The organism is Pseudomonas sp. HTZ2 (assembly GCF_033173945.1).
Lineage (GTDB): Bacteria > Pseudomonadota > Gammaproteobacteria > Pseudomonadales > Pseudomonadaceae > Aquipseudomonas > Aquipseudomonas guariconensis.
Genome location: NZ_CP137332.1, coordinates 4724094 through 4834737 on the forward strand (window position 1 = coordinate 4724094; position 110644 = coordinate 4834737).

Below are 110644 nucleotides of genomic sequence, written 5' to 3' on the forward strand. Positions count from 1 at the left end.
TGCAGCGTTGACCGAGAAGGCGCTGGAATACGCCGAGGAGATGGGTTACACGGTGATCCCCTCCTGCTCCTACGTCGAACGCTACATGGAGCGTCAGCAACGTCAGTCGAGCAAGGCCTGAACGGTACAATCGAACACCGAACATGAAAACGCCGGGCATTGCCCGGCGTTTTCGTTTGCTCCCGATTGTCAGCCGCGCTGACGCTGAGGCAGGACATCCTTGAGCTTGGCGCGCATGCTGCGCAGGGCCTTCTCGGTGGCGCTCCAGTCGATGCAGGCATCGGTAATGGAAACACCGTATTGCAGCTCGTTCAGGTCCTTCGGAATTGCCTGGCAACCCCAGTTCAGGTGGCTTTCGACCATCAAGCCGATGATCGACTGGTTGCCTTCGAGGATCTGGTTGGCGACGTTCTCCATTACCAGCGGCTGCAGGGCCGGATCCTTGTTGGAATTGGCATGGCTGCAATCGACCATGATGTTGGCCTTGATCTTGGCCTTGGCCAGATCTTGTTCGCACAGGGCAACGCTGACCGAATCATAGTTGGGCTTGCCGTTGCCACCGCGCAGCACCACGTGGCCATAGGCGTTGCCCTTGGTGGTGACGATGGACACGCCACCTTCCTGGTTGATGCCCAGGAAGCGGTGAGGCTTGGAGACCGACTGCAGGGCATTGATAGCCACGGTCAGGCCGCCGTCGGTGCCATTCTTGAAGCCGACTGCCGAGGACAGGCCGGAGGCCATTTCCCGGTGGGTCTGGGATTCGGTGGTGCGGGCGCCGATGGCCGACCAGCTGATCAGGTCCTGCAGGTACTGCGGGGAGATCGGGTCGAGTGCCTCGGTGGCGGTGGGCAGGCCCATTTCGGCCAGGTCCAGCAGCAACTTGCGACCGATGTGCAGACCGTCCTGGATCTTGAAGGAGTCATCCAGGTAAGGGTCGTTGATCAGGCCTTTCCAGCCGACGGTGGTACGCGGCTTCTCGAAGTACACGCGCATCACCAGGTAAAGGGTGTCGGAAACTTCTTCGGCCAGCACCTTCAGGCGTTCGGCATACTCGTGGGCGGCTTTGATGTCGTGGATGGAGCAGGGGCCCACCACGACGAAGAGTCGATGGTCCTTGCCGTCGAGGATGTTGCGCACCACTTCTCGGCCGGCAGTCACGGTCTGCAGGGCCTTGGCGCTGAGGGGGAGTTCCTTCTTGAGCTGATCGGGGGTGATCAAAGTCTCGTTGGAGGCAACGTTAAGGTCGTCGATCGGTAAATCAGCCATCGTGTTACTCGTCAGGTCACGGGTGCCGGCCGCCAGCAATCCCCGTGCGGCCCAGCAGCAAGATTGTTCGCAACGGGGAGCCGAACCTTAGCGCGTTACAAGGTGGCTCGACAATGGGCTGCTCCCCGCCGGTACTGGGTTTTTACGACCAAGGCGTGATTTATTTGCAAGGTGGTACGGCCAGCTCAGGGGCGAGCGGATGCTTCTGCGTTCGAAAACCGAAGGGTTTAGGTGTAAAACCAAGTACCAGATTTCGGACAAGGAGCGCGTGTGGACACTTGCAACCCACGTATCGGCATTATCGGCAGCGGCGCCATCGGCGGTTTCTACGGGCTCATGCTTGCGCGGGCCGGTTTCGATGTGCATTTTCTGTTGCGCAGTGAATACCGCATCGTGCATGAGCATGGCATGGCCGTGGACAGCGCGGTTCACGGCCAATTGCACATGAAAGTGCAGGCCTACGCCTCGGCCGCCGACATGCCGCCCTGCGACTGGTTGCTGGTAGGCGCCAAGGCCACCAGCAACCGGGAGCTTGCACCGCTCATCCTCCAGGCCGCAGCCCCAGGTGCCAGGGTCGTGTTGTTGCAAAATGGCCTGGGCGTGGAGGAGCAGTTACGGCCGTCACTGCGCGCCGATATGCACCTGCTTGGCGGACTGTGCTTCATTTGCGTCAACCGCCAGGCACCTGGAGTGGTGTGCCATCAGGCGCTGGGCACGGTCAATCTGGGATACCACAGTGGTCCGGCCGAGGATCGAGGTGCCGCTATCGTTGCCCAAGGGGTGGCGCTGTTCCGGGCGGCGGGCATCGACTCCCAGGCCATGGATGACCTTGCTCAGGCCCGTTGGCAGAAGCTTGTATGGAATATGCCTTACAACGGTCTTTCGGTACTGCTTCAGGCCAGCACCACGGCACTGATGACGGACCCCGACAGTCGTGATCTGGTACGCGCGCTGATGGCTGAAGTGGTGCAGGGAGCCCAGGCTTGCGGCCATGTCTTGCCGAATGGTTACGCCGAGCAACTGTTTCGCCTGACCGAAAAGATGCCTGATTACTGGCCAAGCATGTACCACGATCATGCCCAGCGGCGACCGCTCGAGTTGCAGGCGATCTATGCCGAACCGCTGGCACGTGCGCAAGCGGCTGGGTGTCATTTGCCGCAACTGCAGATGCTGTATCAGACCCTGGCCTTCATCGACCGTCGCAATCGCAGCGGCTGACCCCTCCAGGCCGGGCGCTGGCAGCGCGCCGGACGGCCAAGCGGTCGTACGCGGCGCTGCTAAGCTGAACCTTGCTCTGTCGTAACGGCAGTCGAGGAGGTCGAATGATTCATTCCATGCTGTATGCCACCGACCTCGGTGTATACGCGCCTTTTGTCATGCAGCACGCCTTGGCCCTGGCCCGGACATTCAACGCAGAGCTGTACGTGATCCATGCGGTGGAACCCATGGGCCAGTTCGCCGAGTCCCTGCTGCAGAGTTACCTCGACGAGCAGACCCTGGACGAGCTGCACAGCGAGGGTGTGAATACGGTCATGGCCAACATCGAGCAGCGGGTGTTGGAAAACTTTCGTGACGAACTAGGTGAAGAAGCGGACCTGGCCTTGATCCGGGCGGTGAGGGTGCGTCAGGGGGATCCGGCCCAGGTGATCATCGAGCAGGCTAAGCGCTTGAGCGTCGATCTGCTGATTTTCGGCAGTCACAGCCAGGGAGCAGGGGTGGATGTGCCGATCGGCCGCACTGCGGCGCGGTTGCTGCAACTGTCCCCGGTTCCGATCTACATGGTGCCGTTGGCGCAGCATTTGGGGCGTAGGAAAGGCTGAAACAGGGGGTAGGTCAAAACGAGGGCGCGTAACAAAATAGTTCTAGTTTTATTTCGGGAACCACTAATATAGTTATATCTCATCGCTGCCTGCTGCCGGTGACCTACCGCTGATCCGAGGGAAACCTATGAAGCTTCAACAACTGCGCTATATCTGGGAAGTAGCGCACCATGACCTCAACGTCTCCGCGACAGCGCAGAGCCTCTATACCTCCCAGCCCGGGATCAGCAAACAGATCCGTCTGCTCGAAGACGAGCTCGGCGTCGAGGTCTTCGCCCGCAGCGGCAAGCATCTGACACGCGTCACTCCCGCCGGTGAGCGCATCATCAATACCGCCGGTGAAATCCTGCGAAAGGTCGAGAGCATCAAGCAGATCGCCCAGGAATTTTCCAACGAGAAAAAGGGCACCCTATCCATCGCCACCACCCATACCCAGGCACGCTACGCGCTCCCGCCGGTGATCAGCAGTTTCATCAAGCAGTACCCTGAAGTCGCCCTGCACATGCATCAGGGTTCGCCCATGCAGATCGCCGAGATGGCTGCCGACGGCACCGTCGATTTCGCCATCGCCACCGAGGCGTTGGAGCTGTTCGGCGATTTGATCATGATGCCTTGCTACAAGTGGAACCGCTGCGTGGTGGTGCCTCAGGGGCATCCGCTGACCAAGCTGCCGAAGCTGACCCTCGAAGCGGTCGCCGAGTACCCGATCGTGACCTACGTGTTCGGTTTCACCGGACGTTCCAAGCTGGACGAGGCGTTCAATCACCGTGGCTTGACGCCGAAAGTGGTATTTACCGCCGCCGACGCCGACGTCATCAAGACATACGTACGCCTGGGGCTGGGCGTGGGCATCGTGGCCAAGATGGCTGTGGACACCAAGCTCGACAGCGACCTTGTGGCCCTGGACGCCAGCGAACTGTTCGAGGCCAGCATTACCAAGATCGGCTTCCGCCGTGGCACCTTCCTGCGTGGTTTCATGTGCGACTTCATCGAGAAATTCGCGCCGCACCTGACCCGCGAAGTGATGGCCAAGGCCATCCAGTGCCATAACAAGCAGGAGCTCGAAGAGCTGTTCGAAGGGGTCGAGCTGCCGGTGCATTGAGCTACAAGCCCCGAGCTACAAGCCACAAGAAAAAAACGGTCCTCATGAGGGCCGCTTTTTTCTTGTGGCTTGTAGCTTGGAGCTTGTAGGGTCAGGCCTTGGTGATCAGGTTGCCGGCGTGCAGGCCGCATTCCTTCTGGGTCGACTCTTCCCACCACCAGCGACCTTCACGTTCGTGCTGGTTGGGCAGCACAGGGCGTGTGCACGGCTCGCAGCCGATGCTGATGAAGCCGCGCTCATGCAGGCTGTTGTAGGGCAGCTCGAGCATGCGGATATAGCCCCAGACTTCCTCGCTGGTCATCTGCGCCAGGGGGTTGAACTTGTAAAGGGTGCGCTCGGATGTGGAAAACGCTGTGTCGATTTCCAGTGCTGCCACCTGGCTGCGAGTGCCGGGACTTTGATCGCGGCGCTGGCCGGTTGCCCACGCGCTCACGGTGGCCAGCTTGCGGCGCAGCGGCTCGATCTTACGGATGCCGCAGCATTCGCCATGGCCGTCCTTGTAGAAGCTGAACAGGCCTTTTTCCTTCACGAAAGGGTCGAGCAGGGCGCGGTCGGGGCTGAGGATCTCGATCGGCAGGTTGTACTGCTCGCGGACCTGGTCGATGAAGCGGTAGGTCTCCGGGTGCAGGCGACCAGTGTCGAGACTGAACACCTTGACCTGCTTGTTCAGCTTCCAGGCCATGTCGACCAGCACCACATCCTCGGCGCCGCTGAAGGAAATCCACAGGTCATCGCCGAAGTGCTCGAAGGCAAGCTTGAGGATCTCCTGGGGGGACTTGCTGGCATAGGTCGCGGCCAGGGCGGCGACGTCGAAGGGTTGGCTCATCAGGCGGTTTCCATCGTGTGTGTGGCGCTGTGCGCTCGTAGTGAGCCGATGGTAACAAAAAATGGCAGGTAGACGTTTGCCTTGAGGCGCCTCTTCGCGGTTCGGCCCGTGAAGAGGCGCCAACGGTCACAAGCTTTGCAGGGTTTCCATCAATACCCGCACCTTGGCGATGGACTCTTCGTACTCGGCCTGCCATTCGGAGTCGGCCACCACTGCGCCACCGCCCCAGCAGCAGACCTGACCTTTCTTGACCAACAGGCTGCGAATGGCGATGGAACTGTCCATCTCGCCCCGTACGTCCACGTACAGCAGCGAGCCGCAGTACAGCGCGCGGCGCGTCGGCTCGAGCTCGTCGATGATCTGCATGGCGCGGATTTTCGGGGCGCCGGTGATCGAGCCACCGGGGAAGCTGTCGCCGATCAGGTCCAGGGCATCCTTGCCGGCGGCTAGGCGCCCGGTGATGCTACTGACCAGGTGGTGGACGTTGGGGTAGCTTTCCAGGCTGAACAGCTCAGGCACCTTGACCGAGCCGATCTGGCAGGTGCGCCCCAGGTCGTTGCGCAGCAGGTCGACGATCATCAGGTTTTCCGAGCGATCCTTGGGGCTGTTCTGCAGCTCGGCGGCGTTGCGTGCGTCCTGCTGCGGATCGGCGGAGCGAGGGCGGGTGCCTTTGATCGGCCGGGTTTCAACCTGGCCCTGGCTTACCTGGATGAAGCGCTCCGGCGAGAAGCTCAGCAAGGCACTGCCGTCGGCCAGCTGCTGATAGCCGGAGAACGGCGTCGGGCAGGCCTTGCGCAGCGCCTGATACGCCCGCCACGGGTCGCCTTGGCAGGGGGCGCGGAAACGCTGAGTCAGGTTGATCTGGTAGCAGTCGCCTGCCTGAATGTACGCCTGTACCTGATCGAACGCGTCTCGGTATTGCGTAGGATGCAGGTCACCGCGCATCGGCGCGAGCAAAGTGAAATCGCTTGCCTCATCGGCCTCAGGCGTTTCGAACAGCTCGATCAGGCGGGCGCGTTCGCCGGCCTCGAGGCTGGGGTGGAACACCAAGTGTGTCGTGCAGCGCAAATGATCACTGACCATGGCCCAGGCATACAGGCCCAGCTGCGCGTCCGGCAGGCCAAGGTCATCCTTAGCCTGGCTGGGTAAGTGCTCCAGGCGTCGACCGAAATCGTAGCTCAGGTAGCCGATCAGGCCGCCGGCGAACGGCAGTTCGATGTCGTCGGGCAACGTCGCGTGACCCAGATGAGCAAGAGCATCGCGAAGGCGTTGCAGATAGGCTCGGCCATCTTCTCCCGCCTCGGCTTGCAAGTGCTGCAACGGCCAGGCGCTGAGCAGGTCGAAGCGACCACGCTCGGCGCCGGGGCGGGCACTGTCGAGCAGGATCGCGCCCGGCGCCTGACGCAGGCGGGCGAAATGGACAGCGGGGTCGATCTGATAGGGCAGGGGGTGAAGCGTACAGGTTGGCATCAGAGTGGACGGCGATGACAAAGCGAGGAGGGGGATTGTATTCGCCTGTGGGAGAAGCGCAAAGCTGTCGGGCGGAGAAGATGGCAGATGGCGAGGCTAGGCTCGTTCGCGACTGAGCCGGCTCCCACAGTAAAAGCGCTTGCACTGTGGGGGCCGGCGAAGCCTACGATGGGCTGCAAGGCAGCCCTGGGTTTATTGCGGGTGAACGTGCCCGAAGAGGCCTTGGGACACGCGTACGCGTTGCTCGGCGGTTTCCTTCACGCCGTCTTTGGCCAGCGCTTCCAGGTGCGCCTCGATGGCGTGGGTGCGCTGGGTCAGGCCGCAGTCGTTGGCGATCTGGATATTCAGACCCGGGCGGGCGTTGAGCTCGAGAATTAGCGGGCCTTTGTCCTGGTCCAGGACCATGTCGACCCCGATGTAGCCCAGGCCGCACAGTTCGTAGCAGCTGGCTGCCAGCTTCATGAAGCCATCCCAGTTCGGCAACTGCACGCCATCCACCGCGTTGGTGGTGTCCGGGTGCTTGCTGATGATCTTGTTCAGCCAAGTGCCACGCAGGGTCAGGCCGGTGGCCAGGTCCACGCCCACGCCGATCGCACCCTGGTGCAGGTTGGCCTTGCCGCCGGACTGGCGGGTCGGCAGGCGCAGCATGGCCATCACCGGGTAGCCCATCAGCACGATGATGCGAATGTCCGGCACCCCTTCATAGCTGATGCTCTTGAAGATCTGGTCCGGGGTGACTCGATACTCGATCAGCGCGCGGTCGCGGTGCCCTCCGAGCGAATAGAGCCCGGTGAGGATGCTGGAGATCTGATGCTCGATCTCCTCGTGGCTGATGATCTTGCCCGACACCGTGCGGTAACGGTCCTCGAAGCGGTCGGCGATCACCATGATGCCGTCACCACCGGCCCCCTGGGCCGGTTTGATGACGAAATCGTTGCGGTTGCCGATGATCTGGTCGAGTTTCTCGATCTGCTTTTCGGTCTCGATGATGCCGTACATCTCCGGCACATGGATGCCGGCCTTGATCGCACGCTCCTTGGTGATGATCTTGTCGTCGACGATCGGGTACAGGTGGCGCTTGTTGTACTTCAGGACGTAGTCCGCGTTGCGCCGGTTGATACCCATGATGCCCCGGGCCTCCAGGGCTTTCCAGGTCTTGATCAGTCCGAACATCAGGCGTCAGCCTTCACGAAAGCCTTGAAGCGAACGAGCTCGGTCAGGCGGTAGCCGCGGTAGCGACCCATCGCCAGCATGAAGCCCACCAGGATCAGCAGTACGGCCGGGAAGGTGAAGACGAAGTACACCAGCTCCGGCACCATCATCAGCAGATGCGCCAGCGAAGCAGCGAACAGGGTGCCGATGGCCACCTTCATGGCATGGCCGCCGCCACGCTCTTCCCAGGTGATCGACAGGCGTTCGATGGTCATGGTCAGGATCACCATTGGGAACAGGGCCACCGAGAGGCCGCGTTCCAGACCCAGCTTGTGACTGAACAGGCTGATGGCGGCGATCAGGACCACGACGAAGGTCAGCACCACCGACAGGCGCGGGAGCATCTGCAGCTTCAGGTGTTCAAGGTACGAGCGCAGCGACAGACCCAGGGCGGTGATCACCGTGAACAGCATGATGCCAAAGCCCAGCTGGGTTTCGCGGAAGGCCAGGGCGATCAGGACCGGGGTGAAGGTGCCGAGGGTCTGGATGCCGATCAGGTTGCGCAGCACCAGGATCACCAGCACGCCGATCGGGATCATCACCATGATCATGAAGGTTTGCTGGGTCTGCAGGGGCAGGCCGTACAAGGAGTATTCCAGGAAGTCGGCGTCGGTGTTCTCGTCGGTCAGCTTGGCCAGGCGGATGGCGTTCATCTCGCTGTTGTTCATGCTGAAGGTGACGTTGGCTTTCTTGCCGCCATCGACGGTGATCAGGTTGTCATCACCGGTCCACCACAGCAGGCGATCGCTGGGCAGACCCTGTTCGCCGGTATCGGGATTGAAGTACAGCCAGTCGTTGCCGTTGAAGCTGCGCAGCCACAGTTCGGGTGTTTGCGGGGTGTCGGCAACCAGGCGGATGGTGTGGACTTTCTCCATCGGCACGTGGGCGATGGACAGCAGCAGGTCGATGACTTGGGCTTTCTTCATCGACGAGGTATCGCCGGCCAGCAGCAGCTTGACGTTGTCGTCGTTGAGGTTGTTGACCCGCTTGATGGTCTCGCTGACGAAGGTCTCGACATCGGCCGAATGCTGGCGGATCGGTGCCATCAGCGCTTCAGCGGCGATCTTCTCAGGGCCTTCGACCGCCAGGCTGTCGCGGAAGGTCGGGCCTTTGACCGTGGTCTTCTCGTTGCTGTAGCGCTTGGTCAGCACCAGGCGGTAGTAAAGGGTCTGGTTGCCGCTGGCTCGGCGGGCCGACCAGGTCACCTTGCGGTTGCCGTCGGCGCGGTTGACGCTCACCCCATAGTTGTTGGAGATGAAGCTCTCGTTGAGGCTGACATAGTCACGGTTCAGGGGGGGCACGAACATCTGCACCTTGACCGGGTCCTTCGAGTTGGCGACGAACTCGACCTTGGCGTCGATGTTCCACAAATCGTCGGTTTCATCCTCGGTCACCGGGATGCCAAGGATGAAGATCTGATAGGCCGTGACCAGCACGCCCAGGAGCACCAGGACGGTGATCAGGACTTTCAGGTGAAGGGTAAGAGAGCGCATCGGAATTACTCTGCGGTGGGAGCTTTGGTGGCGCAGGCAGGTTTGCCGGCCGCGTATTTAAGGCTTGGGTCGACCAGCGCGTCAAAGTGCTTGAGCGCCTCGGAACCAATGAGCAACGGGAACTGGAAGGCACTGCGGTCGGTGAGGTTGACCTCGATGGTGCGCCTGGCCTGACCCATGCAGATATCCAGTTCGATGACCGGGCGGGCGGTGTAGGCCTTGCCTTCGTCGGGGTTGTAGTCGCCGGCCCGGCGCTTGATCTTGCTGACGCGGGCCAAGGGACGCTCGATCGGATGCGAATGGGCAGCATCGATGGCCAGGTAGAAACGTACCCAGCTTTCGCCGTTGCGCTTGAAGCGCTTGATGTCTCGGGCACTCAGGGACGCGGTCTTGGCGCCAGTGTCGAGTTTGGCCGCCACCTCCAGATCAAGATCGGAAAGGCGCGCATATTCATTCAGGCCGTACACGGTCTTTTCTCCCGCCTGGCCAAGGGCCGGCAGCAGGGCGAGGCAGAACAGCAATGAAGCGGGTGTAAGTCTCATAAATCCTGGCGCGGTGCTGTGCGGGTTCGGGGCAAGGCGACTGGCAAGTACTGCGCAAGCATCCTCGTTCATCTGTCAACACGCTGAAAAGGTTGGCAGACACACTATCCATACTCCCTTGGGAGGCGCGGCATTCTATCACGCCGACAGTTGGACGCCAGCGCGCCGCGATCTGACAGCAGGTGTATCGGGTAAGTTCGTTCTTAGACGATTGTCGACAATATTGATTTTGTCTTTGACTCCATTGCTCCGTTTAGCTAGCTTTGGCGCTATTGAAACGCAAGGTGTCGACAATATGTTGGATGCAAGCCAAGCGCTCCTGTCTGCGTCGGATGAGTCGGAAACGCTCTCGGAGAACGTCTTCCGGCGTATCCAGGCGGCCATCGTCAAAGGCGAGATCGCCCCGGGCAGCAAGATCTCCGAACCGGAACTGGCTCGCACCTATGGGATCAGCCGTGGCCCGTTGCGCGAGGCCATTCACCGTCTGGAAGGCCAGCGCTTGCTGGTTCGGGTTCCGCATGTCGGTGCCCGGGTGGTGTCGCTCAATCACGCCGAACTCATCGAGCTGTACGAAATCCGTGAATCGCTTGAAGGCATGGCTTGTCGTTTGGCTGCCGAGCGTATGAGCCTAGCCGAGATCGATGAGTTGCGCCGGGTACTGGACACCCACGAGCGCGACGCGGCGTTCCAGGCCGGCGTCGGCTACTACCAGCAGGAAGGCGATTTCGACTTCCACTACCGGATCATCCAGGGCAGCGGCAACCAGACCCTGGTCAAGATGCTCTGCGGCGAGCTGTACCAGCTGGTGCGCATGTACCGCATCCAGTTTTCCGCCACGCCCAATCGTCCACGCCAGGCGTTCGCCGAACACCATCGCATTCTCGATGCCATTGCCGACCGTGACGGCGAGCTGGCCGAACTGCTGATGCGTCGCCACATCGGCGCATCCAAGCGCAACATCGAGCGTCACTACCAAGGCGCCGACAACAATAGCCCACGAGGTGAGTCATGACTTTGAAGAGCACGCCCGGCCAGCGTTTCCGTGACGCGGTTGCCGCCGAACATCCGTTGCAGGTGGTCGGGACCATCAATGCCAATCATGCCCTGCTGGCCAAGCGTGCCGGCTTCAAGGCCATCTACCTCTCCGGCGGCGGTGTCGCGGCGGGCTCCCTGGGCCTGCCTGACCTGGGCATCAGCGGCCTGGATGATGTGCTGACCGACGTGCGCCGGATCACCGATGTGTGCGACCTGCCGTTGCTGGTGGATGTCGACACCGGTTTCGGTGCATCGGCTTTCAACGTGGCCCGTACCGTGCGCTCGATGATCAAGTTCGGCGCGGCGGCCATTCATATCGAGGACCAGGTCGGTGCCAAGCGCTGCGGCCACCGCCCGAACAAGGAAATCGTCACCCAGCAGGAAATGGTCGACCGCATCAAGGCCGCGGTGGATGCCCGCACCGATGACAGCTTCGTGATCATGGCTCGTACCGACGCTCTGGCCGTCGAAGGCCTGAACGCCGCCCTGGACCGCGCCGCCGCCTGCATCGAGGCCGGTGCCGACATGATCTTCCCCGAGGCGATCACCGAGCTTTCGATGTACAAGACCTTCGCTGACCGCGTGAAGGCGCCGATCCTGGCCAACATCACCGAATTTGGCGCCACGCCGCTGTACACCACCGAAGAGCTGGCCTCGGTCGATGTCTCGCTGGTGCTGTACCCGCTGTCGGCCTTCCGGGCCATGAACAAGGCAGCCGAGAACGTCTATACCGCACTGCGCCGCGACGGTACCCAGAAGAACGTTGTCGACACCATGCAAACGCGCATGGAGCTCTACGATGCCATCGGCTATCACGCCTTCGAGCAAAGCCTCGATGCGCTGTTCGCCCAGAAGAAAGGCTGAAGGTTCGAGGCTGTGCAGGAGTGAGCGGCCGGTTCGCAGGTAAGACCGCTCCCACAGGGTTTTCGCTGATGCTCGATGATGCGCCGGACCTGCAGGAGTGGGTTTCACCCCACGAATGAGGCCGGCACAGGCAACCGAATTAGCCAGCAAGATTTCGATAACAAATTCAAGAAAGGAGAACACACCATGGCCGAAGCAAAAGTACTCAGTGGCGCAGGCCTGCGTGGCCAGGTGGCCGGCCAGACCGCGCTGTCGACCGTTGGCCAGGCCGGTGCCGGCCTGACCTACCGTGGCTACGATGTCCGCGATCTGGCGGCCGGTGCCGAATTCGAAGAAGTCGCCTACCTGCTGCTGTACGGCGAGCTGCCGACCAAGGCAGAGCTGGCTGATTACAAACGCAAGCTCAAAGGCCTGCGCGAGCTGCCTCAGGCCCTCAAGGAAGTGCTCGAACGCATCCCCCGCGACGCCCACCCGATGGACGTGATGCGCACCGGCTGCTCGGTACTGGGCACCTTGGAGCCTGAACTGACCTTCGAGGCCCAGCGCGAGAAGACCGACCGCCTGCTGGCCGTCTTCCCGGCGATCATGTGCTACTGGTACCGCTTCACCCACCATGGCGTACGCATCGATTGCACCAGCGACGAAGACACCCTGGGCGGCCACTTCCTGCACCTGCTTCATGGCAAGAAGCCGAGCGAGCTGCACGTCAAGGTGATGAATGTCTCGCTCATTCTCTACGCCGAGCACGAGTTCAACGCCTCGACCTTCACCGCCCGTGTCTGCGCCTCGACCCTGTCGGACCTGTATTCGTGCATCACTGCAGCCATCGGTTCGCTGCGCGGCCCGCTGCACGGCGGCGCGAACGAAGCGGCCATGGAGCTGATCGAGCGCTTCCAGAGCCCGCAGGAGGCCGTTGCCGAGCTGCTGCGCATGCTTGAGCGCAAGGACAAGATCATGGGCTTTGGCCATGCGATCTACAAAGAGTCCGATCCGCGCAACGAGGTCATCAAGGGCTGGTCGAAGCAGTTGGCCGATGAAGTGGGTGACACCGTGCTGTACCCGGTCTCCGAAGCGATCGACAAGACCATGTGGGAGCAGAAGCGCCTGTTCCCCAACGCCGACTTCTACCATGCCTCGGCGTACCACTTCATGGGCATCCCGACCAAGCTGTTCACTCCGATCTTCGTCTGCTCGCGCCTGACCGGCTGGGCTGCGCACGTCTTCGAACAGCGCGCCAACAACCGCATCATCCGTCCGAGTGCCGAGTACGTTGGCGTCGAGCAACGCAAGTTCGTGCCCATCGAGCAGCGTTGAAACAGAGCGCTCCGCGTTCCCTGCAGGAGAGGAGCAAGCCCGCTCCTGCAGGGGTGGTGCCCGCTTAGGTAAACCGTGACCGAGCCTGATAACGATATGAACACCGCATTTCGCAAGAACCTACCAGGCACCGACCTGGACTACTTCGACGCCCGCGCGGCCGTCGAGGCGATCAAGCCCGGCGCCTACGATGGCCTGCCGTACACTTCCCGCGTGCTCGCCGAGAACCTGGTGCGCCGTTGCGATCCGGCTACCCTCAACGCTTCCCTGGAGCAGTTGATCGAGCGCAAGCGCGATCTGGACTTCCCATGGTTCCCGGCGCGCGTGGTCTGCCACGACATTCTCGGACAGACCGCCCTGGTCGACCTGGCGGGCCTGCGTGATGCCATCGCCGAAAAAGGCGGTGACCCGGCCCAGGTCAACCCGGTGGTGCCGGTGCAATTGATCGTCGATCACTCCCTGGCGGTGGAATGCGGTGGTTTCGACCCGCAGGCGTTCGAAAAGAACCGCGCCATCGAAGATCGCCGCAACGAAGACCGTTTCCACTTCATCAACTGGACCAAGAAGGCGTTCAAGAACGTCGATGTGATCCAGCCGGGCAACGGCATCATGCACCAGATCAACCTGGAGAAGATGTCCCCGGTCATCCACAACGATCATGGCGTGGCCTACCCGGACACCTGTGTCGGCACCGACAGCCATACTCCGCACGTCGATGCGCTGGGCGTGATCGCCATCGGCGTCGGTGGCCTGGAAGCCGAGAACGTCATGCTCGGCCGCGCCTCCTGGATGCGCCTGCCGGAAATCGTCGGCGTCGAACTGACCGGCAAGCTGCAACCGAACATCACCGCCACCGACCTGGTCCTGGCGCTGACCGAATTCCTGCGCAAGCAGAAGGTGGTCGGTGCCTACCTGGAGTTCCATGGTGAAGGTGCCCGCGCCCTGACCCTGGGGGATCGCGCCACCATTTCCAACATGGCGCCGGAGTACGGCGCGACGGCGGCGATGTTCGCCATCGACCAACAGACCATCGATTACCTCAAGCTGACCGGCCGTGAAGAGCAACAGGTCAGGCTGGTGGAAACCTATGCCAAGACCGCCGGCCTGTGGGCCGACAGCCTGGCCAAGGCCGAATATGAGCGTGTCCTGAGCTTTGATCTCTCGAGCGTGGTGCGCAACATGGCTGGCCCGTCCAACCCCCACGCCCGCGTCGCGACCAGCGACCTGGCCGCCAAGGGGATCGCCGGTGCCTGGGAGCAAGTCCCCGGGCAGATGCCAGACGGTGCGGTGATCATCGCTGCCATCACCAGCTGCACCAACACCAGCAACCCGCGCAATGTGATCGCTGCAGGCCTGCTGGCGCGCAATGCCAACAAGCTGGGCCTGACCCGCAAGCCGTGGGTCAAGTCCTCCTTGGCGCCAGGCTCCAAGGCCGTGCAGCTGTACCTGGAAGAAGCCGGGCTGGAGAAGGAGCTGGAGCAACTGGGCTTTGGCATCGTCGCCTTCGCCTGCACTACCTGCAACGGCATGTCCGGTGCGCTGGACCCCAAGATCCAGCAGGAAATCATCGACCGCGACCTGTATGCCACCGCCGTGCTGTCCGGCAACCGCAACTTCGATGGGCGCATCCACCCGTATGCCAAGCAGGCGTTCCTGGCTTCGCCGCCCCTGGTCGTGGCCTACGCCATCGCCGGCACCATCCGCTTCGACATCGAGAAGGATGTGCTGGGTGTGGTCGATGGCAAGGAAATCCGTCTGAAGGATATCTGGCCGAGCGATGCGGAAATCGACGCCGTGGTCCAGGCAGCGGTCAAGCCGGAGCAGTTCCGCAAGGTGTACATCCCGATGTTCGCCATCGAGCAGGACACCGGGCCGAAGGTTGCGCCGCTGTACGACTGGCGTCCAATGAGCACCTACATCCGTCGCCCGCCGTACTGGGAAGGTGCCCTGGCTGGCGAGCGTACGCTGCGTGGCATGCGCCCGCTGGCGCTGCTGCCGGACAACATCACCACCGACCACCTGTCGCCGTCCAACGCCATCATGCTCGACAGCGCTGCGGGTGAGTACCTGGCGAAAATGGGCCTGCCGGAAGAGGACTTCAACTCCTACGCCACCCACCGCGGTGATCACCTGACCGCCCAGCGCGCCACCTTCGCCAACCCCAAGCTGTTCAACGAGATGGTGCGCAAGGAAGACGGCAGCGTGAAACAGGGTTCGCTGGCGCGCATCGAGCCGGAAGGCAAGGTGACCCGCATGTGGGAAGCCATCGAGACCTACATGGAGCGCAAGCAGCCGTTGATCATCGTTGCCGGCGCCGACTACGGCCAGGGCTCATCCCGTGACTGGGCGGCCAAGGGCGTGCGGCTGGCCGGGGTCGAGGCGATCGTCGCCGAAGGCTTCGAGCGCATCCACCGCACCAACCTGGTGGGTATGGGCGTGTTGCCGCTGGAGTTCCTGCCGGGCACCAACCGCAAGACCCTGGACCTGGATGGCAGCGAGACCTATGACGTGCTTGGCGCGCGTACCCCGCGTGCGACCCTGACCCTGGTGGTGACCCGTCGTAACGGCGAGCGCCTCGAGGTGCCGGTGACCTGCCGTCTGGATACCGCCGAGGAAGTGTCGATCTACGAGGCGGGTGGTGTGCTGCAGCGCTTTGCCCAGGACTTCCTGGAAGCGACCGCCTAAACAGGAGCAGCACGGTCCTTGTGGGAGCGGGTTTGCCCGCGAAGCGTTCGATCAGGCAACACTGTTGCCCGTGCTCACGCTTTGGCGAGTAAACGTGCTCTCACAGGGGCGTGCAAACAGGAATTCGAACATGGCACATGTACCGCAAGTCAAGATTCCCGCAACGTACATCCGTGGCGGCACCAGCAAAGGCGTGTTCTTCCGTCTGCAAGACCTGCCCGAGCGCGCCCAGCAACCGGGCCCGGCGCGCGACGCGCTGCTGCTGCGGGTGATCGGTAGCCCCGACCCCTACGGCAAGCAGATCGACGGCATGGGCGGCGCCACTTCCAGCACCAGCAAGACGGTCATCCTCGCGCGCAGCACTCGCCCTGAGCATGACGTCGACTACCTGTTCGGCCAGGTCTCCATCGACAAGGCGTTCGTCGACTGGAGCGGCAATTGCGGCAACCTGTCGGCCGCTGTCGGTTCCTTCGCAATCAGCGCAGGCCTGGTGGATACGGCGCGCATTCCGCGCAACGGCATCGCCACCGTGCGCATCTGGCAGGCCAACATCGGCAAGACCATCATCGCCCATGTGCCGATCACTGACGGCGAGGTGCAGGAGACTGGTGATTTCGAGCTCGACGGCGTGACCTTCCCGGCCGCCGAGGTGCAGCTGGAGTTCCTCGATCCGGCTGCCGACGAGGAGAGCGGCGGTGGTTCGATGTTCCCCACCGGCAATCTGGTCGATGATCTGGAGGTACCGGGTGTCGGGACCTTAAAGGCGACCTTGATCAATGCCGGGATCCCGACCATCTTCGTCAATGCTGCCGATATCGGTTACACCGGCACCGAGCTGCAGGATGCCATCAACGGCGATTCTGCCGCGCTGATGCGCTTCGAGACACTCCGCGCCTATGGCGCAGTGCGCATGGGGCTGATCGAGCATGTCGACCAGGCGGTGGGGCGCCAGCACACGCCGAAGGTCGCCTTCGTCGCGCCGCCGGTGTCGTACACCGCGTCCAGCGGCAAGCCTGTCGAGGCGGGCGATGTCGACCTGCTGGTGCGCGCGCTGTCGATGGGCAAGCTGCACCACGCCATGATGGGGACTGCAGCGGTGGCGATTGGCACTGCCGCGGCCATTCCGGGCACGCTGGTCAATCTCGCCGCTGGCGGCGGCGAGCGCAGCGCTGTGCGGTTCGGTCATCCCTCTGGCACCTTGCGGGTTGGGGCCGAGGCGCGCAAGGTGGACGGTGAATGGACCGTGACCAAAGCGATCATGAGCCGCAGTGCTCGCGTGTTGATGGAAGGCTGGGTGCGCGTGCCTGGCGATAGCTTCTAGCACGTCGTTGGCGCTCGGCTTGCGTTGAGAAGGGGCTGCGCTGCGGCCCCCTATTCAAGGGAGCAGACAATGAGCGCCAACGTAGACCTCAACGACCGCCCGGACTACGACCGGGTCCTGCAGACCATCGCCGACTACGTACTCGACTACCAGGTCGAGTCGGTCGAAGCCCTGGATACCGCCCGCAACTGTCTGATGGACACCCTGGGCTGTGGCTTGCTGGCGCTGCGCTTTCCTGAATGCACCAAGCACCTCGGCCCGCTGGTGGAGGGCACCGTGGTCCCTCATGGCGCAAGGGTGCCCGGTACGGCCTACCGGCTGGACCCGGTCAAGGCTGCCTGGGACATCGGCTGTACCGTGCGTTGGCTGGATTACAACGACACCTGGCTGGCCGCCGAATGGGCCCATCCCTCCGATAACCTGGGCGGCATCCTTGCGGTTGCCGACCACCTTTCGCAAAAACGCGTGGCCAACGGTGAATCGCCGCTGACCATGCGAACGGTGCTCGAAGCCATGGTCATGGCACACGAGATCCAGGGGGGGCTGGCCTTGGAAAACGCCTTCAATCGCGTCGGCCTCGATCACGTGGTACTGGTCAAGGTTGCCTCCACGGCAGTGTGCGCCAAACTGATGGGCGCCAATCGGGCGCAATTGCTCTCGGCCTTGTCCCATGCCTTCGTCGATGGCCAGGCGCTGCGGACGTACCGTCATGCGCCCAATGCCGGCTCGCGCAAGTCGTGGGCGGCGGGCGATGCGTCCAGTCGGGGAGTGCGCCTGGCCGATATCGCCATGCGTGGCGAGATGGGCGTACCGGGCGTACTCACGGCGTCGCAGTGGGGCTTTTACGATGTCTCGTTCAGCCATACCAACAAGGACTTGGCGCTCAAGCCCGTCGACCAGCGCACGTTGCGTCTCCCTCAAGCGTTCGGCACTTATGTCATGGAGAACGTGCTGTTCAAGATCAGCTTCCCGGCCGAATTCCACGCGCAGACGGCCTGTGAGGCTGCCGTGACGCTGCACCCGCAGGTGCGCAATCGCCTGCACGAAGTCGATCGCATCGTCATCACCACCAACGAGTCGGCGATCCGCATCATCTCCAAGGTCGGCCCCTTGGCCAATGCGGCCGATCGTGACCACTGCCTGCAATACATGACTGCAGTACCACTGATCTTCGGCAACCTGGTAGCTGAGCACTACGAGGACGCATTCCATGCTGCCCACCCCAGCATCGATCGCTTGCGCGAGAAGATGGAAGTGGTCGAGGAGCCGCGCTTCAGCCGGGAATACCTGGAGGCGGACAAGCGCTCCATTGCCAATGGGCTGCAGGTGTTTTTCAAGGACGGGACCCATACCGCCCAGGTGGTGGTGGAGTACCCGATCGGCCATCGGCGGCGGCGCGGGGAGGGCATACCGCTGTTGGAGGCCAAGTTCAGGGAGAACCTGGCGACGCGGTTCGTGCGTCAGCGCTGTGATGAGATCTTTGCCTTGTGCAAGGATCAGGCGAGGCTGGAAGGCACAGCGGTGCAGCGGTTTGTCGATCTCTTTGTGATGTGAGCGCGCCTTGCCAGCCTCTCGCGGGTAAACCCGCACGTTGTTCCATCTGCTTGTGCCTGCCAGGCGTCCAGGGCAGTCAATGCAAGGCCCACAAAAAAGCCCCGGCATCTCTGCCGGGGCTTCTTATTACAGCTTGTAGCTTACAGCTTGCCGCTCATTACGCCTGGACCACTGGGATCTTGGCGTTGGCCGCCGCTTCGCGGAACTCGGCGATTTGGTCGAAGCTCAGGTAGCGGTAGACGTCGGCAGCCATGCTGTCGATGTCCTTGGCGTACTGCAGGTACTCTTCGACGGTCGGCAGCTTGCCGAGGATCGAGGCAACTGCGGCCAGCTCGGCCGAAGCCAGGTAGACGTTGGTGGCGTCGCCCAGACGGTTCGGGAAGTTACGGGTCGAGGTGGAGACCACGGTCGAACCGGTCTGTACACGTGCCTGGTTACCCATGCACAGCGAGCAGCCTGGCATTTCCATGCGCGCACCGGCTTTGCCGTAGATGCCGTAGTAGCCTTCCTCGGTCAGCTGGTGGGCGTCCATCTTGGTTGGCGGGGCCAGCCACAGACGGGTTGGAATGCCACCCTTGACCTTGTCCAGCAGCTTGCCGGCAGCGCGGAAGTGACCGATGTTGGTCATGCACGAACCGATGAACACTTCGTCGATCTTGTCGCCGGCGACGGTCGACAGCAGACGGGCGTCGTCCGGGTCGTTCGGCGCGCAGAGCACAGGCTCCTTGACGTCGGCCAGGTCGATCTCGATGACCGCAGCGTACTCGGCGTCGGCATCGGCGGACAGCAGCTGAGGCTTGGCCAGCCAGGCTTCCATCGCCTGGGCGCGGCGCTCCAGGGTACGGGCATCACCGTAGCCTTCGCTGATCATCCAGCGCAGCAGGGTGATGTTGGACTTCAGGTACTCGGCGATCGACTCTTCCGGCAGCTTGATGGTGCAACCGGCGGCGGAACGCTCGGCCGAGGCGTCGGACAGCTCGAAGGCTTGTTCGACGGTCAGCTCATTGAGGCCTTCGATCTCCAGGATGCGACCGGAGAAGATGTTCTTCTTGCCCTTCTTCTCGACAGTCAGCAGGCCCTGCTGGATGGCGTAGTAAGGGATGGCGTGGACCAGGTCACGCAGGGTGATGCCAGGCTGCAGCTTGCCCTTGAAGCGAACCAGTACCGACTCTGGCATGTCCAGCGGCATGACGCCGGTGGCAGCGGCGAAGGCGACCAGGCCGGAACCGGCCGGGAAGGAAATGCCGATCGGGAAGCGGGTGTGCGAGTCGCCACCGGTGCCGACGGTGTCAGGCAGCAGCATGCGGTTCAGCCAGCTGTGGATGATGCCGTCGCCTGGACGCAGGGACACGCCGCCACGGGTACGGATGAAATCCGGCAGGGTGTGGTGGGTGTTGACGTCGATCGGCTTCGGATAGGCCGCGGTGTGGCAGAACGACTGCATGACCAGATCGGCGGAGAAGCCCAGGCAGGCGAGGTCTTTGAGCTCGTCGCGGGTCATCGGGCCGGTGGTGTCCTGGGAACCGACGGTGGTCATCTTCGGCTCGCAGTAGGCACCTGGACGCACGCCCTGGCCTTCTGGCAGACCGCAAGCGCGGCCGACCATCTTCTGCGCCAGGGTGAAGCCCTTGCCGGTGTCGGCAGGCTGCTCTGGCTTCTTGAACAGATCCGAAGCGCCCAGGCCCAGTTCGGCACGGGCTTTCTCGGTCAGGCCACGGCCGACGATCAGCGGGATACGGCCGCCAGCGCGGACTTCATCCAGCAGGACTTCGGTTTTCAGCTCGAAGGTGGTGACCAGCTCGTCGCTGCCATGGCGGCGTACTTCACCTTTGAACGGATAGACGTCGATGACGTCGCCCATGGCCAGGTTGGTGCAGTCGAATTCGATCGGCAGGGCGCCGGCGTCTTCCATGGTGTTGTAGAAGATCGGGGCGATCTTGGTGCCGAAGCAGAAGCCGCCGGCGCGCTTGTTCGGCACGTACGGGATGTCGTCGCCGAAGAACCACAGCACCGAGTTGGTGGCCGATTTACGCGAGGAACCGGTACCGACCACGTCACCGACATAGGCGACCGGGAAGCCCTTGGCCTTGACCGCTTCGATCTGGGCCAGTGGGCCGACCGAGCCAGGCTGCTGCGGCTCGATGCCGTCACGGGCCATCTTCAGCATGGCAAGGGCGTGCAGTGGGATGTCAGGGCGCGACCAGGCGTCCGGGGCAGGGGACAGGTCGTCGGTGTTGGTTTCGCCAGGCACCTTGAACACGGTCAGGGTGTACTTGTCGGCGATGGCCGGGCGGGCGGTGAACCATTCGCCGGCAGCCCAGGATTCCAGGACGGCTTTGGCGTGAGCGTTGCCGGCCTTGGCTTTTTCAGCCACATCGTGGAAGGCATCGAACATCAGCAGGGTGTGCTTGAGCTGTTCGGCCGCGACGGCGCCCAGTTCGGCGTCATCCAGCAGCGCGACCAGCGTCTCGATGTTGTAGCCGCCCTGCATGGTGCCCAGCAGCTCGGTGGCATGCTTGCGGTCGATCAGCGGGGATTTGGCTTCGCCCTTGGCGATGGCGGAGAGGAAAGCGGCCTTGACGTAGGCGGCTTCGTCGACTCCTGGGGGAACGCGGTGGGTGATCAGGTCTACGAGGAAGGCTTCTTCGCCGGCCGGCGGGTTTTTCAGCAGCTCGACCAGGCCTGCAGTTTGTTCGGCGTTAAGCGGCTGGGGCACGATGCCCAGGGCGGCACGCTCTTCGATGTGTTTGCGGTAGGCTTCAAGCACAGTTATTACCCTCATCAGTGGTCCCTAAAGGGGAGTCCGGGACGCTCATCCAGCATTCTTTGCACCCATGCGCAATGACGGCTTTGTGGGCCGCCCAGCCAGGGTCGCAGAGAATCCTTACAGAAGCTGCTTTCAAAGTTTTACGCCTGTAGAACGGTGAGCTGATGAGGGCTGGCGCGGGCCATGCACGGTGGCATGCCCCGGCCAACGCCGTTCTACCGGATGAACTGTGCTCGTGACGCTTTGAAAACAGCTTCCAACGGACATTGGTGCCTTGAAAAGGCGGTGTGATTCTACGGGAAAAAAAGGGCGAACGTAAGGCGGCGCATACGACTTTAACGAGTGACCCTGCTTAGACAAAGGGCTAACATTGCCGGGTGTTCCACCGCCAGGCTGTTGTCTGTACATGTCCAACCACTCCATCAAAACCCCTTGCGTAGGGCTCTGTTCCACGGTCTATGGCGACCTGGTATGCCGGGGTTGCAAGCGCTTTCATCATGAAGTGATCCACTGGAACAGCTACGACGAGGACGAAAAACGTGCCGTCTGGCAGCGCCTGGAGCAATTGCTGGTGCAGGTGATGATGGCCAAGCTGGAAGTGTTCGACAAACAATGCCTGCGCCAGCAACTGGAGCAACGTTCGATTCGTTTTCTGGCGCACCAGTCCGAGTATTGCTGGGCCTATCAGTTGATCGCCCGCGGCGCGCGCATGATCCGGGACCTGGAAGCCTACGGCATGGCCTTGCTGCCAGAGTTTCGCGACTGGGAGCTGCCGCAGTTGCGCGATGCCATTGACCGGGAGTTTTTCTTGCTTTCCGAAGCGCACTACCAACGCTACATCGCGCCGTCCTTTCTCAAGCAGGCGCTGGGTTAGCCCGCCGACCGCGAGCAGGGGCGCCGCGCAGGCGCCCGTCCAGCGAACTCAGTCGCCGCTGTATTCGCAGCCGCTGGTGCAGGTTTCATGGATGCGGACCTTCGACAGCTCCGGCAGCAGGGGCTTGACCTGGTCCCAGATCCACTTGGCGATCACTTCGCTGGTGGGGTTCTCCAGGCCTGGAATGTCGTTCAGGTAGTTGTGATCCAACTGTTCGTAGATCGGCTTGAAGATCGCCTTGATCTCGGCGAAGTCGCGGATCCAGCCGGTGTGAGGGTCGAGCGGCCCGGTCAGGTGCAGACCGACCTTGAACGAATGGCCGTGCAGGCGACCGCACTTATGCCCGGCGGGAACGTTGGGCAGGCGGTGGGCCGATTCGAAAGTAAATTCTTTGAAGATTTCCACGCTTTAGAGACTCTTGAAAACAATGCTGGCATGCAGTTTATCAGCATGCCCGTTACAAGGCTTGCAGCTGTTCATGCAGCCGCCCGGTGGTGATCAGCTCCAGCAGTTCGTCGCCCAGGCGCCGGCTCTCGGCAATGGCCTTGTACCAGTAACGCTTTCGCGCAGGTGCATCGTCCATGAAGCGTTTGAAGTCGTTGCGGTCTGGCAGCTTGCCGTAGGGCAGAGCGGCCAGGTACTGGGGCGATGGCGTCATCAGCAGCACGTTCTGCAGACGCGTGGCATCGCCGCGGCGCCAAGGCAAGGCTTTATCGAACCAGCCGGGCACCACTTTGTCGGTGAAGTGCGGGTAGAGCACAAGGTCGTCGCCCTGGTAGGGCAGGTCCAGGTGATAGTCGAGCAGGCCGCCGTCGCGGTAGGTGCCGGCGCCTGCGCCGGGAATGTCACGTACGCCTTCCATCACCATGGGGATCGAACCTGAGGCGAGCAGGGCTTGGCGCAAGTTGGCCAGGTCCAGTGGCAGGCAGCGCGACGGGAAATCGGTCAGGGCGTCCAGCGGCGGCGCGGCACGCCCGTCGTGCAGGATGACCCGCTCGAAGTGCCGCGCCAGGCGCGAGCGGCCCAGCAGGTTGTTGGCGATCACTGAGGACAACCCCATGCCCAGGCGAGCGCGATGGTCGTCGGCGAGCAGGCCGTGGCTTTTGACCACCATGATGTTCAGGCGGTAATGCGGGTTGGCGAGTATCTGCCCATCGCGGCCTTGCAGCAGTTCATCGAGCATGCGCGTGCAGCTTTGGCTGACTTCGGTCGGCGTCACGCCTTTGGCAAAATTTTGCTCGGTGTACAACTCACCCAGGCGGCGCAGGCCATCGACGGGGTCGCTCAGGCAAGCACTGGCGAAGCGCCAGGCACCGATCGAGGCACCGATCAGTGCGCGTTGGCGCGGGGCCGAGGGCAGCCACTCACCAAACAGCGCCAGGTCCAGCCCTTGGATGCCCAGTGGCTTGGGGCCACCAGCGGCGCCTGGCAATACGCCCACATCGGCTGCCCGCAGGCCGCGCTCGCGGATCTGGCGCAAGGCGCGTTGGCCTGCCTTGAAGGTCAGGGCGGGGTACTTGATGTGGATGGCGCTCATGACAGATCTCGCAGGCAACAAGCGGGTGATTATAAAGGGGATTGTCTGTATCGGCCTTTTCGCAGGCAAGCACGCGCCCACAGGTGTGGTCTGCGGGAGCGGGTTTACCCGCGAAATGGGAGACAAAGCTGCGCTATCATGCGGCCAGCTGTTTTCAGGTTGGATTAAGGACCGCGGGGTAATCTTAACCCCGTAGACAACTTGCTGATCTCGATGGAGAGAGAACCCATGAAAACTTTGACTGCCCTGTTCACTGCCGCCGCCCTCGCTTTCGGTGCCAATGCTGCCTTCGCCAAGGACGTTCAGCCCGATGAAGTGGTGAAGCTGGTCAATGCCAAGACCATCAAGTCCCTGGACGAGCTCAAGGCTGCCGCCGTAGCCAAGCACCCGGGTGCCACCGTGACCGACTCCGAGCTTGAGAACGAGTACGGCCGCTACATCTACAAAGTCGAGCTGCGCGACACCCAGAACGTCGAATGGGACGTGGACCTGGACGCCAAGACCGGTGAAGTCCTCAAGGACGAACGAGACAACTGATGAGTGATCTACCGCGAACGGCGCGCTACCTGGCCCTGGCCCTGATGGCCGCCTGTTCGCTGGCCGGTGCTAGAGATCTGGACCAGGATGAAGCCCTCGAACTGCGTCAGAAGGGCATCATCCTGCCATTGGAACACCTGCTCGAATCCGCCCTGGGACGTTATCCCGGGGCGCGTTTGCTGGAGGCGGAGCTCGAAGAGAAACATGACCGATACGCCTACGAGGTCGAGTTGCTGACCCCGGCCGGCGTGGTACGGGAGATCAAGCTCGATGCCCGCACCGGTGAGCTGCTCAAAGACGAGGAAGACGACTGAATGCGCCTGCTGCTTGTCGAGGACAATGTCCCCCTGGCCGACGAATTGATCGCCGGCTTGCAGCGCCAGGGGTATGCCGTGGACTGGCTGGCCGATGGCCGTGACGCGGTGTACCAGGGCCAGAGCGAACCTTACGATCTGATCATCCTTGACCTGGGGCTGCCCGGCCTGCCGGGGCTCGAGGTACTGAGCCAGTGGCGCACCGCCAACCTGGCCACGCCGGTGCTGATCCTCACCGCGCGCGGCTCCTGGGCTGAACGTATCGAAGGGCTCAAGGCCGGCGCCGATGACTATCTGACCAAACCTTTCCACCCCGAGGAGCTGCAACTGCGTATCCAGTCGTTGTTGCGTCGTGCCCGGGGGCTGGCCAATCAGCCGACGCTGGAGGCAGCTGGCCTGCACCTGGATGAAGGCCGTCAATGTGTGATCCGCGAAGGTGTCGACATTCAACTGACCGCTGCGGAGTTTCGCTTGTTGCGCTACTTCATGCTGCACCCGCAACAGGTGTTGTCCAAGAGTCACTTGGCCGAGCACCTGTATGACGGCGAGACCGAGCGCGACTCCAACGTGCTGGAAGTGCATGTCAACCACCTGCGTCGCAAGCTGGGTCGCAGCGTGATCGAGACCCGCCGCGGCCAGGGTTACGTGTATGCCGGGAGCGCGGCGTGAGGTCGATCCAGGCACGCTTGAGCCTGGGTCTGGTGGCCGTGCTGGTGGTGGTCGGCCTGGTCCTGGCCCAGCTGAGTCTGTGGCTGTTCGAGGTCGGCTTGCAGCGTTACCTGGAGGCCGGCCTGCGCAAGGAGAGCGAAAACCTGCTGGTGGCCCTGGTGCGCGGGCCGTCAGGGCTGCAGCTGGACGAGCGACGCATATCGGCGGCCTATCAGCGCCCTTTTTCGGGCTATTACTTTCGCATCGACTTCGACCAAGGCACGTGGCGCTCACGCTCGCTATGGGACTTGGACATGCCCAAGCCTGCGGCTGCGGGGCTCGAGGATGGCCTTGAGCTAGGGCCGGAGGGCCAGCAATTGTTGACCCTGCGTGCAGACTACCGACGCCTGGGCCAGGACATCTCGATCAGCGTGGCCCAGGATTACTCCCCGGTGCGCGAGGGCTTCAGGCGCATGCAACAGATCGGTCTTGGCATGGGGCTGGTGGCGTTGGTGTTGGTGCTGGTGCTACAGCGCCTGACCGTGACCCGCTCGCTACGCCCGCTGGAGCGGGCACGCCAGCAGATCGCTCAGTTGCAGCAAGGCCAGCGCTCCCAGCTCGATGCCCAAGTGCCCAGTGAGCTGCAACCTTTGGTGGACCAGATCAACCACCTGCTGGCGCACACCGAGGACAGCCTGCGCCGCTCGCGTAACGCCTTGGGTAATCTCGGCCATGCCCTGAAGACGCCGCTGGCGGTCCTGCTGAGCCTGGCGGCCAGTGAACGCCTGAAGGGATTGCCGGACGTACGTGAGCAACTGCGCGAGCAACTCGAGCAGATCCAGCAACGCCTGGCCCGTGAACTCAACCGTGCGCGTCTGGCCGGCGACGCGCTGCCCGGTGCGCAGTTCGACTGTGACACCGAGCTGCCGGGCTTGCTCGGCACCCTGGGCATGATCCATGGCGAAGGGCTGCTGCTCGAGCGCGACGTGCCACCGGGACTGTTGTTGCCATGGGACCGCGAGGATCTACTGGAACTGCTCGGCAACCTGCTGGACAACGCCTGCAAATGGGCCGACAGCGAGGTGCGCCTGGGTATCGCGCCGACGGTCGAGGGTTATCAGCTGTGGGTCGACGATGACGGCCCTGGCATTCCCGAAGCCGCGCGTCTGCAGGTTCTGGAGCGGGGCTCGCGCTTGGATGAGCAGGTCGATGGGCATGGCCTGGGCCTGGGTATCGTGCGCGATATCGTCGAGGCTTGGGGCGGGACGTTGGCGCTGCTGGAAAGCCCGTTGGGCGGTTTGCGGGTGAGTATCGCGCTGCCGCGCAAGGGGCGTTGAAGGCGCCACGGGCAGCACCTCGATTGGTTCACTGTGGGGTCTGCCACGGCCCATCGCAGGCTTCGCCAGCGCCCATGAGGACCACCGTCAGCCCTGTATTGGCCGGTAAATCCACTTCCACGAGGCCACCGTAACGCCTGGCACTGCAAAAAAATTGCAGTACAGCGGCACTTTTTTGAATTGGCCCGCTTGCTATCACACCCGGCACAATCGCCGCGATGAAACTTCGTGTTTCCATCTCCAGGGACGGAGCCATTAAGCTATTGCATTGGCAATACAAGCCCAGGCCCGTTCGGCTGGGCTTTCTTTTCAAATCAAGAAGAACACGATCGACTGCCCTGATGTCTGCCTCGCGTCCCGAAAACCGTCTGCAGCGCTTATTGCCTGCGCCCCTGAACATCCCTCCCAAAGAATGGTTGCGTGCTGGCCTTGGCGCGCTGCTTGGCCTGCTGCTTGCCGGAACCCTCGTCAGTCTGGCCTATGGTCCCTCGGTCGCCCTGCACCTGCTCGGCCCCCTGGCCGCCTCGGCAGTGCTGGTGTTCGCGGTGCATTCCGGGCCGTTGGCCCAGCCGTGGCCGGTGCTGGGCAGCTATGCCGTGGCCTGTATCGTGGGTTTGGTGATGCGTCATTACCTGGGCACTGAACTGTGGGTCGCAGCCAGCGCCCTGGGCCTGTCGATCGTGATGATGTGCCTGTTACGCTGCCTGCACCCTCCAGGTGGCGGGGTGGCGGTAGGTGCCGTGTTGGCGGACCCGGGGCTGACGGCGCTGGGCAACCATCTGCTCGAGCCGATCGTGCTCGATGCTTTGATCCTGATTGTCGTGGCGGTGCTCTACAACCGTCTCACCGGCGTGCGCTACCCCAAGGGCCCGTTGCCGCGCAAAGACCTGCACCACACCCACGATCCGCTGCCCAGCGAGCGGGTCGGGGTGAACAGCGAAGACCTGGATGTCGCCTTGGAAGAATTGGGCGAGTTCGTCGATGTTACGCGCGATGAGCTCGAGCGCATCATCCTGGCCACCGAGCAGCATGCCCTGCAACGCAGCCTGGGCGGTATCACCGCGGCCTCGGTGATGTCCCGTGACGTGCAGTTCGCGTCGCCGGCCACCACCTTGGAGCAGGCCTGGAAGATGCTTGCCAACCACCAGCTCAAGACCCTGCCTGTACTGGAAGGAGGGCGTTTGGTGGGCATTGTCAGCCTCAGCGACCTGGTCGGCCCGGCCATGGCCCGAGCACGTTTCAGTTGGCGTGGGCTGTTCCGTCGCCCGGTGGTGCATATGGAGCAGGTGATGAGCCGCCGGGTCATCAGTGTCAGCAGCCAGCATCCGCTCGATCGCCTGTTGCCATTGCTCAGCGAGCAGGGCCTGCATTGCCTGCCGGTGCTCGAGGATGACAAGTTGGTCGGCGTGATCACCCAGACCGATCTTATCGCCGGGCTCAAGCGGCACCTGCTCAACGCCGCCGCGCAACGTTCAGATAATCGGGTCCCAGCGCTGTGACCAATCGCTATCGCCGGTGGCCACCAGCCGGCGCAGCACATTGAAGGCTTGCTGCAAGGCCTCGCTGTCGCGCTTGCGGGCGTAGACAAGAAAGGTCGGGTAGGTGAATTCCGGCGCCTGTGGAACCCGCTCGACCACGCCTTTTTCCAGGTAGGCCTGCACCACCCGCGTCCGGAAATAGCCGCTACCCCCTTGCTCGAGGATGAACTGTAACGCCAAGGGGCCCAGGTTGAAGCTCAGCGCCGGGCGTGCGCAGTCGGGCAGGGCGGCATCATGCTGGCGACGGAAGGCCTCGCCCCAGTCGATGTAGATATAGGGCTCGGGTTGACCGACCCGGCGCACGCGGATCAGCTTTTCCTCCATCAATTGCTCCACCTGCAGCCCCGGGCCGTAGGTCGGCTGGTACACCAGCGCGGCATCGAGCAGGCCCATTTCCACCTTGCGCAGCAACGACTCGCCATCGCTCACCTCGCTGCGGATGGCGTGGCTGGGCAATTCCCGGTGCAGGGCGCTGACCCAGGCGAGCATCATCGGGTTGGCCAGGCTCACCTCGCCCCCCACATGCAGCACTTGCTGGCACCCTTGGGGCAGCGGCAGGTCGCGGCGGGCGGCCTCCCAGGTCTGCACCATCTGGTTTGCGTAGATGATGAACGCCTCGCCGTCGCTGGTGAGGGTTGCGCCGTTGCGGCTGCGGATGAACAACTGGCAGCCCAGTTGCTGCTCGAGGCGTTGTACCCGCGCGGTGATGGCCGTCTGCGATACGAACAGGCGTTCTGCGGCGGCGACGAGGCTGCCGCAGCGCACGATTTCCAGGAAGGTACGGGCCTGGTCGATATCCATTGAAACGGCTCTTTGACTCACGAGAAGCCCTATTCTAGGCCTCGTGCTGTAGCGGGGCGACAACCCCGTGCAATCTTGCATATCGGTTGCGACTTAAGTCCGATGGCGGGCGCGGGGTACCGGTCCATACTCGGGGTTCGCCCTTCAATAACAACAAGTACCGGGTTGCAAATCGCCATGACCTACCAGCACAGCTACGCCCACTCCATCGCCGACCCCGCTGCCTTCTGGGCCGAACAGGCCGAACACCTGGCCTGGCATCGCAAGCCTTCGCTGACCCTGCAGGAGAACCCCGACGGCACCCACCGTTGGTTCGCTGATGGCCGCCTGAACAGCTGCCACTTGGCCCTGGACCATCAGATCGAGCAGGGCCGCGGCGACCAGCTGGCGTTGATCTACGACTCGCCGGTGACCGGCGTGCAACAGACCTTCACCTACCACCAGTTGCGAGATGAAGTGGCCCGCCTGGCCGGCCTCCTGCGGCAGCTGGGCGTGGGCAAGGGCGATGGGGTGATCATCTACATGCCCATGGTGCCCCAGGCCGCCATGGCCATGCTGGCCTGCGCGCGAATCGGTGCCGTGCACTCGGTGGTGTTCGGCGGCTTTGCCGCCAACGAACTGGCCCTGCGCATCGATGACGCCCGACCCACGCTGCTGCTCACCGCCTCCTGCGGCCTGGAGTTCGACCGGGTGATCGAATACAAGCCGCTGGTCGATCGCGCTTTGCAACTGGCCAGGCACCAGCCGCGTCATGTCCTGGTGCTGCAACGCCCGCAGGCCCACGCCACCCTGCAGCCGGGGCGCGATCTGGACTGGCAGCAGGCGCAGGCCGGTGTCGACCCGGTGCCCTCGGTGGAGCTGGAGGCGGGTGATCCGCTCTACATCATGTACACCTCCGGCACCACCGGAAAACCCAAGGGCATCGTGCGCGAGAACGGCGGTAACGCAGTCGCCCTGTGCTATGCCATGCGGCATATCTACGGCATGCAGGCCGGCGATGTGTGGTGGGGCATCTCCGATGTGGGTTGGGTGGTCGGGCATTCGCTGATCGTCTATGGGCCGTTGATGAATGGCTGCACCACAGTGTTCTACGAAGGCAAGCCCATTCGCACCCCGGACGCCTCGGCCTATTGGCGCGTGGTTGAGCAGTACCAGGTCAATGGCCTGTTCTGCGCCCCCACCGCCATGCGGGCGATCCGCAAGGAAGACCCGGACGGAGCGCTGATCCGTCGTCATGATTTGAGCTCGCTGCGCCAGTTGTTCCTGGCCGGGGAGAAACTGGATTCGAGCACCCATCAATGGCTGGAGCGGGTCAGCGGCAAACCGGTGCATGACCATTGGTGGCAGACCGAGACGGGCTGGCCGGTCACCGCGCCCTGCGTCGGCCTGGAGGGCAGCGCGGCGCGGCCAGGCTCGAGCAATCGTGCGGTGCCGGGGTACAACGTGCAGGTGCTCGATGACGAGGGCCGACTGTTGGGGCCGAACGAGCAGGGCGCGATCGTCATTGCCTTGCCCTTGCCGCCCGGTTGCAGCCAGACCCTTTGGGGTGATCACGAGCGTTACCTGCAGGCTTACCTGCACCCCCACCCGGGTTACTACCACACCGGTGACGGCGGTTACCTGGACGATGACGGCTTTGTCTACATCATGGGGCGCACTGACGATGTCATAAACGTCTCGGGCCATCGCCTGTCCACGGGTGAAATGGAAGACCTGGTCGCCCGCCATCCGGCGGTGGCCGAATGCGCAGTGATCGGCGTTCATGACGAGATCAAGGGCCAGGTACCGCTGGCGCTGGTAGTGCTCAAGGACGGCGATGGGATCGGCGAGCAGCAGTTGCAGGCAGAGCTGGTGGCCAGCGTGCGCGAGCACATTGGCGCCTTGGCGTGTTTCAACCGCGTGCGTCTGGTCAAGCGCCTGCCCAAGACCCGTTCGGGCAAGATCCTGCGCGCGGTGCTGCGCAAGATCGCCGATGGCCAGGACTACGTGCCGCCTTCGACGCTGGACGATCCGGCGGTGCTCGTTGAAATCGAAGGGGTATTGGCGGATCTGCCCAGGGCGAGTTGACTGGGCAGTGCGAAGCGTGCGCTCAGTCAGGCCCGACCTGATGCAGTTGCCCCAGGCGGCTGCGGGTACGCATCAGGTCGGCGAGTGAGCCGCCCAGGCTCTCTGCCAGCGGCCGCTTGCCGATCACTGTCACGGTCTTGTCCTGGTCGTACAGCACGTCCACCAGATTGACGAAGCGTTGCTGCGCGGCCAGCGAGCATTCGGACAGGTCGTCCAGCCCGTCGATGATCCACGCGTCGAATCGCTCGGCCAACGCCAGATAGTCGATTACCGCTGTGGCCTGTTCGCACAGGTCGGCAAAGGCGAACATCACCGCTCGTCCCTGGCTGGCCAGGGCGCGCAGGTTGCGTTTGTTCACCTCCAGCAGGACTGGCTGCGCGACCGGAAGCGCCAGGCTCTGGCGCTGGTTGGCATCGCCAGGCCACAGGTAATGCCCTTGGGTGAAGCGCTGATGCGCGCGGTTCGCCGGCAGGCTGCGAAAGTCCGTGTCACCGCCGACTTCCAGCACCTGCATGCGGCTGTGGATCAGGCGGATCACCGGCAGGAAGCGCTCGTGATACAGCGGGTTGGGCAGCAGCCCCTCGGGGGCGTAATTGGAGGTCACCAGCAGGCACACGCCGCGGTCGAACAGAGCGTTGAACAGGCGGGTGAGCAGCATGGCATCGCCGATGTCATGGACATGGAATTCATCGAAACACAGCACTTGGCAGTGATCGAGCAGTTCGTCCAGCGTTGCGCCCAAGGCATCATTCAGCGCTCGGTTGCGGTGCATGCCCTGGTGCAGGCGGGCGAAGAAATCGTGAAAGTGCAGGCGGCGCTTTGCCTCGACCGGCACGGCCTGGAAGAACCCGTCGAGCAGCCAACTCTTTCCACGCCCCACTGAGCCATGCAGGTAGAGACTGCGCGCCTGGCCTTGTTCCAGCAGGGCCAGTTGTTCGGCCATGGCCTGGATGACGCGACGTTGCCCGTCGCTCAGCTGGTAGCCGCGGCTGTCGGCCTTGTCCTGAAAGAACGCCAAGAGTCTGTTGTCAGTGGGCGACTCGTTGCGCAAGCGCTGCTTGAAATGACGTAGCGGCATCGGAAGCCAGGCGGACACGTGCGGGTTCCTCGTTGCGAAGGCGGGCAGGGCAGCTTGCAGGAGGCTGGCGCTGTGAGCAATCGAGAATATGCCTAGGGATGATCGTGAAATGCGATGGGTCTAGGCGCTGGAGGCGTTGGAAACTGCGATAAATAAACAAAGCTTATTTGTGAAATACGATAAATCGATTTTTCTTATTCAGTGCAAATTGCTTCCATGCGCTCATGCATCACTCCTTCACAAAAACAAAACCGCCGGAGAAGATCATGACCAAAGCCGAAGCCCTCCCGCTCGCCCCGCCAGCCCTGGGTGAGCCCTACCTGCTGACGCCAGGCCCGCTTACCACCTCCAAGGCCACCAAAGAGGCCATGCTGCGCGACTGGGGCTCATGGGACGGTGATTTCAATCGGGTCACGGCCGAGGTTCGTCAGCAACTGTTGAGCATGGCCGGCGTGGAGGATGACAGCTTCGCCTGCGTCCCGCTGCAAGGCAGCGGCAGTTATTCGGTCGAGGCGGCCCTGGCCACGGCCATCCCCAAGGACGGCAAGGCCCTGGTCCTGATGAATGGTGCCTACGGCCAGCGCGCCAGCAAGACCCTCGAATACCTCGAGCGCGCCTACATCACCCTGGACAAGGGCGACTACCTGCCGCCCCAGCCGGATGAAGTCGATGCGCTGCTCAAGGCCAACCCGGACGTCACCAACGTCTTCATCGTCCACTGCGAGACCAGCTCCGGCATCCTCAACCCGCTGCGCGCCATCGCCGACGTGGTCAAGTCCCATGGCAAGAGCCTGATCGTCGATGCCATGAGTTCCTTCGGCGCCGTGCCCCTGACCGTTCAGGACATCACCTTCGATGTGCTGGTCTCGTCTGCCAACAAATGCATCGAAGGCATCCCGGGTTTTGGCTTCGTGATTATCCGTCGCAGTGTGCTGGAGGCCGCCAAGGGCCGCGCCAACTCCCTGAGTCTGGACTTGTTCGAGCAGTGGGCCTACATGGAGCGCACCGGACAATGGCGCTTCACGCCGCCGACCCACAGCGTGGTGGCCTTCCACAAGGCCTTGGAGCAGCACCGTGCCGAAGGTGGCGTGGCGGGCCGGCAAGCGCGCTACACGCGCAATCGCGATGTGCTGGTGGCCGGCATGCGCGAGCTAGGCTTCAAGACCTTGCTTGAAGACTGCTGGCTGTCGCCGATCATCACCACGTTCTTCAGTCCTGAGCATCCGAACTTCGACTTCAAGCGCTTCTACGACGAACTCAAGGCCCGCCAGTTCATCATCTACCCCGGCAAGCTGACCGTGGCCGAAAGCTTCCGCATCGGCTGCATCGGCCAGATCGACGAACACATCGTTCACCAACTGCTGCGTGCCATCGCCGACGCTCTTCTGGCGATGGGCGTGGACATGCAACGTCCAGCTGCCTGAGTCGGCCCTGTCGAGGCGGCACGCTTAGCTGCCTCGACGCTTTCCCATACCGTTGACCTGGATTCCTTGCGCGGATCTTGGGTGCCTGTTAGCGATTTCCGGAGCCACCACGATGCACTACGAACAGCCTTCCTCGTTGCAAGCCGCGATTCTCGACTGGGCCGGTACCGTCGTCGATTTCGGCTCGTTCGCGCCCACCCAGATCTTCGTCGAAGCCTTCGCCGAATTCGGTGTGAGCGTTTCCCTGGACGAAGCCCGTGGCCCGATGGGCATGGGCAAGTGGGATCACATCCGTACCCTGTGCGATGTGCCCGAGATTGCCGAGCGCTACCGCAAGGTGTTCGGTCGTACACCGACCGACGACGACGTCACAGCCATCTACGAGCGCTTCATGCCCCTGCAGATCGAGAAGATCGCCATGCATTCGGCGCTGATCCCAGGTGCCCTTGAGGCCATCGCAGCGGTGCGTGACAAGGGGCTCAAGATCGGCTCCTGTTCCGGCTACCCGAAAGTGGTGATGGACAAGGTTGTGGAACTGGCCAAGCACAACGGTTATGTCGCCGATCATGTGGTGGCCACTGACGAAACACCCAATGGCCGACCATGGCCCGCCCAGGCTCTGGCCAACGTGATTGCCTTGGGCATCGATGACGTCGCCGCCTGCGTCAAGGTCGACGACACCTGGCCGGGCATCCTCGAAGGCCGTCGCGCCGGCATGTGGACCGTAGCCCTTACCTGCTCGGGCAATGCCCTGGGCCTGTCCTACCAGGCCTACAAGTCGTTGTCGGCGGCCAAACTGGCCGAGGAGCGCGCGCGCATCGTCAAGATGTTCGAGCCGTCCCGTCCACACTACCTGATCGACACCATCGCCGATTTGCCAGGGGTGATCGACGACATCAACCAGCGTCTGGCCCGGGGTGAAACACCGCAAGCCTATTGAGGGCGCACAACGACACCACACTCACAACCCCTACGAGCTAGAGCCAGGAGACACACCATGCGTTACGCACATCCGGGTACCGAAGGCGCGAAAATTTCCTTCAAGAGCCGCTACGGCAACTACATCGGCGGTGAGTTCGTTCCTCCGGTCAAGGGTGAATACTTCACCAACACCTCTCCGGTGAACGGCCAGCCGATCGCCGAATTCCCACGCTCCACTGCCGAAGACATCGACAAAGCCCTGGATGCCGCCCACGCCGCCGCCGACGCCTGGGGCCGCACCTCGGTGCAAGAGCGCTCCAATGTGCTGCTCAAGATCGCCGACCGCATCGAGCAGAACCTGGAGATCCTGGCCATCACCGAAACCTGGGACAACGGCAAGCCGATCCGCGAAACCCTCAACGCCGACATCCCGCTGGCGGTCGATCACTTCCGCTACTTCGCCGGCTGCATCCGCGCCCAGGAAGGCGGCGCCGCCGAAATCAACGAAAACACCGTGGCCTATCACATCCACGAGCCGCTGGGCGTGGTCGGGCAGATCATCCCGTGGAACTTCCCGCTGCTGATGGCCGCCTGGAAGCTCGCGCCGGCGCTGGCCGCCGGTAACTGCGTGGTGCTCAAGCCCGCCGAGCAGACCCCGCTGGGCATTGCCGTGCTGATGGAACTGATCGGCGACCTGCTGCCCAAGGGCGTGCTCAACGTGGTGCAAGGCTTCGGCCGCGAGGCCGGTTCTCGGTCACTTGCTTGACCGCTTCGATCTTGAATTCTTCGGGGTAACGCTGACGACTCATGGCACCTCCTATTTGGGCCTCATTATGAGGCTTGGAGGTGTCTACGAAACCAGGGGCGATTCAAAGAGCCGCTCATCGGAAATAAGTTCAGGGGGGCACCGATGGGGGTACTTAGTAAGAAACCATTGAATAAAGCTAGCTAAAACAATAGGTTAGTAACGCATTTAAAATCCCCCCGGCTCCACCAGACACACAAAAGGCACCTGATCACCCAGGTGCCTTTTTTTATGCCTGCACGACGGCTACCGGTCAGCCTTCGGCCTGATCCTTCAGATCATCCACGATCGCTTCGTCGTTGTCGGCCATCGCATCCTGCATGTCTTGCGGCTGCCAAAGCGGGAGCAGCGGCGGCGATGCCATCGAAGCTCCCGCTCGGACTTTGGATCAACCCATCGAGCGCACGCCCACTTCCTTGCGGGCCTGTCCACGGGTTGTGACGATCCCCAGGAAGGAAATCACCAACGCCAGGCTAAGGGTTGCCGTCACCTCGGCACGGTGTTCTTCGGTGAACATCATCACGCCCAAGGCACAGGCGATGAAGATGATCACTGCCCAGGTCAGGTACGGGAACAGCCACATGCGGAACTTGAGCTCGGTGCTCTCGCGTTCCAGACGGCGGCGCATGCGCAGCTGGGAAATGGCGATGACCATGTACACCAGCAATGCGATGGCACCGGAGCTGGCGAGCAGGAACTCGAACACGCCCTTAGGCGCGAAATAGTTGAGGATGGCAATGGCCGCACCGATCAAGGTACTGCCGAACACCGCGGCACGAGGTACGCCGACGCTGTTGGTCTTGTTCAGGATTGCCGGGGCATCACCGCGCTTGGCCAGGGAGTACATCATCCGCGAGGCGATGTAGATCGAGGAGTTCATGCAGCTGGTCACAGCCACCAACACCACCAGGTCGACCATGAAGGCTGCATTGGGGATGTTCATGATTTCCAGGGCACGCTGATAGGAGCCCACCACGGCCAGTTGCGGATCGTTCCACGGCACGACGGAGATGATCACGAAGATCGACAGGATGTAGAAGGTACTGATCCGCCAGATCACCGAGCGGGTGGCCTTGGCGATGTTGCGCGATGGGTCGCTGGATTCGGCAGCGGCAATGGTCACCGCCTCGGTGCCGATGAAGCTGAACATCACAGTGATGAAGGCGCCGACTACGGCGGACCAGCCCTTGGGCGTGAAACCACCGTGCTCGGCCATCAGCGTGCTCAAGCCGCTGACTTCGCGATTGGGCAACCAACCCAGTAGAGCGGCGAATCCAAGACCGATGAAACCGAGAATGGCCGTGACTTTGAGAATCGCGAACCAGAACTCGAACTCACCGTACTTGGCCACGCTGAACAGGTTGGTGCCGGCCAACAGCACGACCGAAAGCAAGGCGAAGATCCAGCTGTCCACTTGGGGGAACCAGGCATTGAGCACGTGCCCGGCGGCCAGGGCTTCGATCGGGATCACCAAGACCCAGAACCACCAGTACAGCCAACCGATGGTGTAGCCGGCCCAGCGGCCGATGGCCTGTTCGGCGTAAGTGGAAAAGGAACCGGTGTCAGGATGGGCGACCGCCATTTCACCGAGCATGCGCATGACCAGAACCACCAAGGTCCCGGCCACGAAATAAGAAAGAATGGTTGCCGGCCCGGCTGCCGCGATGGCATGCCCTGAGCCTACGAAAAGTCCGGCACCGATGATGCCTGCGATGGACAGCATCGTTACATGACGTGGCTTGAAACCTTGTGCAAGGTTGCCATCAGATCCCACGGTGTTCATTGATCTTGTTCTCTTTTTGCTGACACAAGGAAAGGACGGGCAGAGGTAGGCGAACAACTTCTCCTTTGAAAGAACAGTGACACGGCGCATCGCTTACGTGTGTTGTTGAGGTTTTCACGTATCCAGGGCGATGCACCCACAAAATGCAGGGACCACTTTAAGCGGGGGTGGTCGACCAAAAAATGCTCGAAAACGCCCCGCAACTGCTCGATCACGACATGGTGTTTCCATCTATGCCATGGCCAGTAGATTGCCACCTATGTTTGCACAGAATCGCTCTGGAACGGTCGTTCCAGCGCAACAGGGTAGCGCCATCGTAGGTCTTGAAAACGGCGCGGAAGCTGTGGGAGCGGATCTACCCGCGAAGGGCCGCACCAGCGGCCCCCTGACCCGCTCAATAGGTCAGGCAGATCTTGCCGAAATGGCGGTTGCTTTCCTGGTAGCGGAAGGCCTCGACGATCTGCTCGAGCTCGAAGTGCTTGTCCACCACAGGACGCAGGCCGTTGGCGTCGATCGCCCGGATCATCGCCTGTTGTTGGGCACGACTGCCCACCAGCACACCTTGCAAGCGGATCTGGCGCACCAGCGCCTGGACCAGCGGCAACTGACCGGCAACGCCGGTGAGGATACCGATCAACGAAACGTGTCCGCCGATACGCGCAGCGATCATCGACTGTTCGAGGGTGGCCGGCCCGCCGACTTCGATCACATGATCGACACCGCGGTTATCCGTGAGCTCACGTACCTTCTCGCCCCATGCAGGGGTACTGCGGTAGTTGATCAGATGATCGGCGCCCAAGGCTTTTAGGCGCTCGAGCTTGGCATCGCTGGAGGAGGTGGCGATCACCGTGGCTCCGGCCAGCTTGGCGAACTGCAAAGCGAAGATCGACACACCACCGGTGCCCTGTACCAGTACGGTGTCGCCCGGCTTGAGGTGGTCATCGCTCATCAGCGCGCGCCAGGCGGTAAGACCGGCGGTGGTCAGGGTGGCCGCCTCGGCGTGGCTGTAGCCTTTGGGCGCCAAGGTGAAGGCGGTGGCGCGGGCCGTCACCTGCTCACGGGCGTAGCCATCGATACCATCGCCGGGCACCGTGGCGAAGCCTTCCACGTTCGCCTGACCATCGAGCCAGTCGGGGAAGAACGTGCTCACCACCGAGTCCCCCACCTGGAACTCGCTGACACCCGGCCCGACCGCGACCACTTCGCCTGCGCCGTCGGCCATTGGGATGCGTCGTTCGCTCGGCCCCCACATGCCGCTGACCACGGCGAAATCATGGTAATTGAGCGAGCTGGCGTGCAGGCGCACGGTGATTTCGCCAGCCTGCGGCGCGCGCGCCTCGCTGGTCCCTACCTGGACGTTGTCGTAACCGCCACCGGGTTGCACATAGATGGCCTTGTTGCTCATCACAAAGTCTCCTTGAGGGATCGAAAAACCAACACTGCAGATTAGACCGGTCTGGACAGGCAGGGTCAGCCGAGCAACGACCTCAGGGCGCGGCAATCGGCGGCATGCCAGTCCGCCAGTTCCGGCCAGGGGTTGTCCGGCAGATTGACCAGGACCGTGCGCGCCCCTGCGGCGCGGCCGCAATCCAGGTCGAAACGATAGTCGCCAACCATCACCAGCGAAGCCGGAGAAACGTCCCAGGCTTGGGCGATCTTCAGCAAGCCGTCGGGGCTAGGCTTGGGCGCGGCTTCGTCACGCCCGAGGATGTGTTCGACAGCAAAGCAGTCGGCCAGGCCGATGGCCTCCAGAGTGACGTGCGCCAGCTCCCGTGCATTGCGGGTCAGGATGGCCAGTTGGCAACCCCGTCCGGCCAGTTCGCGCACCAACTCCACCGCCCCTTCAGCCGGCTTGGAGGCAATCGCCAGGTCGCGCTCGTGCTCAAGCAGCCAGGCGTGCTTGGCCGCGGCCTCCTCGGCCGGCAAGGCCGCCAGGTGGGTAAGGATGTCGTGCTCAGGCGGTATGCCCAGCGCCTCGCGAATCGCCGCGAAATCGTGCACCGCCACCGTGAGCGTGCCGTCCATGTCGAACACCCAGTGGCGAATGCTGCCCAGGCTCATGCCCAGTCCTCACGATGGCGGATCAAGCCCTCTTGGGCCGACGACGCCACCAACTGGCCGGCGCGGTTGAAGATGCTGCCGCGGTTGAAGCCACGGGCGTTGCCCGCCCAGGGGCTATCAGTGGCGTACAGCAGCCACTCATCGGCGCGCAGGTTGCCGTGGAACCACAGCGAGTGATCGAGGCTGGCAATCTGCATGTCCTTCTGCCACACCGATTTGCCATGGGGCAGCAGCGAGGTGGTCAGCAGGCCAAAGTCCGAGGCGTAGGCCAACAGGTATTTGTGCAGGGCCGGCATATCCGGCAGCTTGCCGTCGGCACGGAACCAGGCGTATTTGATCGGATCGCCCGGCTTGGGGTTGAACGGATCGCGTTCGGTGACCGGGCGAATCTCGATGGGCTTGGCGCACAGCACCTTGTCGCGAATGCGCTCGGGCAGATGTTCGGCCATGGCGCTCGCCAGCTCGACTTCGCTGGGCAGGTTTTCCGGCCCGACCACATCGGGCATTGGCGCCTGGTGCTCGAAACCACCCTCGTCGTACTGGAACGAAGCGCTGCACGTGAAGATCGGGTGCCCTTTCTGGATCGCCGTCACCCGCCGGGTGCTGAAGCTACCGCCGTCGCGCACGCGATCGACCGAATACACGACCGGCATGCTGGCATCGCCCGGACGCAGGAAGTAGCCGTGCAATGAATGCACATGGCGCGCCTCTTCGACGGTCTGGCTGGCCGCCGACAGTGACTGGCCAAGCACCTGTCCACCGTACAACTGACGGAAGCCAAGGTCCTGGCTGCGACCTCGGAACAGGTTTTCTTCGATGGACTCGAGGCTCAGCAGGTCGACCAAGTCGTCCAATACATGGCTCATGGGGGATTCTCCTAGCAAGGCATCACGGCTCTACGGCGCTCTCATGCGGGCAAATGATACAGGGTTTGTCATTCGCACCCTGCATGGCGTGCCATTCAGCCACGCAAGGTCTGTTGCCACCGCGCGCGATCGATGCGGTACAGCACATGAGGGCGCAGGGGGTGGCCGGCGGCCAGGCGGGGGTGCTCGAAACTGCCGGCAAGGTCCTGGACCATGCCGATGGCCTGCATGACCTTCTGCGACGGCAGGTTGCCCTCGGTTGTGAACGACACCACTTCATCCAGGTGCAATTGGGCGAAAGCACAACGCAGGCAGGTCCACGCCGCCTCGCTGGCAAAGCCCAGGCCCCAATGACGCCGCGCCAGGCGCCAGCCGATCTCCACGGCAGGGCCGAAAGGGGCGTCGAAATTGACATTGAGCAGCCCCGTCATGCCGATGAAGGCGCCGCTGTCCTTACGCTCCAAGGCCCATAGGCCAAAACCGTATTCATTGAAATGGCCACGTATCCGCCCGATCAGCGCCGCGGACTCAAGGCGCGTCATCGGTGCCGGAAAATAGCGCATCACCTGCGGGTCGGCGCACAGCGCGGCGAACTCACGCAGATCGTCGTCCTGCCATTGGCGCAACACAAGCCGTGCGCTTTCCAGTTCGAGGATAGGGGTCATCAGGGTGCTCCGAATTCGCGGTCATGCACTGTAAAGCGTAGGCGCCAGCGCGCCGTTGGCACTGTGAATGCAATTTTCACACGCACTTCACCGGCCTCCAACAGCCCGCTTCGCACAATGCCGCCATACGCCGCAGCCCACGGCTGCGTCCTGTCATTGGAGTCAAGCATGCACCCGAGCAACACCTTGCAAAACCCCGCCGTACACACGCCCCCCAAACGACGCCGTTACTTACGCAAGGCAATTGCCGCAGCCGCAGGCCTGCTGTTGACGCTGGCCGGCCTGACCACCTGGCTTTCGACGAGGACGCACATCGTGGACCTTGGCAACGAGCAACAGCTGAGCGACAGCGGGCTGCTGCAGGATTGGGCGCAGGGAACGGTGATCGTGATGATTCGCCACGCCGAGCGCTGCGACAGCGCGCCCGGCCCGTGCCTGGACGACCCGACCGGGATCACCGTCGCCGGTAGCCAGGCTGCGATGCGCGTCGGTCAAGGCCTGCAGCAACTGGGCCTGGGTACCGCCGATCAGTACAGCAGCCCCAAGCTGCGAACCCGCCAGACCGCACACTTCATTCTCGGCCAGGCCGTGCCCAGTGAAGACTGGCTGGAAAACTGCGACAGCCAGTTTCCTGCCGAAGCCCTCGCCCGCAAGCGCCCTGGTCATAACTTGGTGCTGGTCACCCACAACGGCTGCATCGATCACTTCCAGCGTCAATTGCATGTACTCGGGGGAGAACGCGAAAGCGGCTATGCCAGCGCCCTGTTCGTCTCGGTGGACAGCAACGGCAAGGCGCGGATCCTTGGACGCATGAACGAGCCCGACTGGCAGCGGGTGCTGGCCAGCGCCGGCAAGTAGTGCGCGGCGACCCTACGATTGCCGGCGACTGGATACATCGCCTGGACATTGTGCCGGCGGTGTCTGGCTGCGCACCGTCTGCCCGCGATGGCGTCCCACTGCGACTGCTGGCAAGATCAATTCTTGGCCCTCACCGCGATTCCTTCCATGCCGTTGCCGCTGATCTACCACGACGACTACAGCCCGGACTTCCCACCCGAGCATCGCTTCCCCATGGATAAGTTCCGCCTGCTGCGCGATCACCTGGTCGACAGCGGCCTGGTCGCGGACGAGCAATTGCTGCGCCCGGACATCTGCCCCAACGACATCCTCGCCTTAGCCCATGACCGCAGCTACATCGAGCGCTACATGCAGGGCGAGCTGTCCCGAGAAGACCAGCGACGCCTGGGCCTGCCCTGGAGCGAGGCGCTGGCCCGGCGTACGGTACGGGCCGTGGGCGGCTCGCTGCTGACCGCCGAAATGGCCTTGCGCGATGGCATCGCCTGCCACCTGGCGGGTGGCACCCATCATGCCCACTACGACCACCCGGCAGGGTTTTGCATCTTCAACGACCTGGCGGTGATCAGCCGTTACCTGCTCGAGGCCGGGCGGGTGCATCGGGTGCTGATCTTCGACTGCGACGTGCACCAGGGCGATGGCACCGCACGCATCCTCCACGACACCCCGGAGGCGATCACCGTGTCGCTGCACTGCGAGCAGAACTTCCCAGCGCGCAAAGCCCAGAGCGACTGGGATATCCCCCTGCCCCGCGGGATGGGCGACACGGCGTATCTGAAGGTCGTGGATGACGCGCTCAACTACTTGCTGCCGCTGTACCAGCCCGATCTGGTGCTGTATGACGCCGGCGTGGATGTTCACAAGGACGATGCCCTGGGATACCTGCAACTGACCGACGAAGGGCTGGCCGCCCGGGATGAACGCGTGATGCGTCATTGCCTGGGCCGGGACATTCCAGTGGTCGGCGTGATCGGCGGTGGCTACAGCAAAGACCGCGAAGCCCTGGCCAGGCGCCATGGCATTCTTCATCACAGCGCGGCGCGGTTGCTGGGTTGTGCACAATGACTGTGGAACCGCCTGTGGATAACCTGCGGGAAAGCCTCTGCAGGCCTTTAACCGTCTACCCCACAAGGACCTGATCATTTTCTGATCAGTGCTTGGACAGGCCTCGCTGGGGTAGAATGCCGGCTATTTTCCACAGCCTGCCGCCCACCATGCCCGATCAACATCACGCCTCCCCTCCCCTCGTCGCCGTCATCGGTGGCGGCCCCGCCGGCCTGATGGCGGCCGAGGCATTGGCCAATGCCGGCCTGGCGGTGCAGGTCTTCGATGCCATGCCATCGGTGGGCCGCAAGTTCCTGCTGGCCGGCGTTGGCGGCATGAACATCACCCACTCCGAGCCTTATCCCGCATTCATCTCCCGCTATGCCGAGCGTCAGGACAAAATCGACGCGCTGCTACACGACTTCGATGCCGACGCCCTGCGCCAGTGGATTCACGGCTTGGGCATCGACACCTTTGTCGGCACCTCAGGTCGGGTGTTCCCCCGTGACATGAAAGCTGCACCGCTGCTGCGCGCCTGGCTCAAGCGCCTGCGCGAGCGCGGCGTGGTTATCCACACCCGCCACCGCTGGTTAGGCTGGAACAGCGACGGCACCTTGCGGATCGCTTATCCACAGGGCGAGCTGCAGGTGCAAGCCGATGCCGTGGTGCTGGCCCTGGGTGGCGGCAGTTGGGCGCGCCTGGGCTCCGACGGTACGTGGCAATCGTTGCTGGCTGAGCGGGGTGTGGATATCTCACCGCTGCAACCGAGCAACTGTGGTTTCGAGGTTCAGGGCTGGAGCCAACTGCTCAAGGACAAGTTCGCCGGCGCACCGCTGAAGAATATTGCCCTGAGCGTACCCGGCAGCGCCCCGCGCAAGGGCGAGTTCATCCTCACCGCCCAAGGCGTCGAAGGCAGCCTGGTATATGCCTGGTCAGCGGCGGTGCGCGAGGCCATCAACCGAGATGGCCGGGGCAGGCTGCTGCTCGACCTGCTGCCGGACCGCCCTGTGGATAAAATCGTCCAGGCCCTGGCCAAACCCCGTGGCTCTCGCTCGATGGCCAAGCACCTGCAAGGCCAACTGGGCATCGAGGGGGTCAAGGCAGCATTGCTGCGGGAGCTGACCGATCAAGCGACCTTCGCTGATCCCCAAGCGCTGGCGCGGGCGATCAAGGCCTTGCCGATCGAATTGGTGCGGCCAAGGCCATTGGATGAGGCGATCAGCAGCGCCGGTGGCGTGCGCTTCGAAGCGCTGGACAGCGGTTTGATGCTCAAGCAACTGCCGGGGGTTTTCTGCGCAGGGGAGATGCTCGATTGGGAGGCGCCTACCGGCGGATATCTGCTGACGGCCTGTTTTGCCAGCGGATTGCGGGCAGGCAAGGCGGTGGTGGATTGGCTGGCTCGGTGTCGTTGAAACGTTGAGGGGGCCGCTTTACGGCCCCCCAGGCCTCACGGCTTGCGCTTGCGCGGCCCGCTGTTGAAACTCGGCACCTTGCGCACCGGTTTGACCGAAGGCTCCGAGAAACTCGACTCGGCACTGTCCATCCAGCGCCCCAAGCCACGCTTGGCGCTGTTCTCCTTCGGTTTCTTGGGCTTTTTCGGCTTCTTCACGACCTGGCCATTGGCGTCGGTCATCGGCACGCGGTGATCGGGGATGAAGTCCGGTTCTTCGTGTCGCGGCAAGGTCTGGCGAATCAACACCTCGATGGCCGCCAGCAATTGCACTTCATCGGCGCACACCAGCGAAATCGCCTCGCCCTTGTTTCCTGCACGTCCGGTGCGCCCGATGCGGTGCACATAGTCTTCGGCCACGATCGGCAGATCGAGGTTGACCACCAACGGCAAGTCGTCGATATCCAGGCCACGGGCAGCGACATCGGTTGCCACCAGCACTTGGATCTCACGGGCCTTGAAGGTGTCCAGTGCCCGCTGGCGGGTGGCCTGCGGACGGTCACCATGGATACCGTCGGCATTGACGCCCTCGGCGAGCAACCGCTCCACCAACTGGTCGACACCATTGCGCGTCTTGGCAAACACCAGCACCTGCTTCCAGCGCTGCTTGCGCAGCAGGTGACAGAACAGGTCGGCCTTGCGCTTCTTGTCCACCGGCACCAACCACTGCTTCACGGTACTGGCCGTGGTATTGCGCGGGCTGACTTCGATGCTCAGCGGATCATTCAAGGCAAGCCCGGCCAGCATGCGGATCTGGTCGGAGAAGGTAGCGGAGAACAGCAACGTCTGGCGTTTGCGTGGCAAGGCGGCATAGACAGCTTGCAGTTCCTCGGCAAAGCCCAGGTCCAGCATGCGATCAGCCTCGTCGAGCACCAGGGTCTGCACCTGGCCGAACTTGACAGCGTTCTGGCGGAACAGATCGAGCAAGCGCCCCGGAGTGGCCACCAGTAGGTCGACGCCACGGCGCAGGCGCATCATCTGCGGATTGAGACTGACGCCGCCGTACACCGCATAGGTGCTCACCGGCAGGTTTTCGGCGTATTCACGGATATTGGCATGGACCTGCTCGGCCAGCTCACGCGTCGGCACCAGCACCAAGGCACGGATCGAGTTGCTGGCGACCTTGGCGCCTTCCAGGGCCAGGCGTTGCAGCACCGGCAAGGCAAAGCCGGCCGTCTTGCCGGTGCCGGTCTGGGCGGCGGCCATCAGGTCGCGGCCGGCCAGCACGGCAGGGATGGCCTGGGCCTGGACGGGGGTTGGGGTGGTGTAGTCCAGGTGCTGCAAAGTGCGCAGCAAGGGTTCGATCAGGCCGAGTTTGGCGAAATTCATGGCAATACCGTCAGGGGGTTCAGCGAAGGCGGCAGTTTACCGCAACCAACGCTGCCCCTGTGGACGCATTGCCGCGCTCACGATACCGCGAGGTTACTTGCACACCTGCTCTTTGAGCGGCGCCGGCGGCTCGGGCGCCTTGCGCCATTGCGGCAAGCCGATCAGCACCACCGCGCCGATGATCACCGCCATGGCCACGCACTCCTCGGCGCCGATGCGCTCGCCTGCAAAGATGATCCCCAGCAGCACCGCCACCGCCGGGTTGACGTAGGCATAGCTGGTGGCCGCGGCCGGCCGCACGTGCTTGAGCAGGTACATGTAGGAACTGAAGGCCAGGATCGAGCCAAAGAACACCAGGTACGCCAGCGCGCCCCAACCGGCTGCGGTCGGCATCTGGGTCAGGCGCTCGCCACTGAGCGCGCTGCCGATCAACAAGGCGGCACCGCCAACGAGCATCTCAGCGGCACTGGCCATCGCACCCTGGGGCAAGGGCAGGGTCTTGCTCCACACCGAACCAAAGGCCCAGGCCGCGGCCGCGAACAGAATCAGCGCCGCGCCCATGGGGCTGGCCTGCAGGTTCGAGCCCATGTTGAGCATGCCGATGCCCACCAGGCCCAGGGCAATGCCCGCCCATTCAAGCCGCGAATTGCGATGACCGAACAACAGGCCAAACACCAGGGTGAACAGCGGCACAGTGGCCACCGCCAGGGCGGCGACGCCCGATGCCACACCGGCATGCTCGGCCAACGTCACGCCACCATTGCCGCAACTGAGCAGCAAAAAACCAATCGCCCCGGCCGCCCGCCATTGTGGCCAGGTCGGCGCCGGCACACCCCGCCAACGCAAGAACCCGTACAGCAGGCTGCCCGCAATGACGAAACGTACCCCAGCCATGAGCATCGGCGGCCAGGACTCCACACCGATACGGATGAACAGGTAGGTCGAGCCCCAGACCAAGTACAAGGCCAAAAAGGCACCAATGAGCAACAACGGGAAGCGACGGGAGGCAGGCATGGGAAAACACTCGAAATCCGTTTACGGGTGACTTAGTTTAAGAAGGCGCCACCGCAAATTTAAGTTACAAAACGGCTTTAAATGACCGAAACACTTTGCAATGCATGGTTATGCAGGGGCTTTACCATCGATTGCAAAGCACACTGGAATCATTCATGGACAAGTACGACCGCATGCTCCTTGCTGCCTTGCTGGAAAACGGCCGGGCCACCTACGCGCAACTGGCGCGCCAAGTGAACCTTTCAGCACCCGCCGTAGCCGAGCGAGTCGCCAAGCTGGAAGCCAGTGGGGTGATCACCGGCTATGCCGCCAAGGTGGATCTGGAGAAAATCGGCCTGCCGATCCAATGCGTGATCGAACTGCGCTTGGCCAGCCACGGCACCCAACAGGCATACGATGCGCTGACCCGCATCCCGCAGCTCACCGAATGCCATCGCGTCACCGGTGACCCCTGCGTGATCATGCAAGCGGCGGTAGCGTCGATGAACGAGCTGGAGGCGCTAATCAACCAGGTATCGCAGCTGGGGTTCACCAAGACATCGATCATCCTGTCCAGTGCAGTCGAGCGGCGAGTGCCGCTCGACCATCTGGAGGGCAACGGCAGGAAGCCCTGAGGCGTTCCAGCCTGTCTGCCTCAATGGCGCAACAGCAGGCGCCCCTCGATCGGTACATATCGGCTGGCCGCCCGGATCAGCGACAACGCGGTAAGCCCAGGCACCCCATAGACCACCGTCTCGACACCATGACGTTGGCTGGCCCGTTCCATCAGCAGATCGAAGTCGCCATCGCCGGAAGCCAGCACCACCTGGTCGACACGGCTGGCGGCATCGATCACATCGAGTGTGATGCCCACGTCCCAGTCGCCCTTTGCCGAACCGTCGCTGCGCTGGATGAAGGGCTTGAGGCGTACCTCGAAGCCGAGGTTGCGCAGGATCTGCTGGAACTGTTGCTGCTTGCTGTCGCCGCGGTCGATGGCATAGGCCACCGCCTCGACGATTTGCCCCTGGCTGCTGACATCAGCCCACAGCGCGGCGTAGTTGAAATGACAGCCATGCACCTGGCGCACGGTGTAGTAGAGGTTCTGCACATCGGCGAACAGCGCGATCTTCTTCACCATGACCTCTCTGGCAGTTGCGCGGGTAACGAAGACTGCCCATGGGATCGGCCTCGTTTCGCGAAAGGGGCGCCGTGTGCGCCCCCAAGTCCAGCCAGTATGCCAGAGGCCTCAGATGAAGGTGTCGTCGTCGGAGAAGAAGCCACCGCCATCGCTACCATAGTCGCTGTCCATGAAGCCGCCCTGATCGTAGCCATTGTCGGCCACCTGCTGCTGGCTATGCTGGTCGTTCCAGCCGCTGCTGTCGCTGGCCGGGGCTGGCTCCTCCTTGATCACCTCGACCACCTCCTCAGGCTGGGAATGATGGTTGAACAGGCTGCTGATACCTTGCGCCAGCAACACGCCACCGGCCACGCCCGCGGCGGTCTGCATGGCGCCGCCAAGGAAACTGCTGGCCCCACTGCGGGCTGGTGCGGCATTGAAACCCGGCTGCGCTTGTGGCTGGGCGAAGCCCTGGGCCGAGGGTTCACGCCAACCGCCGGCCGGAGCCGCCGGTGCGGCCTGACGCTGTGGCTGCGGCGCGGGTACAGGTTCACGGGAGCCGGAGCCAAACAAGCTCGAGAGAAAGCCGCCGCCCGTACTGCCGCTTCGGCTGGCCTCGGCTTGCGCCTTGGCTTGCTTGAGTTCGGCCTCGAGCTGTTTGTTCTGCTCATCCAGACGCTTGATCGCCGCCTCCTGGACCAGGATCGCCTGGGCCATGTAATAGGCCGCTGCCGGCTGCTGTCGCAGGTGCTCCTCGATACGCGCCTGGGCCTGGGGATCACGGGCCTGGCCTGCGTCCTCGGCTTGCTTGATGCGACTGAACAGGCCGTCGATCAGGGTTTGTTCTTCAGTGTTCATGGAGCTACCTCGTGCGCTGGGCAATACATCGGATAGCGTCAAAGATGGGGCTCGCCGGCCGGGGATTCAATCGACAAAACAGTGAAACTTTTTTCAGCCAGGGGTGGACTGGGCTAAAGTTACGCCCTGCTTTTTCTGCCATGCGATGTTGACCCGATGAATCCGCTGAGCGTTCTGCGCGACTCCTTGTATTTCTTCCGCCGCCACCTGGTGAGCATTCTTCAACTGTGCCTGCCGCTGGTGATCCTCGAGGCCTTGTGTACCCAACTGCTGTATCGCCAGTTGGGCGACCAGGCTTCGGCGGGCTACGGCATGCTGGTCAGCCTGCTGTTCTACCCGCTGTACAGCGCCGCATTGATCCTCTACATGGATACCCGCAGCAACGGCCAGGACATCGCCAAGCGCAACCTGTTCGCCCGCGCCGTGCAGTTGTGGCCATCGCTGGCGCTGCTGATCCTGATCAGCTCGCTGCTGATCATGGCGGGCCTTGCGCTGTTCATCTTCCCGGGCGTGTGGATCATGATCAATCTGGTATTCGCCGAATACCTGCTGGTCTTGCGTGGCCTGCCAGTGGTTCAGGCCATGCGCGAAAGCGCCAGGATGACCACCGGGCATTTCATGCGCATCTTGGTCTGTGTCGTTGCAGTTCTGGCACCGCTGTGGCTGCTCGACGGCTTGCTGCTGATGGCCTTCCCCGAGCCGCAGCCGGGCGTGCAACTGGCACTGGATAGCCTCAGCGGTTTCCTGCAACTGTTCAGCAGCGTGGTGCTGTACCGCCTGTTCATGCTGCTGGAGAATGACGCGCTCGCCTGAGGCCTCAACGAGTGAGTCCTCTCAGGGAACGACTTCGATCTGCTGCTCAATCAGCGGACCTCTAGAGTGACCCAGCCCCTGTCGATGGACAGGGGTTGGCAATCCACACTCAGAGGATGAACGCATGAGCGACAACACTGCTATACCGAGCTGGGCGGACGAACGCTCCTTCTCGGCCCATCTCTTCGCGCTCGATGGCGCCCAGAAGATCCCCGTCAGCCATCTCTCCCGGTTCTATGCCCCGCTAGGCAGCACCGGCGCCCTTCAACAGGGGACGACAGACGACGGCTGGCTCAGGTTGAACCCCGCGCAGACAGCCATGACGCTGCGTTTCCACTATCACTCCCAGACCCTGAACCGGTTGAATTTCATGCTTTCGCTCGACAGCGACCGGAACCGAAAACTGGGTATCAGCCGCAACGGTTACCTGGGCCTCTACACGTATTCGAACATCGACGACTTCTGGAAGGTCGAACCTCTGGCCTGGAGCGAAAACACCCTTCACTGTCGCATTCGTGACCATCAGGGCCAGCAAGTGAAAGTGCTGGCAAGCTCGCCTCACCACCTGACGGTCAACAAAGGGAACATCCTCGAGTTCTTGGTCGTACGAACGTCGTAAGCTGGCCGACCGACGAACGGCTCGGTTATGCTGGCGCGACCTGCACCGACAAGCCGAGCCGATGATCCGACTACTGCGCAACGTCTTGCTCTCCCTGCTCTTGCTGTTGCCCCTGCTCTGGCTGTTCGCCGACTACCTGGGCTGGCAACCTTCCCCCCGCGAACCGCTGCCGATCGCCTGCCAAGGCAGCCCCCGGTCGCTGCAACCTGGCCAGCCCCTGAAGGTCATGACCTGGAACGTGCAATACCTGGCCGGCAAGCGCTACGTGTTCTGGTACGACCAAGGGCAGGGCAGCGACACCCGCCCCAGCGCAGAAGACCTCGCCTTCAATCTCGACGAAGTCACCCGCGTGATCCGTGCCGAAACGCCGGATGTCATCCTGTTGCAGGAGCTGGACAACAACGCCAAGGCCACCGGCTACCAGGACCAGTTGGCGCTGCTGCGTGAACGCTTGGCCGACCTCTACCCCTGCACCGTCCAGACCTACGAGTGGAAAGCCGATTTCGTGCCTGACCGGCATATCTTCGGCAGTGTTGGCCGCACCCTGGCCACCCTCAGCCGCTACCCGATCGAAAAGGCCGAGCGCCTGCAGTTGCCCAACGCGGCGAGCAATGCCCTGACCCGCCTGCAACGCCCCCAGCCGGCACTGCTGGTCAGCTACCTGCCGCTGGCTGACGGGGGACGCCTGGCGGTGCTCAACACCCGGCTCTCGCCCTACCAGCCCGGCAGCGACTTGCAACGCCGACAGGTAGAGCATCTGGCCAAGGTGCTTGATCGCCTGGAAAGCCAAGGCACGCCCTGGCTGATCGGCGGCGACCTCAACCTACTGCCCCTGGGGCAGTACCGTCGCCTGCCGCCGGCACAGCGCGGCAACTACCCGGCCGACAGCGACCTGCACCTGTTGTGGGACAAGTACCCGATGATTCCTAGCAACGCCGAAGCCAGCGGTGCCGAGCGCGCCGCCTGGCTCACCCACTACCCCAACGACCCGGCAGTCAACGGTCCTGACCGCACCCTCGACTATGTACTTCACAGCCCTCGCCTTCAGCGCATCCAGGCCCAGGTACTGCGACAGGACACGCTGCAGATCTCAGACCATCTGCCGCTCATGGCCATCCTGAAAGTGCCTCATTGAGGCAGGGTGAGCGTGAAAGCACGGAAAGACCTCCTGCTTCGCCCCAGATCGACGCCTGGGTAGTGTTCTGTTCGTGGGCCAGGAGCCCTTGATCAACAGAACCGCAGAGTATTTTCATGAGCAACGACTTCACTAACTGGATCGCAGCAGCTGGATCTTTCGACGCCCACATACATTGCTATGGGGTAACAAAATACTGGGACGGTCTTTCCAACGACTGGAAGGAGTTTCAGTTTTTTTGGGACGGGGCGCCTTCACTCCCACTCTCCCCTGTGCGACTGAGCAAAGGCCCCGACATCAATGAAGGCTGGCTCATTACCGGGGCGGGTGGAACAGCCACGACTTTCAACATTACATTCGACTCGCAAACGACTAATCGCCTGCATGTCCGCATAAAGGGCACTGGCGGCGACAGCAACAGGCAAGTCGAGATCAGCCGCAATGGTTATCTCGGGCTTTACCGGGGTGATTCGAACGTTGATGTGTTGAAACTCGAGCCGCTGGAATGGACTGAGAACACACTGACCTGCCGGATCCGGGATCACCTGGGGCACACCGTGAAAATCGCATACGAATGGCAGGTCTACCTGAACGTGCAAGCCGGGGAGGACGCAACATTCATCATCACCCGGCAGCAATGACTGCCGGATGACTGCCCGCCCGGCTCTATCGTGTCAACACGCAGCGCCTCTAGACCTCATCAGGTCCCTCTGGGCTTGGCCCTCGCCGTGGCTTCGGCGACGAGCGGGTCGTCGGGCCAATAATGCTTGGGATAGCGACCTTTGAGGTCCTTCTTCACCTCGGCATAGGTGGTACGCCAGAAGTTGGCCAAATCCTGGGTCACCTGGACCGGGCGGCGCGCCGGGGACAGCAGGTGCAGTTTGACCTGCTGACGGCCTTGGGCGATGCGCGGCGTATCGGCCAGGCCGAACAACTCCTGCAGGCGCACGGCCAGAATCGGCGGGTTCTCGCTGTAGTCCAGGCGAATGCTCGAGCCGGATGGCACGGTCAGGTGCGCAGGGGCCAGCTCCTCCAGGCGCTGCGGAAGCGGCCAGGGCAACAGGTTGCGCAGGATCGACGGCAGGTCCAGCTGGGCGAAGTGGCTGAGGCGAGACACCTTGCCCAAATACGGCTGCAGCCAGCTTTCCAGGCTGGCAAGCAGGGCTTCGTCACTCAAATCGGGCCACTCGCTGTGGCCGTCCTTGTTGATGTCCAACTGACGCAACAGCGCGACCCGCGCCTGCCATTGACGCAGTTCAGGTGTCCAGTTCAGCAGGTTCAAACCCTTGCGTCGCACCAGGACCAGCAGCGCCTTGGCGCGGGCCTCGTCATCCAACCCTGGCAAGGGTTCGCGACTGAGCACAAGCTCGCCGACCTTGCGTTGGCGCTCGGCGCGCAGCACCTGCTCGCGTTCGTCCCAGTCCAGGACATCGAGTGTCTCCACCTGCTCGGCCAGCACCCCCTCGAACAGGCCCGGATCGAACTCAGCTGCCAGGTAGATGCGCTCCTCGCGCTGCCCTTGACGGCTGCCCAAGTCCGCGATGACCAGCCAGGGACACTTCATCAGCGCATCCACCTCGGCGAACAGCGCCGCGCGTCCATTGGCCAATCGGTACTCGGCGCTACCCTCGCGCCGCTGCTGGGCCACCCGGTCGGGATAGGCCAGCGCCAGCAATGCCCCCAACCAGCGGGGGTGATCGACATCGACGACAGCAGCGCCCCGCATGCCGCGCAGCAGGCCCCGGTACTGGCGCGCCAATTGCCGGGCGCGCTGCACGCCCCCCTGACCACCACGGGTCGCTTTAGTCTCGCCGCTGAGCAGGGCCAACCGGCTGTGCAGGTCGGCGCCTGCCCCGCGCAGGATGTCGCGCTCACCGAGCAGCGCGGCCACATCGCAGGCCATGTCGGCCAGGCCCAGTGCCTGGCCACGCAATAACAGATGGGCAATGCGCGGGTGCGCAGGTAGTTCAGCCATGGCCTGGCCGTGTTCGCTCAGGCTCTCGCGACTGCCCGGCTTGAACGCCCCCAACCGGGCGAGCAGGTCGCAGGCCTGGGCGTGGGCAGCGCTCGGAGGTGGATCCAGCCAACGCAACTGATCGGGCCAGACACCCCAGCGCGCCAGTTGCAGGGCCAGACCGGCCAGATCGGCCTGGAGGATCTCGGCGCTACCGTGGGCCGGCAACTGATCGTGCTGAGCCTCGGACCACAGCCGGTAGCACACCCCAGGCTCCAGACGCCCTGCTCGACCGGCGCGCTGGGTAGCGCTGGCGCGAGAAATGCGCTGGGTCTCCAGACGCGTCATGCCGCTGCCGGGGTCGAACCGAGGAACACGCGCCAGACCGGCGTCAATGACCACGCGTACACCGTCGATGGTGAGACTGGTCTCGGCGATGTTGGTGGCCAGCACCACCTTGCGCAGGCCCTTGGGCGCAGGCTCGATGGCGGCGCGCTGAGCAGTGAGCTCGAGTTCGCCATGCAATGGGCACAGCAGCACATCCGAGCGTTCGCCCAATGCCTCTTGCAGCGACTGATGGACCCGCCGAATCTCGGCCTGCCCCGGCAGAAACACCAGCAGGCTGCCGGGCTGTTCGGCCAGCGCCTGGAGCACGCAATCGACCACCCGCGGCTCGACGAACTCGCCTGGCTGATACGGCCTGCTCCAACGAACATCCACAGGGTGCATGCGCCCCTCGCTGCTCACTACCGGGGCATCGTCGAGCAGGCGCGACAGCCGCTCACCTTCCAGGGTGGCGGACATCAGTAGAATCTTCAGCGGCGGCTCGTCGCGCAGCAGTTCCCGGCCATTGAGGCTCAACGCCAAGGCCAGGTCGGCGTCCAGGCTGCGCTCGTGGAACTCGTCGAAGATCAGCAGACCCACCCCCTCCAGCGCAGGGTCGGCCTGCAGGCGACGGGTAAGAATGCCTTCAGTGACGACCTCGATGCGGGTATCGGGCCCGACCTTGCTGTCCAGGCGGATGCGGTAGCCGACAGTCTCCCCGACCTTTTCGCCCAGCTCGCTGGCCAGGCGCTCGGCCGCCGCCCGGGCCGCCAGACGGCGGGGTTCGAGCATCAGGATGGTCTGCCCGGCCAGCCAGGGCTCATCGAGCAGGGCCAAGGGTACCCGGGTGGTCTTGCCGGCGCCGGGCGGGGCTTCGAGTACGGCCTCATCGCGCTCGCTCAGGGCTTGACGCAGAGCGGGCAGTACGGCATCGATTGGTAATGAAATCATGGTGGTCCTCGAACAGTCGTCCGAGTATAACGGCGAACCGAGCCTGCCTTATCATGGTCTTAAACATCAGGACCAGGCGACCGGCCTGGTCCTCGTTGGTCACTTTGCGGAGATCCCAATGCGCATCCCTACCCGCGTCATCGGTGGCGCGCTCATCGTCACCCTGCTCACCCAACTGACCGCTTGCGGCACGCTGTTCTACCCCGACCGGCGCGGCCAGATCGAAGGTAAGATCGACCCCGTGATCGCCGCGCTCGACGCTGTGGGTCTTCTGTTCTATGTCATCCCCGGCCTGATCGCCTTCGGCGTCGACTTCGCCAGCGGGGCCATCTATTACCCGCCCGGCGTCACCGCCCACATCGACCCGGTCAAGCTCAAACCAGCCATCAATGCCGATGGCCAGGTCGACAAGGCCAAGCTGCAAGCTATCCTCGAAAGCGAACTGGGCCAACGCCTGCCGCTGAACGACCCTCGGCTGATCCAGCACCGGGGCAGCGTCGAGCAGTTGGCCGCCTATGGCCTGGTACCGGCCGCCTGATCCAGGGAACGCACCTGCGGCATGACTTCGAGCGCCGAACACCAACGCCTGCTACGCCTGGCCACGCGCGCGTCCCTGGCCGTGGCCACGATCCTCGTCGTGAGCAAGGCGGTCGCCTGGTGGCTGAGTGATTCAGTCAGTCTGCTGGCCGGCCTGACCGACTCGGCCCTCGACGCCGTCGCCTCCTTCCTCAACTTACTGGCCGTGCACTACGCCCTGCGCCCGGCCGACGACGATCACCGCTTCGGCCATGGCAAGGCCGAGGCGCTGGCCGGCATGGCCCAGGCGCTGTTCGTAGGCGTCAGTGCGGTGCTGATCGGCGTGCAGGCAGTCGATCGCCTGCAATCGCCGCAACCGCTGGGCGATACCGCTGCCGGCATCGCAGTGATGCTGCTGTCGCTTGTCCTGACCCTGGCCTTGCTCACGTTCCAGCGCAAGGTCATCCGCGCCACCGGCTCCACCGCGGTGCGCGCCGACTCGCTGCACTACCGCTCCGATCTGCTGCTCAATGGCAGCATCCTGCTCGCTCTGATGCTGGCGCGCTTTGGCTGGCCACAACTGGATGCCTTGTTCGGTCTGGGGATCGCCCTGTATATCCTCTGGAGCGCCGTGCAGATCGCCCGCGAGAGCACGGCGATCCTGATGGACCAGGAACTGCCGGCCGATATCGGCGAGCGCATGCTCGAACTGGTCTGCGCCATCCCCGGCGTCAAAGGCGCCCACGACCTGCGCACCCGAGTATCGGGCAACCGCTGGTTCGTCCAACTTCACTTGGAGCTTCCCGGCGAGCTGAAACTGCATGACGCCCACGAATTGTGCGTGCAGGCATCAGCTGCCATCCGCCAGCGTTACCCGCGAGCGGACGTGATGGTGCATGCCGATCCGGTGTAACCCGTCGATCAGGTCCGCAGCCTTCAATTCACGCTGTAGTCCCGGGCACTGAGGCAATCGGCCAGTACCCGATGGTAGGCATCGGCCACATGGGCTGGTGGCGCGACGGCCGCCGCGGCCGGATCGAAACCGGACTGCTGCACGGCCTGGCGATGACACTCATAACGGTCCTGGTTCTGCTGCCGAGGCGTTTGCCCGGACAACGGATGGGCGATCACGTCATATCCAGTACTCAACTGCGGCCCCGGCGCGGGCAGGATGTTGGGGGGATTGACCACCACATATTCCTGGCTGTCGCTCAGGTATTGGTAATAGGTGTTCGAGACCTGGAAGAACAACGTGCCATCGAACCAGACCTCCTGGGCGTAGACCGGCAGGTAGCCGACCCGCACGCCATAGGGTGGCCTTACCAGCACATACGCGCCGCCTTGCGGGCGATACCAGTAGCCGCTGGAATAGTAGTAGTCCTGCCCCTGATGGGGCACCTTCCAATAACGGTCCGGGAAGTGGTCGATCCTGTGTCCGGGATGGTACTGCGGGCCAGGCCCCCAGCCATCGCCATGGCCGTCGGGACGCCCGGGCCAGTCTCCACCTGGACGCTGCCCAGGCCCACCCGCTTCCCAGTGATAGCCGCCATTGCGCCGGGGGATGTCCTGGTAGTAGCCCTGGCGCGGCGGCTGGGTCTGGCGCACCTCGTCACGCGAATTGAGTGGCGAGCGGCCCATGGTCGCGCCGTTGGGGTCCTGCGCGCCCTGCCCCTCGCCTGGTCCTTGGGCCCATGCGCCCAGGCTGATGCCCAGGCCCAGCAAACCAACACCTGCCCATTGCCGGATGCGCGACCTCATGTTGCCCTCTCGATGGTAAGAACTGCATTGGAACTGCATGCAGTCTATCGCGGCGAGGGCAGATGCAGATGATTCCGGGCATGAAAAAAGGGAGGCCATGGCCTCCCTTTGGGAATTGTCGTCCGTGCTCGGCGCTTGTGGCGTCGGCTCACCTCACATCGTCTTCTGGACGGTGCGTAGCCCGGGGGCCTGGCGGATCCTGTTGGATGGCTGGCCGCGACGGCCTTCCTGAGGCCGGTCGCCGTGGACTGTTGTCCGGGCAGTGATTCTGTTGGTAACGATACGGGAGGCGGCGGAGCAGAGGATTGCGAATATTGCTCAGATAAATAGCACTTGCGCAATTTTTAACCCTGGATTGATAATTCGCAGCAATCCGAACAGAAAAGGCCATTTCCATGAGCAAGCTCGACCGCTATGACCTGAGCATCCTTGCCGAATTGCAGCGCGACGCCCGCATCTCCAATCAGGAGTTGGCCGAACGTATCGGCTTGTCCCCCTCCCCTTGCTCACGGCGGGTCAAGCAACTGGAAGACGACGGCTACATCTCCCGCCAAGTAGCCTTGCTGGACCGCAAGAAGCTCGGCCTTAGCCTGACCGCCTATGTGCTGATCGGCATGGACCGCCACACCCCCGAGCGCTTCGAGACTTTCGAGGCCGCCATTCGCAACTTGCCCCAGGTGCTCGAATGCAGCCTGGTCACTGGGATGGATGCCGACTATCAACTGAAAGTCGTGGTCCCGGATATGGACCATTACCAGAAACTGCTGCTCGGCAGCCTGACTCGCATCGAAGGCGTCACCAGCGTGCGCTCGAGCTTCGTGCTCAACCAAGTGCTGGCCAGCACTGAACTGCCGTTGACGCATCTGCGCTGACCGTCCCCTGCCGCCCCGCTTATAATCGGCGCTCAGCCTGCCTGGAGAACACTGATGGATCCCGCCGTATTCGAAGAATGGATGATGATCGTTCTGGTGACCGTGCTGATCGGTTTCATGGGATTCATCGTCTGGGACCTGGCAAAGAAGTCCAAGGCAGGCCGCTTCGGCACCTTGATTCTGTTTTTCGTCCTGGGCCTGGGTGTGCTGGCCTTCATCATCAAGAGCGTGGTGGTAGGGTTCCTCGAAGGGGTCTAGCCGCACGGGGAGGAGCGCTGGCCAGAGACTGTGATGGGCTGCGCAGTAGCCGCCTAACGAAGTAGCTTCGGCGCAACCTCCCGCCAGCACCCTTGCTCCAGCCCATCCAGCGCCCAATCGCCGATCCTCACCCGCACCAACCGTAGCGTGGGCAGCCCCACTGCCGCCGTCATGCGTCGCACCTGGCGGTTGCGCCCTTCTCGAATCACCAGCTCAAGCCAATGAGTCGGTACGCTCTTGCGAAACCGCACCGGTGGATTGCGCGGCCAAAGCACTGGCTCCTCAAGCAACCGGGCCTCGGCGGGCAGTGTCGGCCCATCGTTGAGCTCGACCCCCTCGCGCAACTGCTGCAGTTGCGCCTCGCTCGGCTCACCTTCCACCTGCACCCAATAGGTCTTGGGCAACTTGTGCTTGGGATCGGCGATGCGCGCTTGCAGCCGACCGTCATTGGTCAACAACAGCAGGCCTTCGCTGTCACGGTCCAGGCGCCCGGCCGGATAGATGCCAGGAATGTCGATGTAGTCCTTGAGCGTCGCGCGCCCTTCGCCATCGCTGAACTGGGTCAGCACGTCGAAGGGTTTGTTGAACAGGATAAGGCGGGGTTCGGCCGGCGGCGCCTTGGGCTGGCGGCGCGGACCTGTGGGCCGCGCCTGGGGACGGCGCGGCTTGGAACGGGGTGGCAGGGACATGGATCCTCAGCGGAACGGCGGCTCATCGAAGCTGCGCAGTTTACGCGAGTGCAGCGAATTGAGCTCGGTACGCAGCAAATCCAGGGCCGCGATGCCGATCTTAAGATGTTGACTGACCGCACGGTTATAGAAGGCATTGGCCGACCCCGGCAGCTTGATCTCGCTGTGCAGCGGTTTGTCCGAAACGCACAGCAAGGTGCCGTAAGGCACCCGCAGGCGATACCCCTGGGCAGCGATTGTGCCGCTCTCCATGTCCACCGCCACGGCGCGGGACAGGTTGATCAACGGTCGCTCCTGGGCCCAGCGCAGCTCCCAGTTGCGGTCATCGTAGGTCAGCACGGTGCCGGTGCGCAGGCGCTTTTTCAATTGCTCGCCACGCTCGCCGGTCACCTGCGCCGCGGCCTCCTGCAGTGCCAACTGCACTTCGGCCAGGGCCGGGATCGGGATATTCGGCGGCACCACCCGATCGAGAATGCCATCGCGACGCATGTAGGCGTGGGCGAGCACATAGTCGCCGATGGTCTGCGATTGGCGCAGGCCTCCGCAGTGGCCGATCATCAGCCAGCAATGCGGGCGTAGCACGGCCAGGTGATCGGTGATGTTCTTGGCATTGGACGGGCCGACGCCGATATTGACCAGAGTGATGCCATCGCCATCGGCAGCGATGAGGTGGTAAGCCGGCATCTGGTAACGGTGCCAGACCACACTGGCCACCAAGGCCTGGGTCTCGTCGTCGTCCATGCCCTTTTCGATGATGACATTGCCCGGCAGGACCATACGCACGAAGCGCGAATCCTGACGCAGTTGCTCCAGGCCATGACCGATGAATTGGTCGACGTAGCGATGGTAGTTGGTCAGCAGGATCCACGGTTGGACATGCCGCCAGTCGCTGCCGGTGTAATGCACCAGGCGGCGCAGGGAGAAGTCCACGCGGGCGGCATCGAACAGTGCCAGTGGCAGGGTTTCGGCGCTGCCCCAGTCGCACAACCCGTCGGCGATGTTGTCGGTGGCCGCCGACAGGTCGGTGCTTGGGAAGACCCGCGCAAGCTCGGCGGCAGTGATGCCACTCCCGGCCAGCTCATCGCCTTGGTCGACCACATAAGGGTAAGGAATGTTCTGTTCGCTGACGCCCACTTCCAGGGTCACGGTGTAGTCGTGCATCAGCGGTCGCAGTTGCTCGAGCAGGTAACCGCGAAACGCCGCCGGCTGAGTGATGGTGACGCTGTAGGTACCTGCCACCTGCACCTTGGCATAGGCCCGGGTGGTGGCGGCCACTTCACCATGGCTGTAGTAGGTCAGGCGCAGGGCGGGATAACGAAACAGCGCCCGCTGGTCGTCGTCCGGCTCGGTGCGGTCCTTGAGGTAGCGCTTGAGGGCCTGGCTGAGGGCGCCGGTGGCCTGTTCATGCAAGGCCGCCAGACGATCGACGGCCTGTTCAGGTGTATCAACGACTACAAACGCTTGGCTCACGCTGGTCTTCCTGTCTTCTGACATGCATGACTTCCATCTTGCCTGCCTTCTGTTGCAATTACATCCTTGACAATCGTATTCGCCCTCACCGCTGACACACCTGCTCCTACCTGGTCCGCACGGGGTCCCTGTGGGCGCGGGCCTGCCGGCGAACAGGGCGCCTCAGGCCGACCAGACCGGCGTCGCCCGCGCCACCAACGCCTGCGCATCGACACCCCTTGGCAATGCCCCATAGACCCGCCCACCCGCGCCCAACCGGCTGGCGATGAAGGCGTCACTGACCGTCGTATTGCCCGCTTCGATCAACAACTTGGCCTGCAAGGCCACGGCGATGTCTTCAGTCAGTTGCCGGGCGCGGTACTGGATATCACCGGTATCGGCGAATGCGCCCTTCAGGTTGCCGATATGCGCCGCCAGGCGCGGGTCGCCGTGGCCATCGCCAAGTTCGGCGAACAATGCGTCGAGCACGCCCGGCTCTTTGGACAAAGCGCGCAGCACATCCAGGCATTGCACATTGCCCGAGCCCTCCCACGTGGAGTTGACCGGTGCCTCGCGGTAAAGGCGCGGCAGGATGCTGTCCTCCACGTAGCCCGCACCGCCCAGGCATTCGGCAGCTTCGTTGATCATTGCCGGAGCGCGTTTGCAGATCCAGTACTTACCCACGGCGGTCACCAGGCGTGCAAAATGCGCCTGCTGTGGAACGTCCAGTTGGTCCAGCGCCTGTCCCATGCGCAGGCTCAACGCCAGTGCCGCTTCGCTTTCCAATGCCAGGTCGGCCAGCACGTTCTGCATCAATGGCTGTTCGCTCAACATGCGCCCACCGACCTTGCGATGGGCGCAATGGTGCGCGGCCTGGGTCAGCGCCTGTCGCATCAAAGCGCTGGAGCCGACCATGCAATCGAAACGAGTCATGGCCACCATTTCGATGATGGTCGGCACTCCACGCCCCTCTTCACCGATCATCCACGCCAGGGCGCCGCGAAACTCCACTTCGCTGGAAGCATTGGAGCAGTTGCCGAGCTTGTTCTTCAGACGCTGGATATAGAACTGATTGTGCGTGTCGTCGGGGCGGTGGCGTGGCAGCAGGAAGCAGCTCAAGCCCTTGTCGGTCTGGGCCAGCGTCAGGAAGGCATCGCACATTGGTGCCGAGCAGAACCACTTGTGGCCGACCAGCTCGTACGCCTGGCCCGGGCCCGGGGCTCCGACCGGATAGGCCCGGGTGGTGTTGGCCCGCACATCGGTGCCGCCCTGCTTCTCGGTCATGGCCATGCCGAGGGTCACTCCGGCTTTGTGCCGGTCGCCCACGTTTCGCGGGTCGTACTCGCGCGCCAGTACTTTGGGCAACCAGTATTCGGCCAGCTCCGGCTGCAGTCTCAAGGCCGGCACCGCAGCGAAGGTCATGGTCAGGGGGCAGCCAGTGCCTGCTTCTGCCTGGCTGTGCAGGTAGGTCATCGAAGCGCGCGCGACATGGGCGCCGGGACGAGGTTCGGCCCAGGGCAAAGAAGGCAATCCATGCTCGACCGCCGTGCGCATCAGCTCGTGATAGGCCGGATGGAATGTCACCAGGTCGATGCGGTGACCATAACGGTCATGACTGCTGAACTCCGGTTTGTGGGCATTGGCCAGAAAACCCGCAGCCATCAGTGGGCCGCCGGCCAAGGCACCGTAGGCGTCGATCCGCGACTCGGCCCAGCCGGCACCGAAGCGCCGGGACCACTCCTGCAATGGCTGGTCGAGGCGGTACAGGTTGGCGCCGTCGAGCGACGGCGGCTGGTTAGTGACTTCGTGGGTTTCAGCGAACTGGTGCAGGTTCATCGGGGGCTCCCTGGATCCGGTCATGCCTGAAAGCCCCAGTGAAGCACTCCTTGAAGGTCAGTCAAAGTGTCAAAAACGACTAACTCGCCCGTCCTTAACCGCCCATTGCCCCCGAGGCCAACCGGCCGGACGGCCATTGCGCCTGGGCTACGGACAGGTTCAAGGACAGCTCGAAGCGGCTGCCCAGCCCGCGGGTCGACTCATGGGCCAAGCGGGCGCCAATCAGCTCGCCCAGCTGACGGCAGATCGACAACCCGATGCCCAGCCCCCCATAACGGCGGGTCATCGAGCCATCGACCTGGAAGAAGCGCTGGTAGAGGATGGCCTGGTCCAAGTCGTCGAAGCCAATGCCGCTGTCGCTGACGGTGAAGGTCAACGCCAGGTTGTCTGGCCCGAGCCTGCGCCCCCGCACCTGAATCACCACGCCGCCCTGGTGAGTGAATTTCAGGCCGTTGTCCACCAGACAGGCCAGGCAGCGCAGCAGTTTCTGCGCATCGCCAAGCAGCTCGTCGGGCAGCTCCGCTGGGATATCCAGGCTCAGGTACAGGCCTTTGCCCAGGGCACGCCCGGCGAAGCCTGCCCGCAGCTCCTGCAACTGCCGGCGCAGGCTGAAGGGCGCGGCATGGGGCCGCAGACGCCCCGCCTGCAGCTCGGTGAGCACGAGGATGTCGTCGACCATAGCCATCATGTCCTGGGCGGAACCTGTGGCGGTGCGGTGATACTGGGCGTGCTCGGCCGTCATCGGCAGGGTGTGCATCAGCTCCAGCGAGCCGATCACGCCGTTCATCGGTGTACGCAGCTCATGGGTGACCGTGGCCAGGAACTCGTCCTTCAGACGGTTGCTTCGGGCCAGTTGCTGGTTGAGCTGCTCCAGGGTGCGGCCAGTGTCGCGCAAGGCCTGGGCCTGCTGTTCGCGCAGGCTGTTGATACGATCGGCCAGAGCCAGGGACAGCAACGCCACTTCCAAGGCCGAGCCCAGTTGGCTGGCATACATGGTCAGGAATACGTTCGGCAGGTAACCGAGCACCATCAAGGTATTGACCAGCCCGCCCAGGAGGAACGCGGTCCAGGCGATGATGAACCAGCGCGCCACCCGTACTCCATGCCACCAGGCATAAAGCCCGGCGGTGAAGATGCTTACAGTGAACAGCAGCGCCAACAGCGTCGCCATACGCAAAGCCAGGCCGTAGGGCATGGTGACTGCCAGCACCATGACCAGCCCTCCACCGGCCATCAATCCCAGCAACAGCCGGTCGAAGCCACGGCTGAGGCCGCCTAATTGCAGGAAATGCCGGGCGAACTGGCAGCCGAACAGCCCCGCTGCACCAATGAACAACGGCGTGGCGGCATTGGCCCACCAAGGGCTGTCCGGCCAAAAATAAGCGACACCCGCGCCGTTGACCGAGACTTGGTAGAGCCCGAATGAGGCGATATAGAGGATGTAATACAGGTAGCTGACGTCGCGGACGCTGAGGTAAATGAAGAGGTTGTAAACCAGCATCACCAGCAATACGCCGTAGATCATGCCCAGTACATAGAGGCGAGTTGGCTGCTCTTCCATGTAAGCCTCGGTTGACCATAACGCCACCGGTGCCTGGATCGATCCCTGGCTTTGCAAACGCAGGTAGGCCGTGGTCGCCTGACCTGGGTTCAAAGGCAGCTCGAATAGAGTTGTTCTGGCGGATCTGCCGGCTGGCATAGGGCAAGGCATCGCCTGTGCGCTGAACCAGACGATAACTGCCATGGCCATCAGGCAGATAGAGATCCAGGTGATCCAGCGGTGGATAGGCCAACTCCAGCAGCCACTGACGGGAAGGTGCGGTAGGTGGGCTGATGTTGCGCAGGTCGATCTTCAGCCAGAACACCGAAGTGGAATAGCCCGCGTTCAGGACATCCTCACGATGCTGCCGGAAACGGCTGGCGAACGCCGGCGAACTGACCTGGGTGATGCTGGCGCTGCCATCGCGGTCTTCGAAGACCTGCATGACTTGACCCAATGGAAGGTACCGGGTGGCGCTGTCGAAATCGACCGCTCCGGCGAACAGGGGCACACAGCCCAAAAGCATGATCAGCAAGTAGCGCATACAGCCCCAGCATGGCCTGTCCAGTCGCGTCGTGGTGGCCTCCCTTCCCTTTGAGACGACGAATTCCGGCAGCGCCTATTTGTCGAGTTATCCGAGCACTCTAGCATAGCCTTCGGACAGGGCAATCAGCCACTTCAAATTTTAAAGGAAAGGCTCTATCTCAATGCTTACAGATAGACAAAACACAAAAATCTGACCACTTGATCAACAAAAGCCAACAGCAGGGCGATTCGCCCCCACAGGTTTGGTGGTAAGCTCGCCGACCATGAACATGACCTACAGCTCCCGCCCCGTTGTCCTCTGTCTTTCCGGCCACGACCCCAGTGGCGGCGCCGGCCTGCAGGCAGATATCGAAGCCCTGATCGCCCAAGGCTGTCACGCCGCACCTGCCGTGACCGCCCTGACCGTGCAGGATACCGTCAACGTTTCCGACTTCCGCGTGCTGGACCGCGAGTGGGTTCTGGCACAGGCCAACGCCGTGCTGGCCGACTCCACCGTAGCAGCGGTCAAGCTCGGCATGCTCGGCTCGATCGAAATGGTCGATACCGTCGCCGAACTGCTGGCCGCCCATCCGCACCTGCCACTGGTCTGCGATCCGGTTCTGCGCGCCGGTGGCGGTGGCCGGCTGGGCAAGGACGAAGTCGGCTATGCGCTGCGCGAACGCCTGCTGCCGCTGGCCACCATCGCCACGCCGAACCTGCCCGAAGCCCGGATCCTGGCTGAACTGCCCGAAGGCACCGCGGACGAATGCGCCGAGAAACTTTTGCCGTTCTGTAGACATCTTCTGATTACCGGCGGTCACGGTGACGAGGCACAAATCCATAACCGCCTTTATAGCCGCGACGGTCAACAGCACACCTGGACCTGCGAGCGCCTGCCAGGGAGCTATCATGGCTCCGGTTGCACCCTGGCCAGCGCCCTGGCGGGCCGACTGGCGCTGGGTGAGCAATTGCAAAGTGCAGTGCGCAGCGCCCTGGACTACACCTGGCGCACCCTGCGCGACGCCGAGCAACTGGGCAAGGGGCAGTTCGTCCCTCGCCGGCTGCCCCTGGACTTCTGCTCCTGATCCATGAGGCCTGACAGATGAAGTTACGCGGTCTGTACGCGATCACCGACAGCCAACTGCTCGCCGGTCGCTTGTTCTCCCACGTCGAGGCAGCCCTCGAAGGCGGTGTTTGCCTGCTGCAGTATCGTGACAAGAGCGACGACGCAGCACGCCGACTGCACGAAGCCGAAGGCCTGCTCAAGCTCTGCGAGCGCTACGGCACGCAACTGATCATCAACGACGACGCCCCACTGGCCGCGCACTTGGGCGTCGGCGTGCACCTGGGCCAGACCGACGGCCCCCTGACCCCGGCCCGTACCCTGCTCGGCCGCGATGCGATCATCGGCTCCACCTGCCATGCTCAGCTCGAGCTGGCCGAGCAGGCCGCCACCGAGGGCGCCAGCTATGTGGCCTTCGGTCGCTTCTTCAATTCGGTCACCAAGCCCGGCGCGCCAGCGGCCGACATCGCCCTGCTCGCCCAGGCCCGTGCCCGCGTGCAACTGCCGATCGCCGTGATCGGCGGCATCACCCTCGACAACGCCGCCCCCCTGGTCGCCCATGGCGCCGACCTGTTGGCGGTGATCCATGGCTTGTTCGGTGTCGACAGCGCGCAGGAAGTCACCCGCCGCGCCCGCGCCTTCAATGCCCTGTTCGCTTCCTGATTCGAGAGAAATCCCATGTCCCGTTCCGAATCCCTGTTCGCCCAAGCCCAGAAGCACATCCCTGGTGGTGTGAACTCGCCGGTCCGCGCCTTCCGCAGCGTCGGCGGCACCCCGCTGTTCTTCAAACATGCCGAAGGCGCCTATGTCGTCGACGAAGACGACAAGCGCTACGTTGATTACGTAGGCTCCTGGGGCCCGATGATTCTGGGTCACGGCCATCCGGACGTCCTGGCCTCGGTACGCAAGCAACTCGAACACGGCCTGTCCTACGGCGCCCCGACCGCCATGGAAACCGAGATGGCCGACCTGGTCTGCTCGATCGTGCCGTCCATGGAGATGGTGCGCATGGTCAGCTCAGGTACCGAGGCGACCATGAGCGCCATCCGCCTGGCCCGTGGCTACACCGGCCGCGATGCGATCATCAAGTTCGAAGGCTGCTACCACGGCCACTCCGACAGCCTGCTGGTCAAGGCCGGCTCCGGCCTGCTGACCCAGGGCGTACCGAGCTCGGCCGGTGTGCCGGCGGACTTCGCCAAGCACACCCTGACCCTACCGTTCAACGACATCGCCGCCGTCGAGAAGACCCTGAGCGAAGTCGGCCAGACCGTCGCCTGCATCATTGTCGAACCCGTCGCTGGCAACATGAACTGCGTACCGCCGGCTCCGGGCTTCCTCGAAGGCCTGCGCGAGCAGTGCGACAAACACGGCGTGGTGCTGATCTTCGACGAAGTGATGACCGGTTTCCGTGTCTCCCTCGGCGGCGCCCAGGGCTACTACGGCATCAAGCCGGACCTGTCGACTTTCGGCAAGATCGTCGGCGGCGGCATGCCGGTTGGCTGCTTCGGCGGCAAGCGCGAGATCATGGAATGCATCGCCCCGCTCGGCCCGGTTTACCAGGCCGGTACCCTGTCGGGTAACCCGTTGGCCATGGCGGCAGGCCTGACCACGCTCAAGCTGATCAGCCGCCCAGGCTTCCACGACGAACTGACCGCCTTCACCTCCCGCATGCTGGATGGTTTGCAACAGCGTGCCGATGCCGCTGGCGTACCGTTCGTCACCACCCAGGCCGGTGCCATGTTCGGCCTGTACTTCAGCGGTGCCGACGACATCGTCACCTTCGATGACGTGATGGGCAGCGACGTGGAACGCTTCAAGCGCTTCTTCCACCTGATGCTCGAGGGCGGCGTGTACCTGGCACCAAGCGCCTTCGAGGCGGGTTTCACCTCCATTGCCCACGGCGACAAGGAGCTGCAGATCACTTTGGACGCCGCCGAAAAAGCCTTCGCTGCACTGAAGTGATTGCCCGCCTTGCATCGGCTTCTGCGCACGCATACCCGCCCCCACAGGTTCAACGCATAACTTGTAGGAGCGGGTACAGCCGCGTAGAAGCCGAGGCAGGCGATAAATGCTGTGCAATCGACAAAGGCTTCTCAATACAGAATTTCGAGTAAAACTTTGTAAGGTAGGCGCTGCTTATCCCATAATGTGCCACCAGAGACATTGGCCGCAGCTTTGCAGAGGTAAGTCGATCCCCATGAACCGCACCGGCCGCGCCCTTACCCTGGGCTGCCTGCTGCTTCTTCAGCCCCTGCTGGCCTTGGCAGAGGGTGGCAACTCGTTGCTGATTCCAGCGACGGGACGCTGCACCTTCGACACACAGCCAGAGGACCTGCAGAACGCCCTGAAGGCTTGCGAACGGACGGCGGAGTCGGGCGATGCCCAGGCGCAATACGAGCTGGGTGAGTTCTACTACAGTGGCAACCAGGCACCCAAAGACCTGAAAAAGGCCGTCAACTGGTTCGAGAAGGCCTCATTGCAAGGCCAGGCCCAGGCGCAATACCGTCTCGGCTCGATGTTCTTCCATGGCGAAGGCGTTCCGGCCAACAACGTTCAGGCTTACATTCTGCTGAAAATGGCAGCGGTCAATGGCGACGAAGACGCCCTGGACCTGGCCGACGAAGTCACCGAGCAGATGCCCCGCGACGAACTCGAACACGCTACCCAGGTGCTCGGCCAGATTTTCCGCAAATACCTGCTGGAGCTGCAAAACGCCGAAGGGCGCACACCCTTCTCCCCCCTGCCCTGACGGGCCGACCTACTTCTCCGGCATTGGCATCGGGAACGGCATCACGTTACCGCCACCCTTGGCCTCGCTGATCTTCGCCGTCCCCAATCGCTCCACCTCGTCGATACGCACGATCGAATGCATCGGCACGAAACTGCGCACCACACCTTCGAACTGCGCCTTGAGCTTCTCTTCGCTGGGGTCGACTACGACCTGGGTGCGCTCGCCGAAAACGAACTCCTCGATTTCAAGAAAGCCCCACAGGTCGCTCTGGTAGATCTGCTTGGCATACATCTCGAAGACCTGGCCCTGGTTGAGAAAGATCACTTTATAGATGGCGGGTTCGCGTTTGCTCATGATCGAAGAAGACGACACCGTGTTAGGAAAATGGCCGGCATCATAGCAGACCGCTTGCCCTGTTAAGCACCCGGTGCCACCTCTATAATGTGCGGCCTTTCAGCACCCGCAGCAGATGATTTGCCATGGCCAAGAAGCTTTACATTGAAACCCACGGTTGCCAGATGAACGAGTACGACAGCTCGCGCATGATCGACCTGTTGGGCGAACACCAGGCCCTGGAAGTCACCGAGCGCCCCGACGACGCCGATGTCATCCTGCTCAACACCTGTTCGATCCGCGAAAAAGCACAGGATCAGGTGTACTCCAAGCTCGGCCGCTGGCGCGCCCTGAAGGACCGCAACCCAGACATGGTCATCGCCGTCGGCGGTTGCGTGGCCAGCCAGGAAGGCGAGGCCCTGCGCAAGCGCGCGCCTTACGTCGATGTGGTGTTCGGTCCGCAGACCCTGCACCGTCTGCCAGAAATGATCGACGCCGCGCGCATCACTCGGGTACCGCAAGTCGATGTGTCGTTCCCTGAAATCGAAAAGTTCGACCACCTTCCCGAGCCCCGCATCGACGGCCCGACGGCATTCGTCTCGGTCATGGAGGGCTGCAGCAAGTACTGCACCTTCTGCGTGGTGCCCTATACCCGTGGCACCGAGGTCAGCCGCCCCTTCGACGACGTACTGGCCGAGGTCATCCACCTGGCCGAGAATGGCGTGCGCGAAATCACCCTGCTGGGCCAGAACGTCAACGGCTATCGCGGCCTGACCCACGATGGCCGTCTGGCAGACCTCGCCGAGCTGATCCGTGTGGTGGCGGCAGTCGACGGAATCGAACGGATCCGCTACACCACCTCGCACCCACTGGAATTCTCCGACAGCCTGATCCAGGCCCACGCCGAGGTGCCACAGCTGGTCAAGCACCTGCACCTGCCGGTACAGGCAGGCTCCGACCGCGTGCTGGCGGCCATGAAGCGCAACCACACGATCCTCGAGTACAAGTCCAAGCTGCGCAAGCTCAAGGCTGCGGTGCCGGACATCTGCATCAGCTCGGACTTCATCGTCGGCTTCCCCGGCGAGACCGAGAAGGACTTCGAGCAAACCATGAAGCTGGTGGCCGAGGTCGGTTTCGACTTTTCCTTCTCCTTCGTCTACAGCGCACGTCCCGGCACCCCGGCCGCGGAGCTTGTGGACGATACGCCCGAGGAGGTCAAGAAACAGCGTCTGCAACTGCTGCAGCACCGCATCGACCAGCAGGGTTTCGAAATCAGCCGACGCATGGTCGGCAGTGTCCAGCGCATCTTGGTCACCGACTTCTCCAAGCGTGACCCAGGCAAGCTGCAAGGCCGTACCGAGAATAATCGAATCGTCAACTTCCACTGCGACAATCCAGCGCTGATCGGCCAACTGGTGGATGTACGCATCGAAGAGGCCAAGCCCCATTCGCTGGTCGGCTCATTGATTGAATGATGATGGTGGTGGTCTGTTCGCCGGGGAACCCGCTCCCACCGAATGGCGGTAAACCTCGTGGGAGCGGGTCTACCCGCCAATGCGCCACCACAGATACCTGTCCCTTGATCGTTTCAGTGCTTTCGCCACTGCCCTTCAGGGGTTATTCTTGAGTTCACCTCCATTGCCGTCGAGCGGCTAAAAACGACCTTGAACGCACCCATACAACCTCATCGTTTCATCCTCGAACCCTTCGAGGCCCACCGCTTCGCCAACTTGTGCGGCCAGTTCGACGAGCACCTGCGCCTGATCGAACAACGCCTGGCCATCGAAATCCGCAACCGCGGCAACCAGTTCGAACTGATTGGCGAACCCAAGACCACCTCTGCCGCCGAGCAACTGCTGCGTCGCCTCTATCGCGAAGCCAAGGCTTCCGAGCTGTCGCCGGAAACCGTCCACCTGTACCTTCAGGAATCGACCGTCGAGAACCTAGACAACCCAGCGGTCAACGAGGTCAGCGTGTCGCTACGCACGCGCAAGGGCAACATCCGCCCGCGCGGGGTCAACCAGCAGCGCTACGTCAAGGAAATCCTGGCCAACGATATCAACTTCGGCATCGGTCCGGCCGGTACAGGCAAGACCTATCTGGCTGTAGCCTGCGCCGTGGATGCCTTGGAGCGCGAACAGGTGCGCCGCATCCTGCTGGTGCGCCCGGCAGTGGAAGCCGGCGAGAAGCTCGGCTTCCTGCCTGGCGACCTGGCCCAGAAGATCGACCCGTACCTGCGCCCGCTGTACGACGCGCTCTACGAGATGCTCGGCTTCGAACACGTGGCCAAGCTGATCGAGCGCCAAGTCATCGAAATTGCCCCGCTGGCCTACATGCGCGGTCGTACCCTGAACAACAGCTTCATCATCCTCGACGAAAGCCAGAACACCACCCTTGAGCAGATGAAGATGTTCCTCACCCGCATCGGCTTCGGCTCGACGGCGGTGATCACCGGCGATATCACCCAGGTCGACCTGCCGCGCGGCACCAAGTCGGGCTTGGCCCATGTGATCGAAGTGCTCAAGGACGTGCCGGGCATCAGCTTTACCCACTTCCAGCCCAAGGATGTGGTCCGCCACCCGTTGGTGCAGCGTATCGTCGAAGCCTACGACCGCTTCGACGCGCGCCAGGCAAAGCCCGAGGTCCCCAGCAAAGATGCTTGAACTCGACCTGCAACGGGCCACGGATGCTGCCGCCCCGGATGACGCTGCCTTCCGTCGCTGGTGCGAACTGGCGCTGCGCCAGCGCACCGCCGACTCGGAAATGACCATTCGCCTGGTCGATGAACCCGAAGGCCGTGAGCTGAACCACACCTACCGGCACAAGGACTACGCCACCAACGTGCTGTCCTTCCCCGCCGACGTTCCCGATGACCTGCTCGACATCCCCCTGCTGGGCGACTTGGTCATTTGCGTGCCAGTGGTCGAGCGGGAAGCCACCGAGCAAGGCAAGTCGCTCGAAGCCCACTGGGCGCACCTGGTCATCCATGGCTGCCTGCACCTGCTTGGCTACGATCATATCGAGGACGACGAAGCCGAGGAGATGGAAGCCCTGGAACGAACCTTGCTGGCGGAATTGGGTCTCCCGGACCCTTACGCCGACGACGAAATCACACAACCTGACAACTGAAAAGGATCACGAGTAACCGCCATGAGCGAAGACCGATCGAGCAATGGGCAGAAGTCCTGGCTGGGTAAACTGACCCAGGCTTTTGCCCATGAGCCGAAAAACCGCCAGGAGCTTCTCGAGCTGCTGCGCGAAGCCCATCAGAACAAGCTGCTCGACAGCGAAGCGCTGACCATCGTCGAAGGCGCCATCCAGGTCGCCGACCTGCAGGTGCGTGACATCATGGTGCCGCGCTCGCAGATGATCAGCATCAAGGCCAGCCAGTCTCCACGCGAATTCCTGCCAGCGGTGATCGATGCCGCGCACTCGCGCTACCCGGTGATCGGTGAAGGCCATGACGATGTGCTCGGGATCCTCCTGGCCAAGGACCTGCTGCCACTGATCCTCAAGGAGAACGGCGACAGCTTCAACATCAAGGACCTGCTGCGCCCGGCCACCTTCGTGCCGGAGTCCAAGCGCCTGAACGTGCTGCTGCGCGAATTCCGCGCCAACCACAACCACATGGCCATCGTCATCGATGAATATGGCGGCGTGGCGGGCCTGGTGACCATCGAGGACGTGCTCGAGCAGATCGTCGGCGACATCGAGGACGAGCACGATGTCGAGGAAGACAGCTACATCAAGCCACTGCCCAGTGGCGACTTCCTGATCAAGGCCTTGACCCCGATCGAGAACTTCAACGAGTTCTTCGACTCGGAGTTCTCCGACGATGAGTTCGATACTGTGGGCGGCCTGGTGATGAGTGCCTTCGGCCACCTGCCCAAGCGCAACGAGACCACCGAGATCGGGGCCTACAAGTTCCGTATTCTCAACGCCGACAGCCGGCGGATACACTTGCTGCGCCTGACTCCGATCACCCGTTAAGGACAAACATGCGTTGGATCACCCGCCCCGGCTGGCCCGGTAACCTGCTGGCCCTGGCGGCCGGCGCATCGACCCTCCTGGCCCTGGCGCCGTTCGACATCTGGCCTCTGGCGCTGCTGTCCATCGCCCTGCTCTACCTCGGCCTGCGCGAGCTCAGCCCGCGCCAGGCGCTGTGGCGTGGCTGGTGGTTCGGTTTCGGCCTGTACGGTGCCGGCACCTGGTGGATCTACGTCAGCATGAACACCTACGGCGGCGCCTCCCCGGCGCTGGCGATCGCGCTGCTGGTGGCGTTCTTCGCCGCCCTGGCCTGGTTCTTCGCCCTGCCCACCTGGCTATGGGCGCGCTGGCTGCGTCGCAATGAGGCTCCCCTGGCCGATGCCCTATGCTTCGCCGCTCTGTGGCTGCTGCAGGAAGCCTTCCGCGGCTGGTTCCTGACCGGTTTCCCGTGGTTGTACGCAGGCTACAGCCAGCTCGATGGCCCCCTGGCCGGTCTGGCACCGCTGGGTGGCGTGTGGCTGATTTCCTTTGTCCTGGCACTGAGCGCTGCGCTGCTGTGCAACCTGCACCGCCTGCGTGAGCGTCCCTCGTTTCTGGCGGTGGGCGTGATAGTGCTGTTGGCGCCCTGGGTGATCGGCATGGCGCTCAAGGGGCATGCCTGGACACAACCCTCCGGTGATCCACTGAAGGTCGCAGCGTTGCAGGGAAATGTCGAGCAGGACCTGAAATGGGACCCGGCGCACATCGATGCGCAACTGGCGCTTTACCGCGACATGAGCTTCAGCTCCAAGCCAGTGGACTTGCTGGTCTGGCCGGAAACCGCCGTCCCCGTACTCAAGGACCAGGCCCAAGGCTACATCGACGTAATGGGGCGTTTTGCCGCCGATCGGCATTCGGCGCTGATCACCGGGGTGCCGGTGCGTGAAGTGGTGCACCACCAGCGCCGCTACTACAACGGCATCACCGTGACCGGAGAGGGCGACGGCACCTACCTCAAGCAGAAGCTGGTGCCCTTTGGCGAATACGTACCGCTGCAGGACATGCTCCGTGGGCTGATCGAGTTCTTCAACCTGCCGATGTCGGACTTCGCCCGCGGCCCAGCGGACCAGCCCTTGCTGCAGGCCAAGGGCTATCAGGTTGCGCCGTTCATCTGCTACGAGGTGGTCTATCCCGAGTTCGCAGCGGGCCTGGCCGCACGCAGCGACTTGCTGCTGACCATCAGCAACGACACCTGGTTCGGCACCTCCATCGGCCCCCTGCAACACTTGCAGATGGCCCAGATGCGTGCCCTGGAGGCCGGGCGCTGGATGATCCGCGCCACCAACAATGGCGTCACCGCGTTGATCGACCCCTTCGGCAAGATCACTGCGCAGATCCCGCAGTTCCAGCAAGCCGTCCTCTACGGGGATGTGGTGCCAATGCAGCAACTGACGCCCTACCTGCAATGGCGCTCCTGGCCGCTGGCGATTCTCTGTGCGCTACTGCTGGGATGGGCGCTCCTGGCGAGCCGGATCGCCAAGACCGTGTGACCTTCCAGGGGCCGCATTGCGGCCCCGCGGTGGTCAGTAAAACAACCGATACCCCACCAACCCCACCGCCTCGTTGAGCAACTGTCCGCTGCGCCACACCGCCCGGCTATCGGGCAGCAAGCCGGCGAACGGCTGCGCATGGTCCTTGCCCAGGAATCCGACCGGTGCCGGCACCACCTCGAACCCTGCCTGCTCGAAACTCCAGCGCGAGCGCTGCATGTGCCAGGCTTGGGTCACCAGCACCACGCGGCGCACGCCTTGGGGTTGCACCAGCCGCGCGCTGAACTGGGCGTTCTCCCAAGTAGTGCGGCTGGCCTCTTCCTTCCAGCGCACGTCAACGCCGAAGTCCGACTTCATGCGATCGGCCATCAACTGGGCCTCGCTCGGCGGCGTGCCGTAGTGAAGCCCACCGGTGGTCAATACCGGCAGCCCCGAGGCCTTGGCCAGCTGCGCGGCATAGCGCATGCGCTCAAGAGCGGTGCCGGTCGGCTGGTCCTCTGCTCCCCAGGCCGGGTCGCCACGCTCACGCCCGGCGCCCAGCACCACGATCGCGTCGGCTCGCCCTGCCAGGGTCGCCCATTGCGCCATCGGCAATGGCGCCTCGGTCTCCAACTGCCGGGCCGCCCGTTCCACCACCAGCGGCAAGCTCATCAGCCACAAACCACCCAGGCCAAGGGCAAAGCACAAGGCCGCCAGGCGCGGGCGTCGCGTGCGCAGCCACCAAGCTGCCAGCAAGAGCAAAAACAGCACGCCGGGAGGCAGCAACCATTGTTTGATGAAATAGCGAAGCGGCATGCACGGTCCTCCTGGAAAGGAGTGCAGCCTAAGAGGATCGGCGCCGGGCAACAAGTGCGCGTCCGGCGCCGATCATGAGCAGTTTAAGTTGAGTACCGGCGCACGACGGTCTGCGCCTGGAATCCAGAACGGCTAGCGGGACAGCGTCCGGGATCTCGCCGTGGTGGCGGGGCGTTTCTTGTCCTTGAGCCAGACGATCTTCGCCGACGTCGGCTCCGGTTGCTGGTAAGCACCGGCGCTGGCGAAACGACCTTCCGGGAGGGTTTCCAGGTAGGCCTTGATCACTTCGAACTCGGCGTGGCTCAGGCCACGCAGTTCCAGTTCAGCTGGCATCTCGTCGCGTAATCGTACGGAGGTCCTGGCCACTTCGAGTGCCAAGCCCAGGCGGTCGATCAAGCGTTCGTATAGCTCCGGTTTGATTGCGGGTAGCTGCGACTCTCCCATCCGTTCACCTCATTGAAGATAAGAATATCTCCCCCAAAGATGAGCTTAGCGTCACTCTGAAAAGCAGCCCGGTGCCGCGACCAACGGCCCCGGAGCCGCATTCAAGGTTTCCCACGATGCGCGGCGCTCATGTATGCTACGGCGTTCACTCCAACGACACCGCAGTGCCGGACGCAGCGAGGTTGCGCTGCCTGGAAACAGGGTCCTTATCTCTCTCAGCACAAAGTAGCCATGCACGAACAATACACGCCCCGTGATATAGAAGCCGCCGCCCAGACCTTCTGGGACGAGCAACAATCGTTCGCTGTCACCGAACAGCCAGGCAAGGACACCTACTATTGCCTGTCGATGTTCCCGTACCCGAGCGGCAAGCTACACATGGGCCACGTGCGCAACTACACCATTGGTGACGTGATCGCCCGTTACCAGCGCATGCAGGGCAAGAACGTCCTGCAGCCAATGGGTTGGGATGCGTTCGGCATGCCGGCCGAAAACGCCGCGATGAAGAACAACGTCGCCCCGGCCAAGTGGACGTACGAGAACATCGACTACATGAAGTCCCAGCTCAAGAGCCTGGGCCTGGCGATCGACTGGTCGCGTGAAGTCACCACCTGCAAGCCGGACTACTACCGCTGGGAACAGTGGCTGTTCACCCGCCTGTTCGAAAAAGGCGTCATCTACCGTAAGAACGGCACCGTCAACTGGGACCCGGTCGACCAGACCGTACTGGCCAACGAGCAAGTCATCGACGGCCGCGGCTGGCGTTCGGGCGCGCTGATCGAGAAGCGCGAAATCCCGATGTACTACTTCCGCATCACCGACTACGCCGACGAGCTGCTTGAAAGCCTCGACGAGCTGCCGGGCTGGCCTGAGCAGGTCAAGACCATGCAGCGCAACTGGATCGGCAAATCCCGCGGCATGGAAGTGCAGTTCCCCTACGACCAGGCGAGCGTCGGCCACGAAGGCACCCTCAAGGTCTTCACCACCCGTCCGGACACCCTGATGGGCGCGACCTACGTCGCAGTCGCCGCCGAGCACCCGTTGGCCACCCAGGCCGCCCAGGGCAACCCGGCACTGCAGGCGTTCATCGATGAATGCAAGAGCGGTAGCGTCGCCGAGGCCGACATGGCCACTCAGGAGAAGAAGGGCATGCCCACTTCCCTGTTCGTCCAGCACCCGCTGACCGGCGAGAAGCTCCCGGTCTGGGTCGCCAACTACGTGCTGATGCACTATGGCGATGGCGCCGTGATGGCTGTTCCGGCCCACGATGAGCGTGACTTCGAGTTCGCCCACAAGTACAACCTGCCGCTCAAGGCTGTGGTCCGCACCAGCGCCGGCGACGACGTGGGCAGCGAGTGGCTGGCCGCCTACGGCGAGCACGGCCAGCTGATCAACTCCGGCGAGTTCGACGGCCTGGATTTCGAAGGCGCCTTCGACGCCATCGAAGCCGCCCTGATCCGCAAGCAACTGGGCAAATCGCGTACCCAGTTCCGCCTGCGCGACTGGGGCATCAGCCGCCAGCGCTACTGGGGCTGCCCGATCCCGATCATCCACTGCCCGACCTGCGGCGATGTGCCGGTACCGGAAGACCAATTGCCGGTCACCCTGCCCGAAAACGTGGTGCCGGACGGCGCTGGCTCGCCACTGGCGCGCATGCCTGAATTCTACGAATGCAGCTGCCCGAAATGCGGCGCCGCAGCCAAGCGCGAAACCGACACCATGGACACTTTCGTCGAGTCGTCCTGGTACTTCGCCCGCTACGCCTCGCCAAACTACGAAGGCGGTATGGTCGACCCGAAAGCGGCCAACCACTGGCTGCCGGTCGATCAGTACATTGGCGGTATCGAGCACGCCATCCTTCACCTGCTGTATGCGCGCTTCTTCCACAAGCTGATGCGCGACGAAGGCCTGGTCACTTCCAACGAGCCGTTCAAGAACCTGCTGACCCAGGGCATGGTGGTCGCCGAGACCTACTACCGTACCGCCAGCAACGGCGGCAAGGATTGGTTCAACCCGGCGGACGTCGAGGTCGAGCGTGACGCCAAGGCCAAGATCATCGGTGCCCGCCTGAAGACCGATGGCCTGCCGGTGGAAATCGGCGGTACCGAGAAGATGTCCAAGTCCAAGAACAACGGCGTGGATCCACAGGCCATGATCGACGCCTACGGCGCCGACACCTGCCGTCTGTTCATGATGTTCGCCTCGCCGCCCGACATGAGCCTGGAGTGGTCCGACTCCGGCGTCGAGGGTGCCAGCCGCTTCCTGCGCCGCGTATGGCGCCTGGCCCAGGCCCACGTGAGCCAGGGCCTGCCGGGCAAGCTGGACGTCGCCGTACTGGACGATGCGCAGAAAACCATCCGCCGCGCCATCCATGCCGCCATCAAGCAGGCCAGCACCGACGTGGGCCAGTTCCACAAATTCAACACCGCCATCGCCCAGGTGATGACCGTGATGAACGTGCTGGAAAAAGCCCCGCAAGCCACCGAGCAGGACCGCGCCCTGCTGCACGAAGGCTTGGAAGCCGTGACCTTGCTGCTGGCCCCGATCACGCCGCACATCAGCCATGAGCTGTGGAAGCACCTGGGTCACGACCAGGCCGTGATCGATGCCACTTGGCCAAGCGTAGACGAAAGCGCCTTGGTCCAGGACAGCATCACTCTGGTGGTCCAGGTCAACGGCAAGCTGCGTGGCCAGGTCGAAATGCCCGCCAGCGCCAGCCGTGAAGAGATCGAAGCCGCCGCCCGCAGCAACGAGAACGTCCTGCGCTTCATCGATGGCCTGACCATCCGCAAGGTCATCGTGGTGCCGGGCAAGCTGGTCAACATCGTCGCCAACTGATGGCAACGCCCGCCCGCGCATGTTGCGGGCGGGCGGAATTGGCCCACAAGGGAGCTACAACATGATCAAACGCAATCTGCTGGTAATGGGCCTGGCCGTCGTGCTCAGCGCCTGCGGTTTCCAGCTGCGCGGCACCGGCACCACCGAGCTGAGCATCAAGGAAATGGACCTGCGCGCGCGCAATGCTTATGGCGAGACCGTGACCGAGCTGCGCGAATCCCTCAAGCGCAACGGCGTCAATGTCCACTCAGGCGCCCCCTACCGCCTGGTGCTGACCGACGAGCAGCAAACCCAGCGCGCCGCCACCTATAGCGGCGGCAACCGGTCGGTCGAATACGAACTCACCACCGTGCTCAATTACAGCATGCTGGGCCTGAACGACATCCCGCTGCTGAGCGACAAGATCGAAGTGCGCAAGATCTACGTGCATGACGGCGACAACATCACAGGCTCCGACCAGGAAGCCACCCAAGCCCGCGAAGAAATGCGCCGCGATCTGGTCCAGGCCATGCTCGTTCGCCTGCAAATGCTGACCCCGGGCCACCTGGACGAGCTGCAGCGCGAAGCAGAAGAACGCGCCAAGGCCGAAGCCCAGGCCCAGGAGGCGGCCCGCCGCCAGCAGGACGAAACGCCGCAGCAATCCCCAATGGAAGTTCCGGCCAACTGACCGAGGCCGAACGGGGCACCTTCGGGTGCCCCCGCATCCACCATGAAGCTCTCCCCCGCCCAACTCAACAAACACCTGCAAGGTGCCCTGGCCCCGGTCTACGTGGTCAGCGGCGACGATCCGCTGCTTTGTCAGGAAGCCGCCGACGCCATCCGTACCGCGGCTCGCCAGCAGGGCTTCGACGAACGCCAGGTGTTCAGTGCCGACGCCAATTTCGATTGGGGCACCCTGCTCCAGGCCGGCGCCAGCCTTTCCTTGTTCGCCCAAAGGCGCCTGCTGGAGCTGCGCCTGCCATCGGGCAAGCCCGGCGACAAGGGCGCTGCCGCGTTAATGGAGTACTGCGCCAACCCGGCCGAAGACACATTACTGCTGGTCAGCCTGCCCAAACTCGACGGCAGCGCGCAGAAGACCAAATGGGGCAAGGCGCTGATCGAAGGCCAGCACTGCCAATTCATCCAGATCTGGCCAGTCGACGCGCAGCAACTGCCACAGTGGATCAATCAGCGCCTGTCCCAGGCCGGACTGTCCGCCCAACGTGACGCGGTCGACCTGATCGCCGCGCGGGTCGAAGGCAACCTACTGGCAGCCGCCCAAGAGATCGAAAAACTCAAGTTGTTAGCCGAAGGCAACCAGATCACGGTGGAAACCGTGCAGGCCGCCGTAGCCGACAGCGCTCGCTTCGACGTGTTCGGGCTGGTCGATGCCATCCTCAACGGCGAGGCGGCCCACGCCCTGCGCATGCTGGAAGGCTTGCGCGGCGAAGGGGTCGAGCCACCAGTCATCCTTTGGGCCCTGGCGCGCGAGTTGCGCCTGCTGGCTGGGCTTGCCCAGCAATTCAGCCAAGGCGTGCCGCTGGACAAGGCCTTCAGCCAGGCACGACCACCTGTGTGGGATAAACGCCGACCACTGGTCAGCAAAGCTCTCCAGCGCCTGTCCGCGCAGCGTTGGGCGCAGTTGCTGCAGGATGCTCAGCGCATCGACGCCCAGATCAAAGGTCAGGCCGAAGGTTCCCCCTGGACGGGGCTGGCGCGACTGGCGCTGCTGATGGCCGGGCAACGCCTGGCGTTGCCTGGCGAGTAAGCTATCTGCACTATTCCTGTAGGGGCTGGCGAAGCCAGCAATGGGCTGAAAAAGTCTGCAAGACAGCCCCTATCTGCCCATAAATACAATCAATTGGCTCCTGCCCTACCCTGGTCTTACAGTGCGCCCCGACATCCACCCAACCGGGGTATCGCCATGAGCAAGAAGCCGAAGAAGCACGGGCCGAACAAGGCCAAGTCCATCATCGCCCAGCCACTGTTCCGCTGCCGCCAGGAACGACCGAACAAGGGCAAAGGCAGCTACCGCCGCGAAGCCTTCCAATCGAGAGATTGGGAGGCTTCTTGCTTTTTGGCCGCATGAAGGCAGGAAACCCCCAGTCATGATATGGTCGGCACCTGAACCGCAATTCTGGATCTGTGCATGCCCTTTCGTCTGTCCCTGCGCTGGCCGTCTCGCCAGCTGATCGCAGCCTCCAGCTTCATCCTGCTCGTCGCCTGTGCGGAAAAACCCACCGCCGCCGACGCCTTGCCGCTGGCCCCCGCGCAGCCTGCGCCGAACGTGTCCCTGCCGGGCACCACGCCTGACACCAGCAACGACATCCAGCCCCTGCAAACCTTCGCCCAATGGCAGGCAGGCTTCCGCCAGCAGGCCTTGCAAGCCGGCATCAGTGCCAACACCTTCGATCGCGCCTTCCTAGGCGTCACACCCGACATGGACGTGATCAAGGCCGACCGCAGCCAACCCGAATTCGCCCGCCCGGTGTGGGAATACCTCGACGGCGCCCTGTCGCCGCTGCGTGTGCGCAACGGCAAGAAGCTGCTCGAGCAACATGCCGAGTTGTTGTCGCGCATCGAGCAGCGCTATGGCGTCGACCGCCAGGTGCTGGTATCGGTCTGGGGCATGGAAAGCAACTTCGGCCAGTTCCAGGGCAACAAATCAGTGATCCGCTCCCTGGCCACCCTGGCCTACGAAGGCCGTCGTCCGACCTTCGCCCAGGACCAACTGATCGCCGCCCTGCAGATCCTGCAGAACGGCGACATCCAGCCCGAGGCCATGCGCGGCTCCTGGGCCGGCGCCATGGGCCAGACCCAGTTCATTCCGACCACCTATAACACCCACGCGGTGGACTTCGACGGCGATGGCCGTCGCGATATCTGGAACAGCACAGCCGATGCCCTGGCATCCACCGCCCACTACCTGCAAAGCTCGGGCTGGAAACGTGGGCAGCCGTGGGGCTTCGAAGTCCAAGTGCCCGCAGGCTTCGACTATTGGCTGGCCGATGGCGTGCAGCGCAAGAGCGTCAGTGAATGGCTGCAACTGGGCGTGAAACTGCCAGCCGGCACCCAGCTGCCTGCAGGCAGCAGCCAGCTGTCCGCCGCCCTGCTGCTGCCGGCAGGGGCTCGTGGCCCGGCGTTCCTGGTGCTGGACAACTTCCGGGCGATCCTGAAGTACAACAATTCCTCGTCCTACGCCCTGGCGGTCAGTCTGCTGGGTGATCGCTTCTATGGCTGGGGCTTCATCGCCGGTAGCTGGCCCAAGGACGATCTGCCGCTGAGCCGTAGCGAGCGCATCGAACTACAGGATCTGCTCAACGCCAGCGGCCACGAGGCCGGCAATGCCGACGGCATCATCGGCGCCAATACCCGCAAGGCCATCCGCAATGCCCAGCAGGCGCTGGGTTGGCCGGCAGATGGGTACCCGACCCACAAGCTGCTCGACAGCCTGCGTCGTCGCTAACCTGGCAACGAGCGCAGCCCTGTGGGAGCGCGGGTAGACCCGCTCCCACAAGCTTATGCAAGCCTCAAGGCCAGCGCCCAGGCCTTAGCGCTCAAACAACGACTGCTCCAATGACAGCCGCATGGCCTGACTGTCCAGCCTTACCCTGGCCCCCAGCGGCAGACACAGGTTGGGATCACAATGCCCACTGCGCCACCCCGCCAATACCGGGATACCCAACGGCCCGAAGATATCCTTCAGCAGCGGCGTCATCGCCGGCACGGTGATTCCGGCAAAATCGCCCACCAGCACACCGCGAATCCCGTCCAGTTTGCCGGCAAGACGCAATTGGGTGAGTAGCCGGTCTACGCGGTACAGCGGCTCGTTGACATCCTCGATGAACAGGATACAGCCCTGGCTGTCGATCTCGCCCACCGTCCCCAAGGTCGCACACAGCACCGATAGATTGCCGCCCAGCAAACGCCCGCTGGCCATGCCAGGGGCCACGCAGGTCAGTGGATAGGCATCGGGATGGGCCAGTACATCGCCCTGGTGGACCTTGCCGTGCAGTTGATCGAACAATGAACTGACGGTCGGCTCCTGCTTCGCGCCGAGCAGATCGGCATTGAGCATGCCGCCATGGAAAGTGATGAGCCCAGCGTGGCGCTGGAGCGCCGTGTGCAGGGCAGTGATATCGCTATAGCCGACCAGCGGCTTGGGGTGTTGGCGGATCAGGTCGAAATCGAGCCGATCCAACAGCCGCATGCTGCCATAGCCACCGCGCATGCACAGGATGGCGTCGATTGCAGGATCGGCAAACGCCCCATGCAAGTCATCCAGACGCTGCTGGTCTGCGCCGGCCAGATAGCCTTCGGCCTGACCGACGCCCGGAAACAGGCGGCACTGGTAGCCTCGGTCGGCAAACCACTGGCTTGCCTTGCGCCCGTCCAGCCGGGCCGGGCCGGCCGGGGCGACGATGGCAAAACAGGCATTGCCGGGCAGCGCTGCAGGCAGAGATGCATCCAGGGTTTCAACGCAGTTCATCGAACAACTCCTTGCACGTTCAGGGGCAGCTCTCGGAAACAAAAATGCCGATGCCGCCTTCCGGCGTGCATCGGCATCGATCACTCAACCAGGCTCAGAGCTTGATCTTGGCTTCGTGGGCCTGTTGGTCGGCGTGGTACGAAGAGCGCACCAGCGGGCCGGAGGCAACGTTCTTGAAGCCCATCTTGTACCCTTCCTCGGCGAACCAGGCGAAGGTATCCGGGTGCACGAAACGTTGCACCGGCAAGTGGCTGCGCGAAGGCTGCAGGTACTGGCCCAGGGTCAGCATGTCGATGTCATGCTCGCGCATGCGGTGCATTACTTCGATGACTTCTTCGTCGGTCTCGCCAAGGCCGAGCATCAGGCCAGACTTGGTCGGTACATGCGGGACCATCTGCTTGAACTTCTGCAGCAGGTCCAGCGACCAGTCGTAGTCCGAACCCGGACGCGCAGCCTTGTACAGGCGCGGTACGGTCTCAAGGTTGTGGTTGAACACATCCGGCGGCTCCTGGGCGGTGATTTCCAGGGCAACGTCCATGCGCCCACGGTAGTCCGGCACCAGGGTCTCCAGCTGGATGCCAGGCGACAGGGCGCGGATTTCGCGGATGCAGTCGGCGAAGTGCTGGGCACCGCCGTCACGCAGGTCATCGCGGTCCACCGAGGTGATGACCACGTACTTCAGGCGCAGGTCGGCGATGGCCACGGCCAGGTTCTTAGGCTCGTCGAGGTCCAACGGCTTCGGCCGGCCGTGGCCGACGTCACAGAATGGGCAGCGACGGGTGCAGATGTCACCCATGATCATGAAGGTCGCGGTGCCGCCGGAGAAGCACTCGCCCAGGTTCGGGCAGGAGGCTTCTTCGCACACGCTGTGCAACTTGTGCTTGCGCAGCAGTTGCTTGATGCGGTCGACCTCCGGGGAAACCGGAATGCGCACGCGAATCCAGTCCGGCTTCTTCGGCAGCTCTTCGGTAGGGATGATCTTGACCGGGATACGCGCGACCTTTTCAGCACCGCGCAGCTTCACGCCTGCTTCGACTTTCTTTGGCGCGGGACGCGCGGCGGCGTCCTGGGTGGGTACCGGGTTCGGCACGGCTTCTTGCACAGTTGTTGTCATATTCAGTCGATTCCGCCCGTGAGGGTCGTCTGCTCAGCATAGTCGAGGTGCTTGACCAGCTGTCCGCGCAGCCTTGTCCTGACCTCGGAGAGTTCGATCGGACCTGCCAGGTCACGCAACTGGGTCATCGCCAGCCCCGCATACCCACAGGGGTTGATTCGGCGGAATGGCGCAAGGTCCATGTCCACGTTCAGGGCAAGGCCGTGGAACGAACGGCCATTGCGGATTCGAAGGCCGAGGGAGGCGATCTTCGCCCCGTCGACATAGACGCCAGGCGCATCGGGCTTGGCCACGGCCTGGACGTCATAACTGGCCAGCAGGTCGATCAGGCTGTGCTCGATCCGGGTGACCAGCTCGCGTACACCAAACCCCAGGCGACGAACATCCAGCAACAGGTAGGCCACCAGTTGGCCGGGGCCATGATAGGTCACCTGGCCGCCACGGTCGGTCTGCACCACCGGGATGTCGCCGGGGACCAACAGGTGCTCGGCCTTGCCAGCCTGGCCCTGGGTAAAGACCGAGGGGTGCTCGACCAGCCAGATTTCGTCCTGGCTGTCCGGGCTGCGCTGCTCGGTAAAGCGCCGCATGGCCTCCAGCACCGGTTCATAGGGCTGCAGGCCAAGATCGCGAAAACCGAGGCAGGAAGGCATCAGAGCACCATTTTAACGATGCCGGTCGCGCGCAGGGCGCTGTTGATATCGTGCAACTGGTTCTCGCTTTCAGCAACGATGTGCAACTGCACCGTGGTGTACTTGCCTTCCTTGCTCTGGCGCTCGGCCAGGGTGGACAGATCGACCTTGGCATACTTGCTCAGGATCTCGATCACGGTGTCCTTGAAACCGACCACGGTATCGCCGATTACCTTGATCGGGTAATCGTCGCAGGGGAATTCGATCTTGTGCGACTTGACGTCAGGTTCGCTCATGGCGGAAACGGCCTCGTAAGCCGTGGCAACAACAACGCCCCTGCAGGATACGCAGGGGCGTGCAGGTCACGTATCAGTTGAACAACCCGTAGAAGAACAGACGGATGCTATCCCACATACGGCGGAAGAAACCACCTTCCTCGACGCCGTCGAGGGCGATGAGGTCGGCGCTGTGAACCACTTTCTCGTCCAGTTTGACTTCAACTTTACCGATCACGTCACCTTTGGCGATCGGGGCGGTCAGTTGCGGGTTCATGGTCATCGAAGCCTGCAGGCGCTTCAATTGGCCTTTAGGCATAGTCAGGGTCAGGTCGTTGGCGAGGCCGGCCTTCACCTGGCTGGTGGCGCCTTTCCAGACCGGGGACTGGGTCAGCTCGGTGCCCTTCTGGTAGAAGGTCTGGGTTTCGAAGAAGCGGAAGCCGTAGGTCAGCAGCTTCTGGGTCTCGGCGGCGCGGGACTGTTCGCTGTTGGTGCCGAACACCACGGCGATCAGACGCTGGCCGTCGCGGACGGCCGAAGCCACCATGCAGTAGCCGGCTTCGTCGGTGTGGCCGGTCTTCAGGCCGTCGACGGTTTTGTCACGCCACAGCAACAGGTTGCGGTTCGGCTGCTTGATGTTGTTCCAGTAGAACTCCTTCTGCGAGTAGATCGCATAGTGGGCCGGATCTTCGTCGATGATCGCGCGCGCCAGCAGGGCCATGTCGTGGGCCGAGGAATAGTGCTCCGGGTTCGGCAGGCCGGTGGGGTTCATGAAGTGGCTGTTGCTCATGCCCAGGTCGGCGGCGGTCTTGTTCATCATGTCGGCGAAGGCATCTTCGCTGCCGGCGATGTGCTCGGCCAGGGCGACGGAGGCGTCGTTGCCCGACTGGATGATGATGCCGTGCAGCAGGTCGCTGACGCTGACCTGGCTGCCGACCTTGATGAACATGCGCGAGCCGCCGGTGCGCCAGGCATTCTCGCTGACGGTGACCGGGTCGTTCTCGCCGATCTGGCCACGACGGATATCCAGGGTGGCGATGTAGGCGGTCATCAGCTTGGTCAGGCTGGCCGGCGGCAGGCGTTCGTCACCGTTGTTCTCGACCAGCACGTTGCCGCTGGACGCATCCATCAGTACATAGGACTTGGCGGCCAGTTGCGGTGGCGCTGGCATCATCTGCTCTGCTGCGAAGGCAGCAGGCATGATCATCAGCAGAACGGGCAGGCAAAGTCGTTTGGCAAGGTTGGTGATGTTCATCCGTCTCTCGAAAATCGCTAATGGTCTGATGTTCCCTGGGACACGTCATGTGCCCAGCGCCAGTCAGGCTGGTTTTGCGGCCATGGGCCTGGCCCGCGAAATGCGGCTTTGTGTCGCGGCGGGCAAAAGCCAACATTGTACATGGGAGCGCCCGGCAATTCATGACAAAACCGACAGCTTGAGTGGCAAGCCCCTCTCAGCTTGGCGCTTGCCGCTGGTCGCTAGCCGCTCGGATAGCTCAGTCGGCAGTGACCAGCTTGGCCTGCCCCAGGTTGGCCAGGCGAATGCTGTCCTGGGCCTGCTGGATCTCGCCCTGGCTGTTGATAGGTCCAAGGCGCACACGGTGCAGAGTCTGCTGGTTGCGCACGATGGAGCTGATGAACACCGGCGCACTGACCATGGTGCTCAGCTTGGCGCGCAGCAACTCGGCGGCATCGGGGTTGGCGAAGGCGCCCACCTGCAGGAAGCTGCCACCGTTGCCGGCAGGCACATTGTTGCCGCCCACCTGGACCGGCACGACGGGTGCCGCGTGTTGCTGCGGCGGCGGAGTCCATTGCTCGACCCGGCCGGTGTTGGCCGGAATCGCCTGGGTCTGGGCGACCTGGGGCTCCTTGAGCACCATCGGTGGCTGCTGGCCCCGCTGGGCCCACCACTGCTGCGGATCGATGCCTTCGACGCGCACGTGCGCCGTGCCGATCTCGGCGTAGCCGAGTTTCTTCGCCGCGGCGTAGGAAAGGTCGATGATACGGTCGGAATAGAACGGGCCACGGTCGTTGACGCGCAGGATCACGCTGCGACCGTTGGCCAGATTGGTCACCCGCACGTAGGCAGGCAGCGGCAAGGTCTTGTGCGCCGCGCTCATGCCATAGAGGTCGTAGAGCTCGCCATTGGCGGTGTTCTGGCCATGGAACTTGGTGCCATACCACGACGCCGTCCCCTCGGCGCGGTAGTTGCGCGAGTCCTGCATCGGGTAGTAGGTCTTGCCCAGCACGGTGTAGGGGTTGGCTTTGTAAGGACCGGTATGTACGGTCGGCGTGGCATCGGGAATCTTGTTGACGTCCACGTCCCACCAGGGCGCACCGTCCTTGTGGGCACGATTGATGTCCAACCCTGGCTTGGAGCGAACGACATTGCCGCTCTGCTGAGTCGGTCGGTTGGACGAACAGCTGACCAGCAGCACGGCGACAGTCATGCAGGTCAGCAGTTTGAGAGTGTTGGCAGAGATCTTTGCGCGCATTACTTGACGCCCCGTGCTTGAACCAGCTGTTCCGAAAGCTGATGCACCGCCATGGCGTACATCACGCTGCGGTTGTAACGCGTGATCGCGTAGAAATTCTTCAGGCCCATCCAGTATTCAGGGCCATTGTCGCCCTCCAGGCGGAAGGCGGTCACAGGCAGATCATCGCGCAGCGCATCATGACTCGACCAACCCAGCGCTCGCAACTCCCCGACGGTCTTGACCGGCTCGATACCCGTGGTCAGCCCCTCGTCTGCGCGCTCGCCGAGCACCAGGGCGCGACTGACCACCGGCTCACCGGCCACCCAACCGTGACGCTTGAAGTAACTGGCGACGCTGCCGATGGCATCGGTGGGGTTGTTCCAGATATTGATGTGTCCGTCGCCGTCGAAATCCACGGCATAGCTGCGGAAGCTGCTGGGCATGAACTGCGGCAGGCCCATGGCCCCGGCGTAGGAACCCTTCAGGGTCAGCGGATCGAGTTGCTCTTCACGAGCCAGCAGGAGGAACTCTCGCAGTTCCTTGCGGAAGAACTCAGACCGGGGCGGGTAATCGAAGCCCAAGGTCGACAAGGCATCGATCACCCGGTAGTTGCCGGTATTGCGACCGAAAAAGGTTTCGACGCCAATGATCGCGACGATCACCTGAGCCGGCACACCGTATTCTTGCTCGGCGCGGGCCAACGCCTCCTCGTGCTGGCGCCAGAAGTCCACGCCACGGGCAATGCGCGCGTCGGTGATGAACATCGGGCGATATTCCTTCCACGGCTTGACCCGCTCGGCCGGACGCGAGATCGCATCGAGAATCGACTGCTTGCGCTGCACCTCACGGAACACGCCCATCAATTGCTCACCGGCGAAGCCGTAGTCGCGGGTCATTTCGCCGACGAACTCTGCCACCTGGGGCGAGCCATCATAATCACCGGCATTGGCCTGCTGGACTGCGCCGAACAAACCCATCGCGCCAATCCACGGCGCACAACGGGCAGCCCAGCCACGCACTACTTGCATGAAATTCTTCACCTTATTCAAACCTGTGCAATCCATTTGCGGTGCGTATGGATCGACATCAGAACGCCAAACGCTGACAGCAGCGTCACCAACGAAGTTCCGCCATAGCTAATGAAGGGCAGCGGCACGCCAACCACGGGCAGAAGGCCACTGACCATACCGATATTGACGAATACATATACAAAGAACGTCATGGTCAAGCTGCCTGCGAGCAACTTGCCGAACAATGTCTGGGCCTGGGCGGTGATCACCAGCCCACGACCGATCAGCAACAGGTAAATCAACAGCAACAGGCAGATGCCGACCAGACCGAACTCCTCGCCGAGCACGGCGATGATGAAGTCGGTGTGGCTTTCCGGGAGGAAATCCAGGTGCGACTGGGTGCCCAGCAGCCAGCCTTTGCCGAACACACCGCCCGAGCCGATCGCCGCCTTGGACTGGATGATGTTCCAGCCCGTGCCCAATGGATCGCTCTCGGGGTCGAGGAAGGTCAGGACTCGCTGCTTCTGGTAGTCGTGCATGACGAAGAACCACATCGCCACCGCCACCGGCACCGCTGCGGCGATCACGCTGATGATCCAGCGCCAGCGAAGCCCCCCCATGAACAGCACGAAGGCGCCCGAGGCCAGGATCAGCAGCGCAGTCCCGAGGTCCGGCTGGCGCACGATGAGAATGAACGGCACGCCGATCAGCACCAGGCTGATCGCCACATGCTTGAGGTGCGGCGGCAAAGTGCGCTTGGACAGGTACCAGGCAATGGTCGCCGGCATGATGATCTTCATGAACTCCGAGGGCTGGAAGCGGATCACCCCCGGGATGTTGATCCAGCGCGTGGCCCCCATGGCGTTGTGCCCCATGACGTCCACTACTACCAGCAGCAGCACCCCGACCACATAGGCCAAGGGCACCCAGCGCGCCATAAAGCGCGGCTCGAGCTGGGCGATGACGAACATCGACACCAGGCCGATGCCGAACGAGGTGGCCTGCTTGAGCAGCAAGTCCCAGTTCTTGCCACTGGCCGAATAAAGGACGAACAGGCTGCCGGCCGCCAGGGTCAGCAGGATGACCAGCAAAGGGCCGTCGACATGGATGCGCTGCAGAAAGCTCGCACGCCGACGCATCACGTCCTCGCTGGAGAGCATGCGATCGAAATTGTTCTTCACTGGGCCGATTCCTGGACAACGGTGGCAGGCGCGAATTCAGGTTTGAGCCGGCCGTTCTCGTCGAGCAGCCAGGCGTCCATCACCTGGCGCACGACAGGCGCTGCGACGCCGGAGCCGGATTCGCCGTTCTCGACCATCACCGAGACCACGATCTTCGGATCTTCGGCAGGGGCAAAGGCGACGAACAAGGCGTGGTCACGGTGGCGCTCCTGGAGTTTGTTGCGGTCGTATTTCTCGCCTTGCTTGATCGCCACCACCTGAGCGGTGCCGCTCTTGCCGGCGATGCGGTACTGGGAGCCGAGCGCGGCCTTGCGGGCGGTACCCCGGGCGCCATGCATCACCTGCTCCATGCCATGGGTGACCTTGGCCCAGTCGGACTTGTCACGCAGGACAATGTCCTCCATCGGGTTCTCGTCCACCGGCGGCTTGCCTTCGATGGTCTTGGCCAGGTGGGGACGGTTCCACTTGCCCTTGTTAGCGATCAATGCGGTGGCCTGGGCCAGCTGCAAGGGCGTAGCCTGCATGTAGCCCTGGCCGATACCGAGGATCAGAGTCTCGCCAGGGAACCAGGCCTGGCGACGGGTGGCGCGCTTCCATTCGCGCGATGGCATCAGCCCGGGAGACTCCTCGAACATGTCGAGGGAAACCTTCTGGCCGATGCCGAACTTGTTCATGTAGCTGGACAGGCGATCGATACCCATCTTGTGGGCAAGATCGTAGAAGTAAGTGTCGTTGGAGCGCATGATTGCGGTGTCCAGATCGACCCAGCCGTCACCGGTCCGGTTCCAGTTGCGGTACTTGTGATCGTAGTTGGGCAATTGGTAGTAGCCGGGGTCGAACACCCGGCTGCTCGCGGTCACCACACCGCTGTCCAGCCCGGCGATGGCCACTGCCGGCTTGATGGTCGAGCCGGGCGGATAGAGCCCGCGCAAGACACGGTTGAACAGCGGCCGATCGATCGAGTCACGCAGCTCGGCATAGGCCTTGAAGCTGATGCCGGTGACGAACAAGTTGGGATCGAAACTCGGCTGGCTGACCATCGCCAGCACCTCGCCGGTGCGCGGATCCAAGGCCACCAGCGCGCCGCGACGTCCGCCCAAGGCAGCTTCGGCAGCCTCCTGCAGCTTGATGTCAAGGCTCAGTACGATGTCCTTGCCAGGCTCCGGGTCGGTGCGCTTGAGCACCCGCAGAACCCGGCCTCGGGCGTTGGTCTCGACCTCCTCGTAGCCCACCTGGCCGTGCAGCTCGGCCTCGTAGAAACGCTCGATGCCGGTCTTGCCGATATGGTGGGTGCCGCTGTAGTTGACCGGGTCGAGGCTCTTGAGCTCCTTCTCGTTGATGCGCCCGACATAGCCCACCGAATGGGCGAAATGCGCGCCCTGTGGGTAATGGCGCACCAGCTGCGCCGCCACGTCCACACCCGGCAGACGGAACTGGTTCACCGCAATGCGGGCGATCTGCTCTTCGTTGAGCTCGAACAGGATAGGCACCGGCTCGAATGGCCTGCGCCCCTGCTTCATGCGCTTTTCGAACAGGGCCCGGTCATCGGGCGTCAGCTCCAGCACCTCGACGATGGTGTCGAGCACCTGGCGCCAGTCACCTGAGCGCTCACGGGTCATGGTGAGACTGAAGCTGGGACGGTTGTCAGCAACGATCACCCCGTTGCGGTCGAAAATCAGCCCGCGGGTCGGCGGGATCGGCTGCACGTGCACCCGGTTGTTTTCCGAAAGCGTGGAGTGGTAGTCGTACTGGATGACCTGCAGGTAGTAGAGCCGGGCGATCAGGACGCACACCAGCAGCACGACCGCCACCGCGCCGACCACGACGCGGCTGCGCACCAGGCGGGCGTCTTTCTCATGGTCCTTCAGACGAATCGGCTGCGACATCGGACGGGCTTACAGGCTCATTTGTGGTAGGGGTGCCCGGACAGTACGGTCCAGGCGCGATAGATCTGCTCGCCGATCAGTATCCTTACCAACGGGTGCGGCAGGGTCAGTGGCGACAGCGACCAACGCTGTTCGGCGCGTGCGCAGACCTCCGGCGCCAGGCCTTCCGGGCCTCCCACCATGAGATTGACCGTACGCGCATCCAGGCGCCAACGATCCAGCTCGCCCGCCAGTTGCTCGGTACTCCAGGGCTTGCCATGGACCTCGAGGGTGACGATGCGTTCCCCGGGCTGAACCTTGGCCAGCATGGCCTCCCCCTCCTGGCGAATCAGGCGGGCGACGTCGGCATTCTTGCCACGGGTATTCAGCGGAATCTCCACCAGCTCCAGCGACAGCTCCGGGGGCAGGCGCTTGGCATATTCATGCCAGCCTTCCTCGACCCAGCGGGGCATGCGCGAGCCGACCGCGATCAGGCGCAGGCGCACAGCGTTTCCTCAGCCCCGGTCCTTGAGGTTTTCGGAATAGCTGTGAGCGTTTTCCGGGCTGTGGTGCTTGCCATCGGCGGAGCGGCTCTGCTCGGCACCCAGCCACAGGCGCTCGAGGTCGTAGAACTGACGCGCAGCGGCAGTCATCATGTGCACGATGACGTCGTTGAGGTCCAACAGGACCCAGTCGCTGTCGCCCTTCCCTTCTTCGCCCAGCGGTTGCACACCCTGGAGCTTGACGATTTCGCGGACCTTTTCGGCCATCGCGTTGATCTGCCGGTTGGAAGTACCGGTGGCGATGATCATGTAGTCGGTCAGGCTGTGCTTTTCACGCACGTCGATGACCTGGATGTCCTGGGCTTTGACATCTTCCAAAGCCGATTTGGCCAGGTTGACCAGCTCTTCGCCGTTGATTTTCTGCTTGCTCATAAGAAACTCGTTCAATTCATGAATGAGGCGCCTGGTGGCGCCGTCAGTGCGACGCACGGTAAAGGTCGTGCGCCTCGATATAGGCCAGTACTGCGTCCGGCACCAGGAACCGTACCGACTTGCCGCTGGCCAGCAGCTGTCGGATCTGCGTGGCGGACACCGCGAGCGGCGTCTGCCAGACGAACGAAATGTGCCCCGCCGGGCCGGACATGGCGGTGGGATCGCTCTCCGAGCGCGCAGCCAGCAGGTTGCGCAGCTCGTCAGGGGGTTCGACATCGGCATCCGGGCGTTGCAGCACCAGGATGTGACAGTGTTGCAGCAACTCTTCCCAGCGATGCCAGCTGGGCAGTCCGCAGAATGCGTCCCAACCCAGCACCAGGAACAGCTGGTCGTCAGCGCCGAGTTCGGCGCGGATCGACTCCAATGTATCGATGGTGTAAGACGGTTTGTCCCGCGAAAGCTCCCGCGCATCCACACTCAGCCGCTCGACCCCGGCCACGGCGCAACGCACCATGGCCAGGCGGTCCTGGGGTGCCACCTGCGGGGTGTCGCGGTGCGGTGGCCGGGCGTTGGGCAGCAGGCGCAGCTCATCCAACGCCATGAACTCGGCCACTTCCAGCGCGCTGCGCAGGTGACCGATGTGCACGGGGTCGAAAGTGCCGCCGAGAATGCCGATGCGCCGGACTGCCTGGGCCTTGCTCAACTCAGCAGGACTCCTGACCGCGCAGCTGGCCGTCACCGATCACCACGTACTTCTCGCAGGTCAGCCCTTCCAGGCCGACCGGTCCGCGGGCATGCAGCTTGTCGGTGGAGATGCCGATCTCCGCGCCCAGGCCATACTCGAAACCATCGGCGAAGCAGGTCGGGGCGTTGAGCATCACCGAGGCCGAGTCGACCTCGGCCATGAAACGCCGGGCCTGGCCCTGATGCTCGGTGATGATCGAATCGGTGTGGTGCGAGCCATAGTGGTTGATGTGCTCGATGGCCGCGTCCAGGCCTTCGACGACACGGATCGACAAGATCGCGTCGAGGTATTCGGTGTGCCAGTCGTCTTCGCTGGCCGGATTGGCGGCGATGATCGCTCGGGTGCGTTCGCAGCCGCGCAGTTCGACGCCCTTCTCCTGGAAGCGGCGGGCCATCTCCGGGAGGAACGCCTCGGCGACAGTGGCATCCACCAGCAGGGTTTCCATGGCGCCGCAGATGCCGTAGCGATAGGTCTTGGCGTTGAACGCGACGCGCCAGGCCTTGTCCAGGTCAGCATGTTGGTCGACATAGACGTGGCAGATGCCGTCCAGGTGCTTGATCACCGGTACCCGGGCATCGCGACTGATGCGTTCGATCAGGCCACGACCGCCACGCGGCACGATCACATCGACGAACTCAGGCATGCTGATCAGCGCGCCCACGGCCGCGCGGTCGGTAGTCTCGACCACTTGGACCACGGCCGCCGGCAAGCCGGCCTCGGCCAGGCCCCGCTGGATGCAGGCGGCGATTGCGCGGTTGGAATGAATGGCTTCGGAGCCGCCACGCAAGATGGTGGCGTTGCCGGACTTCAGGCACAGGCTGGCGGCGTCGATCGTCACGTTCGGGCGCGACTCGTAGATGATCCCAATCACGCCCAGCGGCACGCGCATCTTGCCGACCTGGATGCCCGACGGGCGGTAGCTCATGTCTCGGATGGCACCGACCGGATCCGGCAGGCTGGCCACCTGGCGCAGGCCGGTGATCATGCCGTCGATGCGCGCCGGGGTCAGGGCCAGGCGATCCAGCAATGCCGGCTCCAGGCCATTGGCGCGGCCATTGGCCAGGTCCTGTTCATTGGCTGCTGTCAGCTCGGCACGGGCGGCATCCAGGGCGTCTGCGGCGGCCTGCAGGGCGCGGTTCTTCTGCGCGGTGCTGGCACGGCCGATCACGCGCGAGGCCTCACGGGCGGCGCGACCCAGGCGGGTCATGTAGTCAAGAACGGACTCAGTCATGGGCTCGGTGTCTTGGCGAAGGGGAAATCGGCTGATTATAACTGGCACGCTCGGGTACGCCCAGCGGCGGGTGGCGGATGGTCGAAAATGAGCGACAGGATCTGTAGGAAAGATGTAACTACCCATATCGAAATTTTGCCAAACCGATCATGGGGCAACCTACTGCCCCCAGAAAACGACACAGCGCATGCGAAAACGGCTTTATCCGCGAAAGGGGCACTGCTACCCCTCGGTTCAGCCTCGATTAAGCCATTAATTGCTATCATCTGCGCCCCGACCACCACGAGCCGACCGCATGCCAGACACAGCCCCCTGCCCGGCCCGCGCCCTGCCCGACAGCTTCTTCGACCGAGACGCCCAGACCTTGGCCCGGGACCTTTTGGGCAAGCTGATCCGCCACCGCCAGGGCAATCTCTGGCTCGCGGCACGCATCATCGAGACCGAGGCCTATTACCTCACCGACAAAGGCAGCCACGCCTCGCTCGGCTACACCGAAAAGCGCAAGGCGCTGTTCCTCGATGGTGGGCACATCTACATGTACTACGCCCGCGGCGGCGACTCGCTGAACTTCAGCGCCCACGGCCCGGGCAATGCCGTGCTGATAAAATCCGCCTACCCCTGGGTGGACGCGATTTCAGATGCCAACAGCCTGGCGCAGATGCAACTGAACAATCCCGATGCCAGCGGCAACCTGCGTCCGGCCGAGCGCCTGTGCGCGGGGCAGACCCTGCTATGTCGAGCCCTGGGCCTGAAAGTGCCGGACTGGGACGCCAAGCGTTTCGACCCTGAGCGCCTGTATGTCGAGGACTGCGGTGCAGTGGTAGCGCAGGTGATCCAGACCACTCGCCTGGGCATCCCCCATGGCCGCGACGAACATCTCCCCTACCGCTTCGTCGATGCCGAATACGCGCGCTTTTGTACACGGAACCCGCTGCGCCGGGGCCAAGTCGAAGGGCGTGATTTTTCCATCCTGAAACAAGGAAGCTGACCCCATGGGCCAATGGCTCGACAGCCTGACCGGCTGGCTCAGCGCCAACCCCCAGTGGCTTGGCCTGGCGATTTTCCTGGTGGCCTGCGTGGAATGCCTGGCCATCGCCGGCATCATCGTGCCGGGGACCGTTCTGCTATTCGCCGTGGCCGTGCTGGCCGGCAGCGGCGCCTTCAGCCTCGGCGAGACATTGCTGCTGGGCTTTCTCGGCGGGCTGCTGGGGGACGCGGTGTCGTACTCACTGGGCAAGCGGTTCCATCAGAACATCCGCCGCCTGCCGCTATTGCGCCATCATCCGGAATGGATCGGCAGCGCCGAGGCCTACTTCCAGCGTTATGGTATCGCCAGCTTGCTGGTAGGACGCTTCATCGGCCCGCTGCGACCGATGCTGCCCATGGTCGCAGGCATGTTCGACATGCCGCTGCCGCGCTTCATCGCCGTCAGCCTGCTGGCCGGCGCCGGCTGGTCGGTGGCTTACCTGTTGCCGGGCTGGGCCACCGGGGCGGCTATGCGTCTACCTCTGCCGGAAGGGTTCTGGCTGGATGCAGGCGTCATCGCCGGCACATTGGCGGTGCTGATCGGCTTTAGCCTCAACAGCAGCCTGCGTGACCAGCGCTACGGCACACGCCTGATCGCCGGCCTGAGCTTCCTCGCCCTGGCAGGCATCTTCTTGGGCTGGCCATTTCTGCACGAATTCGACCAAGGAATCATGACCCTGGTGCAGGAGCACCGTAGCCAGGCAGTCGATGGCGCCGTGGTGCTGATCACCCGCTTGGGAGATTTTCGTACACAGCTGTTCCTGGGTGGCTTGCTCACCGGGCTTCTGTTGCTGGCACGGCAGTGGCGTCATGCCCTGTTCGCCGGTGGCGCGCTGATGGGTACGGCGATCGCCAACGGCACGTTGAAATGGCTATTCGCTCGCGCACGCCCCGAAGTACTGACCGACCCACTGACCAGCTACAGCATGCCCAGCGGCCACAGCTCGGCGTCGTTTGCGTTCTTCCTGGTGCTGGCAGTGCTGGCCGGACGCGGCCAGCCACCGCGCATGCGCCTGACCTGGGTGATGCTGGGCTGCCTGCCGGCACTGGCGATCGCCTTGTCGCGGGTATACCTGGGGGCCCATTGGCCGACCGATATCCTTGCCGGAGCGCTGTTGGCGTGTTGCGTCTGCGCGCTGAGCCTGACCCTGGTGCAGCATCGCCAACCCCTTCAGGCCTTGCCGCTGCGCGTGTGGTGGCTGGTACTGCCGGCCTGCGTTGCCCTGTTGGCGTTCTTCGCCCTGCACGCCCTGCCCCAGGCGCTGTTGCGCTACCAATATTGAGACGCGACCGGTTCGGTGTACTCGCCGCCGCATTCACAGGTAAACCCGCTTGTGCGTTATTTCTGCGGGAGCGGGTTTACCCGCGAAAGGGCCCAGACAAGCAATGCAACGGACCGTTGCATCTACTGCGCTGCACCGGGCAATTCAAGCAAACAGCTCGCCCTGGATGCGGTCCAGCAGATTCTGGATGGCCTCAAGCCGCAACTGCGGCGAGTCGATGGCCAACAGGTCGAGCTTGTCTTCTTCCATGAACGGCAACAGGTAGCCCAGCTGGTTGGCCAGGGACTGGCATCCATCCACGGCCCGCGGCATATCCAGCGCCGCCACCATCGGGTGTTCACCCAGCGCTTGCAGCAGCGCCAGCAGATCGTCATCCCGCTCGGACAACGCGCTGTCCGCAAGCTCCGGCAGCCAGTGCACATCGCCAACCATCAACTGATCTTTCTGCACCTCGGTCTGCTCCAGGCGGAAACGCCGCACGCCTTCCACACGGATGCCCAGCAAGCCGTTTTCCTGCTGCACGAAGTCGCGGATCAGCGCCTCGCAGCCGACCGAGGCCACCACCGGCGGCGCCTTGCCGACCTGCTCGCCCTCAAGGATGCACACCACGCCGAACCCACCACCCTGCTTCATGCAACGGCTGATCATGTCCAGGTAGCGCGCCTCGAAAATCTGCAGATCGAGCAGGCAGCCGGGAAACAGCACGGTATCGAGGGGAAACAGCGGTAGCGTCATCTTCATTCCTCACACCAGCAGGCTGACCGCCAACGGCAGGAACACCGCCGTGGCCACGCCCATCAGGCTCATCGCCAGCGCGGCGAAGGCGCCGCATTCGTCACTTTCCTGCAAGGCAACCGAGGTGCCTACCGCATGAGCGGTGATGCCCAGAGACATGCCGCGCGCCTCGGGGCTGAGCACGCCAAAGCGGGTCAGCAAAGCCGGGCCGAAGATTGCCCCGATCACCCCGGTGATCAGCACGAACACCGCTGCCAGAGCCGCAACGCCACCAATCTGCTCGGCCACCAGCATGGCAATGGGTGATGTCACCGACTTTGGCGCCATGGTCATCAGGATCATGTGCTCGGCCCCAAACCACCACCCCAGCGCCAGGCACGCCACGGTGGCGAACAGGCCTCCGATTACCAGCGTAGTAAATGTCGGCCAGAACAGCTGGCGGATCCGCCGCAGGTTCAGGTAGAGCGGCACAGCCAAGGCCACGGTGGCCGGGCCCAGGAGGATGTAGAGGATCTCGGTACTCTTGCGATACTCGGTGTAATCGATGCCACACGCCAGCAGTACGCCGATGACCAGCACCATCGACATCAATACCGGTTGCAGGAAGATCCAGCGGGTTTTCTCGTAGGCTGCCAACACCACCTGGTAGGCCCCCAGGGTGATGCCAATACCGAACAGAGGATGGTGGATGACCGCGTCGAGCGCGCCTTGCCAGTCGAACATCATGGCTGCTCCTTGTGCTTGCCTTGGCGGTTGATGAGCTTTTGCATCAGCACACCGACGAACACTAGGGTCACCAGGCAGGAAATCACCAAGGCGCCGGCGATGGCCCAGAAGTCCGCGGCGATGTCCTTGGCATAGACCATCACACCCACCGCCGGCGGCACCAGCAGCAACGGAAGGTAGCGCAGCAGGCTACCGGACGCCTCACTCAAAGGCTTGCCCACTTCCCCTCGCACCATCAGCGATACCAGCAACAGCAGCAGGCCAATGATCGGTCCCGGCAAGATGGGTACGAACAGATGATTGATCGCCGTCCCCAGCAGTTGAAACAACACCAGCCAGGTCAAACCACGCAACAGCATAAGGATCTCCTCCAGGCAGTGCGGCCATTATAAGCATGCGCCCGGCAGCCCTAGTAAGCCGATTTGCGGCGAAAAGATGACAACTTGACTGTAAAGGACGGCCGTGATGATCTTGCACTGCCGTACCAAATCGAGCAGCAAGACAACCTGGAGAGTTGCGATGCCCTATGTACCTGTTAGCGCGTTATCGCAGTATGTCGGCAAGGAACTGGGACGTTCCGAGTGGTTGAAGATCGATCAGCAGCGCATCAACCTGTTTGCCGAGGCCACGGGGGACTTCCAGTTCATCCATGTCGACCCGAACAAGGCCGCCAAGACGCCATTCGGAGGCACCATCGCCCACGGTTTCTTGACCCTCTCGCTGATTCCCAAGTTGATGGAGGACATTCTCGTCCTGCCCGAAGGTCTGAAGATGGCGCTCAACTACGGGCTGGACAGCGTGCGATTCATCCAGCCGGTAAAGGTGGACAGCCGGGTGCGCCTGAGAGTCGAGCTGGCTGACGCCACCGAGAAAAAGCCCGGGCAATGGCTGCTCAAGATCACCGCCACCCTGGAAATCGAAGGCGAGGAAAAACCGGCCTATATTGCCGAGCCACTCTCGTTGTGCTTCGTCTGACTCGGGACAACCCGCCAGCCCTTCACGAGTGAACCGCTCCCACAGGCGCGGCGCTTCCATCAAAAGCACCGCAAAACCTGTGGGAGCGGCTTTACCCGCGAAGGGGCCGCACAGGCCATAGGCGTGCGGCGCCCAGTACCTTCGCCGACGCATTCTGCGGCATACTCGACGCATCGTTTGCCCGGAATCCGCCATGCGCGCACTGCTGCCCTTCACCTTGATCCTGCTGCTCGCCGCTTGTGGCGAAGGCGAACCCTTGTCGCCACCGGATGCTCGCCTGCCCGATGGGGGCCGCTACCGAGGGCAGGTGGTCGACGGCCTGCTGCAGGGCGAAGGGCGCATCGACTACCCCAATGGGAGTTGGTACGCCGGCACTTTCCTCAACGGCCAATGGCATGGCCAGGGCGAGTGGCACGGCAGTAATGGCGAGATCTACCGAGGTCAGTTCGCCGAAGGCCTGTTCCATGGCTTGGGCGATCTGACCACACCCGGTAGCCACTACGCGGGCACTTTCAAGCATGGCCGGCGCGACGGCGAAGGCACCCTCAAGCAAAACGACCAGACCTACCGCGGCCAGTTCGCCAACGACCAGTACGAAGGCGCCGGCGAACTGGAGCTGGCCGACGGCAGCCGCTACCAGGGCTTGTTCGCAAAAGGCAAACCCAACGGCGCCGGCGTCCGCAGCGATGCCAGCGGCAATCAGTTCAGTGGCCACTTCGTCGACGGCTTGCTCCAGGGAGCCGGCACCTACGACAGCGTCGAAGGCGAGCAATACATCGGCGAGTTCAAGGACAACCGCCTCGAAGGCCGCGGACGTTACGAGAACGCCGAGGGCGATGTATGGATCGGTGACTTCAAAGACGGCACCCTCGACGGCCAGGGCGAGATGCTCGGCAGCGATGGCAGCCGCTACAAAGGCGGCTTTCGCGACTGGCAGTTCAGCGGCAAAGGCCACCTGCAACTCGCCGACGGTAGCCAGTATGTGGGCAATTTCGAGAACGACACCTACCAGGGCCATGGCCGGCTGATCCAGGCCAACGGCAAGGTCGAAGGCGGGTATTGGGTCAAGGGCGTACGGGTACGCGACGAGAAGAACAAACTGCTCCCCGACCCGCTGGATCTGGCCCTGCTCAACCAAGGCCAACTTCTCGAGCGGTCGCTGGCCAGCGTGCCGCCTTCCCAACCGCCGATCCAGCTGTATAGCCTGGTTGTGGCTGGCGACGGCCAGCAGAGCGTGTTTCTGCGTGAGGCCGACTACGTGAGCAATATGCTCAAGATCCGCTTCGGCGCCCATGGCCAGATCACCTTGGTCAACCACCGCGACCATATGGCCGACCGTCCCATGGCCACTCGCGAGAACCTTACCCGTGCCGCGCGCACCCTGGCCGAGCGCAGCGGCCCTGAAGACCTGATTTTCATCTACCTCACCAGCCATGGCAGCCCTGACCACCAACTGGTATTCGACCAGCCCCGCCTGCAACTGGCGGACCTGTCCGCCGACGAATTAGCCAGCGCCTTGGCTCCGCTCAAGGAGCGCGACAAGGTCATTGTGATCTCGGCCTGCTATTCAGGTGGCTATATCGCCCCGCTCAAGGACGACCGCACGCTGATCATGACTGCGGCGCGCCCCGACCGGGTGTCCTTCGGCTGTTCGGAAGAGGCTGATTTCACCTATTTCGGCGACGCCCTGTTCGCCGAAGCGCTGAATCAGACCGACGACCTCAAGCAGGCCTTCGAACTGGCGCGCGCCAGTGTTGCCGAACGTGAAAGAAGGGAAGGTTTCGAAGCCTCCGAGCCGCAGCTCTGGGCACCGCCTGCAGTGCTTGCACACTGGCAGAGCCTGCGCCGGCAACAGGCCGAGGAAGCCTTGCGCAATGAAGCCCAACCAGTGCGTGGGGACCAGGCAAAAACACCTGAGGCCCACTAAGCTTGGTAGTAACAAAGGGAGAGACATCATGTACTTGACGCCTCAGCATGTCCTGCTTGCCGGAGCCACGGGTCTTACGGGTGAACACCTGCTCGACCGCCTGCTCAACGAGCCCACCATCAGCCGGGTGCTGGCGCCGACCCGCCGCCCGCTGGCCGAACATCCACACTTGGAAAACCCCGTGGGTGATCCGGCCGTGTTTCTCCCGCAACTGGCCGGTCGCGTCGATATCGCTTTCTGCTGCCTGGGCACCACGCTCAAGCAGGCAGGCTCGGAAACCGCCTTCCGCGCCGTAGACCTGGACATGGTCGTCGCCTTCAGCAAACGAGCCCGGGAAATGGGCGCCCGTCACCTGCTGGTGGTCAGCGCCCTGGGCGCCGACCCCAAATCGTCGATCTTCTACAACCGGGTCAAGGGCGAGATGGAAGAAGCACTCAAGGCCCAGGACTGGCCACAATTGACCATCGTCCGACCTTCGCTGCTGCTGGGAGACCGTGTCGAACCCCGGGCAAGCGAACGCATTGCCGCCCCCTTCGCCCGCCTGATCCCTGGCAAGTACCGGGGCATTGAAGCCTGCACCCTGGCCCGAGCACTGTGGCGCCTGGCTTTGGAGGAAGAGGACGGGATTCGGATCGTCGAGTCCGACGAGTTGCGCAAGCTGGGCAAGAAATAGCCTAGCGCTGGCAAACCCGCTCCCACCTGACCTGCGCAAGGCCCGTTGGGAGCGGGTTCACCCGATAAACGCCCTCACAGACCGCCCGTGGCGTTGAACCCCACCCCTGCCGCGGTCAGCAACGACAGTGGCAATAACAATGTGTCCAGCAATGCGCTACCCGGCAGGTCCAGCCCCGGGTAAGCCGGCGCCTGGGCGCCAAAGCGATCCTCGGGGCAGCAGCCGCCGTTCATCACATACAGGTCCAGCCGCGTTCCTGCATACACGACCGGTGCCCCGGGTTTGTTGGCATCCAAGGTGCGCACGGTCGCGCAGCCGCTGAGCAGCACCACCGCCAGCATTCCCACCAGCAGTCGGCTCAATCGTCAGCCCCGAAATGATGCTCACCCCAGCGCGGCAGCATGTCCTGGGGGATGTTCAGCAGATTGAGGATGCGCGCCACGACGAAGTCGACAAGATCGTCGATGGTCTGGGGCTGGTGATAGAAGCCTGGGGCCGCCGGCAGGATCACCGCGCCCATCTGCGACAGCTTGAGCATGTTCTCCAGATGGATGGTCGAGAACGGCGCCTCGCGGGGCACGAGGATCAACTGGCGGCGCTCCTTGAGGGTGACGTCCGCGGCACGCTCGATCAGGTTGTTGCAGGCTCCCGTGGCGATGGCCGACAACGTTCCGGTGGAGCACGGCACCACCACCATCGCCGCCGGCGCGCCGGAGCCGGAGGCCACCGGCGCCATCCAGTCTTCCTTGCCGTACACGCGGATCTGCCCGTCGGCAGCGCCTGTGTACTCGGTGAGGAAGGTCTGCATCGCTTGAGGTTTGGCCGGCAGTACCACGTCGGTCTCGGTGGACATCACCAATTGCGCGGCCTTGGAGATCAGAAAGTGCACCTCCCGGTCCTCGCGCACGAGGCAATCGAGCAGGCGTAGGCCATATTGCGCGCCGGAGGCGCCGGTCATGGCCAGGGTGATGCGCTCCGGACCGCTCACTTGAGGGCCTCGGCCAGTTTGCCGTGCAGCCCGCCAAAGCCGCCGTTGCTCATGATGACCACGTGGGTGCCTGGGCGCGCCTGGCCTTTGACCCGCTCGATGATCGCCTCGAGGCTGTCGGCCACTACCGAGGGTACCTTGCACTGCGCTGCGGTGGCCGCCAGGTCCCAGCCCAGGTTGGGGGGGGCGTACCAGATCACTTGGTCGGCGTGCTCGACGCTGTCCGGCAGGCCGTCACGGTGGGCACCCAACTTCATGGAGTTGGAACGCGGCTCGATCACCGCAATCACCGGCGCCTCGCCGACGCGCTTGCGCAGGCCGTCGAGGGTGGTGGCGATGGCGGTCGGGTGATGGGCGAAGTCGTCATAGATGGTCACGCCTTGAACCTCGGCGACCTTTTCCATCCGTCGCTTGACGCTCTTGAAGGCGCTCAGGCCCTCAATGGCCATGGCCGGCGCCACCCCCACATGGCGAGCTGCAGCCAAGGTGGCCAGGGCGTTGGCGACGTTGTGCTGGCCGGTCAACTCCCACTGGACTGCTCCTTGGACCACGCCTTCGAACAACACCTCGAAGTGCGAGCCATCGGCGCTCAGCAGGCGCGCCTGCCATTGGCCGCCCTCGCCTGTGGTTTGCACCGGCGTCCAGCAACCCATGCCGATGACGCGCTCCAAGGCCTGTTCTGTGGTGGGGTGGATGACCAGGCCTTCGCTAGGGATGGTTCGCACCAAATGGTGGAACTGCCGCTCGATGGACGCCAGATCTGGGAAGATATCCGCATGATCGAACTCAAGATTATTGAGGATCGCCGTACGGGGGTGGTAATGGACGAACTTCGAACGCTTGTCGAAGAAGGCGCTGTCGTACTCGTCGGCTTCGACGACGAAGAACGGCGTGCCGCCCAGGCGTGCCGATACCGAGAAGTTCTGCGGCACGCCGCCGATCAAGAAGCCCGGGCTCATGCCTGCATGTTCCAGCACCCAGGCCAGCATGCTGCTGGTGGTGGTCTTGCCGTGGGTCCCGGCCACTGCCAGCACCCAACGGCCCTGCAGCACGTGATCGGCCAACCACTGAGGGCCGGAGACATAGGGCAGCCCCTTGTTCAGCACGTACTCCACGGCCGGGTTGCCCCGGGACATGGCGTTGCCGATCACCACCAGGTCAGGCGCTGGCTCCAGCTGGGCCGGATCGTACCCTTGGGTCAACTGGATGCCCTGGGCCTCCAACTGAGTGCTCATGGGAGGGTAGACGTTGGCGTCGGAGCCGGTGACCCGATGGCCCAGCTCCTTGGCCAGCACCGCCAGCGAACCCATGAAAGTGCCGCAAATACCGAGAATGTGAATGTGCATGGTCGACCTCGCAAAACTTCGGGGCAGGTTAGCCCAGGGCGAGGGAAATCGCACTCGCTGTTTCGCTCAACCCGCCCTGGCGATGCCGTGTTTGCGCAGTTTTCGATACAAGGTGTTGCGACTGATGCCCAGATGCTCGGCGACATGTGTCATGTGCCAGTGTTTTGCCTCTAGCACGGTCAGCAGCGCGTCCCGCTCGGCATGCTCGAGCGTGGCGGGATCTCTGTGGGATCGGGCCTGCCCCGCAGTGGCGCCAGCAGGGTCGACATCCTTGACACGTTCGTGGGCCAAACCCGCTCCCATCGAGTCGGCGCCCGCTTTCACGATGGCTGGCAAGTCGGAAAACTCGATGCGATTGTCTTCACACAGAGCGACCAGCGTGCGCAGCACATTGCGCATCTGCCGCACGTTGCCCGGCCAAGCAAACTTCAGCAACGCCTGGCGAGCGGACGGTGCGAGGTCGATGGCCTCGCCAGAGGCCTCCTGGCGCAACAGGAAGTCGAGCAACTGCGCCTTGTCGCTACGCTCGCGCAACGCCGGCAGCGCCACTTCCAGGCCGTTGAGCCGGTAATACAAGTCCTCGCGGAAGCTGCCCTCGCTCACCCGTTCCAACAGGTCACGGTGGGTGGCGCTGATGATCCGTACATCCACCGCCTGGGGCTCCCCCCCAATCGGCACCACCTGGCGCTCCTCCAGCACCCGCAGCAGGCGAGTCTGCAGGGCAAGCGGCATATCGCCGATCTCGTCGAGCAGCAAGGTGCCACCATCGGCCTGCAGCAGCTTGCCGCGCATGCCCTCCTTACGTGCCCCGGTGAAACTGCCACCGCGATAGCCGAACAGCTCACTCTCGATCAGGCTCTCGGGGATCGACGCGCAATTGATGGCCACGAATGGCTTGTCGCGACGCTGACTGGCCTGGTGCACGGCCTGGGCGAACGCCTCCTTGCCGCAGCCGGTCTCGCCGCACAGCAGCAGCGGCACGTCACGTTCGAACACTCGCACGGCACGGCGCAAGTCCTGCTCCAGTGCAGGGTCGACCACGCAAATACCCGTAGGGATGTCACGCCGAATCTCGGGCAGGCTCGCCGGCACCGACCAGGCGGATGCCCGCGCCTGGCCACGCAGGGTGGCGAACACTTGGCGGCCATCGCGGGTATGCAGCGGCCAGGCCGTACTGCCTTGGGGTGTGGCACGACTGAACAGTTCGTCATGACTACAGGCGAAGAACATTCCCACCGGCTTGCCGAGCATACCGCCGCGGATGGTGCCCAGCAGGTTCAGCGCGCTCTGGTTGACCGCGCAGATCCGGCCGTCACCGTCGAATGCCACCAGCCCTTCACTGAACAGCCCGACCGACTCGGCCTGCAGGTGGAAGCGCAGCAGCCACTGATGCTCGAAATGACGCAGGAAGTAGCAGCTCTCGATCATTTTTGCCGACAGGTTGACCAGCGCCATGGTGTGGAACTGGCTCTGTCGCGAGACCTCCGGGCGGGCCGAAGACACATCGAGTACCGCCAGCAGTTCTCCGTGTGGATCGAACACCGGGCTCGCCGAGCAGGTCAGGCCGGTATGTCGGCCGCGGAAGTGCTCGCCTTGATGAATGGTCAAGGCCTGGCGCTCGACCAGGCAGGTGCCGATGCCATTGGTGCCTTCGCGAGCCTCGCTCCAGTCGGCGCCCAGCCACAGCCCGGCACGCTCGAAGATGCGCCGCTCGGTGGGGGCGGTCACGCAGTTGAGGATCACGCCGCGAGCATCGGTCAGCAGCACGGCATGGCCAGCGCCGGAAAGCTGCTGGTGCAGGCTGTTCATCTCAGTGTCGGCGATCTGCAGCACCTGCTGCAGGCGTTCGCGGCTTTCCAGCAGGCGACCATGCTCCAGCACCACAGGCGCCTGGGCCTGGGCCGGGTCGAGATGATAGTCCTCCAGGCAACGCAGCCAGGAGCGCGCGATCGAAGGGTCGCTGCCTGGCCCACTGGCCTGGCCACTGGCGACCGTGAGCACCTGGTGGGCATGGCGGCTGAACGAGTTGCTCTGCATTGTTGTTCTTCTCCGCAGATAGAGCGTTGCGCCAGCATCCTCCACCTGTCAGCGCATTGCAACGACACGCTGACCACTGAGTCATATGCTGTACCGGGAGCGGTACAAAATGTCACGACAGGCGTGCCACTGTTGCCACAGCCGCGCCCCCCACTTCCTCACCGCATCAGGCAAAGCCCTTGATCTACAAGGGGCGCACGGCACTGGCCCGACCTTTGCTCTACGCTTTTCAACTCCGCAACAAACACAATAGCCAGGAGACACACCATGCGTTACGCACATCCGGGTACCGAAGGCGCGAAAATTTCCTTCAAGAGCCGCTACGGCAACTACATCGGCGGTGAGTTCGTTCCTCCGGTCAAGGGTGAATACTTCACCAACACCTCCCCGGTGAACGGCCAGCCGATCGCCGAATTCCCACGCTCCACTGCCGAAGACATCGACAAAGCCCTGGATGCCGCCCACGCCGCCGCCGACGCCTGGGGCCGCACCTCGGTGCAAGACCGCTCCAATGTGCTGCTCAAGATCGCCGACCGCATCGAGCAGAACCTGGAGATCCTGGCCATCACCGAAACCTGGGACAACGGCAAGCCGATCCGCGAAACCCTCAACGCCGATATCCCGCTGGCGGTCGATCACTTCCGCTACTTCGCCGGCTGCATCCGCGCCCAGGAAGGCGGCGCCGCCGAAATCAACGAAAACACCGTGGCCTATCACATCCACGAGCCGCTGGGCGTGGTCGGGCGTCGTGCTGGCGAGAACTGCGGCGTCCTGCTGCGCGGCACCAAGCGTGACGAAGTTGAGCGTGGCCAGGTTCTGGTCAAGCCAGGTTCGGTCAAGCCGCACACCAAGTTCACTGCAGAAGTCTACGTTCTGTCGAAGGAAGAAGGCGGTCGTCACACTCCGTTCTTCAAAGGCTACCGTCCTCAGTTCTACTTCCGTACCACTGACGTGACCGGTAACTGCGAACTGCCGGAAGGCGTTGAAATGGTAATGCCAGGTGACAACATTCAGATGACTGTTACCCTGATCAAGACCATCGCAATGGAAGACGGTCTGCGCTTCGCTATCCGTGAAGGCGGTCGTACCGTCGGCGCCGGCGTCGTAGCAAAAATCATCGAGTAATCACTCGGTCGATTGAAAAAGCCCCCGCTCAGCGGGGGCTTTTTTTATTGGGTTGACACTAAATAGGGGCGTCTATAGAATCACGCCTCCTTTTAACGGGCGTAGTGCGCCCGATGGGAACAGCCTGGAGTCTGAAATCCAATGCAAAATCAGCAAATCCGTATCAGGTTGAAGGCTTTTGACCATCGCCTGATCGACCAATCCACCCAGGAAATCGTGGAAACCGCGAAACGTACTGGTGCACAAGTGCGTGGTCCAATTCCACTGCCAACCCGCAAAGAGCGTTTCACCGTTCTGGTTTCCCCGCACGTCAACAAAGACGCGCGTGACCAGTACGAGATCCGCACTCATAAGCGTGTTCTGGACATCGTCCAGCCAACGGATAAAACCGTTGACGCGCTGATGAAGCTTGACCTTGCGGCAGGCGTGGAAGTACAGATCAGCCTCGGCTAAGACTTCGGTCTGAGTCGTGTAACGCTCTGAAATGGGCGGCCATAGCGGGTGAAAGCCCCGTACACTCATGAGGTTTACAACATGACTATTGGTGTAGTCGGTCGCAAGTGCGGTATGACCCGCATTTTCACCGAAGAAGGTGTCTCCATTCCGGTCACGGTCATCGAGATCGAGCCGAATCGCGTCACCCAGTTCAAAACTGAAGAAACCGATGGCTACCGTGCAGTGCAAGTCACTGTTGGTGAGCGTCGTGCTTCGCGCGTGACTGCCGCTCAGGCAGGTCACTTCGCCAAGGCTAACGTTGCCGCTGGTCGCGGTGTCTGGGAGTTCCGTCTTGAAGAAGGCGATTTCCAGGCTGGCGATCTGATCAAAGCTGAACTCTTCACTGCAGGCCAGCTGGTAGACGTAACCGGTCAGTCCAAAGGTAAAGGCTTCGCCGGTACCATCAAGCGTTGGAACTTCCGTGGTCAAGACAACACCCACGGTAACTCTGTATCGCACCGTGTCCCTGGCTCCATCGGCCAGTGCCAGACTCCTGGTCGTGTATTCAAGGGCAAGAAGATGTCCGGTCACATGGGCGCCGAGCGCGTGACTGTTCAGTCCCTGGAAGTAGTACGCGTAGACGCAGAACGCAACCTGCTGCTGGTCAAGGGTGCCGTTCCAGGCGCTACTGGCGGCGACGTGGTTGTGCGTCCAGCTGTCAAGGCTCGCGGTTAAGGGGAAACTGACATGCAACTTAATGTAAATGACGCTCAGGCGATCGAAGTTTCCGAACTGACTTTCGGTGGCGAATTCAACGAGACGCTGGTACACCAAGCAGTCGTGGCCTACATGGCCGGCGGCCGTCAGGGCACCAAGCAGCAGAAGACCCGTTCCGACGTAGCTGGTGGCGGCAAGCGCCCGTGGCGTCAGAAAGGCACCGGCCGCGCTCGTGCCGGTACCACTCGCGGCCCAATCTGGCGCGGCGGTGGTGTCACCTTCGCAGCTCGTCCGCAGGACCACTCGCAGAAGCTCAACAAGAAGATGTACCGCGCAGCCCTGCGCTCCATCCTCTCCGAGCTGGTACGTAGCGAGCGTCTGGTCGTAGTTCAGGACTTCGCTGTTGAAGCTCCGAAGACCAAAGACCTGCTGAACAAGCTGAACGGCATGGGTCTGAACGACGTACTGATCGTTTCCGACGCTGTTGATCAGAACCTGTACCTGGCTGCTCGTAACCTGCCGCACGTCGACGTACGTGACGTTCAGGGTTCCGATCCGGTCAGTCTGATCGCATACGAGAAAGTGTTGATCACTGTCTCGGCCGTGAAGAAATTCGAGGAGCTGCTGGGATGAACCAGGAACGCGTATTTAAAGTCCTCCTTGGCCCGCACGTTTCCGAGAAGGCTACCGTTCTGGCTGAGAAGAAAGGCCAGTTCGTATTCAAGGTTGCTACTGACGCAACCAAGCTGGAAATCAAGAAAGCTGTCGAAGGCCTGTTCAACGTAAAAGTTGAAAACGTGTCGACTGTTAACGTTCTGGGTAAAACCAAGCGTACCGCACGTGGTCTGGGCAAGCGTAATGACTGGAAGAAGGCGATCGTCTCCCTTCAGCCAGGCCAAGATCTCGATTTCAGCAGCAGTGCTGAGTAAGGAAGGGGTGCATCATGGCAATCGTTAAATGCAAACCGACTTCCCCTGGCCGCCGTTTCGTGGTCAAGGTGGTCAACAAGGAGCTGCACAAAGGCGCTCCTCACGCACCGCTGATCGAGAAGAAATCGAAGTCTGGTGGTCGTAACAACAATGGCCGCATCACCACTCGTCACGTTGGTGGTGGTCATAAGCAGCATTACCGTCTGGTTGACTTCCGTCGCAACGACAAAGATGGCATCCCAGCCACCGTCGAGCGTATCGAATACGACCCGAACCGTACTGCTCACATCGCCCTGCTGTGCTATGCAGACGGCGAGCGTCGTTACATCATCGCCCCTAAAGGCGTTGTTGCTGGCGACCAGCTGATCGCAGGCGCTCTGGCCCCAATCAAGGCCGGTAACTCCCTGCAACTGCGCAACATCCCAGTAGGTAGCACCATTCACGGCATCGAACTGAAGCCGGGCAAAGGTGCTCAGATCGCTCGTTCCGCTGGTGCTTCGGCTCAGCTGATCGCTCGCGAAGGCGCTTACGTGACCCTGCGTCTGCGCTCTGGTGAAATGCGTAAAGTACTGGCTGAGTGCCGTGCGACCCTGGGCGAAGTCTCGAATTCCGAGCACAGCCTGCGTTCGCTGGGTAAAGCTGGTGCCAAACGCTGGCGCGGCGTTCGCCCAACCGTTCGTGGTGTTGCCATGAACCCGGTTGACCACCCACATGGTGGTGGTGAAGGTCGTACCTCCGGTGGTCGTCATCCGGTATCGCCATGGGGCTTCCCGACCAAGGGTGCGAAGACCCGTGGTAATAAGCGTACCGACAATATGATCGTCCGTCGTCGCAAGTAACTAGAGGGATACGACAGTGCCACGTTCTCTGAAAAAAGGTCCTTTTATCGATCTTCACCTTCTGAAGAAGATCGAAGTGGCGGTGGAGAAGAACGATCGCAAGCCAGTTAAAACCTGGTCGCGCCGTTCGATGATCCTGCCACAAATGGTCGGTCTGACCATCGCGGTACATAACGGTCGCCAGCATGTCCCAGTTCTCGTGAACGAAGACATGGTCGGCCACAAACTGGGCGAGTTCGCCGGTACCCGCACCTATCGCGGGCACGTGGCTGACAAGAAAGCCAAGCGTTAAGGGGTAAGGAAATGGAAGTAGCCGCTAAGTTGTCGGGCGCTCGAATCTCCGCCCAGAAAGCCCGCTTGGTCGCCGACCAGATCCGCGGGAAGAAGGTGGGCGAAGCGCTCAACCTGTTGGCCTTCAGCAGCAAAAAAGCCGCTGAAATCATGAAGAAAGTCCTCGAGTCGGCCGTAGCCAACGCCGAACACAACGAAGGCGCAGACGTTGATGACCTGAAGGTCTCCACCGTCTTCGTCAACGAAGGGCGTTCGCTGAAGCGCATCATGCCGCGTGCCAAAGGCCGCGCTGATCGCATCGTCAAGCGGTCTTGCCATATCACTGTCAAGGTTGCGGACAAGTAACGGAGTCGATCAGATGGGTCAGAAAGTACATCCCACTGGCATTCGCCTGGGAATCGTCAAGGAGCACACCTCCGTCTGGTATGCAGACGGCGCTACTTACGCAGATTACCTGTTGAAGGATCTGAAAACGCGTGAGTACCTCCAGGACAAACTAAAAAGCGCGTCCGTAAGCCGTATCGATATTCATCGTCCGGCCCAAACTGCACGCATCACCATCCACACCGCTCGTCCCGGTATCGTTATCGGCAAGAAGGGTGAGGACGTTGAGAAGCTGCGTCAGGACCTGACCAAGCAGATGGGTGTGCCTGTGCACATCAACATCGAAGAGATCCGCAAGCCGGAACTCGACGCAATGCTGGTTGCCCAGAGCGTAGCTCAGCAGCTGGAGCGCCGCGTAATGTTCCGTCGCGCCATGAAGCGCGCCGTTCAGAACGCCATGCGTATTGGTGCCAAGGGCATCAAGATCCAGGTTAGCGGTCGTCTCGGCGGTGCCGAGATCGCTCGTACTGAGTGGTATCGCGAAGGTCGTGTGCCTCTGCACACCCTGCGTGCCGATATCGACTACAACACCTACGAAGCTCACACCACTTACGGTGTGATCGGTGTGAAGGTTTGGATCTTCAAAGGCGAAGTTATTGGTGGTCGCCAGGAAGAGCTGAAGCCTCAAGCACCAGCGCCTCGTAAAAAAGCTGCTAAGTAAGGGGTACGCCAAATGTTGCAACCAAAGCGTACAAAATTCCGTAAGCAGATGACCGGCCACAACCGTGGTCTGGCACTGCGCGGTAGCAAGGTCAGCTTCGGCGAATTCGCCCTGAAGGCTGTTGCTCGCGGTCGTCTCACCGCCCGTCAGATCGAGTCGGCACGTCGTGCCCTGACCCGTCACGTAAAACGTGGCGGCAAGATCTGGATCCGCGTCTTCCCGGACAAGCCGGTTACCAAGAAGCCTCTCGAGGTTCGTATGGGTAAAGGTAAAGGTTCCGTGGAATACTGGGTTGCCCAGATTCAGCCAGGCAAAGTCCTGTACGAGATCGAGGGTGTTTCTGAAGAGCTGGCGCGCGAGGCCTTCGCCCTGGCTGCTGCAAAGCTGCCACTCGCCACCTCCTTTGTTAAGCGGACGGTGATGTGATGAAAGCGAATGAACTTCGTGAAAAATCGGCACAGCAACTGAATGAGCAACTGCTCGGCTTG

General features: G+C 62.9%; 108 protein-coding genes and 4 pseudogenes (2 of these 112 only partly in view). 63 read left to right on the forward strand and 49 right to left on the reverse strand.

Annotated features, from left to right (window positions below):
- Positions 1-121, forward strand: partial view of a GNAT family N-acetyltransferase gene (locus R6G97_RS21930; protein ID WP_043215814.1) — the 3' portion only. 161 nt of this gene lie to the left of the window's left edge; 121 of the gene's 282 nt are visible here — the last part of the coding sequence; the start codon falls outside the window, past its left edge; the stop codon is at positions 119-121.
- Between the two features lie 68 nt (positions 122-189).
- On the opposite strand, the gene R6G97_RS21935 is transcribed toward R6G97_RS21930, so the two are convergent.
- On the reverse strand, positions 190-1266 hold the full coding sequence (locus R6G97_RS21935; RefSeq protein ID WP_043215813.1) for a 3-deoxy-7-phosphoheptulonate synthase: 1077 nt from the start codon (positions 1264-1266) through the stop codon (positions 190-192).
- Between the two features lie 270 nt (positions 1267-1536).
- On the opposite strand from R6G97_RS21935, the gene R6G97_RS21940 reads away from it, so the two are divergent.
- The 3 genes from R6G97_RS21940 (at position 1537) to cysB (ending at position 4188) form a co-directional block, all read left to right on the forward strand.
- Positions 1537-2484, forward strand: coding sequence for a putative 2-dehydropantoate 2-reductase (locus R6G97_RS21940; RefSeq protein ID WP_317847527.1), 948 nt, complete (start codon positions 1537-1539; stop codon positions 2482-2484).
- Between the two features lie 104 nt (positions 2485-2588).
- Positions 2589-3086 carry a universal stress protein gene (locus tag R6G97_RS21945; protein ID WP_043215810.1) on the forward strand — a complete coding sequence of 166 codons (498 nt, stop codon included), beginning with the start codon at positions 2589-2591 and terminating at the stop codon, positions 3084-3086.
- Between the two features lie 127 nt (positions 3087-3213).
- Positions 3214-4188 carry an HTH-type transcriptional regulator CysB gene (gene cysB, locus R6G97_RS21950; RefSeq protein WP_027593928.1) on the forward strand — a complete coding sequence of 325 codons (975 nt, stop codon included), beginning with the start codon at positions 3214-3216 and terminating at the stop codon, positions 4186-4188.
- 91 nt (positions 4189-4279) lie between these two features.
- On the opposite strand, the gene R6G97_RS21955 is transcribed toward cysB, so the two are convergent.
- The 5 genes from R6G97_RS21955 to rloA all read right to left on the reverse strand — a co-directional run bounded on the left by R6G97_RS21955 (position 4280) and on the right by rloA (position 9731).
- Positions 4280-5014: a phosphoadenylyl-sulfate reductase gene (locus R6G97_RS21955; protein WP_317847528.1), complete on the reverse strand. Its 735-nt coding sequence runs from the start codon at positions 5012-5014 to the stop codon at positions 4280-4282.
- Positions 5015-5140: 126 nt separating this feature from the next.
- A complete protein-coding gene (gene pabB / locus R6G97_RS21960) occupies positions 5141-6484 on the reverse strand; it encodes an aminodeoxychorismate synthase component I (protein WP_317847529.1) in 1344 nt (447 codons plus the stop codon).
- 192 nt (positions 6485-6676) lie between these two features.
- Entirely contained in the window at positions 6677-7657 is a 981-nt protein-coding gene (locus tag R6G97_RS21965) for an alpha-L-glutamate ligase-like protein (RefSeq protein ID WP_043214012.1), read from the reverse strand.
- The gene (gene rloB, locus R6G97_RS21970; RefSeq protein WP_043214010.1) at positions 7657-9189 is read right to left on the reverse strand and encodes an osmotic stress tolerance membrane protein RloB; all 1533 of its coding nucleotides are present in this window, start codon (positions 9187-9189) and stop codon (positions 7657-7659) included. The genes R6G97_RS21965 and rloB overlap by 1 nt, the downstream gene beginning before the upstream one ends.
- Before the next feature lie 5 nt (positions 9190-9194).
- Positions 9195-9731 carry a retropepsin-like aspartic peptidase RloA gene (gene rloA / locus R6G97_RS21975; RefSeq protein WP_043214007.1) on the reverse strand — a complete coding sequence of 179 codons (537 nt, stop codon included), beginning with the start codon at positions 9729-9731 and terminating at the stop codon, positions 9195-9197.
- Positions 9732-10026: 295 nt separating this feature from the next.
- On the opposite strand from rloA, the gene R6G97_RS21980 reads away from it, so the two are divergent.
- The 6 genes from R6G97_RS21980 (at position 10027) to prpD (ending at position 18504) form a co-directional block, all read left to right on the forward strand.
- On the forward strand, positions 10027-10743 hold the full coding sequence (locus R6G97_RS21980) for a GntR family transcriptional regulator (protein WP_043214004.1): 717 nt from the start codon (positions 10027-10029) through the stop codon (positions 10741-10743).
- Positions 10740-11630: a methylisocitrate lyase gene (prpB, locus tag R6G97_RS21985; protein ID WP_043214002.1), complete on the forward strand. Its 891-nt coding sequence runs from the start codon at positions 10740-10742 to the stop codon at positions 11628-11630. The genes R6G97_RS21980 and prpB overlap by 4 nt, the downstream gene beginning before the upstream one ends.
- A 186-nt stretch (positions 11631-11816) precedes the next feature.
- Positions 11817-12944, forward strand: a complete 1128-nt coding sequence (gene prpC / locus R6G97_RS21990; protein ID WP_043214001.1) for a bifunctional 2-methylcitrate synthase/citrate synthase — start codon at positions 11817-11819, stop codon at positions 12942-12944.
- 96 nt (positions 12945-13040) lie between these two features.
- Complete coding sequence (gene acnD / locus R6G97_RS21995) at positions 13041-15629, forward strand: Fe/S-dependent 2-methylisocitrate dehydratase AcnD (RefSeq protein ID WP_043213999.1); 2589 nt, start codon at positions 13041-13043, stop codon at positions 15627-15629.
- A gap of 130 nt (positions 15630-15759) precedes the next feature.
- Positions 15760-16950: a 2-methylaconitate cis-trans isomerase PrpF gene (prpF, locus tag R6G97_RS22000; protein ID WP_317847530.1), complete on the forward strand. Its 1191-nt coding sequence runs from the start codon at positions 15760-15762 to the stop codon at positions 16948-16950.
- Positions 16951-17019: 69 nt separating this feature from the next.
- The gene (gene prpD, locus R6G97_RS22005) at positions 17020-18504 is read left to right on the forward strand and encodes a 2-methylcitrate dehydratase (protein ID WP_317847531.1); all 1485 of its coding nucleotides are present in this window, start codon (positions 17020-17022) and stop codon (positions 18502-18504) included.
- A gap of 157 nt (positions 18505-18661) precedes the next feature.
- Here prpD and acnB read toward each other — a convergent pair whose 3' ends face one another.
- The gene (acnB, locus tag R6G97_RS22010; RefSeq protein WP_043213992.1) at positions 18662-21271 is read right to left on the reverse strand and encodes a bifunctional aconitate hydratase 2/2-methylisocitrate dehydratase; all 2610 of its coding nucleotides are present in this window, start codon (positions 21269-21271) and stop codon (positions 18662-18664) included.
- Positions 21272-21677: 406 nt separating this feature from the next.
- Here acnB and R6G97_RS22015 point away from each other — a divergent pair, with 406 nt between their 5' ends.
- On the forward strand, positions 21678-22145 hold the full coding sequence (locus R6G97_RS22015) for a DUF1289 domain-containing protein (protein WP_090346856.1): 468 nt from the start codon (positions 21678-21680) through the stop codon (positions 22143-22145).
- A 48-nt stretch (positions 22146-22193) separates the two neighbouring features.
- On the opposite strand, the gene queD is transcribed toward R6G97_RS22015, so the two are convergent.
- The gene (queD, locus tag R6G97_RS22020; protein ID WP_043213989.1) at positions 22194-22550 is read right to left on the reverse strand and encodes a 6-carboxytetrahydropterin synthase QueD; all 357 of its coding nucleotides are present in this window, start codon (positions 22548-22550) and stop codon (positions 22194-22196) included.
- A 52-nt stretch (positions 22551-22602) separates the two neighbouring features.
- Complete coding sequence (locus tag R6G97_RS22025; RefSeq protein ID WP_043213988.1) at positions 22603-23682, reverse strand: hypothetical protein; 1080 nt, start codon at positions 23680-23682, stop codon at positions 22603-22605.
- 228 nt (positions 23683-23910) lie between these two features.
- On the opposite strand from R6G97_RS22025, the gene R6G97_RS22030 reads away from it, so the two are divergent.
- From R6G97_RS22030 to R6G97_RS22050, 5 genes are all read left to right on the forward strand, one after another.
- Positions 23911-24219: a PepSY domain-containing protein gene (locus tag R6G97_RS22030; protein ID WP_043213984.1), complete on the forward strand. Its 309-nt coding sequence runs from the start codon at positions 23911-23913 to the stop codon at positions 24217-24219.
- Positions 24219-24533 (forward strand): PepSY domain-containing protein, encoded by a 315-nt coding sequence (locus tag R6G97_RS22035; protein WP_090346855.1) that lies wholly within the window; start codon positions 24219-24221, stop codon positions 24531-24533. The genes R6G97_RS22030 and R6G97_RS22035 overlap by 1 nt, the downstream gene beginning before the upstream one ends.
- Entirely contained in the window at positions 24534-25202 is a 669-nt protein-coding gene (locus R6G97_RS22040) for a response regulator transcription factor (protein WP_070574033.1), read from the forward strand. It begins immediately after the preceding gene.
- Positions 25199-26518, forward strand: a complete 1320-nt coding sequence (locus R6G97_RS22045; protein ID WP_043213977.1) for a sensor histidine kinase — start codon at positions 25199-25201, stop codon at positions 26516-26518. The genes R6G97_RS22040 and R6G97_RS22045 overlap by 4 nt, the downstream gene beginning before the upstream one ends.
- Before the next feature lie 341 nt (positions 26519-26859).
- Positions 26860-28017 (forward strand): HPP family protein, encoded by a 1158-nt coding sequence (locus R6G97_RS22050; protein WP_317847532.1) that lies wholly within the window; start codon positions 26860-26862, stop codon positions 28015-28017.
- Here the strand turns inward: R6G97_RS22050 and R6G97_RS22055 are convergent.
- Positions 27991-28857 (reverse strand): LysR family transcriptional regulator, encoded by an 867-nt coding sequence (locus tag R6G97_RS22055; protein WP_317847533.1) that lies wholly within the window; start codon positions 28855-28857, stop codon positions 27991-27993. The genes R6G97_RS22050 and R6G97_RS22055 overlap by 27 nt on opposite strands.
- A 177-nt stretch (positions 28858-29034) precedes the next feature.
- On the opposite strand from R6G97_RS22055, the gene R6G97_RS22060 reads away from it, so the two are divergent.
- Positions 29035-30924, forward strand: a complete 1890-nt coding sequence (locus R6G97_RS22060; protein WP_090346905.1) for a propionyl-CoA synthetase — start codon at positions 29035-29037, stop codon at positions 30922-30924.
- Positions 30925-30946: 22 nt separating this feature from the next.
- Here the strand turns inward: R6G97_RS22060 and zapE are convergent, their stop codons facing one another.
- Positions 30947-32020, reverse strand: a complete 1074-nt coding sequence (gene zapE / locus R6G97_RS22065; RefSeq protein ID WP_090346852.1) for a cell division protein ZapE — start codon at positions 32018-32020, stop codon at positions 30947-30949.
- A 248-nt stretch (positions 32021-32268) separates the two neighbouring features.
- Here zapE and R6G97_RS22070 point away from each other — a divergent pair, with 248 nt between their 5' ends.
- The 3 genes and pseudogenes from R6G97_RS22070 to R6G97_RS22080 all read left to right on the forward strand — a co-directional run.
- Positions 32269-33426, forward strand: coding sequence for a 2-aminoethylphosphonate--pyruvate transaminase (locus R6G97_RS22070; RefSeq protein WP_289717608.1), 1158 nt, complete (start codon positions 32269-32271; stop codon positions 33424-33426).
- 112 nt (positions 33427-33538) lie between these two features.
- Positions 33539-34366: a phosphonoacetaldehyde hydrolase gene (gene phnX / locus R6G97_RS22075; protein ID WP_317847534.1), complete on the forward strand. Its 828-nt coding sequence runs from the start codon at positions 33539-33541 to the stop codon at positions 34364-34366.
- A 57-nt stretch (positions 34367-34423) separates the two neighbouring features.
- Positions 34424-35095, forward strand: a pseudogene (locus R6G97_RS22080) (aldehyde dehydrogenase family protein); the annotation flags it as partial.
- 445 nt (positions 35096-35540) lie between these two features.
- Here the strand turns inward: R6G97_RS22080 and gabP are convergent.
- The 5 genes from gabP to R6G97_RS22105 form a co-directional block, all read right to left on the reverse strand.
- A complete protein-coding gene (gene gabP / locus R6G97_RS22085) occupies positions 35541-36935 on the reverse strand; it encodes a GABA permease (protein WP_043210144.1) in 1395 nt (464 codons plus the stop codon).
- A 394-nt stretch (positions 36936-37329) separates the two neighbouring features.
- On the reverse strand, positions 37330-38340 hold the full coding sequence (locus tag R6G97_RS22090; protein ID WP_182941844.1) for a zinc-dependent alcohol dehydrogenase family protein: 1011 nt from the start codon (positions 38338-38340) through the stop codon (positions 37330-37332).
- Positions 38341-38405: 65 nt separating this feature from the next.
- Positions 38406-38996 (reverse strand): HAD family hydrolase, encoded by a 591-nt coding sequence (locus R6G97_RS22095; protein ID WP_043210149.1) that lies wholly within the window; start codon positions 38994-38996, stop codon positions 38406-38408.
- Complete coding sequence (tesB, locus tag R6G97_RS22100) at positions 38993-39862, reverse strand: acyl-CoA thioesterase II (protein WP_043210152.1); 870 nt, start codon at positions 39860-39862, stop codon at positions 38993-38995. The genes R6G97_RS22095 and tesB overlap by 4 nt, the downstream gene beginning before the upstream one ends.
- 95 nt (positions 39863-39957) lie before the next feature.
- Positions 39958-40527 carry a GNAT family N-acetyltransferase gene (locus R6G97_RS22105; protein ID WP_070576566.1) on the reverse strand — a complete coding sequence of 190 codons (570 nt, stop codon included), beginning with the start codon at positions 40525-40527 and terminating at the stop codon, positions 39958-39960.
- Positions 40528-40695: 168 nt separating this feature from the next.
- On the opposite strand from R6G97_RS22105, the gene R6G97_RS22110 reads away from it, so the two are divergent.
- The 3 genes from R6G97_RS22110 to R6G97_RS22120 all read left to right on the forward strand — a co-directional run bounded on the left by R6G97_RS22110 (position 40696) and on the right by R6G97_RS22120 (position 43838).
- Positions 40696-41385: a histidine phosphatase family protein gene (locus R6G97_RS22110; protein WP_090346777.1), complete on the forward strand. Its 690-nt coding sequence runs from the start codon at positions 40696-40698 to the stop codon at positions 41383-41385.
- Positions 41386-41532: 147 nt separating this feature from the next.
- A complete protein-coding gene (locus tag R6G97_RS22115; RefSeq protein ID WP_317848174.1) occupies positions 41533-42447 on the forward strand; it encodes a histone deacetylase family protein in 915 nt (304 codons plus the stop codon).
- Positions 42448-42596: 149 nt separating this feature from the next.
- Complete coding sequence (locus tag R6G97_RS22120; RefSeq protein WP_182816486.1) at positions 42597-43838, forward strand: TIGR03862 family flavoprotein; 1242 nt, start codon at positions 42597-42599, stop codon at positions 43836-43838.
- 35 nt (positions 43839-43873) lie between these two features.
- On the opposite strand, the gene R6G97_RS22125 is transcribed toward R6G97_RS22120, so the two are convergent.
- Positions 43874-45205 carry a DEAD/DEAH box helicase gene (locus R6G97_RS22125; RefSeq protein WP_102082023.1) on the reverse strand — a complete coding sequence of 444 codons (1332 nt, stop codon included), beginning with the start codon at positions 45203-45205 and terminating at the stop codon, positions 43874-43876.
- 93 nt (positions 45206-45298) lie between these two features.
- Positions 45299-46219, reverse strand: coding sequence for a drug/metabolite exporter YedA (gene yedA, locus R6G97_RS22130; RefSeq protein ID WP_043211230.1), 921 nt, complete (start codon positions 46217-46219; stop codon positions 45299-45301).
- A gap of 155 nt (positions 46220-46374) precedes the next feature.
- On the opposite strand from yedA, the gene R6G97_RS22135 reads away from it, so the two are divergent.
- Positions 46375-46833, forward strand: a complete 459-nt coding sequence (locus tag R6G97_RS22135) for an Lrp/AsnC family transcriptional regulator (RefSeq protein WP_043211229.1) — start codon at positions 46375-46377, stop codon at positions 46831-46833.
- A 20-nt stretch (positions 46834-46853) separates the two neighbouring features.
- Here R6G97_RS22135 and R6G97_RS22140 read toward each other — a convergent pair whose 3' ends face one another.
- Together R6G97_RS22140 and R6G97_RS22145 are read right to left on the reverse strand one after the other, a co-directional pair.
- Positions 46854-47336, reverse strand: coding sequence for an NYN domain-containing protein (locus tag R6G97_RS22140; protein ID WP_177343708.1), 483 nt, complete (start codon positions 47334-47336; stop codon positions 46854-46856).
- A gap of 108 nt (positions 47337-47444) precedes the next feature.
- The gene (locus tag R6G97_RS22145; RefSeq protein ID WP_043211228.1) at positions 47445-48173 is read right to left on the reverse strand and encodes a DUF2076 domain-containing protein; all 729 of its coding nucleotides are present in this window, start codon (positions 48171-48173) and stop codon (positions 47445-47447) included.
- 156 nt (positions 48174-48329) lie between these two features.
- Between R6G97_RS22145 and R6G97_RS22150 the strand changes: the two genes are divergently transcribed.
- The 4 genes from R6G97_RS22150 to R6G97_RS22165 all read left to right on the forward strand — a co-directional run bounded on the left by R6G97_RS22150 (position 48330) and on the right by R6G97_RS22165 (position 51381).
- A complete protein-coding gene (locus R6G97_RS22150; RefSeq protein WP_090346781.1) occupies positions 48330-48986 on the forward strand; it encodes a YciC family protein in 657 nt (218 codons plus the stop codon).
- A gap of 124 nt (positions 48987-49110) precedes the next feature.
- Positions 49111-49605, forward strand: coding sequence for a hypothetical protein (locus R6G97_RS22155; RefSeq protein WP_197853405.1), 495 nt, complete (start codon positions 49111-49113; stop codon positions 49603-49605).
- 61 nt (positions 49606-49666) lie between these two features.
- Entirely contained in the window at positions 49667-50740 is a 1074-nt protein-coding gene (locus R6G97_RS22160; RefSeq protein WP_102082026.1) for an endonuclease/exonuclease/phosphatase family protein, read from the forward strand.
- A 116-nt stretch (positions 50741-50856) separates the two neighbouring features.
- Entirely contained in the window at positions 50857-51381 is a 525-nt protein-coding gene (locus R6G97_RS22165) for a hypothetical protein (protein WP_317847535.1), read from the forward strand.
- A 59-nt stretch (positions 51382-51440) separates the two neighbouring features.
- Here R6G97_RS22165 and hrpB read toward each other — a convergent pair whose 3' ends face one another.
- Positions 51441-53969: an ATP-dependent helicase HrpB gene (hrpB, locus tag R6G97_RS22170; protein WP_317847536.1), complete on the reverse strand. Its 2529-nt coding sequence runs from the start codon at positions 53967-53969 to the stop codon at positions 51441-51443.
- A gap of 118 nt (positions 53970-54087) precedes the next feature.
- Between hrpB and R6G97_RS22175 the strand changes: the two genes are divergently transcribed.
- On the forward strand, positions 54088-54507 hold the full coding sequence (locus tag R6G97_RS22175) for a hypothetical protein (RefSeq protein ID WP_043211235.1): 420 nt from the start codon (positions 54088-54090) through the stop codon (positions 54505-54507).
- Between the two features lie 21 nt (positions 54508-54528).
- Positions 54529-55398, forward strand: coding sequence for a cation diffusion facilitator family transporter (locus R6G97_RS22180; RefSeq protein ID WP_317847537.1), 870 nt, complete (start codon positions 54529-54531; stop codon positions 55396-55398).
- A 23-nt stretch (positions 55399-55421) separates the two neighbouring features.
- Here R6G97_RS22180 and R6G97_RS22185 read toward each other — a convergent pair whose 3' ends face one another.
- Positions 55422-56243, reverse strand: coding sequence for a DUF6515 family protein (locus R6G97_RS22185; protein ID WP_317847538.1), 822 nt, complete (start codon positions 56241-56243; stop codon positions 55422-55424).
- A 395-nt stretch (positions 56244-56638) separates the two neighbouring features.
- Here R6G97_RS22185 and R6G97_RS22190 point away from each other — a divergent pair, with 395 nt between their 5' ends.
- Together R6G97_RS22190 and R6G97_RS22195 are read left to right on the forward strand one after the other, a co-directional pair.
- On the forward strand, positions 56639-57115 hold the full coding sequence (locus R6G97_RS22190) for an Lrp/AsnC family transcriptional regulator (RefSeq protein ID WP_003249795.1): 477 nt from the start codon (positions 56639-56641) through the stop codon (positions 57113-57115).
- Positions 57116-57169: 54 nt separating this feature from the next.
- The gene (locus R6G97_RS22195; protein WP_023378567.1) at positions 57170-57373 is read left to right on the forward strand and encodes a DUF2788 domain-containing protein; all 204 of its coding nucleotides are present in this window, start codon (positions 57170-57172) and stop codon (positions 57371-57373) included.
- Between the two features lie 53 nt (positions 57374-57426).
- Here the strand turns inward: R6G97_RS22195 and R6G97_RS22200 are convergent, their stop codons facing one another.
- From R6G97_RS22200 to R6G97_RS22215, 4 genes and pseudogenes are all read right to left on the reverse strand, one after another.
- On the reverse strand, positions 57427-58062 hold the full coding sequence (locus R6G97_RS22200; protein WP_043211222.1) for a pseudouridine synthase: 636 nt from the start codon (positions 58060-58062) through the stop codon (positions 57427-57429).
- Between the two features lie 6 nt (positions 58063-58068).
- Positions 58069-59556 (reverse strand): AMP nucleosidase, encoded by a 1488-nt coding sequence (gene amn / locus R6G97_RS22205; RefSeq protein WP_167358127.1) that lies wholly within the window; start codon positions 59554-59556, stop codon positions 58069-58071.
- Positions 59557-59694: 138 nt separating this feature from the next.
- The gene (locus R6G97_RS22210) at positions 59695-61347 is read right to left on the reverse strand and encodes an acyl-CoA dehydrogenase family protein (protein WP_317847539.1); all 1653 of its coding nucleotides are present in this window, start codon (positions 61345-61347) and stop codon (positions 59695-59697) included.
- A 94-nt stretch (positions 61348-61441) separates the two neighbouring features.
- Positions 61442-63431: pseudogene (locus R6G97_RS22215) on the reverse strand (sensor histidine kinase).
- A gap of 265 nt (positions 63432-63696) precedes the next feature.
- On the opposite strand from R6G97_RS22215, the gene R6G97_RS22220 reads away from it, so the two are divergent.
- The 4 genes from R6G97_RS22220 to R6G97_RS22235 all read left to right on the forward strand — a co-directional run bounded on the left by R6G97_RS22220 (position 63697) and on the right by R6G97_RS22235 (position 67224).
- Positions 63697-64497: a hydroxymethylpyrimidine/phosphomethylpyrimidine kinase gene (locus R6G97_RS22220; protein ID WP_043211219.1), complete on the forward strand. Its 801-nt coding sequence runs from the start codon at positions 63697-63699 to the stop codon at positions 64495-64497.
- A 17-nt stretch (positions 64498-64514) separates the two neighbouring features.
- Positions 64515-65138, forward strand: coding sequence for a thiamine phosphate synthase (gene thiE, locus R6G97_RS22225; RefSeq protein WP_043211218.1), 624 nt, complete (start codon positions 64515-64517; stop codon positions 65136-65138).
- Positions 65139-65153: 15 nt separating this feature from the next.
- Complete coding sequence (gene hemL, locus R6G97_RS22230; RefSeq protein WP_043211216.1) at positions 65154-66437, forward strand: glutamate-1-semialdehyde 2,1-aminomutase; 1284 nt, start codon at positions 65154-65156, stop codon at positions 66435-66437.
- A 235-nt stretch (positions 66438-66672) separates the two neighbouring features.
- A complete protein-coding gene (locus R6G97_RS22235) occupies positions 66673-67224 on the forward strand; it encodes a tetratricopeptide repeat protein (RefSeq protein ID WP_043211215.1) in 552 nt (183 codons plus the stop codon).
- Positions 67225-67233: 9 nt separating this feature from the next.
- Here R6G97_RS22235 and R6G97_RS22240 read toward each other — a convergent pair whose 3' ends face one another.
- Entirely contained in the window at positions 67234-67560 is a 327-nt protein-coding gene (locus R6G97_RS22240; protein WP_043211213.1) for a DUF1820 family protein, read from the reverse strand.
- 125 nt (positions 67561-67685) lie between these two features.
- Between R6G97_RS22240 and miaB the strand changes: the two genes are divergently transcribed.
- From miaB to lnt, 5 genes are all read left to right on the forward strand, one after another.
- Complete coding sequence (gene miaB, locus R6G97_RS22245) at positions 67686-69014, forward strand: tRNA (N6-isopentenyl adenosine(37)-C2)-methylthiotransferase MiaB (RefSeq protein WP_043211212.1); 1329 nt, start codon at positions 67686-67688, stop codon at positions 69012-69014.
- 189 nt (positions 69015-69203) lie between these two features.
- Entirely contained in the window at positions 69204-70202 is a 999-nt protein-coding gene (locus R6G97_RS22250) for a PhoH family protein (protein ID WP_182941861.1), read from the forward strand.
- A complete protein-coding gene (ybeY, locus tag R6G97_RS22255) occupies positions 70195-70668 on the forward strand; it encodes an rRNA maturation RNase YbeY (protein WP_102082029.1) in 474 nt (157 codons plus the stop codon). Before R6G97_RS22250 ends, ybeY begins: the two co-directional genes overlap by 8 nt.
- 21 nt (positions 70669-70689) lie before the next feature.
- Positions 70690-71529 (forward strand): HlyC/CorC family transporter, encoded by an 840-nt coding sequence (locus R6G97_RS22260; RefSeq protein ID WP_043211207.1) that lies wholly within the window; start codon positions 70690-70692, stop codon positions 71527-71529.
- Between the two features lie 8 nt (positions 71530-71537).
- The gene (gene lnt / locus R6G97_RS22265) at positions 71538-73055 is read left to right on the forward strand and encodes an apolipoprotein N-acyltransferase (RefSeq protein ID WP_317847540.1); all 1518 of its coding nucleotides are present in this window, start codon (positions 71538-71540) and stop codon (positions 73053-73055) included.
- A 33-nt stretch (positions 73056-73088) separates the two neighbouring features.
- Here lnt and R6G97_RS22270 read toward each other — a convergent pair whose 3' ends face one another.
- Together R6G97_RS22270 and R6G97_RS22275 are read right to left on the reverse strand one after the other, a co-directional pair.
- Positions 73089-73850 (reverse strand): YdcF family protein, encoded by a 762-nt coding sequence (locus tag R6G97_RS22270; RefSeq protein ID WP_090346790.1) that lies wholly within the window; start codon positions 73848-73850, stop codon positions 73089-73091.
- Positions 73851-73982: 132 nt separating this feature from the next.
- Positions 73983-74294, reverse strand: coding sequence for a hypothetical protein (locus R6G97_RS22275; protein WP_043211202.1), 312 nt, complete (start codon positions 74292-74294; stop codon positions 73983-73985).
- A 231-nt stretch (positions 74295-74525) separates the two neighbouring features.
- Between R6G97_RS22275 and leuS the strand changes: the two genes are divergently transcribed.
- The 5 genes from leuS (at position 74526) to R6G97_RS22300 (ending at position 80577) form a co-directional block, all read left to right on the forward strand.
- Positions 74526-77132: a leucine--tRNA ligase gene (leuS, locus tag R6G97_RS22280; RefSeq protein WP_043211200.1), complete on the forward strand. Its 2607-nt coding sequence runs from the start codon at positions 74526-74528 to the stop codon at positions 77130-77132.
- A gap of 61 nt (positions 77133-77193) precedes the next feature.
- Positions 77194-77799, forward strand: a complete 606-nt coding sequence (locus R6G97_RS22285) for an LPS-assembly lipoprotein LptE (RefSeq protein WP_043211198.1) — start codon at positions 77194-77196, stop codon at positions 77797-77799.
- A 42-nt stretch (positions 77800-77841) separates the two neighbouring features.
- Positions 77842-78879 (forward strand): DNA polymerase III subunit delta, encoded by a 1038-nt coding sequence (gene holA / locus R6G97_RS22290; protein ID WP_043211196.1) that lies wholly within the window; start codon positions 77842-77844, stop codon positions 78877-78879.
- A 156-nt stretch (positions 78880-79035) separates the two neighbouring features.
- On the forward strand, positions 79036-79200 hold the full coding sequence (gene arfA, locus R6G97_RS22295) for an alternative ribosome rescue factor ArfA (RefSeq protein WP_043211193.1): 165 nt from the start codon (positions 79036-79038) through the stop codon (positions 79198-79200).
- Positions 79201-79260: 60 nt separating this feature from the next.
- Positions 79261-80577, forward strand: coding sequence for a lytic murein transglycosylase (locus tag R6G97_RS22300; protein WP_043211191.1), 1317 nt, complete (start codon positions 79261-79263; stop codon positions 80575-80577).
- An 84-nt stretch (positions 80578-80661) separates the two neighbouring features.
- On the opposite strand, the gene R6G97_RS22305 is transcribed toward R6G97_RS22300, so the two are convergent.
- From R6G97_RS22305 to R6G97_RS22365, 13 genes are all read right to left on the reverse strand, one after another.
- Positions 80662-81600, reverse strand: coding sequence for a S66 peptidase family protein (locus R6G97_RS22305; protein ID WP_182816501.1), 939 nt, complete (start codon positions 81598-81600; stop codon positions 80662-80664).
- A 94-nt stretch (positions 81601-81694) separates the two neighbouring features.
- Positions 81695-82714 carry a lipoyl synthase gene (gene lipA / locus R6G97_RS22310; protein WP_043211188.1) on the reverse strand — a complete coding sequence of 340 codons (1020 nt, stop codon included), beginning with the start codon at positions 82712-82714 and terminating at the stop codon, positions 81695-81697.
- 2 nt (positions 82715-82716) lie between these two features.
- Positions 82717-83364 carry a lipoyl(octanoyl) transferase LipB gene (gene lipB / locus R6G97_RS22315; protein WP_090346793.1) on the reverse strand — a complete coding sequence of 216 codons (648 nt, stop codon included), beginning with the start codon at positions 83362-83364 and terminating at the stop codon, positions 82717-82719.
- Positions 83364-83639: a DUF493 domain-containing protein gene (locus tag R6G97_RS22320; protein ID WP_043211184.1), complete on the reverse strand. Its 276-nt coding sequence runs from the start codon at positions 83637-83639 to the stop codon at positions 83364-83366. The genes lipB and R6G97_RS22320 overlap by 1 nt, the downstream gene beginning before the upstream one ends.
- 73 nt (positions 83640-83712) lie before the next feature.
- The gene (locus R6G97_RS22325; protein WP_043211181.1) at positions 83713-84873 is read right to left on the reverse strand and encodes a D-alanyl-D-alanine carboxypeptidase family protein; all 1161 of its coding nucleotides are present in this window, start codon (positions 84871-84873) and stop codon (positions 83713-83715) included.
- A gap of 238 nt (positions 84874-85111) precedes the next feature.
- The gene (locus R6G97_RS22330; protein ID WP_043211179.1) at positions 85112-86110 is read right to left on the reverse strand and encodes a septal ring lytic transglycosylase RlpA family protein; all 999 of its coding nucleotides are present in this window, start codon (positions 86108-86110) and stop codon (positions 85112-85114) included.
- Positions 86110-87132 carry a lytic murein transglycosylase B gene (gene mltB / locus R6G97_RS22335; protein WP_180962724.1) on the reverse strand — a complete coding sequence of 341 codons (1023 nt, stop codon included), beginning with the start codon at positions 87130-87132 and terminating at the stop codon, positions 86110-86112. The genes R6G97_RS22330 and mltB overlap by 1 nt, the downstream gene beginning before the upstream one ends.
- Positions 87133-87137: 5 nt before the next feature.
- A complete protein-coding gene (gene rodA / locus R6G97_RS22340; RefSeq protein ID WP_052352461.1) occupies positions 87138-88241 on the reverse strand; it encodes a rod shape-determining protein RodA in 1104 nt (367 codons plus the stop codon).
- Between the two features lie 38 nt (positions 88242-88279).
- Positions 88280-90169, reverse strand: coding sequence for a penicillin-binding protein 2 (mrdA, locus tag R6G97_RS22345; protein WP_043211174.1), 1890 nt, complete (start codon positions 90167-90169; stop codon positions 88280-88282).
- A gap of 17 nt (positions 90170-90186) precedes the next feature.
- Positions 90187-90654, reverse strand: coding sequence for a 23S rRNA (pseudouridine(1915)-N(3))-methyltransferase RlmH (gene rlmH, locus R6G97_RS22350; protein WP_043211172.1), 468 nt, complete (start codon positions 90652-90654; stop codon positions 90187-90189).
- A 9-nt stretch (positions 90655-90663) separates the two neighbouring features.
- The gene (gene rsfS, locus R6G97_RS22355; RefSeq protein WP_043211169.1) at positions 90664-91083 is read right to left on the reverse strand and encodes a ribosome silencing factor; all 420 of its coding nucleotides are present in this window, start codon (positions 91081-91083) and stop codon (positions 90664-90666) included.
- Between the two features lie 43 nt (positions 91084-91126).
- The gene (gene nadD / locus R6G97_RS22360; RefSeq protein WP_043211166.1) at positions 91127-91786 is read right to left on the reverse strand and encodes a nicotinate-nucleotide adenylyltransferase; all 660 of its coding nucleotides are present in this window, start codon (positions 91784-91786) and stop codon (positions 91127-91129) included.
- 1 nt (position 91787) lies between these two features.
- Positions 91788-93059, reverse strand: coding sequence for a glutamate-5-semialdehyde dehydrogenase (locus R6G97_RS22365; RefSeq protein ID WP_102082032.1), 1272 nt, complete (start codon positions 93057-93059; stop codon positions 91788-91790).
- A gap of 295 nt (positions 93060-93354) precedes the next feature.
- Here R6G97_RS22365 and R6G97_RS22370 point away from each other — a divergent pair, with 295 nt between their 5' ends.
- Positions 93355-94047, forward strand: a complete 693-nt coding sequence (locus tag R6G97_RS22370; RefSeq protein ID WP_317847541.1) for a DNA-3-methyladenine glycosylase — start codon at positions 93355-93357, stop codon at positions 94045-94047.
- A 4-nt stretch (positions 94048-94051) separates the two neighbouring features.
- A complete protein-coding gene (locus tag R6G97_RS22375) occupies positions 94052-95368 on the forward strand; it encodes a bifunctional DedA family/phosphatase PAP2 family protein (protein WP_182816511.1) in 1317 nt (438 codons plus the stop codon).
- Positions 95369-95512: 144 nt separating this feature from the next.
- Here the strand turns inward: R6G97_RS22375 and R6G97_RS22380 are convergent, their stop codons facing one another.
- From R6G97_RS22380 to R6G97_RS22390, 3 genes are read right to left on the reverse strand one after another with little or no spacing between them, the layout of a single operon-like run.
- Positions 95513-96103, reverse strand: coding sequence for an LON peptidase substrate-binding domain-containing protein (locus tag R6G97_RS22380; RefSeq protein WP_043211231.1), 591 nt, complete (start codon positions 96101-96103; stop codon positions 95513-95515).
- Between the two features lie 9 nt (positions 96104-96112).
- Positions 96113-96829, reverse strand: coding sequence for an LrgB family protein (locus tag R6G97_RS22385; protein WP_043211158.1), 717 nt, complete (start codon positions 96827-96829; stop codon positions 96113-96115).
- Complete coding sequence (locus R6G97_RS22390) at positions 96826-97188, reverse strand: CidA/LrgA family protein (RefSeq protein ID WP_070092174.1); 363 nt, start codon at positions 97186-97188, stop codon at positions 96826-96828. Before R6G97_RS22390 ends, R6G97_RS22385 begins: the two co-directional genes overlap by 4 nt.
- Before the next feature lie 160 nt (positions 97189-97348).
- Here R6G97_RS22390 and R6G97_RS22395 point away from each other — a divergent pair, with 160 nt between their 5' ends.
- From R6G97_RS22395 to R6G97_RS22405, 3 genes are all read left to right on the forward strand, one after another.
- Positions 97349-97804 (forward strand): MaoC family dehydratase, encoded by a 456-nt coding sequence (locus R6G97_RS22395; protein WP_043211153.1) that lies wholly within the window; start codon positions 97349-97351, stop codon positions 97802-97804.
- 193 nt (positions 97805-97997) lie between these two features.
- Positions 97998-99731 (forward strand): C13 family peptidase, encoded by a 1734-nt coding sequence (locus tag R6G97_RS22400; protein WP_102082034.1) that lies wholly within the window; start codon positions 97998-98000, stop codon positions 99729-99731.
- Between the two features lie 28 nt (positions 99732-99759).
- A complete protein-coding gene (locus R6G97_RS22405; protein ID WP_043211149.1) occupies positions 99760-100404 on the forward strand; it encodes an oxidoreductase in 645 nt (214 codons plus the stop codon).
- A 74-nt stretch (positions 100405-100478) separates the two neighbouring features.
- Here the strand turns inward: R6G97_RS22405 and R6G97_RS22410 are convergent, their stop codons facing one another.
- From R6G97_RS22410 to R6G97_RS22425, 4 genes are all read right to left on the reverse strand, one after another.
- Positions 100479-100766 carry a YceK/YidQ family lipoprotein gene (locus tag R6G97_RS22410; RefSeq protein WP_043211146.1) on the reverse strand — a complete coding sequence of 96 codons (288 nt, stop codon included), beginning with the start codon at positions 100764-100766 and terminating at the stop codon, positions 100479-100481.
- Positions 100763-101392 carry a flavin prenyltransferase UbiX gene (gene ubiX, locus R6G97_RS22415; RefSeq protein WP_043211143.1) on the reverse strand — a complete coding sequence of 210 codons (630 nt, stop codon included), beginning with the start codon at positions 101390-101392 and terminating at the stop codon, positions 100763-100765. Before ubiX ends, R6G97_RS22410 begins: the two co-directional genes overlap by 4 nt.
- A complete protein-coding gene (mpl, locus tag R6G97_RS22420) occupies positions 101389-102738 on the reverse strand; it encodes a UDP-N-acetylmuramate:L-alanyl-gamma-D-glutamyl-meso-diaminopimelate ligase (RefSeq protein WP_102082035.1) in 1350 nt (449 codons plus the stop codon). The genes ubiX and mpl overlap by 4 nt, the downstream gene beginning before the upstream one ends.
- A gap of 66 nt (positions 102739-102804) precedes the next feature.
- Positions 102805-104775: a sigma-54-dependent Fis family transcriptional regulator gene (locus R6G97_RS22425; RefSeq protein WP_090346804.1), complete on the reverse strand. Its 1971-nt coding sequence runs from the start codon at positions 104773-104775 to the stop codon at positions 102805-102807.
- Positions 104776-105042: 267 nt separating this feature from the next.
- Between R6G97_RS22425 and R6G97_RS22430 the strand changes: the two are divergent.
- From R6G97_RS22430 to rpmC, 12 genes and pseudogenes are all read left to right on the forward strand, one after another.
- A pseudogene (locus R6G97_RS22430) lies at positions 105043-105507 on the forward strand (aldehyde dehydrogenase family protein); the annotation flags it as partial.
- A gap of 15 nt (positions 105508-105522) precedes the next feature.
- Positions 105523-105900 (forward strand): annotated as a pseudogene (locus tag R6G97_RS22435) (hypothetical protein); the annotation flags it as partial.
- A 141-nt stretch (positions 105901-106041) separates the two neighbouring features.
- Positions 106042-106353, forward strand: coding sequence for a 30S ribosomal protein S10 (gene rpsJ / locus R6G97_RS22440; RefSeq protein ID WP_003186070.1), 312 nt, complete (start codon positions 106042-106044; stop codon positions 106351-106353).
- An 81-nt stretch (positions 106354-106434) separates the two neighbouring features.
- Positions 106435-107070, forward strand: coding sequence for a 50S ribosomal protein L3 (rplC, locus tag R6G97_RS22445; RefSeq protein ID WP_043210317.1), 636 nt, complete (start codon positions 106435-106437; stop codon positions 107068-107070).
- Between the two features lie 12 nt (positions 107071-107082).
- Entirely contained in the window at positions 107083-107685 is a 603-nt protein-coding gene (gene rplD / locus R6G97_RS22450) for a 50S ribosomal protein L4 (RefSeq protein ID WP_043210315.1), read from the forward strand.
- Positions 107682-107981 (forward strand): 50S ribosomal protein L23, encoded by a 300-nt coding sequence (gene rplW / locus R6G97_RS22455; protein ID WP_003255484.1) that lies wholly within the window; start codon positions 107682-107684, stop codon positions 107979-107981. Before rplD ends, rplW begins: the two co-directional genes overlap by 4 nt.
- A gap of 14 nt (positions 107982-107995) precedes the next feature.
- Complete coding sequence (gene rplB, locus R6G97_RS22460) at positions 107996-108820, forward strand: 50S ribosomal protein L2 (RefSeq protein WP_043210313.1); 825 nt, start codon at positions 107996-107998, stop codon at positions 108818-108820.
- A 16-nt stretch (positions 108821-108836) separates the two neighbouring features.
- Complete coding sequence (gene rpsS / locus R6G97_RS22465; RefSeq protein WP_010486981.1) at positions 108837-109112, forward strand: 30S ribosomal protein S19; 276 nt, start codon at positions 108837-108839, stop codon at positions 109110-109112.
- 11 nt (positions 109113-109123) lie between these two features.
- Complete coding sequence (gene rplV, locus R6G97_RS22470) at positions 109124-109456, forward strand: 50S ribosomal protein L22 (RefSeq protein ID WP_003103908.1); 333 nt, start codon at positions 109124-109126, stop codon at positions 109454-109456.
- A gap of 13 nt (positions 109457-109469) precedes the next feature.
- On the forward strand, positions 109470-110156 hold the full coding sequence (rpsC, locus tag R6G97_RS22475) for a 30S ribosomal protein S3 (RefSeq protein ID WP_003255481.1): 687 nt from the start codon (positions 109470-109472) through the stop codon (positions 110154-110156).
- A gap of 12 nt (positions 110157-110168) precedes the next feature.
- Entirely contained in the window at positions 110169-110582 is a 414-nt protein-coding gene (gene rplP, locus R6G97_RS22480) for a 50S ribosomal protein L16 (protein WP_009397508.1), read from the forward strand.
- Positions 110582-110644, forward strand: partial view of a 50S ribosomal protein L29 gene (gene rpmC / locus R6G97_RS22485; protein WP_002555481.1) — the 5' end (the start) only. 129 nt of this gene lie beyond the right edge of the window; only the first 63 of its 192 coding nucleotides appear in the window; the start codon lies at positions 110582-110584; the stop codon falls past the right edge of the window. Before rplP ends, rpmC begins: the two co-directional genes overlap by 1 nt.

Excerpts from the sequence above, each read along its gene's own strand:
- R6G97_RS21935 (WP_043215813.1), bottom strand. The coding sequence starts at position 1,266 with ATGGCTGATTTACCGATCGACGACCTTAACGTTGCCTCCAACGAGACT.
- R6G97_RS21945 (WP_043215810.1), top strand. The coding sequence starts at position 2,589 with ATGATTCATTCCATGCTGTATGCCACCGACCTCGGTGTATACGCGCCT.
- cysB (WP_027593928.1), top strand. The coding sequence starts at position 3,214 with ATGAAGCTTCAACAACTGCGCTATATCTGGGAAGTAGCGCACCATGAC.
- R6G97_RS21955 (WP_317847528.1), bottom strand. The coding sequence starts at position 5,014 with ATGAGCCAACCCTTCGACGTCGCCGCCCTGGCCGCGACCTATGCCAGC.
- pabB (WP_317847529.1), bottom strand. The coding sequence starts at position 6,484 with ATGCCAACCTGTACGCTTCACCCCCTGCCCTATCAGATCGACCCCGCT.
- R6G97_RS21965 (WP_043214012.1), bottom strand. The coding sequence starts at position 7,657 with ATGTTCGGACTGATCAAGACCTGGAAAGCCCTGGAGGCCCGGGGCATC.
- rloB (WP_043214010.1), bottom strand. The coding sequence starts at position 9,189 with ATGCGCTCTCTTACCCTTCACCTGAAAGTCCTGATCACCGTCCTGGTG.
- rloA (WP_043214007.1), bottom strand. The coding sequence starts at position 9,731 with ATGAGACTTACACCCGCTTCATTGCTGTTCTGCCTCGCCCTGCTGCCG.
- R6G97_RS21980 (WP_043214004.1), top strand. The coding sequence starts at position 10,027 with ATGTTGGATGCAAGCCAAGCGCTCCTGTCTGCGTCGGATGAGTCGGAA.
- prpB (WP_043214002.1), top strand. The coding sequence starts at position 10,740 with ATGACTTTGAAGAGCACGCCCGGCCAGCGTTTCCGTGACGCGGTTGCC.
- prpC (WP_043214001.1), top strand. The coding sequence starts at position 11,817 with ATGGCCGAAGCAAAAGTACTCAGTGGCGCAGGCCTGCGTGGCCAGGTG.
- acnD (WP_043213999.1), top strand. The coding sequence starts at position 13,041 with ATGAACACCGCATTTCGCAAGAACCTACCAGGCACCGACCTGGACTAC.
- prpF (WP_317847530.1), top strand. The coding sequence starts at position 15,760 with ATGGCACATGTACCGCAAGTCAAGATTCCCGCAACGTACATCCGTGGC.
- prpD (WP_317847531.1), top strand. The coding sequence starts at position 17,020 with ATGAGCGCCAACGTAGACCTCAACGACCGCCCGGACTACGACCGGGTC.
- R6G97_RS22015 (WP_090346856.1), top strand. The coding sequence starts at position 21,678 with ATGTCCAACCACTCCATCAAAACCCCTTGCGTAGGGCTCTGTTCCACG.
- R6G97_RS22025 (WP_043213988.1), bottom strand. The coding sequence starts at position 23,682 with ATGAGCGCCATCCACATCAAGTACCCCGCCCTGACCTTCAAGGCAGGC.
- R6G97_RS22030 (WP_043213984.1), top strand. The coding sequence starts at position 23,911 with ATGAAAACTTTGACTGCCCTGTTCACTGCCGCCGCCCTCGCTTTCGGT.
- R6G97_RS22035 (WP_090346855.1), top strand. The coding sequence starts at position 24,219 with ATGAGTGATCTACCGCGAACGGCGCGCTACCTGGCCCTGGCCCTGATG.
- R6G97_RS22040 (WP_070574033.1), top strand. The coding sequence starts at position 24,534 with ATGCGCCTGCTGCTTGTCGAGGACAATGTCCCCCTGGCCGACGAATTG.
- R6G97_RS22050 (WP_317847532.1), top strand. The coding sequence starts at position 26,860 with ATGTCTGCCTCGCGTCCCGAAAACCGTCTGCAGCGCTTATTGCCTGCG.
- R6G97_RS22055 (WP_317847533.1), bottom strand. The coding sequence starts at position 28,857 with ATGGATATCGACCAGGCCCGTACCTTCCTGGAAATCGTGCGCTGCGGC.
- R6G97_RS22060 (WP_090346905.1), top strand. The coding sequence starts at position 29,035 with ATGACCTACCAGCACAGCTACGCCCACTCCATCGCCGACCCCGCTGCC.
- R6G97_RS22070 (WP_289717608.1), top strand. The coding sequence starts at position 32,269 with ATGACCAAAGCCGAAGCCCTCCCGCTCGCCCCGCCAGCCCTGGGTGAG.
- phnX (WP_317847534.1), top strand. The coding sequence starts at position 33,539 with ATGCACTACGAACAGCCTTCCTCGTTGCAAGCCGCGATTCTCGACTGG.
- gabP (WP_043210144.1), bottom strand. The coding sequence starts at position 36,935 with ATGAACACCGTGGGATCTGATGGCAACCTTGCACAAGGTTTCAAGCCA.
- R6G97_RS22090 (WP_182941844.1), bottom strand. The coding sequence starts at position 38,340 with ATGAGCAACAAGGCCATCTATGTGCAACCCGGTGGCGGTTACGACAAC.
- R6G97_RS22095 (WP_043210149.1), bottom strand. The coding sequence starts at position 38,996 with ATGAGCCTGGGCAGCATTCGCCACTGGGTGTTCGACATGGACGGCACG.
- tesB (WP_043210152.1), bottom strand. The coding sequence starts at position 39,862 with ATGAGCCATGTATTGGACGACTTGGTCGACCTGCTGAGCCTCGAGTCC.
- R6G97_RS22105 (WP_070576566.1), bottom strand. The coding sequence starts at position 40,527 with ATGACCCCTATCCTCGAACTGGAAAGCGCACGGCTTGTGTTGCGCCAA.
- R6G97_RS22110 (WP_090346777.1), top strand. The coding sequence starts at position 40,696 with ATGCACCCGAGCAACACCTTGCAAAACCCCGCCGTACACACGCCCCCC.
- R6G97_RS22115 (WP_317848174.1), top strand. The coding sequence starts at position 41,533 with ATGCCGTTGCCGCTGATCTACCACGACGACTACAGCCCGGACTTCCCA.
- R6G97_RS22120 (WP_182816486.1), top strand. The coding sequence starts at position 42,597 with ATGCCCGATCAACATCACGCCTCCCCTCCCCTCGTCGCCGTCATCGGT.
- R6G97_RS22125 (WP_102082023.1), bottom strand. The coding sequence starts at position 45,205 with ATGAATTTCGCCAAACTCGGCCTGATCGAACCCTTGCTGCGCACTTTG.
- yedA (WP_043211230.1), bottom strand. The coding sequence starts at position 46,219 with ATGCCTGCCTCCCGTCGCTTCCCGTTGTTGCTCATTGGTGCCTTTTTG.
- R6G97_RS22135 (WP_043211229.1), top strand. The coding sequence starts at position 46,375 with ATGGACAAGTACGACCGCATGCTCCTTGCTGCCTTGCTGGAAAACGGC.
- R6G97_RS22140 (WP_177343708.1), bottom strand. The coding sequence starts at position 47,336 with ATGGTGAAGAAGATCGCGCTGTTCGCCGATGTGCAGAACCTCTACTAC.
- R6G97_RS22145 (WP_043211228.1), bottom strand. The coding sequence starts at position 48,173 with ATGAACACTGAAGAACAAACCCTGATCGACGGCCTGTTCAGTCGCATC.
- R6G97_RS22150 (WP_090346781.1), top strand. The coding sequence starts at position 48,330 with ATGAATCCGCTGAGCGTTCTGCGCGACTCCTTGTATTTCTTCCGCCGC.
- R6G97_RS22155 (WP_197853405.1), top strand. The coding sequence starts at position 49,111 with ATGAGCGACAACACTGCTATACCGAGCTGGGCGGACGAACGCTCCTTC.
- R6G97_RS22160 (WP_102082026.1), top strand. The coding sequence starts at position 49,667 with ATGATCCGACTACTGCGCAACGTCTTGCTCTCCCTGCTCTTGCTGTTG.
- R6G97_RS22165 (WP_317847535.1), top strand. The coding sequence starts at position 50,857 with ATGAGCAACGACTTCACTAACTGGATCGCAGCAGCTGGATCTTTCGAC.
- hrpB (WP_317847536.1), bottom strand. The coding sequence starts at position 53,969 with ATGATTTCATTACCAATCGATGCCGTACTGCCCGCTCTGCGTCAAGCC.
- R6G97_RS22175 (WP_043211235.1), top strand. The coding sequence starts at position 54,088 with ATGCGCATCCCTACCCGCGTCATCGGTGGCGCGCTCATCGTCACCCTG.
- R6G97_RS22180 (WP_317847537.1), top strand. The coding sequence starts at position 54,529 with ATGACTTCGAGCGCCGAACACCAACGCCTGCTACGCCTGGCCACGCGC.
- R6G97_RS22185 (WP_317847538.1), bottom strand. The coding sequence starts at position 56,243 with ATGAGGTCGCGCATCCGGCAATGGGCAGGTGTTGGTTTGCTGGGCCTG.
- R6G97_RS22190 (WP_003249795.1), top strand. The coding sequence starts at position 56,639 with ATGAGCAAGCTCGACCGCTATGACCTGAGCATCCTTGCCGAATTGCAG.
- R6G97_RS22195 (WP_023378567.1), top strand. The coding sequence starts at position 57,170 with ATGGATCCCGCCGTATTCGAAGAATGGATGATGATCGTTCTGGTGACC.
- R6G97_RS22200 (WP_043211222.1), bottom strand. The coding sequence starts at position 58,062 with ATGTCCCTGCCACCCCGTTCCAAGCCGCGCCGTCCCCAGGCGCGGCCC.
- amn (WP_167358127.1), bottom strand. The coding sequence starts at position 59,556 with ATGTCAGAAGACAGGAAGACCAGCGTGAGCCAAGCGTTTGTAGTCGTT.
- R6G97_RS22210 (WP_317847539.1), bottom strand. The coding sequence starts at position 61,347 with ATGAACCTGCACCAGTTCGCTGAAACCCACGAAGTCACTAACCAGCCG.
- R6G97_RS22220 (WP_043211219.1), top strand. The coding sequence starts at position 63,697 with ATGAACATGACCTACAGCTCCCGCCCCGTTGTCCTCTGTCTTTCCGGC.
- thiE (WP_043211218.1), top strand. The coding sequence starts at position 64,515 with ATGAAGTTACGCGGTCTGTACGCGATCACCGACAGCCAACTGCTCGCC.
- hemL (WP_043211216.1), top strand. The coding sequence starts at position 65,154 with ATGTCCCGTTCCGAATCCCTGTTCGCCCAAGCCCAGAAGCACATCCCT.
- R6G97_RS22235 (WP_043211215.1), top strand. The coding sequence starts at position 66,673 with ATGAACCGCACCGGCCGCGCCCTTACCCTGGGCTGCCTGCTGCTTCTT.
- R6G97_RS22240 (WP_043211213.1), bottom strand. The coding sequence starts at position 67,560 with ATGAGCAAACGCGAACCCGCCATCTATAAAGTGATCTTTCTCAACCAG.
- miaB (WP_043211212.1), top strand. The coding sequence starts at position 67,686 with ATGGCCAAGAAGCTTTACATTGAAACCCACGGTTGCCAGATGAACGAG.
- ybeY (WP_102082029.1), top strand. The coding sequence starts at position 70,195 with ATGCTTGAACTCGACCTGCAACGGGCCACGGATGCTGCCGCCCCGGAT.
- R6G97_RS22260 (WP_043211207.1), top strand. The coding sequence starts at position 70,690 with ATGAGCGAAGACCGATCGAGCAATGGGCAGAAGTCCTGGCTGGGTAAA.
- lnt (WP_317847540.1), top strand. The coding sequence starts at position 71,538 with ATGCGTTGGATCACCCGCCCCGGCTGGCCCGGTAACCTGCTGGCCCTG.
- R6G97_RS22270 (WP_090346790.1), bottom strand. The coding sequence starts at position 73,850 with ATGCCGCTTCGCTATTTCATCAAACAATGGTTGCTGCCTCCCGGCGTG.
- R6G97_RS22275 (WP_043211202.1), bottom strand. The coding sequence starts at position 74,294 with ATGGGAGAGTCGCAGCTACCCGCAATCAAACCGGAGCTATACGAACGC.
- leuS (WP_043211200.1), top strand. The coding sequence starts at position 74,526 with ATGCACGAACAATACACGCCCCGTGATATAGAAGCCGCCGCCCAGACC.
- R6G97_RS22285 (WP_043211198.1), top strand. The coding sequence starts at position 77,194 with ATGATCAAACGCAATCTGCTGGTAATGGGCCTGGCCGTCGTGCTCAGC.
- holA (WP_043211196.1), top strand. The coding sequence starts at position 77,842 with ATGAAGCTCTCCCCCGCCCAACTCAACAAACACCTGCAAGGTGCCCTG.
- arfA (WP_043211193.1), top strand. The coding sequence starts at position 79,036 with ATGAGCAAGAAGCCGAAGAAGCACGGGCCGAACAAGGCCAAGTCCATC.
- R6G97_RS22300 (WP_043211191.1), top strand. The coding sequence starts at position 79,261 with ATGCCCTTTCGTCTGTCCCTGCGCTGGCCGTCTCGCCAGCTGATCGCA.
- R6G97_RS22305 (WP_182816501.1), bottom strand. The coding sequence starts at position 81,600 with ATGAACTGCGTTGAAACCCTGGATGCATCTCTGCCTGCAGCGCTGCCC.
- lipA (WP_043211188.1), bottom strand. The coding sequence starts at position 82,714 with ATGACAACAACTGTGCAAGAAGCCGTGCCGAACCCGGTACCCACCCAG.
- lipB (WP_090346793.1), bottom strand. The coding sequence starts at position 83,364 with ATGCCTTCCTGCCTCGGTTTTCGCGATCTTGGCCTGCAGCCCTATGAA.
- R6G97_RS22320 (WP_043211184.1), bottom strand. The coding sequence starts at position 83,639 with ATGAGCGAACCTGACGTCAAGTCGCACAAGATCGAATTCCCCTGCGAC.
- R6G97_RS22325 (WP_043211181.1), bottom strand. The coding sequence starts at position 84,873 with ATGAACATCACCAACCTTGCCAAACGACTTTGCCTGCCCGTTCTGCTG.
- R6G97_RS22330 (WP_043211179.1), bottom strand. The coding sequence starts at position 86,110 with ATGCGCGCAAAGATCTCTGCCAACACTCTCAAACTGCTGACCTGCATG.
- rodA (WP_052352461.1), bottom strand. The coding sequence starts at position 88,241 with ATGCGTCGGCGTGCGAGCTTTCTGCAGCGCATCCATGTCGACGGCCCT.
- mrdA (WP_043211174.1), bottom strand. The coding sequence starts at position 90,169 with ATGTCGCAGCCGATTCGTCTGAAGGACCATGAGAAAGACGCCCGCCTG.
- rsfS (WP_043211169.1), bottom strand. The coding sequence starts at position 91,083 with ATGAGCAAGCAGAAAATCAACGGCGAAGAGCTGGTCAACCTGGCCAAA.
- R6G97_RS22365 (WP_102082032.1), bottom strand. The coding sequence starts at position 93,059 with ATGACTGAGTCCGTTCTTGACTACATGACCCGCCTGGGTCGCGCCGCC.
- R6G97_RS22370 (WP_317847541.1), top strand. The coding sequence starts at position 93,355 with ATGCCAGACACAGCCCCCTGCCCGGCCCGCGCCCTGCCCGACAGCTTC.
- R6G97_RS22375 (WP_182816511.1), top strand. The coding sequence starts at position 94,052 with ATGGGCCAATGGCTCGACAGCCTGACCGGCTGGCTCAGCGCCAACCCC.
- R6G97_RS22380 (WP_043211231.1), bottom strand. The coding sequence starts at position 96,103 with ATGACGCTACCGCTGTTTCCCCTCGATACCGTGCTGTTTCCCGGCTGC.
- R6G97_RS22385 (WP_043211158.1), bottom strand. The coding sequence starts at position 96,829 with ATGATGTTCGACTGGCAAGGCGCGCTCGACGCGGTCATCCACCATCCT.
- R6G97_RS22390 (WP_070092174.1), bottom strand. The coding sequence starts at position 97,188 with ATGCTGTTGCGTGGTTTGACCTGGCTGGTGTTGTTTCAACTGCTGGGG.
- R6G97_RS22395 (WP_043211153.1), top strand. The coding sequence starts at position 97,349 with ATGCCCTATGTACCTGTTAGCGCGTTATCGCAGTATGTCGGCAAGGAA.
- R6G97_RS22400 (WP_102082034.1), top strand. The coding sequence starts at position 97,998 with ATGCGCGCACTGCTGCCCTTCACCTTGATCCTGCTGCTCGCCGCTTGT.
- R6G97_RS22405 (WP_043211149.1), top strand. The coding sequence starts at position 99,760 with ATGTACTTGACGCCTCAGCATGTCCTGCTTGCCGGAGCCACGGGTCTT.
- mpl (WP_102082035.1), bottom strand. The coding sequence starts at position 102,738 with ATGCACATTCACATTCTCGGTATTTGCGGCACTTTCATGGGTTCGCTG.
- R6G97_RS22425 (WP_090346804.1), bottom strand. The coding sequence starts at position 104,775 with ATGCAGAGCAACTCGTTCAGCCGCCATGCCCACCAGGTGCTCACGGTC.
- rpsJ (WP_003186070.1), top strand. The coding sequence starts at position 106,042 with ATGCAAAATCAGCAAATCCGTATCAGGTTGAAGGCTTTTGACCATCGC.
- rplC (WP_043210317.1), top strand. The coding sequence starts at position 106,435 with ATGACTATTGGTGTAGTCGGTCGCAAGTGCGGTATGACCCGCATTTTC.
- rplD (WP_043210315.1), top strand. The coding sequence starts at position 107,083 with ATGCAACTTAATGTAAATGACGCTCAGGCGATCGAAGTTTCCGAACTG.
- rplW (WP_003255484.1), top strand. The coding sequence starts at position 107,682 with ATGAACCAGGAACGCGTATTTAAAGTCCTCCTTGGCCCGCACGTTTCC.
- rplB (WP_043210313.1), top strand. The coding sequence starts at position 107,996 with ATGGCAATCGTTAAATGCAAACCGACTTCCCCTGGCCGCCGTTTCGTG.
- rplV (WP_003103908.1), top strand. The coding sequence starts at position 109,124 with ATGGAAGTAGCCGCTAAGTTGTCGGGCGCTCGAATCTCCGCCCAGAAA.
- rpsC (WP_003255481.1), top strand. The coding sequence starts at position 109,470 with ATGGGTCAGAAAGTACATCCCACTGGCATTCGCCTGGGAATCGTCAAG.
- rplP (WP_009397508.1), top strand. The coding sequence starts at position 110,169 with ATGTTGCAACCAAAGCGTACAAAATTCCGTAAGCAGATGACCGGCCAC.